Source organism: Benzoatithermus flavus, from assembly GCF_037908215.1.
Classification (GTDB): domain Bacteria; phylum Pseudomonadota; class Alphaproteobacteria; order Geminicoccales; family Geminicoccaceae; genus Benzoatithermus; species Benzoatithermus flavus.
In genome coordinates this window covers 1-93987 of the sequence record NZ_JBBLZC010000015.1, presented here as the reverse complement: position 1 = coordinate 93987, position 93987 = coordinate 1, and the positions used below count along the sequence as shown (strand labels likewise).

General features: G+C 69.1%; 94 protein-coding genes, 1 tRNA gene and 1 riboswitch. Of the genes, 42 read left to right on the top strand and 53 right to left on the bottom strand.

Going from position 1 to position 93987, the window contains the following annotated elements:
* Positions 1–183: 183 nt before the first annotated feature.
* The 6 genes from U1T56_RS15475 to U1T56_RS15450 form a co-directional block, all read right to left on the bottom strand.
* Positions 184–1404: an argininosuccinate synthase gene (locus U1T56_RS15475; RefSeq protein ID WP_418160389.1), complete on the bottom strand. Its 1221-nt coding sequence runs from the start codon at positions 1402–1404 to the stop codon at positions 184–186.
* 71 nt (positions 1405–1475) lie between these two features.
* Positions 1476–2114, bottom strand: coding sequence for a nucleotide exchange factor GrpE (grpE, locus tag U1T56_RS15470; protein WP_418160388.1), 639 nt, complete (start codon positions 2112–2114; stop codon positions 1476–1478).
* Positions 2111–3193 carry a heat-inducible transcriptional repressor HrcA gene (gene hrcA, locus U1T56_RS15465; protein WP_418160387.1) on the bottom strand — a complete coding sequence of 361 codons (1083 nt, stop codon included), beginning with the start codon at positions 3191–3193 and terminating at the stop codon, positions 2111–2113. The genes grpE and hrcA overlap by 4 nt, the downstream gene beginning before the upstream one ends.
* A gap of 191 nt (positions 3194–3384) precedes the next feature.
* Positions 3385–3816 carry an RNA recognition motif domain-containing protein gene (locus U1T56_RS15460; protein ID WP_418160386.1) on the bottom strand — a complete coding sequence of 144 codons (432 nt, stop codon included), beginning with the start codon at positions 3814–3816 and terminating at the stop codon, positions 3385–3387.
* A 315-nt stretch (positions 3817–4131) separates the two neighbouring features.
* Positions 4132–5409 (bottom strand): MFS transporter, encoded by a 1278-nt coding sequence (locus U1T56_RS15455; protein WP_418160385.1) that lies wholly within the window; start codon positions 5407–5409, stop codon positions 4132–4134.
* 29 nt (positions 5410–5438) lie between these two features.
* On the bottom strand, positions 5439–6806 hold the full coding sequence (locus U1T56_RS15450; protein ID WP_418160384.1) for an aspartate aminotransferase family protein: 1368 nt from the start codon (positions 6804–6806) through the stop codon (positions 5439–5441).
* 150 nt (positions 6807–6956) lie between these two features.
* Between U1T56_RS15450 and U1T56_RS15445 the strand changes: the two genes are divergently transcribed.
* Together U1T56_RS15445 and U1T56_RS15440 are read left to right on the top strand one after the other, a co-directional pair.
* A complete protein-coding gene (locus tag U1T56_RS15445) occupies positions 6957–7208 on the top strand; it encodes a zinc ribbon domain-containing protein (protein ID WP_418160383.1) in 252 nt (83 codons plus the stop codon).
* A 142-nt stretch (positions 7209–7350) separates the two neighbouring features.
* Complete coding sequence (locus U1T56_RS15440) at positions 7351–8847, top strand: catalase (RefSeq protein ID WP_418160382.1); 1497 nt, start codon at positions 7351–7353, stop codon at positions 8845–8847.
* A 108-nt stretch (positions 8848–8955) separates the two neighbouring features.
* On the opposite strand, the gene U1T56_RS15435 is transcribed toward U1T56_RS15440, so the two are convergent.
* From U1T56_RS15435 to U1T56_RS15425, 3 genes are all read right to left on the bottom strand, one after another.
* On the bottom strand, positions 8956–10296 hold the full coding sequence (locus U1T56_RS15435) for a glutamine synthetase family protein (RefSeq protein ID WP_418160381.1): 1341 nt from the start codon (positions 10294–10296) through the stop codon (positions 8956–8958).
* On the bottom strand, positions 10271–11104 hold the full coding sequence (locus tag U1T56_RS15430) for a gamma-glutamyl-gamma-aminobutyrate hydrolase family protein (protein WP_418160380.1): 834 nt from the start codon (positions 11102–11104) through the stop codon (positions 10271–10273). Before U1T56_RS15430 ends, U1T56_RS15435 begins: the two co-directional genes overlap by 26 nt.
* A gap of 126 nt (positions 11105–11230) precedes the next feature.
* Positions 11231–11710: an Hsp20 family protein gene (locus tag U1T56_RS15425; protein WP_418160379.1), complete on the bottom strand. Its 480-nt coding sequence runs from the start codon at positions 11708–11710 to the stop codon at positions 11231–11233.
* Positions 11711–12574: 864 nt separating this feature from the next.
* Between U1T56_RS15425 and U1T56_RS15420 the strand changes: the two genes are divergently transcribed.
* The gene (locus U1T56_RS15420) at positions 12575–13831 is read left to right on the top strand and encodes a D-amino acid dehydrogenase (RefSeq protein WP_418160378.1); all 1257 of its coding nucleotides are present in this window, start codon (positions 12575–12577) and stop codon (positions 13829–13831) included.
* Between the two features lie 15 nt (positions 13832–13846).
* On the top strand, positions 13847–14653 hold the full coding sequence (locus U1T56_RS15415; protein ID WP_418160377.1) for a maleate cis-trans isomerase family protein: 807 nt from the start codon (positions 13847–13849) through the stop codon (positions 14651–14653).
* Here the strand turns inward: U1T56_RS15415 and U1T56_RS15410 are convergent.
* The 6 genes from U1T56_RS15410 to U1T56_RS15385 all read right to left on the bottom strand — a co-directional run bounded on the left by U1T56_RS15410 (position 14641) and on the right by U1T56_RS15385 (position 20012).
* Positions 14641–15624, bottom strand: a complete 984-nt coding sequence (locus U1T56_RS15410) for a branched-chain amino acid ABC transporter permease (protein WP_418160376.1) — start codon at positions 15622–15624, stop codon at positions 14641–14643. The two genes, U1T56_RS15415 and U1T56_RS15410, sit on opposite strands and share 13 nt — an antisense overlap.
* The gene (locus U1T56_RS15405; RefSeq protein ID WP_418160375.1) at positions 15621–16526 is read right to left on the bottom strand and encodes a branched-chain amino acid ABC transporter permease; all 906 of its coding nucleotides are present in this window, start codon (positions 16524–16526) and stop codon (positions 15621–15623) included. The genes U1T56_RS15410 and U1T56_RS15405 overlap by 4 nt, the downstream gene beginning before the upstream one ends.
* Before the next feature lie 3 nt (positions 16527–16529).
* Positions 16530–17240, bottom strand: a complete 711-nt coding sequence (locus tag U1T56_RS15400) for an ABC transporter ATP-binding protein (protein WP_418160374.1) — start codon at positions 17238–17240, stop codon at positions 16530–16532.
* 13 nt (positions 17241–17253) lie between these two features.
* Entirely contained in the window at positions 17254–17973 is a 720-nt protein-coding gene (locus tag U1T56_RS15395; RefSeq protein WP_418160373.1) for an ABC transporter ATP-binding protein, read from the bottom strand.
* Between the two features lie 75 nt (positions 17974–18048).
* Positions 18049–19368 (bottom strand): ABC transporter substrate-binding protein, encoded by a 1320-nt coding sequence (locus U1T56_RS15390; RefSeq protein WP_418160372.1) that lies wholly within the window; start codon positions 19366–19368, stop codon positions 18049–18051.
* Positions 19369–19451: 83 nt separating this feature from the next.
* Positions 19452–20012: a Uma2 family endonuclease gene (locus tag U1T56_RS15385; protein WP_418160371.1), complete on the bottom strand. Its 561-nt coding sequence runs from the start codon at positions 20010–20012 to the stop codon at positions 19452–19454.
* Positions 20013–20146: 134 nt separating this feature from the next.
* Between U1T56_RS15385 and U1T56_RS15380 the strand changes: the two genes are divergently transcribed.
* Positions 20147–21022 (top strand): hypothetical protein, encoded by an 876-nt coding sequence (locus U1T56_RS15380; RefSeq protein WP_418160370.1) that lies wholly within the window; start codon positions 20147–20149, stop codon positions 21020–21022.
* 16 nt (positions 21023–21038) lie between these two features.
* Here U1T56_RS15380 and U1T56_RS15375 read toward each other — a convergent pair whose 3' ends face one another.
* The 3 genes from U1T56_RS15375 to U1T56_RS15365 all read right to left on the bottom strand — a co-directional run bounded on the left by U1T56_RS15375 (position 21039) and on the right by U1T56_RS15365 (position 25488).
* Positions 21039–21881 carry a sigma-70 family RNA polymerase sigma factor gene (locus tag U1T56_RS15375; RefSeq protein WP_418160369.1) on the bottom strand — a complete coding sequence of 281 codons (843 nt, stop codon included), beginning with the start codon at positions 21879–21881 and terminating at the stop codon, positions 21039–21041.
* A 72-nt stretch (positions 21882–21953) separates the two neighbouring features.
* On the bottom strand, positions 21954–22343 hold the full coding sequence (locus tag U1T56_RS15370; protein WP_418160368.1) for a response regulator: 390 nt from the start codon (positions 22341–22343) through the stop codon (positions 21954–21956).
* A complete protein-coding gene (locus U1T56_RS15365; RefSeq protein WP_418160367.1) occupies positions 22327–25488 on the bottom strand; it encodes a CheR family methyltransferase in 3162 nt (1053 codons plus the stop codon). The genes U1T56_RS15370 and U1T56_RS15365 overlap by 17 nt, the downstream gene beginning before the upstream one ends.
* A 213-nt stretch (positions 25489–25701) precedes the next feature.
* Here U1T56_RS15365 and U1T56_RS15360 point away from each other — a divergent pair, with 213 nt between their 5' ends.
* The 4 genes from U1T56_RS15360 (at position 25702) to U1T56_RS15345 (ending at position 30096) form a co-directional block, all read left to right on the top strand.
* Positions 25702–26748 (top strand): chemotaxis protein CheB, encoded by a 1047-nt coding sequence (locus U1T56_RS15360; RefSeq protein ID WP_418160366.1) that lies wholly within the window; start codon positions 25702–25704, stop codon positions 26746–26748.
* A 72-nt stretch (positions 26749–26820) separates the two neighbouring features.
* The gene (locus U1T56_RS15355; protein ID WP_418160365.1) at positions 26821–27507 is read left to right on the top strand and encodes a hypothetical protein; all 687 of its coding nucleotides are present in this window, start codon (positions 26821–26823) and stop codon (positions 27505–27507) included.
* Between the two features lie 196 nt (positions 27508–27703).
* A complete protein-coding gene (locus tag U1T56_RS15350) occupies positions 27704–28639 on the top strand; it encodes a glycosyltransferase family 2 protein (protein ID WP_418160407.1) in 936 nt (311 codons plus the stop codon).
* A 245-nt stretch (positions 28640–28884) separates the two neighbouring features.
* The gene (locus U1T56_RS15345) at positions 28885–30096 is read left to right on the top strand and encodes a glycosyltransferase family 4 protein (RefSeq protein WP_418160364.1); all 1212 of its coding nucleotides are present in this window, start codon (positions 28885–28887) and stop codon (positions 30094–30096) included.
* Here the strand turns inward: U1T56_RS15345 and U1T56_RS15340 are convergent.
* From U1T56_RS15340 to U1T56_RS15325, 4 genes are read right to left on the bottom strand one after another with little or no spacing between them, the layout of a single operon-like run.
* A complete protein-coding gene (locus U1T56_RS15340; RefSeq protein ID WP_418160363.1) occupies positions 30080–31255 on the bottom strand; it encodes a class I SAM-dependent methyltransferase in 1176 nt (391 codons plus the stop codon). The two genes, U1T56_RS15345 and U1T56_RS15340, sit on opposite strands and share 17 nt — an antisense overlap.
* A 10-nt stretch (positions 31256–31265) precedes the next feature.
* Entirely contained in the window at positions 31266–31931 is a 666-nt protein-coding gene (locus U1T56_RS15335; protein WP_418160362.1) for a PIG-L deacetylase family protein, read from the bottom strand.
* Entirely contained in the window at positions 31928–32719 is a 792-nt protein-coding gene (locus U1T56_RS15330) for a glucose-1-phosphate cytidylyltransferase (protein WP_418160361.1), read from the bottom strand. The genes U1T56_RS15335 and U1T56_RS15330 overlap by 4 nt, the downstream gene beginning before the upstream one ends.
* Entirely contained in the window at positions 32716–33978 is a 1263-nt protein-coding gene (locus U1T56_RS15325) for a methyltransferase domain-containing protein (RefSeq protein WP_418160360.1), read from the bottom strand. Before U1T56_RS15325 ends, U1T56_RS15330 begins: the two co-directional genes overlap by 4 nt.
* Before the next feature lie 321 nt (positions 33979–34299).
* Between U1T56_RS15325 and U1T56_RS15320 the strand changes: the two genes are divergently transcribed.
* Complete coding sequence (locus tag U1T56_RS15320; protein WP_418160359.1) at positions 34300–35322, top strand: NAD-dependent epimerase/dehydratase family protein; 1023 nt, start codon at positions 34300–34302, stop codon at positions 35320–35322.
* Between the two features lie 97 nt (positions 35323–35419).
* Here U1T56_RS15320 and U1T56_RS15315 read toward each other — a convergent pair whose 3' ends face one another.
* The gene (locus tag U1T56_RS15315; RefSeq protein ID WP_418160358.1) at positions 35420–35965 is read right to left on the bottom strand and encodes a cupin domain-containing protein; all 546 of its coding nucleotides are present in this window, start codon (positions 35963–35965) and stop codon (positions 35420–35422) included.
* Positions 35966–36139: 174 nt separating this feature from the next.
* Here U1T56_RS15315 and U1T56_RS15310 point away from each other — a divergent pair, with 174 nt between their 5' ends.
* Genes U1T56_RS15310 through U1T56_RS15295 form a run of 4 tightly spaced genes read left to right on the top strand, consistent with a single transcriptional unit; the run spans position 36140 to position 39558 of the window.
* Positions 36140–36898: a (Fe-S)-binding protein gene (locus U1T56_RS15310; RefSeq protein ID WP_418160357.1), complete on the top strand. Its 759-nt coding sequence runs from the start codon at positions 36140–36142 to the stop codon at positions 36896–36898.
* 3 nt (positions 36899–36901) lie between these two features.
* The gene (locus U1T56_RS15305; protein ID WP_418160356.1) at positions 36902–38308 is read left to right on the top strand and encodes a LutB/LldF family L-lactate oxidation iron-sulfur protein; all 1407 of its coding nucleotides are present in this window, start codon (positions 36902–36904) and stop codon (positions 38306–38308) included.
* Positions 38305–38985, top strand: coding sequence for a LutC/YkgG family protein (locus U1T56_RS15300; protein WP_418160355.1), 681 nt, complete (start codon positions 38305–38307; stop codon positions 38983–38985). Before U1T56_RS15305 ends, U1T56_RS15300 begins: the two co-directional genes overlap by 4 nt.
* 15 nt (positions 38986–39000) lie before the next feature.
* Positions 39001–39558: a Smr/MutS family protein gene (locus U1T56_RS15295; RefSeq protein ID WP_418160354.1), complete on the top strand. Its 558-nt coding sequence runs from the start codon at positions 39001–39003 to the stop codon at positions 39556–39558.
* A 195-nt stretch (positions 39559–39753) separates the two neighbouring features.
* On the opposite strand, the gene U1T56_RS15290 is transcribed toward U1T56_RS15295, so the two are convergent.
* Genes U1T56_RS15290 through pedF form a run of 4 tightly spaced genes read right to left on the bottom strand, consistent with a single transcriptional unit; the run spans position 39754 to position 42877 of the window.
* The gene (locus U1T56_RS15290; protein WP_418160353.1) at positions 39754–40722 is read right to left on the bottom strand and encodes a quinoprotein relay system zinc metallohydrolase 1; all 969 of its coding nucleotides are present in this window, start codon (positions 40720–40722) and stop codon (positions 39754–39756) included.
* The gene (locus U1T56_RS15285) at positions 40719–41522 is read right to left on the bottom strand and encodes a quinoprotein dehydrogenase-associated SoxYZ-like carrier (protein ID WP_418160352.1); all 804 of its coding nucleotides are present in this window, start codon (positions 41520–41522) and stop codon (positions 40719–40721) included. The genes U1T56_RS15290 and U1T56_RS15285 overlap by 4 nt, the downstream gene beginning before the upstream one ends.
* 30 nt (positions 41523–41552) lie before the next feature.
* Complete coding sequence (locus tag U1T56_RS15280) at positions 41553–42446, bottom strand: substrate-binding periplasmic protein (RefSeq protein ID WP_418160351.1); 894 nt, start codon at positions 42444–42446, stop codon at positions 41553–41555.
* The gene (pedF, locus tag U1T56_RS15275; RefSeq protein WP_418160350.1) at positions 42443–42877 is read right to left on the bottom strand and encodes a cytochrome c-550 PedF; all 435 of its coding nucleotides are present in this window, start codon (positions 42875–42877) and stop codon (positions 42443–42445) included. The genes U1T56_RS15280 and pedF overlap by 4 nt, the downstream gene beginning before the upstream one ends.
* Before the next feature lie 250 nt (positions 42878–43127).
* Here pedF and U1T56_RS15270 point away from each other — a divergent pair, with 250 nt between their 5' ends.
* The 4 genes from U1T56_RS15270 (at position 43128) to U1T56_RS15255 (ending at position 45993) form a co-directional block, all read left to right on the top strand.
* Positions 43128–44102, top strand: coding sequence for a YVTN family beta-propeller repeat protein (locus tag U1T56_RS15270; protein ID WP_418160349.1), 975 nt, complete (start codon positions 43128–43130; stop codon positions 44100–44102).
* 128 nt (positions 44103–44230) lie between these two features.
* A complete protein-coding gene (locus tag U1T56_RS15265; protein ID WP_418160348.1) occupies positions 44231–44668 on the top strand; it encodes a cupredoxin domain-containing protein in 438 nt (145 codons plus the stop codon).
* A 33-nt stretch (positions 44669–44701) separates the two neighbouring features.
* Positions 44702–45442 (top strand): ABC transporter ATP-binding protein, encoded by a 741-nt coding sequence (locus tag U1T56_RS15260; RefSeq protein ID WP_418160347.1) that lies wholly within the window; start codon positions 44702–44704, stop codon positions 45440–45442.
* Entirely contained in the window at positions 45439–45993 is a 555-nt protein-coding gene (locus U1T56_RS15255; RefSeq protein WP_418160346.1) for a PQQ-dependent catabolism-associated CXXCW motif protein, read from the top strand. Before U1T56_RS15260 ends, U1T56_RS15255 begins: the two co-directional genes overlap by 4 nt.
* An 11-nt stretch (positions 45994–46004) precedes the next feature.
* Here U1T56_RS15255 and gloB read toward each other — a convergent pair whose 3' ends face one another.
* Positions 46005–46775 carry a hydroxyacylglutathione hydrolase gene (gloB, locus tag U1T56_RS15250; RefSeq protein ID WP_418160345.1) on the bottom strand — a complete coding sequence of 257 codons (771 nt, stop codon included), beginning with the start codon at positions 46773–46775 and terminating at the stop codon, positions 46005–46007.
* A gap of 87 nt (positions 46776–46862) precedes the next feature.
* On the opposite strand from gloB, the gene U1T56_RS15245 reads away from it, so the two are divergent.
* Positions 46863–47678: a class I SAM-dependent methyltransferase gene (locus U1T56_RS15245; RefSeq protein WP_418160344.1), complete on the top strand. Its 816-nt coding sequence runs from the start codon at positions 46863–46865 to the stop codon at positions 47676–47678.
* Between the two features lie 13 nt (positions 47679–47691).
* Here the strand turns inward: U1T56_RS15245 and greA are convergent, their stop codons facing one another.
* Positions 47692–48177 carry a transcription elongation factor GreA gene (gene greA, locus U1T56_RS15240; RefSeq protein ID WP_418160343.1) on the bottom strand — a complete coding sequence of 162 codons (486 nt, stop codon included), beginning with the start codon at positions 48175–48177 and terminating at the stop codon, positions 47692–47694.
* Positions 48178–48312: 135 nt separating this feature from the next.
* On the opposite strand from greA, the gene pap reads away from it, so the two are divergent.
* Positions 48313–49785 (top strand): polyphosphate:AMP phosphotransferase, encoded by a 1473-nt coding sequence (gene pap / locus U1T56_RS15235; protein WP_418160342.1) that lies wholly within the window; start codon positions 48313–48315, stop codon positions 49783–49785.
* A gap of 87 nt (positions 49786–49872) precedes the next feature.
* Here pap and U1T56_RS15230 read toward each other — a convergent pair whose 3' ends face one another.
* On the bottom strand, positions 49873–50667 hold the full coding sequence (locus U1T56_RS15230) for a DUF899 domain-containing protein (RefSeq protein ID WP_418160341.1): 795 nt from the start codon (positions 50665–50667) through the stop codon (positions 49873–49875).
* Positions 50668–50796: 129 nt separating this feature from the next.
* Here U1T56_RS15230 and U1T56_RS15225 point away from each other — a divergent pair, with 129 nt between their 5' ends.
* Positions 50797–52017 (top strand): helix-turn-helix domain-containing protein, encoded by a 1221-nt coding sequence (locus tag U1T56_RS15225; protein WP_418160340.1) that lies wholly within the window; start codon positions 50797–50799, stop codon positions 52015–52017.
* A gap of 9 nt (positions 52018–52026) precedes the next feature.
* A complete protein-coding gene (locus U1T56_RS15220) occupies positions 52027–52707 on the top strand; it encodes a Vgb family protein (RefSeq protein WP_418160339.1) in 681 nt (226 codons plus the stop codon).
* 207 nt (positions 52708–52914) lie between these two features.
* On the opposite strand, the gene U1T56_RS15215 is transcribed toward U1T56_RS15220, so the two are convergent.
* Complete coding sequence (locus U1T56_RS15215; RefSeq protein WP_418160338.1) at positions 52915–53262, bottom strand: hypothetical protein; 348 nt, start codon at positions 53260–53262, stop codon at positions 52915–52917.
* 123 nt (positions 53263–53385) lie between these two features.
* On the opposite strand from U1T56_RS15215, the gene U1T56_RS15210 reads away from it, so the two are divergent.
* The 9 genes from U1T56_RS15210 (at position 53386) to U1T56_RS15170 (ending at position 61622) form a co-directional block, all read left to right on the top strand.
* Positions 53386–53832 (top strand): RrF2 family transcriptional regulator, encoded by a 447-nt coding sequence (locus U1T56_RS15210; RefSeq protein ID WP_418160337.1) that lies wholly within the window; start codon positions 53386–53388, stop codon positions 53830–53832.
* Between the two features lie 75 nt (positions 53833–53907).
* On the top strand, positions 53908–54921 hold the full coding sequence (locus U1T56_RS15205) for a sulfate ABC transporter substrate-binding protein (RefSeq protein ID WP_418160336.1): 1014 nt from the start codon (positions 53908–53910) through the stop codon (positions 54919–54921).
* Between the two features lie 2 nt (positions 54922–54923).
* Positions 54924–55769 carry a sulfate ABC transporter permease subunit CysT gene (cysT, locus tag U1T56_RS15200; RefSeq protein WP_418160335.1) on the top strand — a complete coding sequence of 282 codons (846 nt, stop codon included), beginning with the start codon at positions 54924–54926 and terminating at the stop codon, positions 55767–55769.
* 13 nt (positions 55770–55782) lie between these two features.
* Positions 55783–56646: a sulfate ABC transporter permease subunit CysW gene (gene cysW / locus U1T56_RS15195; protein WP_418160334.1), complete on the top strand. Its 864-nt coding sequence runs from the start codon at positions 55783–55785 to the stop codon at positions 56644–56646.
* 22 nt (positions 56647–56668) lie between these two features.
* Positions 56669–57736 (top strand): sulfate/molybdate ABC transporter ATP-binding protein, encoded by a 1068-nt coding sequence (locus U1T56_RS15190; protein WP_418160333.1) that lies wholly within the window; start codon positions 56669–56671, stop codon positions 57734–57736.
* A gap of 46 nt (positions 57737–57782) precedes the next feature.
* The gene (locus U1T56_RS15185) at positions 57783–59180 is read left to right on the top strand and encodes an FAD/NAD(P)-binding protein (protein ID WP_418160332.1); all 1398 of its coding nucleotides are present in this window, start codon (positions 57783–57785) and stop codon (positions 59178–59180) included.
* A 74-nt stretch (positions 59181–59254) separates the two neighbouring features.
* Positions 59255–59478, top strand: a riboswitch (cobalamin riboswitch).
* A gap of 38 nt (positions 59479–59516) precedes the next feature.
* On the top strand, positions 59517–60677 hold the full coding sequence (locus U1T56_RS15180) for a YncE family protein (RefSeq protein WP_418160331.1): 1161 nt from the start codon (positions 59517–59519) through the stop codon (positions 60675–60677).
* A gap of 201 nt (positions 60678–60878) precedes the next feature.
* Entirely contained in the window at positions 60879–61382 is a 504-nt protein-coding gene (locus U1T56_RS15175) for a copper chaperone PCu(A)C (RefSeq protein ID WP_418160330.1), read from the top strand.
* Between the two features lie 33 nt (positions 61383–61415).
* The gene (locus tag U1T56_RS15170; protein ID WP_418160329.1) at positions 61416–61622 is read left to right on the top strand and encodes a hypothetical protein; all 207 of its coding nucleotides are present in this window, start codon (positions 61416–61418) and stop codon (positions 61620–61622) included.
* Positions 61623–61717: 95 nt separating this feature from the next.
* On the opposite strand, the gene U1T56_RS15165 is transcribed toward U1T56_RS15170, so the two are convergent.
* From U1T56_RS15165 to U1T56_RS15135, 7 genes are read right to left on the bottom strand one after another with little or no spacing between them, the layout of a single operon-like run.
* Complete coding sequence (locus U1T56_RS15165; protein ID WP_418160328.1) at positions 61718–63727, bottom strand: ASKHA domain-containing protein; 2010 nt, start codon at positions 63725–63727, stop codon at positions 61718–61720.
* Positions 63727–64656: a methyltetrahydrofolate cobalamin methyltransferase gene (locus tag U1T56_RS15160; protein ID WP_418160327.1), complete on the bottom strand. Its 930-nt coding sequence runs from the start codon at positions 64654–64656 to the stop codon at positions 63727–63729. Before U1T56_RS15160 ends, U1T56_RS15165 begins: the two co-directional genes overlap by 1 nt.
* A complete protein-coding gene (locus U1T56_RS15155) occupies positions 64653–65681 on the bottom strand; it encodes a methylenetetrahydrofolate reductase (protein WP_418160326.1) in 1029 nt (342 codons plus the stop codon). Before U1T56_RS15155 ends, U1T56_RS15160 begins: the two co-directional genes overlap by 4 nt.
* Positions 65678–66139, bottom strand: a complete 462-nt coding sequence (locus tag U1T56_RS15150) for a methylenetetrahydrofolate reductase C-terminal domain-containing protein (protein WP_418160325.1) — start codon at positions 66137–66139, stop codon at positions 65678–65680. Before U1T56_RS15150 ends, U1T56_RS15155 begins: the two co-directional genes overlap by 4 nt.
* Before the next feature lie 21 nt (positions 66140–66160).
* Complete coding sequence (locus U1T56_RS15145; RefSeq protein ID WP_418160324.1) at positions 66161–66463, bottom strand: virulence factor; 303 nt, start codon at positions 66461–66463, stop codon at positions 66161–66163.
* Positions 66464–66477: 14 nt separating this feature from the next.
* Positions 66478–67104, bottom strand: coding sequence for a DUF1638 domain-containing protein (locus U1T56_RS15140; protein WP_418160323.1), 627 nt, complete (start codon positions 67102–67104; stop codon positions 66478–66480).
* The gene (locus U1T56_RS15135; protein WP_418160322.1) at positions 67104–67817 is read right to left on the bottom strand and encodes a corrinoid protein; all 714 of its coding nucleotides are present in this window, start codon (positions 67815–67817) and stop codon (positions 67104–67106) included. Before U1T56_RS15135 ends, U1T56_RS15140 begins: the two co-directional genes overlap by 1 nt.
* A 194-nt stretch (positions 67818–68011) precedes the next feature.
* Here U1T56_RS15135 and U1T56_RS15130 point away from each other — a divergent pair, with 194 nt between their 5' ends.
* On the top strand, positions 68012–68344 hold the full coding sequence (locus tag U1T56_RS15130) for a hypothetical protein (RefSeq protein ID WP_418160321.1): 333 nt from the start codon (positions 68012–68014) through the stop codon (positions 68342–68344).
* 27 nt (positions 68345–68371) lie between these two features.
* Here U1T56_RS15130 and U1T56_RS15125 read toward each other — a convergent pair whose 3' ends face one another.
* From U1T56_RS15125 to U1T56_RS15110, 4 genes are read right to left on the bottom strand one after another with little or no spacing between them, the layout of a single operon-like run.
* Positions 68372–69799: an amidase gene (locus tag U1T56_RS15125; protein ID WP_418160320.1), complete on the bottom strand. Its 1428-nt coding sequence runs from the start codon at positions 69797–69799 to the stop codon at positions 68372–68374.
* 13 nt (positions 69800–69812) lie between these two features.
* A complete protein-coding gene (locus tag U1T56_RS15120; RefSeq protein ID WP_418160319.1) occupies positions 69813–70091 on the bottom strand; it encodes a hypothetical protein in 279 nt (92 codons plus the stop codon).
* A 59-nt stretch (positions 70092–70150) separates the two neighbouring features.
* Positions 70151–70945 carry an ABC transporter ATP-binding protein gene (locus U1T56_RS15115; RefSeq protein ID WP_418160318.1) on the bottom strand — a complete coding sequence of 265 codons (795 nt, stop codon included), beginning with the start codon at positions 70943–70945 and terminating at the stop codon, positions 70151–70153.
* A complete protein-coding gene (locus tag U1T56_RS15110) occupies positions 70942–71730 on the bottom strand; it encodes an ABC transporter permease (RefSeq protein WP_418160317.1) in 789 nt (262 codons plus the stop codon). The genes U1T56_RS15115 and U1T56_RS15110 overlap by 4 nt, the downstream gene beginning before the upstream one ends.
* 241 nt (positions 71731–71971) lie before the next feature.
* On the opposite strand from U1T56_RS15110, the gene U1T56_RS15105 reads away from it, so the two are divergent.
* The 3 genes from U1T56_RS15105 to U1T56_RS15095 are packed head-to-tail and all read left to right on the top strand — an operon-like array spanning position 71972 to position 74477.
* Positions 71972–73024, top strand: a complete 1053-nt coding sequence (locus U1T56_RS15105; RefSeq protein WP_418160316.1) for a methionine ABC transporter ATP-binding protein — start codon at positions 71972–71974, stop codon at positions 73022–73024.
* Positions 73005–73664 (top strand): methionine ABC transporter permease, encoded by a 660-nt coding sequence (locus tag U1T56_RS15100; protein ID WP_418160315.1) that lies wholly within the window; start codon positions 73005–73007, stop codon positions 73662–73664. The genes U1T56_RS15105 and U1T56_RS15100 overlap by 20 nt, the downstream gene beginning before the upstream one ends.
* Before the next feature lie 33 nt (positions 73665–73697).
* The gene (locus U1T56_RS15095) at positions 73698–74477 is read left to right on the top strand and encodes a MetQ/NlpA family ABC transporter substrate-binding protein (protein WP_418160314.1); all 780 of its coding nucleotides are present in this window, start codon (positions 73698–73700) and stop codon (positions 74475–74477) included.
* Positions 74478–74488: 11 nt separating this feature from the next.
* Here the strand turns inward: U1T56_RS15095 and U1T56_RS15090 are convergent, their stop codons facing one another.
* The 5 genes from U1T56_RS15090 to U1T56_RS15070 form a co-directional block, all read right to left on the bottom strand.
* Positions 74489–75451: an ABC transporter substrate-binding protein gene (locus U1T56_RS15090; RefSeq protein ID WP_418160313.1), complete on the bottom strand. Its 963-nt coding sequence runs from the start codon at positions 75449–75451 to the stop codon at positions 74489–74491.
* A gap of 102 nt (positions 75452–75553) precedes the next feature.
* On the bottom strand, positions 75554–76651 hold the full coding sequence (locus U1T56_RS15085; RefSeq protein ID WP_418160312.1) for an SH3 domain-containing protein: 1098 nt from the start codon (positions 76649–76651) through the stop codon (positions 75554–75556).
* A gap of 14 nt (positions 76652–76665) precedes the next feature.
* Complete coding sequence (locus U1T56_RS15080) at positions 76666–77706, bottom strand: threonine aldolase family protein (RefSeq protein WP_418160311.1); 1041 nt, start codon at positions 77704–77706, stop codon at positions 76666–76668.
* Between the two features lie 87 nt (positions 77707–77793).
* Positions 77794–78651 (bottom strand): c-type cytochrome, encoded by an 858-nt coding sequence (locus U1T56_RS15075; protein ID WP_418160310.1) that lies wholly within the window; start codon positions 78649–78651, stop codon positions 77794–77796.
* 6 nt (positions 78652–78657) lie between these two features.
* Positions 78658–79116, bottom strand: coding sequence for a c-type cytochrome (locus U1T56_RS15070; protein WP_418160309.1), 459 nt, complete (start codon positions 79114–79116; stop codon positions 78658–78660).
* A 133-nt stretch (positions 79117–79249) separates the two neighbouring features.
* Here U1T56_RS15070 and U1T56_RS15065 point away from each other — a divergent pair, with 133 nt between their 5' ends.
* Positions 79250–79984 carry an HAD family hydrolase gene (locus U1T56_RS15065; RefSeq protein ID WP_418160308.1) on the top strand — a complete coding sequence of 245 codons (735 nt, stop codon included), beginning with the start codon at positions 79250–79252 and terminating at the stop codon, positions 79982–79984.
* 18 nt (positions 79985–80002) lie between these two features.
* Here U1T56_RS15065 and ftsH read toward each other — a convergent pair whose 3' ends face one another.
* From ftsH to U1T56_RS15045, 4 genes are all read right to left on the bottom strand, one after another.
* Positions 80003–81808, bottom strand: coding sequence for an ATP-dependent zinc metalloprotease FtsH (gene ftsH, locus U1T56_RS15060; protein ID WP_418160307.1), 1806 nt, complete (start codon positions 81806–81808; stop codon positions 80003–80005).
* A 236-nt stretch (positions 81809–82044) separates the two neighbouring features.
* Positions 82045–84255 (bottom strand): PAS domain-containing protein, encoded by a 2211-nt coding sequence (locus U1T56_RS15055; protein ID WP_418160306.1) that lies wholly within the window; start codon positions 84253–84255, stop codon positions 82045–82047.
* A gap of 295 nt (positions 84256–84550) precedes the next feature.
* A tRNA-Ala gene (locus U1T56_RS15050) sits at positions 84551–84626 on the bottom strand.
* Between the two features lie 75 nt (positions 84627–84701).
* Positions 84702–85091 carry a TIGR02300 family protein gene (locus U1T56_RS15045; protein ID WP_418160305.1) on the bottom strand — a complete coding sequence of 130 codons (390 nt, stop codon included), beginning with the start codon at positions 85089–85091 and terminating at the stop codon, positions 84702–84704.
* Between the two features lie 160 nt (positions 85092–85251).
* Here U1T56_RS15045 and aroA point away from each other — a divergent pair, with 160 nt between their 5' ends.
* The 6 genes from aroA (at position 85252) to lhpI (ending at position 90850) form a co-directional block, all read left to right on the top strand.
* Positions 85252–86586, top strand: coding sequence for a 3-phosphoshikimate 1-carboxyvinyltransferase (aroA, locus tag U1T56_RS15040; protein ID WP_418160304.1), 1335 nt, complete (start codon positions 85252–85254; stop codon positions 86584–86586).
* Entirely contained in the window at positions 86583–87239 is a 657-nt protein-coding gene (gene cmk / locus U1T56_RS15035; RefSeq protein ID WP_418160303.1) for a (d)CMP kinase, read from the top strand. The genes aroA and cmk overlap by 4 nt, the downstream gene beginning before the upstream one ends.
* Before the next feature lie 90 nt (positions 87240–87329).
* The gene (rpsA, locus tag U1T56_RS15030; protein ID WP_418160302.1) at positions 87330–89051 is read left to right on the top strand and encodes a 30S ribosomal protein S1; all 1722 of its coding nucleotides are present in this window, start codon (positions 87330–87332) and stop codon (positions 89049–89051) included.
* Between the two features lie 154 nt (positions 89052–89205).
* Entirely contained in the window at positions 89206–89493 is a 288-nt protein-coding gene (locus tag U1T56_RS15025) for an integration host factor subunit beta (RefSeq protein ID WP_418160301.1), read from the top strand.
* A 44-nt stretch (positions 89494–89537) separates the two neighbouring features.
* Positions 89538–89894: a lipopolysaccharide assembly protein LapA domain-containing protein gene (locus U1T56_RS15020; protein WP_418160300.1), complete on the top strand. Its 357-nt coding sequence runs from the start codon at positions 89538–89540 to the stop codon at positions 89892–89894.
* Positions 89895–89905: 11 nt separating this feature from the next.
* Positions 89906–90850 (top strand): bifunctional Delta(1)-pyrroline-2-carboxylate/Delta(1)-piperideine-2-carboxylate reductase, encoded by a 945-nt coding sequence (lhpI, locus tag U1T56_RS15015; RefSeq protein ID WP_418160299.1) that lies wholly within the window; start codon positions 89906–89908, stop codon positions 90848–90850.
* A 238-nt stretch (positions 90851–91088) separates the two neighbouring features.
* Here the strand turns inward: lhpI and U1T56_RS15010 are convergent, their stop codons facing one another.
* Together U1T56_RS15010 and U1T56_RS15005 are read right to left on the bottom strand one after the other, a co-directional pair.
* Positions 91089–91667 carry a biliverdin-producing heme oxygenase gene (locus U1T56_RS15010; protein WP_418160298.1) on the bottom strand — a complete coding sequence of 193 codons (579 nt, stop codon included), beginning with the start codon at positions 91665–91667 and terminating at the stop codon, positions 91089–91091.
* Positions 91664–93793: a histidine kinase dimerization/phosphoacceptor domain -containing protein gene (locus U1T56_RS15005; RefSeq protein WP_418160297.1), complete on the bottom strand. Its 2130-nt coding sequence runs from the start codon at positions 93791–93793 to the stop codon at positions 91664–91666. Before U1T56_RS15005 ends, U1T56_RS15010 begins: the two co-directional genes overlap by 4 nt.
* Between the last annotated feature and the right edge of the window lie 194 nt (positions 93794–93987).

Genomic DNA, 93987 nt, shown 5'->3' with positions numbered 1-93987 from the left:
GGCCGCCCGGGGCCCCCCCCGCCCCACCTCCTCCGGGGGTGACCCCCCCCCCCCCCCCCCCCGCCCCCCCCCGGCCCCCCGCGACGGCAAGAAAAGAGGCCGGCGGGAAGACACCGCCGGCCTCGCTTCATGGGCGTCCGATGGCCCGGCCGGCTTACGCGACCGGCGCTCGGGCTCTTCGAATCACTTCTCCGCCAGCTCCTTCGCCAGGGCGCCAATGCGCAGGCGCAGTGCGTTCAGGCGGATGAAGCCCTCGGCGTCGCGCTGGTTGTAGACCGTGTCCTTCTCGAAGGTCGCGAAGGCATGGCTGTAGAGGGTACAAGGTGATTTGCGGCCCACCACCTGCACCGAGCCCTTGTACAGCTTGAGGCGGACCGTGCCCGTGACGTTCTCCTGGCTCCTGTCGATCAGGGCCTGGAGCATCTCGCGCTCGGGTGCGAACCAGAAGCCGTTGTAGATGAGCTCGGCGTAGCGCGGCATGAGCTCGTCCTTGAGGTGTGCGGCACCCCGGTCGAGCGTGATGCTCTCGATCGCCCGGTGCGCGGCCAGAAGCACGGTGCCGCCCGGTGTCTCGTAGACGCCGCGGCTCTTCATGCCGACGAAGCGGTTCTCGACCAGATCGAGCCGGCCTACGCCGTTAGCGCCCGCGAGGTCGTTGAGCCGACGCAGGAGCTGGGCCGGCGACAGGCGCTCGCCGTCGACCGAGACCGCATCGCCGCGCTCGAAGCCGATCTCGACATAGGTGGGCTTGTCGGGGGCGAGCTCGGGCGAGACGGTGCGGGTGAACATCTCCTCGTCGGGCTCGACCCACGGGTCTTCCAACGCTTTGCCCTCGTAGGAGATGTGGAGCAGGTTGGCGTCGGTCGAGTAGGGCGGCTCGCCCCGCTTGCCGCGCGGGATCGGGATCTGGCGGGCCTCGGCGTACTCGATCAGCTTCTCTCGGGAATCGAGATCCCACTCGCGCCAAGGTGCTATCACCTTGATGTGCGGGTTGAGCGCATAGCAGGACAGCTCGAAGCGGACCTGGTCGTTGCCCTTGCCGGTGGCCCCGTGCGCCACCGCATCCGCCCCCACCAGCTGCGCGATCTCGATCAGGCGCTTGGCGATCAGGGGCCGGGCGATCGAGGTGCCGAGGAGATAGCTGCCCTCGTAGAGGGTGTTGGCGCGGAACATCGGGAAGACGAAGTCGCGCACGAACTCTTCCTGCAGATCCTCGATGAAGATCTGCTTCACACCCATCATCTCGGCCTTGGCGCGGGCGGGCTCGAGCTCTTCGCCCTGGCCGAGGTCAGCGGTGAAGGTAACGACCTCGCAGCGATAGTGGTCCTGCAGCCATCGCAAAATAACCGAGGTGTCGAGGCCGCCCGAATAGGCCAGGACGACCTTCTTCACGCTGCTCTGCATGAGCGCTGTCCTTCAGTGCATGCTTGCCAGGCGAGGCGGCGCAGCGCCGCCTCCGTTCCCCGAGGCCGGATTCAGGCGACGGTGTCGACCCGCACCCCCGGCTCCGTCGTCTCCTCGTCCGCGGCGGTATCCGCTTGCGGAGCCGCCTTGGCCACACCGACGAGCGCCGGCCGCAGGAGGCGGTCGGCGATCACATACCCGGCCTGCACGACCTCGGCAATGGTGCCGGGCGGCTGGGCGTTGGTCGGCACCTCGAACATCGCCTGGTGCAGCTTGTGGTCGAACTTGTCGCCCTTCTGCGGCTCCACCTTGCGGACCTGGTGCTTCTCGAAGGCGTTCAGGAGCGAGCGCCCGGTCATCTCGACGCCGAGCACCAGGTTCTTGACGAACTCGTTCGCCTCGCGCGCCTCGGGCGGGACCGAGGCCAACGCACGGGAGAGATTGTCGGCGACCTCGAGGAGATCGCGGGCGAAGCCGGTGATGGCGAACTTGCGGGCGTCCTCGATCTCGCGCTGGGTACGCCGGCGCAGGTTCTCCATGTCGGCGAGCGTGCGGAGCAGGCGGTCCTTGAGCTCGGCCACCTCCTCGGGTGTGGGCGCCTCCTCCGTCCGTGGCTCGGTGTCGTTGGCCGATGCCCGAGCGGCGTCGTTCGCCGGGGCGGCCGCGGCAGGTTGCTCGATCTCGGAATTCTCGCGCGTCGTGTCGCTCATCGTCTCGTCTCGGTGTCGGGTGCGCCGAGAAGCCGGCTGACCACCCGGGCGGTATAGTCGACCAGGGGGATGATGCGGGCATAATTCATACGGGTGGGGCCGATCACACCGATCGCCCCCACGACGGAGGCCCCGCGCCCGCCTTCCGTGCCCGCGCGGTAGGGGGCAACGATCATCGAACAGCCGGACATACCGAAAAGCTGGTTCTCGCTGCCGATGAAGATCTGCACCCCCTTCGCGGACTGGGTGAGCTCGACCAGGCGGAGAATGCTCTGTCGTGCTTCCAGCATCTCGAACAACGTCCGAATGCGCTCGAGGTCCGCGAGATTCGTGACGTCGTCGAGCAGCTTCGCGTGGCCGCGCACGATGAGAAAGCCGCTGCCCCGGCCGTCGCCGTCGCCGGACCAGGTGGCGAGCCCGGCCTTGATCACCTTCTCGGTCAGCGCGTCGAGCTGGGTCCTGTGCTGTTCGATCTCCTCGACGATGCGCGCACGCGCTTCCGCGAAGCTCCGGCCGCTGAGCCGTGCCGTCAGATAGTTGCCGGCTTCGATCAGGGTCGAGACGGGCATGCCCAAGGGCACGTCGATCACCCGGTTCTCGACGAGGCCGTTGTCGCCGACCACGATGACCAGCGCCCGGCCCGGCGAGAGCGGAACGAACTCGATGTGGCGGAAGGGCCGGTCGTTGGTGGGGGCGGTGACGATGCCGGCATAGCGCGAGAGGGCCGAGAGCGCGTCCGACGCATCGCCCAGGACGGCCTCGATGCTGCGGCCGCGCACGGCGCACTGGCTCTCGATCGCGTGGCGCTCCTCCTCGGTGAGGTTGCCCACCTCGAGCAGGCCGTCGACATAGAGCCGCAAGCCTGCCTCGGTCGGCAGCCGACCGGCGGAGGTGTGGGGGGCATAGAGGAGGCCTGCCTCCTCGAGATCGGCCATGACGTTGCGGATGGTCGCAGGCGAGACCTGCTCCTCCAGGCGTCTGGCGATGGTGCGGGAACCAACGGGCTCGCCGGTCGCGACGTAAGCGTCGACGATCTGGCGGAAAACCTCTTTGGAACGGGCGCTTAGCTCGACGATCATCCCGGTGCTGGGTCGATCTGCAGTCCAGGCCCGTATGTAGGAAGCAGGCGGGGCAGCGTCAACGCGAGCCCCGGAGGGACAAAGACACCCGCCGGGCGGGAGGCTGCCACCCTGCGTTCGAAGTACGGCGCGATCCACCCCGCCGTCTCGCCGACAGCGGGGCGGAACCGACGCTCGTTCGGATCAGGCGATCAGAAGCGCGGGCCGGAACGGGGGCCACGCGGGCCACGGCCGAAGCCGCCACCGCCCCCCATATCGTCGCGCGGGCCGCGCGGGCCGCCGAAGCCGCCGCCCCTCGGGCCACCGAAGCCGCCACCGCCATTCTCGGAGCGCGGGCCGCGCGGACCGCGGGGACCGCCCGGACCACCCGGACGGGCGCGCTCCTCGGCAACGCGCACGGCGAGGCTGCGGCCGCCGATCTGGTAGCCGTCGAGCTCGCGGATCGCGTTGTCCGCCTCCTGCTCGGAGCCCATCTCGATGAAGCCGAAGCCGCGCGAGCGACCGGTCTCCCGGTCGGTGGCGATCTTCACCGACAGCACGTTGCCGTGCGTGCTGAAGAGGCCACTCAGCTCGTCGCTCGTCGTCGAGTAGGGGAAGTTGGCGACAAAGAGTTTACAAGACATCGATTTACCCAGGGCACGAAGGGCTTGACGAGTTGAGGATGGTGTCGACCAACCCCTATCGGCCCCGATTTCCCTGCAGACTCGGCTCGTGAAGCCCACATGCCGCCATGATACTCGCCAAGGCTGACGACGCCGAATGGAGAGACCGCTGGCGACTGGCCCTGCCGTCCGCGGGACGGCGAGAGCAGGGGCTATTGGGAGGAGCTAAGTCGAAGAGATGGCGGCGTCGATCCTGGGCGGTGTTCATCCACGTCTGCACTATAACGCCGAACCGGCTCCGGTGCGAGGCCTAAAAGCAGCCAAGGCACGGATTTGTCACCCTGCATCGGCCAGCGCCACGGGCTCGATGCTCTGATCCTCGGGCTGGGCACGAGCGCTCTTCTGCGCCAGCGGGGTGACGACCGGCGAGGGCGCCGGCAGCACGATGTAGGGCCCGCGCTCCTCGGCGGGCACGGTCGGACGGCGGGTCATGCGGTAGAAGGCGAAGAGGCCGATCGCGCCGTGAACGAGCGCCAGGAAGAGGGGGAAACCCGAAGGGCCGGCGAGCTGCATGGCGCTCGCGGTGAGCGTGGGACCTATGGCTGCGCCCAGGCCATAGCCCAGGATGAGGGCGCTGCTCGCCCCCACCATCTGCTCGGGCGAGAGAAAGTCGTTCGTGTGCGCGACGCAGACCGCGTAGAGCGGCAGCGACAGGCCGCCGACGAGAAAGAAGCCCGGAAACAGGGAGGAGCGCGGCAGATCGGGAAAGAGCGCGGGCGGCAGGGCCACCACGGCGGTGAGGAGCGTCGCTGCCACGATCACCCAGCGCCGGTCGAGCCGGTCGGAGAGGCGGCCGATCGGCACCTGGAACACCACCCCGCCCAGGATCACGGCTGCCATGAAGACCGAGATCGCCGCGACCGACAGCCCTTCCTCGGCCGCGAACACCGGCCCCATGCTGTAGAGGCCGCTATGGGCCACGCCCACCCCGACGATGCCGACCACGCCCAGAGGCGAGACGCGATAGAGCTCCCAAAGGCCGATGCCGCGCGGCGAGCTCACGGCGGGTGCCGGGCTCGCCGTGAGCAGCATCGGCACCGAGGCGACCGAGATCAGCACCGAGACCAGCATGAACAGCGCGAACCCCTTCGGGTCGGCGAGGTTGAGCAGGAACTGGCCGGCGGCGAGTCCGCCCATCTGCACCACCATGTAGAGCGAGAGGAGCCGGCCCCGCGTCTCGTTGGTGGCGCTGCCGTTGAGCCAGCTCTCGGCGACGATGAAGGCGCCCGCGAAGCAGTAGCCGGTGAGCAGCCGCATCGCGAACCAGGCCAGAGGCTCGATGAAGAGCGCATGGAACAGGATGGCGGTCGAGCCCAAGGAGAGAAGCGCTGCGAACACCCGCACGTGTCCGACCCGGGACACCAGCCTGGGCGTCGAGAAGGAGCCGAGAAGGAGGCCGATATAGTAGCCGGACATGACGAAGCCGGTGATCGCGGCCGGGAATGCCTCGAGATTCGCGCGCACGCCCAGGAGCGTGCCCTGGAGCCCGTGGCCCAGCATGAGCAGGGCGATGCCCGCAAGCAGCGCCCAGGTCTGGCGCAGGATCGTCAGCATGAGCGCTCCCGTCGGGCTGGCATCACCGTTCAGGCTCGGCCGATGGCGGCCAGGGTCTGATCGAGGCTCGTTCTCGCCTTCGTGACGATCTCGTCGATCTGCTCCTCGGTGACGATCAGGGGTGGCGAGAGCACCATGCCGTCGCGGATCGCCCGCATGACGAGCCCGTTCTCGACGCAGAGATCGCGGCAGACGAGCCCGACCTTGCCGACGGGCTGGAACAGCTCGCCCGTTGCCTTGTCCTTGCAGAGCTCGACGCAGGCGAGAAGGCCCTTGGTGCGGACCTCGCCCACGAGCGGATGATCGGCGAGGGTCGTGAGCCGCTCGCGGAAATAGGCGCCGATCGGGCCGGAGGCGCGCGTGCCGAGGCCCTCCTCCTCCATGATCCTGATGTTCTCGAGTGCTATGGCCGCGCAGACGGGATGGCCGGCATAGGTGACGCCGTGCGCGTACTCCTTCTCGCCGGCAAAGATCACGTCGCCCACGCGTCGGCCGAACGCGACGGCCGCGATCGGCACGTAGCCCGAGGACAGGCCCTTCGCCATCGAGACGATGTCGGGCTCGAACCCCATGGTCTCGTGGCCCCACCAGCTTCCGGTGCGGCCGAAGCCGCAGATCACCTCGTCCGAGACGAGAAGCACGTCGTATTGCCGGCAGATGCGTTGCACCTCGGGCCAGTAGGTCTCGGGCGGGATGATGACGCCACCCGCGCCCTGGATCGGCTCGGCCACGAAGGCCGCGACGTTCTCGGGGCCGAGCTCCAGGATCTTCTCCTCCAGCCAGCGCGCGGCCTCGAGGCCGAACGCGGCCGGGTCCTTGCCGCGTCCTTCGATCCAGGGATAGGGGTTGCCGATATGGTGGAAGCGCGGCAGCGGCAGGTCGAACGGCTCGTGCATGAAGCGCATGCCGGTGAGGCTGGCCGAGCCGACGCCGACACCGTGGTAACCCAGTGTTCGGCTGATGAAGTGCTTCTTCTCGGGTTTCCCCATCAGGTTCCAGTAATACCAGACCGACTTGATGACGGTGTCGTTGGCCTCGGAGCCCGAGTTCACGAAGTGGAACCGGTCCATGCCGGGAGGAAGGAGCTGCGCCAGCTTCGCCGCGAGCTCGACCGCGGGCGGCGTCGCACACTGGAAGAAGGCGTTGTAGTAGTCGAGCTGCCTGATCTGGTCGTGCGCGATCCGGGCGAGGCGCTCGCGGCCGTGGCCGATCTGGGTGCACCACAGGCCCGCCATACCGTCGAGGATCTTGTGCCCCTCGCTGTCCCAGACGTAGCAGCCCTCGGCGCGGGTGATGATCCTCGCACCTTTTTCCGCGAGCTCCTTGTGGGTGGTGAAAGGATGGAAGTGATGGCGGGCGTCGAGCTCCTGCCAGCGGCGGGTCTGTTCGGAGAGCATTATGCGGCCGTCGTTGTTCTTACCTTCGCGCCTATCTCCTAGCAGGAGTATCGAAGGGAGCGAAGGGTAGCGCACGGCGCTGGACGCTCTCGCGGGGTTGCGCCAGCGCCGCTATATCTTCGTTCAGCCATTCATCGGGAGCCTGCCACGATGCCACTCTATACCTACCACTGCGACCAGCACGGCGAGTTTTCGGCCTGGGGCAAGATGAGCGAGAGCGACGCGCCGCAGCCCTGCCCGACCTGCGCCGAGCCGGCGCCGCGCGCCCTGGCACGGCCGGCGATCGGCGGCCGGAGCGATGACGGGGGGGCGAGCTTCGAGGGCGGCTGCGGCGAGGGCGCCTGCGCCAGCGAGCGGCCGAGCTTCGGCGGCTGCTGCGGCGGCGGAGCCTGCATGCACTGAGGCCGGTGCCCGCCGGCGACCGCTTGGGGCTCGCAGCCTGGTGATGGAACCAGGCAGGCAGCGGGCGGTTTCGCCCGGCGATCTCTGGTCGGCACGGTGCCGATGCCTGCCGACCGGTCGGCCGCTCGGGGGAGGAGATGGGATGCAGGTTCTCTACACCGCGAGCGCAACCGCCACCGGCAGGCGGCAGGTCCGTTCGCCGGATGGCGTGCCGAACCTGCCGCCGGCGCTGACGAAGGAGCTCGGTGGCATGGGCGCTGCTGTGGCCGGCCCGGAGCAGCTCTTCGCCGCCGGCTACGCCGCCTGCTTCGAGAATGCCCTCCTGCGCGTGGCACGGGAGCACGAGGCCTCGATCCGGGAGTCCTCTGTCGCCGCTCATGACGGCATCGGCCGGGGAGAGGACGGCTGCTTCCGGCTGACGGTCGCCCCGGAAGTGTCGGTCCCGGAGCGCGACGGGGCAGGGATCGAGGAGGTGGCCGGCATCGCCCGCGAGGAGATCCGCCCCTACTGCCGGGCGACGCACGACAACATCGGGGTGGAGGTCAGGGTCGTCCGACCCGGCGGCCACCGCCGGTCCACGAGGCGACCCCTTTTGCTACCGTCCCGTGCCATCCCAACCCGCAGAGAGGCAGCAATGGACTCGATCAGGATCAGGCGTGTCGCCACTGCGCTGGCCCTGACGTTCCCTCTCGCCCTTGCGCCGGCTGCCGCCTTTGCTCGGGACGCCGCCACCGTGGCGGAGCAGACCATCGAGGTGATGCAGAAGCTTTTCGGCCGGCACACCGGGATGCGGGTCAACCACGCCAAGGGCGTGGTGGTGGAGGGCAGCTTCATCCCCGCCGAGGCCGGCGCCCGGCTCAGCCGGACCTCGCTGTTCCGGAGCGGGACGGTGCCGGTCATCGGACGCTTCTCCGATGCGACCGGCATTCCCGACATTGCCGACGGCTCGCCGCAGGCGCGGCCGAACGGCCTCGCGGTGCGTTTCCAGTTGCCGAACGGCGAGCAGATGGACATGGTGCTGAACACCTTGCCCTTCTTCCCCGTGGCGACCGGCGAGGAGTTCCTGGAACTGCTGCGCGCCGCCGCTGCCAGCGGTCCGGGCGTGCCGAAGCCCACGCCGCTCGAGCGGTTCGGCGAGACCCATCCCGCGGCGCCCCGCGCCGCGGCGAGCCTGGCGACGCCGGCGAGCTTCGCGCGAACGGCCTACAATGGCATCAATGCCTTCGTCTTCGTGGACGCGGCCGGCAAGCGTCGACCCTTCCGCGCACGGGTAGTCCCGGTCGAGGGAGTGCAGACGCTCGGCGCGGAGGAGGCATCCCGGCGGCCACCGAACTTCCTCATGGACGACATGGTCGCGCGCCTGGGGCAGGGGCAGCCGGTGCGGTACCACCTCATGGCCCAGCTCGCCCGCCCCGGCGACCAGACGCGGGACGCCACCCAGCCCTGGCCCGAGGACCGCGAGCTGGTGGAGCTCGGCACCATTGCTTTCGACAGGGTGCCGCCGGAGGCGGATCGGATCGCTCGGGAGAATGTGTTCATGCCGAACAACCTGCCGGACGGCATCGAGGTCTCGGACGACCCGCTGATCGATGCGCGGGTTCAGGCCTACGCCGTGTCCTTCGGGCTCAGGTCGCCGTGAGCTCCGTCCCGGAGCTGGCCGCAGGTCGGGTTCGCTGCCGCGACGCCCACGGAAGGCCCGGGTTCTGGCGAAGGACGTCGGGCAGGTCGCGCGGCCGTCGTGCTGGGCTCAGACGTTCAAGAGCAGGTGCTCGCGCTCCCAGGAGCTGATGACGCGCTGATAGGCGTCGTGCTCGGCCTGCTTCACGGCGAGCAGCACCTCGACGAACGATTCGCCCAGGACCTCCTTCAAGGGGCCGCTCTGGTGGAGCTTGCGGAGCGCGTCCGGCATCTGCTGCGGCAGGGTCTGGGCCAAGCGGTAGGCCGAGCCCTTGATGGGATCGGTGGGCTCGATTTCGCCCACCATGCCGAGCCAGCCGCAGGCGAGCGAGGCCGCGATGGCGAGATAGGGATTGGCGTCGGCGCCGGCGATCCGGTTCTCGACCCGGCGGGAATCGGGCGAGGAGATCGGCACGCGCAGGCCCACCGTGCGGTTCTCGATCCCCCAGTGAACGTTGATCGGCGCCGTCGACCAGCGGCGCAGGCGGCGGTACGAGTTGACGTTGGGGGCAAGGAGCGGCATCGCGGCGGGGAGGAACTTCTGCAGCCCGCCGATGAACCAGTGGAACAGCTCGCTCGCCTCGCCGTCGGCGTTCGAGAACAGGTTCCGCCCGGTCTCGAAGCTGTAGACGCTCTGGTGCACGTGCATCGAGCTGCCGGGCTCGTTCTCCATGGGCTTGGCCATGAAGGTGGCGTAGATGCCGTGCTTCAAGGCCGCCTGGCGCAGGGTGCGCTTGAACAGGAAGGCCTGGTCGGCGAGCTCGAGCGCGTCGCCGTGGTTGAAGTTGATCTCCATCTGCGCCGCCCCGGCCTCGTGGGTCAGCGTGTCGATGTCGATCCCCTGCGCCTCGCACCAGTCGTAGACGTCCTCGAAGATCGGGTCGAACTCGTTGACGGCGTCGATGCCGAAGGACTGGCGCGCGGTCTCCTGGCGGCGCGAGCGGCCGACGGGCGGCACCAGCGGATAGTCGGGGTCTTCGTTGATCTTGGTGAGGAAGAACTCGAGCTCGGGTGCGACGACCGGCTTCCAGCCCTTCTCCTCGTAGAGGGCGAGCACGCGCCGCAGCACGTGGCGGGCCGAGATCTCGACCGGCGAGCCGTCGTGGTAGACGCAGTCGGCGATCACCTGCGCCGTGGGCTCGGGATACCAGGGGACGAGGCGGATCGAGTTGAAGTCCGGCCGGAGCCGGATGTCGCGATCGATCGGATCGATCACGTCCTCCTCGGGATAATCGCCCGTGACCGTCTGGATGAAGATGCTCTCGGGGAGGCGCAAGGAATCGTCCTCGAGCGAGCGCAGGAACTTCTCGCCCGGCAGAATCTTGCCGCGGGCGATGCCGTTGATGTCGGCGACGATGCACTCGACCTCGGTGACGTGGTGCTCTCTAAGCCACTGCTGGAACTGGGTCATGCCTGGTCCTGGAGGCGGCCCGCGCCCGGGCCGCGGCGCCGAAGGCCGCGAACATCAGGCGGGACCAGCGATTCTCGAGCACCTGCCACTCGGGATGCCACTGCACGGCGAGCGCGAAATTCCTGGCATCTGCGACGCTCACCGCTTCGATCGTGCCGTCGTCGGCTACGGCCTCGACCACGAGGCCGGGGGCGAGGCGGTCGATGCCCTGGCCGTGGAGCGAGTTGACCTCGATCCGGGCCGCACCTTCGAGGATCGCCTGCAGTCTGCCGCCGGGTGTGAGCGTGACGGGATGGGCGAGGCCGTAGCGCTCGGCGTAAGGCTTGGTTTTGTCGGATCGGTGGTCGAAGCGGCCGGGCACCTCGTGCACGTGCTGGTGCAGGGAGCCGCCGAAGGCGACGTTGAGCTCCTGCAGGCCGCGGCAGATGGCGAACAGCGGCACGCCTGCGGCCACGGCTTTGCGGATCAGGGGCAAGGTGGTCGCGTCCCGCGCCGGGTCGGCCTCGTTGCCTTCGCGCGGTGGCGGTCCGCCGTAAAGGGAAGGATCGACGTTGGAGGGACTGCCCGTGACGAGGAGGCCGTCCAGGCGCTCGAGCAGCGCGTCCGGATCGAGCCGCTCGCCGATGGCAGGGATCAGCACCGGGATGGCCGCGGCACCCGCCACCACAGCGTCGACATATTTGTCGCCGACACTGTGGAAGTGCGAATGGTCGCGCGGCTTCAGACAGGAGGTGACGCCTACGAGAGGGGAAGGCAGCACGTTCTTCATAGAAGAAAGGATATAGCCGAGGCCCGTGAGCAGGAACAAGCCGGGCGCTGGTGAAACCAGGGATGTGAAATCGAAAGAGGGGGCTCTCGCCCCCTCTTCCCGATCGACCGTTCGTCGTGAAGGGCCGCTCCGCTGCCCTGACGGCCCCTCGTCTCCGAAGTCGGGTCAGGCCGCTGCGGCCTCGCTCGCGGGCGTGCCCTCGATCACGCGCGGCTGCGGCTTCTCCCTGCCGATCTCGATCTTGCGCGGCTTCATCGCTTCGGGCACCTCGCGCTCGAGCTCGATGTCGAGCAGACCGTCACGCAGTTTCGCACCCACGACCTTCACGTGGTCGGCGAGCTGGAAGCGGTGCTCGAAGGAGCGCTGGGCGATACCGCGATGGAGATACTCGACCCCCTTCTCGGGCTCCTGGATCTGCCCCTTCACGGTCAGGAGACCGCCATGGGCGGTGATGTCCAGGTCACGCTCGGAGAAGCCGGCGGCCGCCATCGAGATGCGGTACTTGTCCTGACCGAGCTTCACGATGTTGTAAGGGGGATAAGTGTTGTCGCGGCTGGCGTCGCGAAAAGCCGACTCGATCAGCTTGTCGAGATGGTCGAAGCCGATGGTCGACCGGAAGAGCGGGGAAAGATCGAGATTACGCATCACACGTCCTCCAATTGAGCGACTGTGCAGATTGCCCGTCGTTTGACCGGGCTCGGGGCGGCTGCCGTATCGTTCTCGATCCCGACTGCCGCCTGACGTGCCGGTATTTGGGAAGCGATGTTTTCGGACACAAGGGGGCGTGGCGGATTTTTCGACATGCGCTCGCGAGGACGGCGTTCGGGGCGCCCTTGCCGAGCCTCGCCCATAGGTGAGACGGCTCGCGCAACCGTGTGCCGGCGAGCGTGTTTTCTCGCGGAACCGTGTACCGGGGTGATGCTTGCTCACGCCATATCTGCATCCGACCCTTCTGCCGAGGCTCTGAGCAACCAGCAGATGACCAAGACTCTTTTCACTCCGCGGGAACACGATCGAGCCCGCATCCTCGCGCTCGGCCTGGCGCCGCCGATGTGTCTGCGACGCAAGGGCAAGATGTGTCGCGTCACGGCGCACGAGAGGGCGGGTCTCGTCCGTCCGCACGTGACGCCGCGGCTTCCCCGAACGCAGAGGCCCGGCTGGCCGCCCCAGAGAGGCGACCCGATGCGCGGCCTGGCTTGGGCGCTTCTCCTCGCGTTGCCGTTCTGGATGATCGTGCTCGCCCTCCTGAGGCGCGCGCTGTAGCCGCGCGGATATCGGTTCCTGCCCTCGTCCGAAGGTGGTTTTCCCCAGCCGGGCGGAGCCTCTTTCTGACACAGCCATGTGCGTGGTGCAGACATGGCGGGCTGCCGGCCGTCTTCCCCTCGCCTGCCGCCGTCGCCTAAGCTCGCCGTGACGACGAGAACGGGGAGGGCAGATGGCGATCCGGTATCATCGGCTGGACGAGCGCGTCGGCAGCACCATCGCGCGTAGCGCTGGATGGCGGCGAGGATGATGCAGATGCGGGTCGCCGTTCTGGGGGCAGGTGTCATCGGAGTCGCGACGGCCTACGAGCTCTGGTGCGACGGGCACGAGGTCGTGGTCGTGGACCGGCGCGAGGAGCCGGCGAGCGAGACCTCCTATGCCAATGCGGGCATGATCGCACCGGGCCATGCCTATGCCTGGTCGTCGCCCAAGGCCGTGAAGACCCTCTTCCGGGCACTGTGGCGCGACGATCTGGCGCTGCGCTTCCGTTTCCAGGCCGATCCCCAGTTCTGGCGCTGGTGCTGGAAGTTCTATCGCCAGTGCACGAGCGAGCGGGCGGCCTACAACACGCGCCGCAAGGTGGCTTTATGCCTCTACAGCCAGCAGCGGCTGCACGGGGTCGTGGCCGACACCGGCATCGCCTATGGTGCCAGGCGGGGCGGAGCGCTCTATCTCTACCGCCGGCGCGAGGGGCTCGAGCGGGCCGCGGCCACGGCGCAGATTCTGCGCGACGAGGGCGTCGAGGTGCGCATGGTGAGCCCCGACGAGGCGGCCGAGATCGACCCCGTCTACGAGCCCGTGCGCGACCGGTTCGCCGGCGCTCTCTACGCCCCCGGCGACGAGAGCGGCGATGCGCGCCTGTTCACGCGCAGGCTCGCGGCCTGGCTCGGCGAGCGCGGGGTCGCGTTCCGCATGGGCGAGACGATCCGGGGCATCGAGACCGAGGCCGACCGGGTCACAGGTGTTCGCACCGACAAGGGGAAGCTCCAGGCCGACGCCTACGTGCTCTCGCTCGGCTGCTACAGCGCGCCCGTGGGCCGGACCATCGGGCTCGATCTCCCGGTCTACCCGATCAAGGGCTATTCCGTGACGCTGCCGATCGAGGGGCGCAACAATCCGCCCACGCTTTCGGGTGTGGACGAGGACAACCTGTTCGCGTTCGCGAACTATGGTGATCGGGTGCGGATGACCGCCATCGCCGAGTTCGCGGGCTACGACTGGTCCTACCGGCCGGAAGACTTCGCGCCCATGCTGAAAGCGGCGAAGGAGCTGTTTCCCGATGCCGGCAACTACGACGAGCCCGAATACTGGGCGGGCTTGCGGCCGATGACGCCGGACAACCTGCCGATCTTCGGCCGCGGCCGGCTCGCCAACTTATGGGTCAACACGGGCCACGGCCACATGGGCTGGACCTGGGCCTGCGGCTCGGCGCGGATCACGGCGGATCTTCTCGCGGGCCGCACGCCGGAGCACGACGTCTCGACCATGATGCTGCGGCACTGAAGGGGAGGGCGAGGCATGGACAGCGGCGTCATCGAGGAAGAATTCGTCAACCGCACCCATCTTCCGCACACGCTCGATGCGGGTATCGCGGCGCGGGCGCGGCTGGGACTCATCGTGCTCGCGACCGACCAGACGATCGAGCACGAATGGCGCCTGATCATGACCGGGCTCGACGGTGTCGCACTCTACGAGAGCCGGATCTGGAACGACGCGAAAATCACGCCCGAGACTCTGCGGGCGATGGAGGCCCGGATCGCGGACTGTGCCGCCGTCATCATGCCGGGCCTGCCGCTTCAGGTCGTGGCGTTCGGCTGCACCTCGGCCGCCATGGTGATCGGCGAGGAGGGCGTGTTCGCGAAGATCCGCGAAGCCCGGCCCGAGGCCAAGGGGACCACGCCCGTGACGGCCGCGTTCGCCGCGTTCCGGGCGTTCGGGGCGCAGCGCATCGCCGTGCTCACGCCCTACCGCGACGACGTCAACCGGGCCGTGCGGCGCTACATCGAGGCGCGGGACTTCGCCGTGCCGGTGTTCGGTTCGTTCAACGAGGAGGACGACTTACGCGCGGCCCGGATCGACGTGGCCTCGATCCGGGATGCGGCGGTCGAGCTCGGCCGCGATCCGCGCGTCGATGCCGTGTTCGTCTCCTGCACGAGCCTCCGCGTGGCGGAAGTGGCGCGCGAGATCGAGGCTGCCTTGGGTAAGCCCGTGACCTCGAGCAACCACGCCATGGCCTGGCACAGCCTCCGGCTCGCCGGCATCGACGACCGGCTGCCGCGGTGGGGCCGGCTGTTCGAGCTGCCGCTGTCGTCTCACCAGAGATAGCGCCGCAGGCCGGCGAGGCCCTTGGGCAGGAACAGGATGACGGTGATCAGGAGCGTTCCGTAGATCACGAGCCGCCAAGCCTCGAGCGAGCGGAAATATTCCTGCAGCCCGATCAGGAGGAAGGCCGCGAACAGTGAGCCCCAGAGCGTGCCGCGCCCGCCGACATAGGCGATGGTCAGGATCTCGACCGTGCGCGGCACGCCGAACTCCTCCGGTGTGGGCGTAAGAATGCCGAGATAGCGGCAGTAGAAGGCGCCCACGACCCCGGTGAAGGCGGAAGCCAGCGTGAAGTTGAGCAGCTTCAGCCGGACCGTGTCGAGCCCGAGGCTCTGTGTCGCGAGCTCGTCCTCGCGCATGGCCCTGAAGGCGAGACCGACACGCGAGCGTAAGAGAAGCGCCATCGCGATCAGGATCGCAGCCCCCAAGATCAGGAGAAGATAGTAGTAGGAAAGGAGCTGGCCGCGGGCGAAGCTGACGCCGAAGAGGTCGGGGAACGGGACGACGTTGAGGCCCATCACGCCGCGCGTGTAGTCGGTGGCGTTCGAGATCGTCAGGCGGATGGCCTCGGCCAGGAACCAGGTGGTGAGGCCGAGATAGAGCCCGCGCAGCCGCAGCGTGACGACGCCGGTGAAGAGGCCCAGGAGCGCCCCGGCGAGCCCGCCCAGAATAAGGCCCAGCCACGGGTTCACGTCGTAATGGAAGGTGGCGAGCGCCGAAGCGTAGGCGCCGACGGCGATGAAGCCAGCATAGCCGAAGTTGGTGAGGCCGGCGAAGCCGATCATCAGGTCGTAGATCGCACCCAGAATCCCGAACATCACGGCCGAGATGAAGATGGTCGTGATGTAGGGGTTGCCGGACCAGGGCGGGATCAGGACGAGGAGCAGGAGCAGCACCGCCACCTTGAGCCAGCGGGCGGGCGGGCTGCGCCACCAGCCGGATGCCGCCGCCGGCGTCTCCACGGCCGTCCTCATGGCCGTTCTCCCTGGCGCGTGAACAGCCCTTGCGGCCGCAGGATCAGGACGAGGATGATGACGATGGGGGTGAGCACGTTCTGCCAGCCGGCGGAGAGGAAGAAGATGGCGTAAGCCTCGACGATCCCGAGCAGGATGCCGCCGGCGATCGCGCCCACGACGTTGCCCAAGCCCCCCAGGATCACGACCGCGAAGGCCTTGAGCGAGGGCTGGTAGCCCACGGTCGGGAAGGCCGGGAAGATCGAGATCAGAAGCGCTCCCGCCGCACCCGCGAGTGCTGCACCGATGCCGAACGAGATCGTGTAGATCCTGGGCGTGTCGATGCCGAGTGTCTGCGCGGCTTCTGGATGCTGGGCGGTGGCGCGGATCGCCTTGCCGAGCGGGGTGAACTTCACGAAGGCGCCGAGCGCCAGGACCAGCGCGGTCGCGACCAGCAGGATCATCAGCCGCTCGTAGGTGATCGTGACCGGGCCGATGTCGAAGCTGCCCGGCAGCAGCGTCGCGACCCCGCGGCGCGTGCTGCCGAAGGCGAGAAGGGCCAGGTTCTGCAGGACCACCATGAGGCCGATCGTGAGCACGAAGGAATCGATCAGCCAGTTACGCCCTGAGCGCCGGCGCAAAGGCTCGATCAGGCCGCGCTCGATCAGAGCACCCACGAGGAAGAGGAGCGCTGCGGCGGCGGCGACGCCGACGACGAAGGGCAGGCCCAGCACGCTCACGCAGAAGAACATCGCGTAGGTGCCGAGCATGAAGAGCTCGCCCTGCGCGAAGTTGACGATGCCGAGGATGCCGAAGATCAGCGCCAGGCCCACGCCCATGAGCGCGTACATGGCACCTCGGACGAGGCCCTGGAAGACGAGTTCGGAGAGGATCGCGGGATCGAGGAGGAGGCTCAGGTCCATGGCTCAGAGCCACTCCCGCACGATGGCATCGAGCCTTTCATGGAACTGCTCCGCCGGCCCCTGACGGCTGTTCTCGCCGAGGTTCAGGACATAGACCCAATCCGCGATGCCGATTGCCTGCTTCACGTTCTGGTCCACGATCAGGATGGTGTAGCGGTCCTCCTTGAGGCGCGCGATCTCGGCATAGACCTCGTCGACCAGCTTCGGCATGAGGCCGACCGAGGGCTCGTCGAGCAGCAGGGTCCTGGGACCCGTCATGGTGAGCCGCGCCACCTCCAGAAGGCGCTGCTCGCCGCCCGAGAGCGCGCCCGCCGGCCGCCGCCGGCGCTCCTTGAGCTGGGGATAGCGGCCGTAGATCCGCTCGAAGGCCTCGCGCACGCGCGCCTTGTCTTTACGGATCGTCCAGGCCCCCAGCTCCAGGTTCTCCTCGACCGTCATGGCGGGAAAGGTGCTCCGTCCCTGCAGCAGGTAGGCGATGCCGTGCTCGAGCATCCGGGCCGGCGCCAATCCTGTGAGCGGTGTGCCGTCGTGCGTGATCGTGCCGGCACTCGGCCGGAGATAGCCGTAGATGGTGCGCAGGAGCGTCGACTTGCCGGCCCCGTTCGGGCCGATGATCACGGTGACGAGGCCGGTCCTGGCCTCGAGCGTGACGCCTTTGAGGATCGGCGCCTCGCGGCTGTAGCCTGCAGTGACGCCCTCGACACGGAGGCTCATGGCGGCATTCCCCTCAATGGCCGAGATAGGCTTCGATCACCGCCGGGTCCTCGCGAACTTGCGCGGGTGTGCCGCGAGCGATGGTCCTGCCCGCCGCGAGCACGGTGACGTCGCCGCAGAGCCGCATCACCGAGGGCATCTCGTGGCTGATGAGGAGAAAGGTGCGGCCGTCCTTGGCGTTGGTCTCGAGCACGAGCTCGGTCAGCCGGTCGACCAGCGCCGGGTTGACGCCGCCGAAGGGTTCGTCGAGCAGGATGAGCTCGGGCTCGGCCATGAGCGTCCGCATGAACTCGAGCAGCTTCTTCTGTCCGCCCGAGATCTCGGCCGCCGGGCTGTGCTCGAGTCGCGACAGGCCGGCGAGCGAGAGCAGATGACGCGCCTTCTCGACCGCCGCTCGATGCGCCATGCGCTGCGGCACGGTGGGTACCAGCATGTTCTCGAGCAGGGTCAGCTCGTTGAAGACGCGCGCCACCTGGAAGGTCCGCCCGAGCCCGCGCCGCGCGATGTCGGTGACGCGGCGGCCCGTGATCGCCTCGCCTTTGAACGTGATGCTGCCGCTGGTCGCGGTATAGACTCCGTTGATGATGTTGAAGAGCGTGGTCTTGCCGGCTCCGTTGGGGCCGATGACGCCGTGGATCCGGCCGCGCTCCACGGCGAGCGACACGCCGTCGAGGACGACGACCCCGCCGAAGTTCTTGCGCAATTGCTCGACGACGAGAATGGGCTGCGCCATGTCGTGCCATGGCCTTTCGTTGCTCGGGCCGGGAAGAGGAGCGGGGAGGCCGGAGACCTCCCCGGATCGTCCGCCTCAGAGCCAGGGCGGCGCCTGGAACGGTTTTTCCGCGAACTCGGTCGGGTAGACCACGGCAGCCTTGCCGCCCATGAACTGGGCCATGGGGAAGAAGAAGCCCTGCATGAACGGCCCGGTCATCACCTCGTTGGGCGCCATGGCGTTGGGCCCGGCCTCGCTCGCGAACCGGTACAGGTTCCAGACACCCTTGTAGGACATGCTCCGGATCGTCTTCACCAGCGTGTCGAAGTCGAGCGTGCCGGCCGTGTTCAGCGCCTTGATCGCCATGCGGGCGTAATCGTAGCTGATGCCGCCCGCGGCGATGCTGGGCTCGGCGTCGAAGCGCTCCTTGTAATGCGCGAGCCAGGCCTTCTGCTCGGGCGAGATCGCATAAGGGCTGTCGATCGCCACCGCATAGTCCGAAGCGTCGCCCGTGAGCTGCGGCCACTCGTTGAACCAGGTGAGCCCGTGCGCGATCAGCAGCGCCTTGACGTTCTGCTGGCGGAACTGCTTGACGAAGTTCGCCACGGCCGTGCTGCCGGTCGAGGTCATGCCGACGAGCGAGACCTTCTTCGCCTTGTACTTGAGGAGCAGCGGACCGAACTCGGACTCGTCGAGCGCGGTCACGTCGTAGGGCTCGACCTCGAAGCCTGCCTCCTTGAGGCTCGTCATCGCGGCCTCGCCCCAGCCGCGGCCGAAATCCGTGTCCTCGACCAGGACGGCCGCCTTCATGTTGACGGGCTGCCACGCCTTGGTCTCGATGAAGTGCTTGAGCGGCGGCCCGTAGAGCCCGGCCAGGACCGGCGGCGCCGGCCAGCCCTTGAACCAGCCCTTGTATTTCTCGGGATCCTTTCTGATCTTCTCGGAGAGGAACTGGGTCTCGCCGAGATCGCCGAGATGCACGATCCGGTAGGTCGAGTTCAGCTCGCTCAGCGCCATCGCCACCGAGGAGTGCCAGCCGCTGATGAAGAAGTTGACCTTCTCGCGGGTGATCGCGTCGGTATAGGCCTTCACCGCCGTCTCGGGCGAGGACTGGCCGTCGACCCAGACGATCTCGACGTCGCGCTTCCTGCCGTCGATCGTGACCGGGATCTCGCCCGCGGCCCGGGCATCCTCGATCGCCAGCGTGACGCCGTTCCTGATCTCGGCACCCGTGCGGCTGGCCGGGCCCGTGAACGGCCCCTGCGAGCCGATCTTGAGCGGTGGCCCCGCCTCTTGCGCGAAGCCCGCGCGCCCGGCCACGGCCAGCGCCGCGGCGCCAGTGCCCGTCACCTGCAGGAGATGGCGGCGCGACAGCCCGCCGGCTCCCGTCGTTCTAGCCTCAACCCTGCTCGTCATCCCAAACTCTCCGGTTCAGGCGGGCGCGGCTTCGTTGTCGGTTCTTGCGCCCGGCCTCATCCTCGGAGCGCGGCGGGCCGTGGTCAACCGCGGAATGAGGCTCGGAGCCCGCTGTCGGCGTAGAGCTCGTCGAGCGGCACGAAGGCCTGCAGCACGCCGCTCTCGAAGACGGCGCTGCCGACGAGGTCCTGCCCGAGCCGGCCCTCGTCACCCCGCCGCCAGACCTGTGCCCAGCGCTTCTCGCTGTCGATCATCCAGATCTCCTGGACCGACGGCAGCGTCTTGTAGTCGTCGAGCTTGCGGCCGAGATCATGCGCCCGGGTATGAGGCGAGAGCACCTCGATCACGAGCAGAGGCTCGACGATCTCGGGTGCTGGCGGCTTGCAGGTGACGGCGATGTCGGCCTGCCACCAGGTCTGATCGTTGATCCGCACGCCGGCTTCGGCCTGGGGGCGGCAAGGCCGGCGGCTCCGAAGCGCCGCATGAATCAGCGCGGTAGCGTTCGCGGCGACGGTCCCGTGCGCGCCACCGGGCGGCGCCATCGCACGGATGACGCCGTCGACCAGCTCGTAGCGGGTGTCGGTGCCGTCGTCCCAGCGCAGGAACTCGTCGACGGTCATCCGCTTCTCGGCAGGCCCGGTCATGGGCGACCTCGTCGGCAATCCTCCTTCGATATTAAGCCCCCCACCTGCCGCCGCACCAGCATCCGCCCGCGACGATCTCCGCCTTGTGTGCCCGGAACGATTGTGTTGACTACCGCCGAGAACTGCGGAGGGACATGATGTTCCTTTTGAGCAAGCTGAAGGACGTGGATTTCTGGGAGCGCCAGCTCCGCGAGCGGCTGGCCGAGCCGATCCACCTCAACCTCATCAGCCTCTTCGTCTATTTCTTCGGCAGCTTTCGCGCCAAGGTCGCCTTCGACCTCGTCGAGCGCCGCCGCTATGCCTTTGCACTCCTCAAGGCCGCCGACTACGCCAAGGCGCAAGGGATCGGGAAGATCTACGCCCTCGAGTTCGGCGTCGCCGCCGGGGCCGGGCTCGTCAACCTCGCCTGGCTCGCCAGGCACGTCACCAAGGATACCGGCGTCGAGATCGGCATCGTCGGCTTCGACACCGGTACCGGCATGCCGCGGCCGGTGGACTACCGCGACTATCCCGAGGAGTTCATCGAAGGCGACTTCCCGCTGCCCGACAGGGAGGCGCTGCAGCGCAACCTGCCGCCCGGCGTGCGCGTGATCTACGGCCCCGTCGGCGAGACGGCGCGCGGCTTCGTCGAGAGCCTCGATGCCCCCGTGGGCTTCGTCTCGCTGGATCTCGCCTATTACTCCAGCACGGTCGACGCCATGCAGGCGCTTCTGGGTCCGGCCGAGAAGTACCTGCCGATGACGCTGGTCTATCTGGGTGCCGTGCTGATCGACAACGCCAACCCCGCCGTGGGCGAGCTTCTCGCCGTGCGCGAGTTCAACGAGCTGCACCGCTTCCGGCAGGTCCATCCGTTCAACTGCCTGCGCGACAAGCGGATCTTCAAGAACGCGATGTGGCACAACCACATCTACACGCTCCACGTCCTCGATCACCCGAAGCGGGCAGGCGTGGAGAAGCTGAAGCGCGACGTCTGGGTGCTGGAGCAGCCCTACACCGCCGCAGAGAGCTGATCCGGACCGACCGGCGCTAGGCAGTGGCCCCGATGACGGCGGAGGCGGGGCCGATGCCGCAGCCGAGCAGGAGCCGGTCGCGGTAGGCGTTGAGCATCACGAGATGCTCTTCGGCCCGGCGCAGCATGGCATATCCGGCATCGAGGTTGACCCGGGCGCGGCCGAGGCAATCGACGATCTTCTGGTAGCAGGTGAGCTGGAGCTCGGCCCGGACGATGAGCCGGTCGGTCTCGGCGAGAGCATCGAGAACCGGTGCAGGTGGCATCACCGGAACGGCGGTCACGGCAGGCGGCAGGCTTTCGATCGAGGGCAGGGCGGTGATCTCGACCTTGCTGCGCCGCTTCGCCGGGCGGACCGTGATCGCCCGAGACGGCTCCTCGCCGAGGAGCATCTGCTTCAGCAGGGTGCGTGCCCGATTGACGCGGCTCTTCACCGTGCCGATCTCGCAGCCGCAGACCTTCGCGACCTCTTCGTAGGGCAGGCCGTGCACGCCGACCAGTACCAGCGCCGTGCGGTGCTCCGACTTGAGCGCACCGAAGGCCCGCTTGAACGCGTCGATCTCGATGCTCTGCTCCTGGCTTGGCCGGATCCAGGACAGGCTCTCGAGATTGTCGGACGCGACCTCGGCCTTGACGTAGCTGCGCCGCTTCAGGCTGTGGAAGCGGTTGTGCACGATCTTGAGCAGCCAGGACTTGAGATTGGTGCCGGGCTGAAAGCTATCCCAGGAGCGCAGCGCAAGCAGGACCGCATCCTGCACGAGATCATCGGCCAGATGGGCATCGCCGCCCACCAAGCTGCGCGCGAAGCCACGCATCTCGGGGAGCAGAGCGACGATATCCTGTTGCGGATGCGTCATCATGCCTCCTGCGCTCAGAAATGGCTCGGGGGGAGGGCGGTTCCCCGAAGAGAAGCGCGCTGCCGGCATGGTCGCTCAGCGCGGGAGGATCGCCGCCCGTGTCAGGAGCTCGACGAGCAGCCGACCGCGGCACGGCTTCACGGCGGTCGGCCGATGACGGTGCCGCGGTGGCAGGATCTCGGGCTCGTAGCCGGTGACGAACACGAAGGGCACGTCGCGCTCGGCGAGCGCGTCCGCGAGCACGAACACCTTCTCCTGACCGAGATTGATGTCGAGCACGGCCGCATCGGGCCGCATCTCGTCGAGGAGGCGGATGGCCTCGCGCACCGAGGTGGCCAGACCCACGATCTCGTAGCCCTGCTGGCGCAAGGTGGCCTCCATGTCGAGCGCGATCAGCGCTTCGTCCTCGACGATCAGGACCCGGCGCCGTGCCGGGCTCTCGGGCTCCTCAGGCTTGCTGGCCATGCGCCGGCTCCGCGAACAGCATGGAATCGGCCAGAACCTTAATGGTAACGCACAATCCGCCCTCTTGGAACTCGGTCTTGACCGTGCCGCCGAGGTCGAAGCGCACCTCGCGGTCGATCAGCTCGGAGCCGAAGCCGGTGTTCTCCGGAGCCGAGATGGGCGGCCCGCCCGTCTCGCGCCAGCGCAGCACGAGGGCACTGGGCTTGCCGTCCTGCTGCTCGAGCGACCAGGTGAGCCGCACGCGGCCTTCGGGCACGGACAGAGCGCCGTGCTTCAGCGCGTTGGTGGTGAGCTCGTGGGCGATCAGGCCGAACGCGAGCGCCATCTTGGGCTTGAGAAGAATGGTCGGCCCTTCGAGCTCGACGCGCTCGGTGCCAGCCTGAGGCGTGAGTTCCGCGAGCAGGATCTCGCGCAGGCCCACCTCGCCCCACCGCTCGCGCGAGAGCAGGCCGTGCGAGCGGCCGAGCGCGTCGAGCCGGCCGAGGAAGCTCTCCAGGAACGCTTCTGGCGAGGCGGCTCGGATCATGGTCTGTCTGGCGATGGAGCCGACCACGGCCAGCATGTTGCGCACACGATGATTGAGCTCCTGGACCAGCATGCGCTGCTGCTGCTCGGCCTGAATCGTCACGGTGACGTCGACGAAGGTGACGAGAGCGCCCTCAATCGTGGCATCCATGCTCCGGTAGGGGAGGATCCGCATGAGATAGTGCAGGGACCCGCCACGGGCTGCGACCCGGCGCTCGACCGGCTGGCCGCTCTGGATGACGCTCCTCACATCCTCGGCGAGGCTGCCATAGTCGAGATGGGAGGTGATGTCGGTGAGCGGCCGTCCCCGGTCGCTCGGGATCAGGCTGAAGAGCCCGGTGGTGGCGGGGGTGAAGCTCCGGATCACGAGATCGCGATCGAGGAAGATGACCGCGATCTGGGTGCTCTCGAACAGGTTCCGGAGATCGGCATTGGTCTGGTTGAGCAGGTCGACCTTGGTGCCGAGCTCCTGGTTGACGGTCTGCAGCTCCTCGTTGATCGACTGGATCTCCTCCTTGCTGGTCTCGAGCTCCTCGTTGGCCGATTGGAGCTCCTCGTTCATCGAGACCAGCTCCTCATTGGCCGCCTTGAGCTCCTCCAGTGCCGTCTCGTACTCCTCGATGGTGGACTGCAGCCGCTCGCGCGTGTCGCGCAGCTCGACCTCGAGCTGGGCCGGGTTCGGGTCGCCATCGCCGGCAGCACCACGCCGTGCCGCCAGCGCCTCCTGGGTCATGGGGGAGCCGAGGTCGGTGAACAGCACGAGGAACAGAGGATCGGCATCCGAGTCGGCCAGGGGCTCGATCGCGAGATTGACGAGCTGGATGCGGTCCTCGACCTCGATAGCGATGTTCTCGCGCATCACGGTGCGGCGGGTCTCGATGGCTTTCTGCAGCGCGCTGCGAAGCTCAAGCCTGAGGCCTTTGCGTGCCATGGCGAGGAGCTGATGACCCGGCGGGCCGGGGGCCTGCTCCAGATATTTGCCTGTCCTCGGCGAGTAGTAGACGATGTTGCCGTCGCGGTTGACGATGACGTGCGCCGGCGCGAACTGCTCCAGCACCCTGGTCTCGACCAGCCGGCGCAGCGAGACGCCGGGCACGGCCTGATTGCCTCGGGCCGCTGTGGAATTGGCGAGCAGGCGGGGGCCCGGCAGGAGGAGCGGAAACTGCACCTGCGAGCCGACATGGTCGCGTCGCTGAAAGATGCGGCTCTTCTTGTCGAGCGGGGTGAACAGGTCGGGATGCTGGCTGACGTTCTCGGAAATGCCCAGGAACAGGATGCCGCCGGGGCGCAGCGCGTAGTGGAACACCGGGATCACCTGCCTCTGCAGCTCGGCGTCGAAGTAGATCAGAAGATTGCGGCAGGAGATCAGGTCGATCCGCGAGAAGGGCGGATCGCGCACCACGCTGTGGGCCGAGAAGATGCACATGTCGCGCAGCTCCTTCGACACCGTGTAGGTTCTGGCCTCCTCAGTGAAGAAGCGCTGCAGCCGCTCCGGCGAGACGTCCTCGACCGAGCTCGCGAGGTACCGGCCGGCGCGGGCCACGGCCAGGGCCGACTCGTCGATGTCGGTACCGAAGATCTGAACCTTGAACGGCGCGGACAGCCTGTCCATGTGCTCGTATAGGAGAATGGCAATGGAATAGACCTCCTCGCCCGTGGCACAGCCCGGAACCCAGACGCGGATCGTGCCGCCCGCACCTTTGCCTTCGAACAGCTTGGGCATCGCCAGGGTGGCCAGCGCCTCGAACGCCTCGTGATCGCGGAAGAAGCTGGTGACGCCGATCAGGAGATCGCGGAAGAGGAACGTCACCTCCTCCGGATCCTGTCGCAGCCGCTTGACGTATTCCCGGACATCGGTGAGCTGCACGACCTGCATGCGACGCTGGACGCGACGCAGGAAGGTCTTCTCCTTGTAGCGGCTGAAGTCGTGGCCGACTTGGTCGCGCAGGACGGCGCAGATCTGCCGCTTGATGTTCCTGGTATCCTCCTCCCGCGTCACCTCGCCCCGCCGGCTCACGATCCGCGCGGTTGGGCCGTAGCTTTGGACATAGGCCAGGAGCTTCTCTGCCATGTCCTCGACCGGCACCACGAGGTCGACGAGACCCGTGGCGATGGCGCTCTGCGGCATGCTCTCGTGACGCGGGCTGCTGTGGTCCCGTCCCTGCGCCAGAGCCAGTCCGCCATTCTCCTTGATGGCCTTGATGCCGAGCGTGCCGTCGCTGCCCCCGCCCGAGAGGACGATGGCGATCGCGTGCTCGCCCTGATCTTCCGCCAGGCTCGCGAAGAACAGATCGATCGGGTTGCGGGCCCGCCGCCCGTGCTCCTCGTCGGGATGCACCCTGAGCCGGCCCCGCTCGAGCGTGATGCGGCTCTTCGGGGAGACGACGTAGACGTGATCGGCGGCGACCCCCATGCCGTCGACGATCCGTTCCACCGGCATGCTGGTGAAGTGCTGCAGGACCTCGTCGGCGTGGCTCGCCTTGTCCGGCGCCAGGTGCAGGATGACGATGAACGCCATTCCCGTATCGGCCGGCATGTGCCGGAACAGACCTTCCAGAGCCTCGATGCCGCCGGCCGAGGCCCCGATGCCGACGACGAAGAGGTTTTCCTGCGCCTTCATCGAGGCGGTCACTCCCTTGATCGAGCCCGAGCCGCATGCTTTGCCGAGCGGGCCGTGTGGAAACGGCCATCACGAGCGCACGCAACGTCCCGAGGTGGCCGTCCTCTGCGGCAAATGACCGCAGATGGCCGATCGGAGCGGTCCTCGCGGAGCATGGCCCCCGTCCGGCGCGTTGTCTCCATCTCTTCGATGATACCATGCCGGCGAGAGAACGTGACGGGCTCCGATAATCAACCCTGCACGCGGGACGTGATCGTCGTCGGCGCTTCCGCCGGGGGCGTGGAAGCGCTGAGGGAGCTGGCGGCGAGCCTGCCCGCCGATCTGCCGGCAGCGATGTTCGTCACGATCCATCGCGGTAATGGACCGTCGAGCTATCTGCCCGACATCCTGGACGCGGCGGGACCGCTCGACGTCGAGCCGGCCGAGGAGGGAGCCCGGTTCGTGCGCGGCCGGATCTACGTGGCGCCACCCGATCGGCATCTTCTGGTCGGCCGAAACCACATTCATGTCCGGCGCGGCCCACGGGAGAACCGCGTGCGCCCGGCGATCGATCCGCTGTTCCGCTCGGCCGCCGTCAACTGCTCGGTCCGGGTGATCGGCATCCTGCTGACGGGCATGCTCGACGACGGTACGGCGGGATGCCTCGCGATCCGACGTTGCGGCGGGGTCACCGTGGTGCAGGATCCGAGCACGGCCGCGTACGCCGCCATGCCGCGCAGTGCCATCGCCCATGCCGCCGCCGACCACGTACGGCCGCTGTGCACGATCCCGCCTCTCCTCGCAGAGCTTGCCCGCCAGCCTTGCGCCCCGCCGGTCGAGGTGCCGGAGCGGCTGCGGATCGAGGCCTTGATCGCCGCCCAGGAGCTCCACATGGACCCGGACCAGAACCGGCTCGGCACGCTGGCGCCGCTGACCTGCCCGGAATGCCACGGCTCGATGTACGAGATCCGCGACGACGGATTCTTACGCTTTCGCTGCCATACCGGCCACAGCTTCACGGCCGAGAGCCTGCGCGAGGCGCAGCTCGAGGCGTGGGAGCAGGCTCTTTACGATGCGCTGAGGGCGCAAGAGGAGCAGCTCGTGCTCGTGCGCCGAATGGCGGGCGATGCGCAGGCGCGGGGCAAGCTCCAGCAGGTGTGCGAGTTCGAGCAGCGGGCGCGCAGCTACGAGGAGGGTGCCGAGATCATCCGACGGATGATCGCCGATGGTCCGATCGGGTTTCTGAAGGACTCCACCAGCCGGGGAACGGAGCAGAGCTGAGCAGCGCTGCCGATTGCCCGGCCGTTGGCAGGACGTGCTATCCTCGGCCGGTAGGCGCCAGCGCGAGGCTTCATGCCGAACCACCTCCTGCTTCACCTTGCCGTGCTCGGCGTCGGCTTGGCCTTGGGCCTGCACGGCACCGGCCATGCGGCAAGGGCGGAGACGTGCGGAAGCCTGGAGCCGGTTGCCCTGGAGATCCAGGTGAGGGCCGAAACACCAGAAGCACCCCGGATCGTGGCCGCATCCGAGACCGAGATCCGGCGGCGTGCCTTCGGCGCCGGACTCCACGACGACCGCCCCGACCGGCGGACGACCGGCCTCACCGCGACGCAGGTGGAAGGCCAGGCCGGCTACCGGCTCGCCCGGGCGGCGCTGCCGGGCCGGCAGATCTGCCTCGCCCTGCGATCGATCGAGGCCCGGATCGCCAATAGCGAGGTCGTCGTCTATGTCGACCGGCGCTACGCGGAAGGGAGCTGCGAGCGCGCTGCGATCCTCGATCACGAGCTCGCGCACGTGCGGATCAATCGCGAGGCCCTACAGCGCGGCCGGAAGAGCCTGCGCGCGCGGCTCGAGAGCGCCGTCGAGCCTTGGCGCGGCCGCTGGGTGCGCGAGAGCGAGCTCGGGACCATCGATGCCGCCATCGGCAACGCCGTGGCCGAAGGGCTGAAGGCCGTCCGGGCTGATGCTGCGCGGCTGCACGCACAGCTGGATACGCCTGAATCATACGCCAGGACGCAGCGGCGATGTGCCGGCTGGTGATCGACCGATCTGTCGGCTAAGACAAATCATCCGGCTCGCGCTCAACCCGAGCGTTGGCGGGGCGAAACCCGCAGCAACGGCCTGTCGTTATTTCCCGGAATGTTGCGGCGGCCGCCTAGCGGCGGGACGGGGCGCGTGATAGCGGCGCGCCGGAGTGTGGATCCGGCCTGCCGGAGGAGATGGAATCTTGCCGCGCGTGAGCATCGGTTTGCCGGTCTTCAACGGCGAGAATTTTCTCGAGGATGCGGCGCGCTCCGTCCTTGCGCAGACCTTCGACGACCTCGAGCTCGTCATCTGCGACAATGCGTCGACCGACCGCACGGGCGAGATCGCGCGCGACCTCGCGGCCTCGGACCCGCGGGTGCGCTATTTCCGCAACGAGCGGAACCTGGGTGCCGCCCCCAACTACAACCGGACCTGGCACGAGAGCCGCGGCGAGTATTTCAAGTGGCTCTCGCACGACGACCGGCTGACGCCGACCTACGTCGAGGCCACGGTAACGGCCCTCGACGCAGCGCCCGACGCGGTCTTGTGCAACAGCGTCGTCGACTACATCGACGAGCACGGGATCGTGTTCGCGACCTACGACAGCGATCTCGGGGCGGCGAGCGGTCCCGATCCGGCGGCGCGCTTCGCGGCCATGGTGCTGCGCTCGCATTCTTGCGTCGATTTCTTCGGGATGACCCGGCGCCGTGCCATGGAAGGCTCGCTCCTGCACGCGAGCTTTCACGGCGCCGACCGTGCGTTCCTCGCCCAGATGGCGCTGCGCGGCCGCCTGCTGCAGCTTCCCGAGCATCTGGTCCAGATGCGCGAACATCGGCAGCGCTACACGCGGCAGCAGGCGGACGCGCGGGCGCGTGCCTTGTGGCACGACAGCAGCGGCAGGAAGCCGGTGGCGTTGCCGACGCTTAATCTCTATCACGAGTACATGCGTCTGGTGCGCGCGGAGTCCCTTACTCCCAGTCAGCGGCGCCGATGCTATAGGGTGCTGGCGCAGTGGTGGTGGGTGAACTGGAACCTCGTGCGGGTCGGCACGGATGCGATCGCTCTCCTGGCACCCGGCGTGGTCGGCCGGGCCGAACGGCTCAAGGCACGGCTGTTCGGTGCCGCCCCCGGCCATTTCGCCAACTAGCGGATTGGGGCATAGCTGGCGGCTTTCGAGAAGCTTTTGGTTGATAGATTTCTACTTTTGATGGATTATTCATGAATGGATGTCTTTCGCGAAGGTTGAGGGTTGGATTCAATGGAGCTTGAATATAGTATGGTCCTATCCAACCGATCCTTCCGGGCGGAGTTCTGAGGGTGATTCCTATCGAACGGCCACTGCGGATCGCCATGGTGGCAGCCTGTCCTCTGCCGGCCCGGCGAGGCACGCCGTTGCGGATCGAGCGCCTGGCGCAAGCACTCTCCGCCCGCGGGCACGATGTCGAGCTCGTCACCTATCATCTGGCCGAGGAGCGCGGCCAGTTCGATTTCCCCGTGCACCGGATCTACGGCCGGTTGGAGATCGGCAGCCTGCCGCCGGGGCCGACCCTGGCGAAGCTGGCCTTGTGGGATCCGACTCTCGCCCGCCTGTGCGCGCGTCGGCTCGACGAGCGTGGCTTCGACGTCATCCATGCGCATCACTTCGAGGGCCTGCTCGCCGCTGCCTGGGGACGCCGCGGCCACAGCGTGCCGCTGGTCTACGACGCGCACACCATGCTGGCGGGCGAGCTGCCGGCCTATGGCCAGTCGTGGCTGCGCCGCGCCGCCGTGAGCCTTGGCCGTTGCCTCGACGGCTGGATCCCGCGGCTCGCCGATCACATGATCGTGGTCACGGACGACATAGCACAGCAGCTCGCCGACCGGCACGGCTTCGACCCGCGCCGGATCACCGTCGTCCGCAACGGTGTCGAGGTCGCGAGCTTCGCGCCCGGCGGCAAGCCGCCGGCGGCCGCCCGGCCCGAGCTTCTGGTTTATACCGGCACGCTGGCTCCCTATCAGGGCATCGATCTCCTGCTGCAGGCGTTCGCCCAGGCGCTGGCCCAGCGCCCGCGGCTCCGCCTGCGGCTCCTGGTGAGTTCGAGCTTCGATCCGTTCATGCCGATGGCCCAGCGCCTCGGCATCGCCCATGCGCTCGAGGTGATCCGCGAGAACTTCGAGACCGTGCCGGCTCTCATGGCCGAGGCCGGCATCGCCCTCCTGCCGCGGGTGGATTGTCCGGGCCTGCCGCAGAAGCTCCTGAACTACATGGCGTCGGGGCGCGCGATCGTGGCTTTCGCGGGCTCCGCCAAGCTGGTCGAGCACGAGGTCAACGGTCTCGTCGTGCCGAACCACGATACCGATGCGTTCGCGCAGGCCATCGTGCGGCTCGCGGACGATCCGGCGCTGGCCGCGCGGCTGGGGCGGAACGCGCACCGGTTCGTGGTCGAGACCTCCACCTGGGAGAAGGCGGCCGAGCGCTGCGAGCGGGTCTATGCCGGTCTCCTCGGGATCGGGCGACCGGTCGAGAGCCGACCGGCGGAGCCGTCCTCGCTTCTGCCCCTGCCGCTCGCCAATGCCGGCGCATCGCAGGCCGTCGAGCGGGCGCCGCTCACGTCAGTGCGGTAACCTCCGGGGCGAGCCCGCGCCGGCGCAGCTCGGCTGCGATCTCCTCGACATAGATCGGGTTCATCACGACGACCACGTCCGGCCGCAGGCCCGAAAGGTCATCGGGGCCCACGATCGCGTGCCCCGTGCCGGCGAGATGCTTGCCGCGCTTGAAGGGGTTGATGTCGACCACGGCCGCGACCTCGTCCTCGAGGCCGAGCGTGGTGAGATAGCCCACGGCCTTCGAGCCCGAGCCCCAGAGCGCCACCGTCTTCCCCGCCCGCCGCCAGGCTTCGGCCTCGCCGCGTAGCTGCGCCAGCCGGGCCGCGATCCCGGCCGTGAAGCGCGCCACCTGCTCGCGCGTGCGGGCGACGTCGCCGGAAGATCCGAAGCTCGCCGCGGCCGGCTCGGCCTCGAGCATCAGGTACTGGCCGTCATAGGCCTTCCACTGGCGGGTGACCCTGAAGCCCGCCCGGCGAAAGGCGCTCGCGAGCGAGCCCGCGGTGAAGTAGTTGCAGTGCTCGTAGTAGATGTCCCAGAACGCCTGCTCGACCAGGATGCGCTCCATGTCGGGCAGCTCGAAGAACAGGGAAACGCCCCGCCGCTCGCCGATGCCGCGCCGGACGAGGCCGAGGAAACCTGAGACATCCGGGATGTGCTCGAGCGTGTGCCGGCAGCAGACGTGATCGGCATCGGCCGCGAGGTGGAGATAATCGGTCCCGTAGAGGTCCCGGATGAAGGTGAGCCGGTCCATGGCCGGGCTCGCCGTGCGCTCCGGGCGGTAGGCGGGATCGATGCCGATGCCGCGGCAGCCGGCACGCTCGCACAGAGCGACGAGGAACTCGCCCTTGCCGCAGCCGATCTCGAGCACGGTCTTGCCGCGAAGATCGTGCCGCTCGGCCAGCTCGTCGCACAAAGTCTCGAGGAAGCGGCGAAAGCGCGGCGAGAAGCCTTGCGTCTCCTCGTAGTCCGGCGAGTAGTCGAGCACGGTGGGATCGAACAGCCGGTTGAAGATGAAGCCGCAGTCCTCGCAGAAGGCGAGTTCGAGGTCGCGCTTGGGGAAAGCCAGCGCCGCCTCGCGCGTGTCGACAAGCAGGCAACTGTGCACCGGGATCGCCTCCACCCGGTAGAAGGGGAGGAGCCTCGTCCCGCCGCAGGCGGTGCAGGCGGTGGCGGTCATGGCGGCGTCTTCAGCGAGCGGCGAGATCGAGGGCGAGCTTGGGCGCGAAGAACGCCTCGGCGAAGCGCGTCGGACTCGCGCATTCCAGCCCGCGCAGCCGGGCGAGGCCGCGGAACGTGTCGCGGTCGAACCAGGGCTTGGTCGCCTGGGTCGGGAAATGGCGGTGCAGCAGCTCCACCTTACGCTCGACCGCTTCCTCGCTCACCGGCACGTAGAGGCCGGGCCGGCCCAGATCGCCGTCCCACTTCGGGATCTCGTACTCCAGGATCAGATGATCCCGGAACGTGTTCCAGGTGAGATTGCAGACCTCGCGGTGGTCCTGGTGCCGGTCGTCGCGGGTGTGGGTCAGGACGAGGTCGGGCCTCGGGCGCGCCTTCAGGATCTCGAACCACTCCTTGATGGCCGAGCCCTGCCAGGGGAAGTGCCCGTCCCGAAAGCCCTGCACTTCGATGCGCGCCTCGACGGCACCTTCGAGGAAGGCCATGGCACTCGCTCTCGCCTCCTCTGCCCGGACCGGGGTAGCCGAGAGCACGCACCAGTCCACCTCGAGCCGCACGCCGCGCGCGATCAGGTCGAGGATCGTCGCACCGCAGCCGATCTCGATGTCGTCGGCGTGCGCGCCCAGGCACAGGATGCGCAGGCGCCCGCCGCTGCCGGCGAGGGTGAGCGCCCTCATGCTCGGTTCCGCTCCTTGGTCCAGGGCAGCCAGGGGGTCTTGCCCTTCTCGAGCATGTCCTCCAGGAGCTGCTTGTCCTTCAGCGTGTCCATCGACGCCCAGAAGCCCCGGTGGCGGTAGGCGACGAGCTCGCCGTCGTCGATCAGACGCTGGAACGGCTCGACCACGAGCTCCTCGCCGGGGCGCATGTAGTCGAAGATCCTGGGCCGGAAGATGAAATAGCCACCGTTGATCCAGGTCTCGCTGTCGTGGCTGGTCTTGAAGGCGCGGACCTGACCGTTCTCGCCGAAATCGACGAGGTGGTAGCTGAAGTTGGGCTGGACGGCGAGAAAGCACGCGGTCTTGCCGCTCGCCGCGAAGAAATCGATCATCGCCGGCAGGTCGACGTCGCAGAGCCCGTCGCTGTAGTTGGCGAGGAACATCTCCTCGTTCTCGACGTGCCGCCGCACCGCCATCAGCCGCTGGCCGATGTTGCGCCAGATACCGGTGTCGACCAGCGTGGCGCGCCAGTCGGCCTGCGCCTCGCCCAGGATCTCGACGCGGGTGCCGTGCTCGGAGATGGTGAAGTCGCTGTGGATCGCCGGCCGGTAGTCGAGGAACCACTGCTTGATGACGTTGGCCTTGTAGCCGAGGCACAGGACGAAGTCGCTGTGGCCGTAGTGATGGTAGAACTGCATCACGTGCCACAGGATCGGATGGTGCCCGACCGGCACCATGGGCTTCGGCACGTTCTCGGAATAGTCGCGGATGCGCGTACCCAGGCCGCCGCAGAACAGGACCACCTTCATGCCGGAAACTCCAGGGGCTCGATCACCCGGACCTCGGGAATGGCCACGACGAAGCGGCAGCCCCACCGGCTCACGTGCCGCATCTGCTGCACGATCTCGCGGGTGAGATTCCAGGGCATGATGACGAGATAATCGGGCTTCGCCTCGTCGATCTTCTCGATCCCGAAGATCGGGATGTGGGTGCCGGGCGTGAAGCGGCCGTGCTTATAGGGGTTGCGGTCGACGAGGAAGTCGAGGAAATCGGTACGGATGCCGCAATAGTTCAGAAGCGTGTTGCCTTTGCCGGGAGCGCCGTAGCCCGCAATCTTCTTTCCCGCCTCCTTGGCGTCGATGAGAAAGCTCAGGAGCCGGCGCTTGGTCCGGGCCACCTTCTCCCCGAACGCACGATAGACGGCGAGGTCGGCATAGCCCGCCTCGAGCTCGCGGGCGCGCAGCATCCGCACGCGCGGGCTGACCTCCGGTCCGGCCTGATCGGCGCGGCGGAAGAAGACGCGTAAACTGCCGCCGTGGGTCTCGAGCTCTTCGACGTCGAACAGGAGGAGCCCGTGGGCCGCTCCGATCTTCTCGACGCTGATGAGCGAGAAGTAGGAATAGTGCTCGTGGTAGAACTGGTCGAACTGGTTCCCCTCGAGCGTGGCCACGAGGTGCGGGAACTCGAGCGTGGCCACACCCTGCGGCTTCAGGAGCCGGGCGATGCCGGCCACGAAGTCGTTGACGTCGGGCACCTGGGCCAGGACGTTGTTGCCGACGACGAGATCGGCCGCACGCCCCTCGGCGACGAGCCGCTCGGCGAGCTCGCGGCCGAAGAACTCGACCAGCGTGGGAATGCCCTTCTCCACCGCCTTCGCGGCGACGTTGGGGGCGGGCTCGATCCCGAGCACCGGCACCCCCATCGGCAGGAAATGCTGCAAAAGATAGCCGTCGTTGCTCGCGAGCTCGACCACGAGGCTGTCCCCGCCGAGCCCCAGGCGCTCCTGCATGGCGACGCAGTAGCGGCGCGCGTGCTCGACCCAGCTCGTCGAGTAGGAGGAGAAGTAGGCGTACTCGCGGCCGAAGATCTCCTCGGCGCTCACGTACTCGCGAAGCTGGACGAGCCAGCATTCGTGACAGACGAGGACGCGCAGGGGATGAAAAGCCTCGGCCTGGTCGAGCGCCTCGGCGGGCAGGAAGCTCTCGCAAGGCGGCGACATGCCGAGATCGACCACCTCGTGAACGAGCTTCGTCCCGCAGAAACGGCAATTCGGGGCATGCGTGCCCATCAAGGAGTCCCCACAGGCAGGCCGGACGGGACGTTAGCCGCCGCGGCAGTTGTCGTCAAATCGCGCCAGAACATTCGTCTCGTGGCAGCGCTGCCGCCGCGAGGAGGTATCCGAACGGCCATCGATGATCCGTGCCGCTAGCCCGACCGGCCGGCTTCCGGCAAGCGCCGAAGCGTCGCGAAGGCGGCTTTTCCGCGCGGTGTGCGATCCTCGCGTGCGCCGGCTCCTGCGACACTGGCCTGCGACGCCACGGATGGTGTAGCTGAGGCCACGCCCGCTACGGCTCGCCGCAGCGGGCGTGATGCTGCGAGGAGCGATGGCATGCGGGTGCTGGTGACGGGCCATAAAGGTTATATCGGAGCGGTGCTGGTGCCGCTCGTGCAGGAGGCCGGGCACGAGGTGGTCGGGCTCGACAGCGGCCTTTACGCCGGGACCGAGCTGCGGCCGCTGGCCGTGGTGCCGGAGATCGAAAAGGATCTGCGCGACGTCGAGGCGAAGGATCTTGCCGGCATCGACGCCGTCATCCATCTCGCCGCGCTTTCGAACGATCCCTTGGGCGACCTCGATCCGCGCCTGACCTACGCCATCAACCACGAGGCCTCGGTCCGGCTCGCGGAAGCCGCGAAGGCGGCGGGCGTGCGGCGCTTCCTGTTCGCGTCGAGCTGCAGCGTCTACGGGGTCGAGGGCAACGCCATGGCCGACGAGGAGAGCCCGCTCTCGCCGCTCACCCCTTACGCCGAGAGCAAGGTGATGGTCGAGCGCGACCTGAAGCGCCTGGCCGACAGGAATTTCTGCCCGGCATATCTGCGCTGCGCCACGGCCTACGGTGTCTCGCCGATGCAGCGCTTCGACGTGGTGGTGCCGAACCTCGTCGGCCACGCGGTGACGACGGGTAAGGTGGTCCTGAAGAGCGACGGCACGGCCTGGCGGCCGCAGGTCCACATCCGCGACATCACCCTGGCCTACCTCCTGATGCTGCAGGCCCCGGCGTCCCTGATCCAAGATCAGGCCTTCAACGTCGGCAGCACGGCCGAGAACCTGCGCATCCGCGACCTCGCCGAGCACGTCGCCGAGGCGGTGCCGGGCTCCGAGGTGGTGTTCGCCGAGGGCGCCTCGCCCGACAGGCGCTCGTACCGCGTGAGCTGCGACAAGCTCGCGCGCGCACTGCCCGATTTCAGGCCGGCCTGGACGACACGGCTGGGTGCCAGGGAGCACTACGAGGCGTTCCGTTCCGGCTATTACGGCACGGATCCGTTCGAGGGCCCGCGCTTCATGCGGATCAAGCGCATCCGTGCGCGGCTCGCCGCCGGCAGCCTGAAGGAAGACCTGCGCCCGGCCGCGTGAGGGCGGCCCTCGCCCCCGATCCGACGAAACGCCGCTTCGGGGCCGTCGCCTCGCGCGCGGAGCCCTGCCGTCTCGCGCGAGCGACCCCGTGCTCCGGTCAGCGCCGCTTCGGCTCCAACCCGCCCCAATGGGCCAGCAGCGGCCCGTCGGGTCCGTGGACCGGGTCGGCCGTCGGCAGCGGTACGCAGGCGAGATTGGCGAGCGCCTTTTCCCGCTCGCCCGGCTCGCCGCGGCAGATGTCCCAGTCGCGCCCGTCCGGGTAGGCGCCGACCACCTGGAAGTCGGGCGTGGACGCCTCGTGCTTGTGCCCGACGCCGGCCGGAATGACCACGACGTCGCCGGCCTCGATCGTGACCGTCGCCCCGCCCTCGCCGCCGAGCCGCACCCGGGCGCGGCCGCGCGAGCAGCCCAGCACCTCGTGCGTCGTGCTGTGGAAATGGTGGAACGGATAGATCCCGTTGCGCCAGGCGCCGCGCCAGCCGTGGCCGTCGAACAGGCGCTCGAACGCGCCCGCGAGATCGCGCTGCCGCGGCTCCAGCGCCCGGCGGTAGACGAGGACCGGGAGGCGGCTGTTCGGAATCCGGCCGTCGTCCGCGAAGCGGTGGGTCTCCGGCTCGGCCGGGCGGGCAGAGGCTGAGCTCATCTCGGCATCTCCTCGGACTCTCGACGGGATCGGATAACCGGCGGCGGGCCGCCACGGATCCCATGGCGGAAGCGGCCCAAGCGGCGCCGCCGAGGCTCGCCCGACGGTTGCCGGTTCCCGCCGCGGTCGGCTAACAGTGCGGGAACGCCCTCTGCTGCGGACCAGAAACCGCCGATGCCCGACCATCCGCGCGTCGCCCTCTTCGTCACCTGCCTCGTCGACCTGTTCCGGCCCGCCGTGGGCTTCGCGGCGGTGGATCTCCTCGAGGCCGCGGGCTGCACGGTCGAGGTGCCGGCGGCGCAGACCTGCTGCGGTCAGCCCGCGTTCAACTCGGGCGATCGGGCGACGAGCGAGGCTCTCGCGCGCCGTCTGATCGAGGCCTTCGCGGGCTACGATTATGTCGTCGCCCCTTCCGGCTCGTGCGCGGGCATGCTGCGCCGGCACCTGCCGGAGCTGTTCGACGGCGAGCCCGAGCTGAGGCGCCGGGCGGAAGATCTGGCGTCGCGCTCCTACGAGCTCGTGAGCTTCCTCGTGAACGTCATGGGGATGGAGCGCGTCGCCGTCCGGCTCGATGCGGTCGCGACCTATCACGACGGCTGCTCGGGCCTGCGCGAGCTCGGGATCAAGCGCGAGCCGCGCCGGCTGCTCGCGACCGTCGAGGGCCTGAAGCTCGTCGAGATGGCGGATGGTGAGGTCTGCTGCGGCTTCGGCGGCACGTTCTGCGTCAAGTACCCCGCGATCTCGACCCGGATGGTGTCCGACAAGGCCGCCGCCATCGCCGCCACGGGTGCGGAACTCGTGCTCGCGGGCGACATGGGCTGCCTCCTCAACATCGCCGGCCGGCTCAAGCGCACGGGCTCGAGCGTGAAGGCACGCCACGTCGCCGAGGTGCTGGCGGGTGCCGTGACCACGCCCGCCATCGGCGAGGCCTGAGCCATGGAAGCGACACCGCTCGCTTTCGCCGACCGGGCCAGCGCCGCCCTCGACGATCCGGTATTGCAGACGGCACTCGCCGGTATCAGGACCGGCTGGGTGGCGGGGCGGCAGCGCGCGGCCGAGCGCCTGCCCGAGTTCGAGGCTCTGCGCGACCTCGGCCGGGACATCAAGGACCACACGCTGGCCTGTCTCGACCTCTATCTCGAAGCGTTCGAGGCCAACGTGACGGCATGCGGCGGGACCGTCCACTGGGCCCGCGACGCCGCCGAGGCAAGGGTCCTCGTGCTTGAGTTGTGCCGTGCGGCGGGTGCCCGCACGGTCACGAAGAGCAAGAGCATGATCAGCGAGGAGATCGGCCTCAACCCCTTCCTCGAGGCGCACGGGATCGTCCCGGTCGAGACCGATCTCGGCGAATATATTCTCCAGATCGCGGGCCAGCCGCCGAGCCATATCGTCGGGCCTGCCATCCACATGACCAAGGATGCGGTCGCCGACCTGTTCGCCCGCCATCACGGCGGCGAGCGGCGCGAGACGGCGGCCGATCTCGTCGCCGAGGCGCGGCGGATCCTGCGCGAGCGCTATCTCGCGGCCGATGTCGGCATCACCGGCGCCAACTTCCTCGTCGCCGAGACCGGCTCCGTCGTCACCGTGACCAACGAAGGCAATGCCGAGCTCACCCAGGGGCTGCCGCGCACGCACATCGTCATCGCGAGCCTCGAGAAGCTCGTGCCGACCATGGCCGACGCCTTCACCCTGCTCCGACTCCTCGCCCGCTCCGCCACCGGCCAGGAGTTCTCGGCCTACACCACCGTGCTCACCGGCCCCAAGCGTCCGGGCGATCGCGACGGGCCGGAAGCGTTCCACGTCGTCCTGCTCGACAACGGCCGCACACAGATGCTGGGCAGCGAGCTGCGCGCGATGCTGCGCTGCATCCGCTGCGGTGCCTGCATGAACCACTGCCCGGTCTATCTCGCCGCCGGCGGCCATGCTTACGGCTGGGTCTATCCGGGGCCGATGGGCTCGGTGCTGACACCGCAGCTCGTCGGCATCGAGCGGGCCTGGCCGCTTCCCAACGCCTCCACCTTCTGCGGCCGCTGCGAGGAGGTCTGCCCCGTACGGATCCCCTTGCCGGGGCTGATGCGCTTCTGGCGCGAGGAGCAGTTCCGGCGCAGGCTCGTTCCGCCCACGGCCCGGCACGGGCTGAAGCTCTGGGGCTTCCTCGCCCGGCGTCCGGTGCTCTACCGCCTCGTCACCGGCATCGCGGCGCGGCTCCTCGCGAAGTTGGCGCGGGGAGGCCGGCTCGCGAAGCTGCCGCTCGCCGAGGGCTGGACCGCGACCCGCGACCTCCCGGCGCCACAGGGCCGCACCTTCATGAGCCAGTGGCGTGCCCGAGGTGGCCATCGATGAGCGCGCGCGATGCCATCCTCGCCCGCGTCCGCCACGGCCTGCGCCGCCCGGCCGAGGCCGAAGCCGCCGCGCGCGCCGCGGTCGCGGCCAGGCTCGCGGCGGCAGCACCCAACCTGATTCCCGCCCGCGGCCAGTTGGACCGCGAGGGGCGCATCCGGCTCTTCGCCGAGCTCGCCGCCGCCGTCATGGCCGAGGTCGAGCGGCTGGACCGGCTCGAGGACGTGCCGGCCGCGGTGAGCGCCTGTCTGCGCCGGCACGACCTGCCGCAGAAGATTGCCCTGGCACCGGAGCCGCTCCTGGGGCAGGCCCGCTGGGAAAGCCAGCCCCTTCTGCGCGTCCGCCGCGGCGGGGCGGAGCCTGACGATGCCGTCGGCGTCACGCTCGCGGTGGCCGGTGTCGCCGAGACCGGAACCCTCGTCCTCGCCTCGGCCGCGGACCGGCCGACGCTCTTGGCTTTCCTGCCCGAGACCAGCATCGTCGTCCTGCCGGCGGACTGGATCGAGGGCTCTTACGAGCAGGCCTGGATGCGGGTGCGAGCGCTGCCCGGGGGCGTGCCGCGCTCGGTCAACCTCGTCACCGGCCCCTCGCGCACGGCCGACATCGCCCAGAAGCTCGAGCTCGGTGCCCACGGGCCGAAACGGCTCCTCGTGCTGATCGTCGAGCAGCTGCCGGGCTGAGACAGGAATGCCGGCGTGAACAGAAGAGCACGGCAGATCACGCCCGAGGAGCTGGCCTTGTGGCATCACGTCGTGCGGGACGCGACGCCGCTGCGGGCGGATGCTGCCACGGCTGTCGCCCCGCCACCGGCTCCGGCCGAGCCGACGCCACCGCCCGCGACCGCCGCTCCGCCGAAGCCGACACCGCCGGCACCACCGCCGAGCCCGCCCCGGCCACGGTTCTATTCCCGCCGCCTCGATCCGGCCGGCCCGGTCGACCTCGACCGGCGCAGCTGGATGAAGCTCCGGCGCGGCCTTTACCCGATCGACGCCCGCATCGACCTGCACGGTCTCACCCAGGCCGAGGCCTACGAGCGGCTCGTGGCCTTCCTCGCCGCCTGCCAGGCCCGCGGCAACCGCTGCGTGCTCGTGATCACTGGCCGCGGCGTGCGCCACGGCGGTACGCTCCGCTCGATGACGCCGCGCTGGCTCGACGAGCCCCCCAACCGCCCCCGCGTCCTCGCCTTTGCCCAGGCCCAGCTCCATCACGGCGGCGAGGGCGCCCTCTACGTGCTGCTGCGGCGGCGGGGGTGAGCATGTCTTGTGCCCGGACAGTTTCTGGGATAATATTCCTGATAAATCCTGGTGTGCCGCGTCGCGGGAATCTTGTGGCCTCGCCAAGCGAGATTGCGCGAACGAATTCCAAAAGATGGGCAAATTCAAAGTTTGAGCCCGAAAGTGTTGACTCGGGTGCTCGGCCGGCCCGCAGCCGCCCGCCGCCTCGCCGTGTCAGTTGATCCGCGGCAGGGTGGCCTGCTCGATCGCGGGGTAGAGATGGCTCACCGAGCGGACATACTCGCCGGGCAGCACGGCGATGTCCTGGAACTCGGCCGGGATCGGCAGACGCATGGCCTCGGCCATGGCGAGGCCCTTCTCGGCCGCCTCGCCGAGGGTGGCTGCCAGCCATTCGAGGTAACGGCGGGTCTGCCGGATCGCCACCACGCCCTCGCTGACGCCGCCGTGGCCCGGCACCACCCGCTTCGGCGCCATGGCCTCGAGCCGGTCGAGCGAGCGCAGCCAGCTCGGAATGTCGGCGCTGGGCGTGGTGGGTGCCCGGTTCCAGAACACGAGATCGCCCGCGATCAGCGTGCCGGTGTCGTGGTCGAAGAGGGCGGCATCCTGCCGGGTGTGGCCGGCGAGCAGCAGAACCTCGAGCCGCCGTCTGCCGAAGGGCAGAAGCCCGGCGGCGAGATCCTCGGTGGGCGGCACGGTCTCGGTGCCACGCATCCAGACGTCGATCAGCCGGTACATGTTGTCGGCGAAGGGGCCGGCCAACTCCTGGAGCATGGCGCGCGTCGCCGGACCGGCCATGATGGGCACGTCCGTGAAGGCCTGGTTGCCGAGATAGTGGTCGGGATGGGCATGGCTGAGGACGACCTGCCGCACCGGCATCGGACTCGCACGCCGGATCGCGGCGCGCATCTCCTCGCCGTAGATCCGGCAGGGGCCGGTGTCGAACACGACGAGCCCCTCGCCCGTGTCGACGAAACAGGTGTTGACGATGTTGCCGCCGTTCCTGACCGAGAAATATTCGGTCCGGCCCTCGAACAGCCAGATGCCGGGCGCTGCCTGCCGCGGCTCGAGCCCGTAGCGGAGCTCGATCGCGGCGAGCGCCGAGCGTCTCGCCAGAGGCAGGGTGGCGGCGGCCGCGGTCGAGCCCATGAGCCCGCGCACGAGCGAGCGGCGGTCGAGAATCATTCCTTGGAACCCGTCCTTCGGTCGCCGTCCGGCGCGCCGGTCCGCCAGGCGAGCGGCAGCGAGCCTTCGAGCAGGTTGCTGTCGCTGTCGCGGCCCCGGACCCGGACCGAGCGCGTTCCCGCCTCGGGCCGTAAGCGCAGGGTTATCACCGGATGCTGGCTCACCGGTTCGCCGGGCCGGAGCCGTGCGAGAAGGGCGCCCGCGTCATCCGTGACGTCGAGTTGGTCGATGAAGAAGGCCGGGTGGCCGAAGGCGAGCCCTGTGTCCATCGGGTGATAGGCGCGCAGCCGCACGCGCTGGGCCCCGTCGGGCTCCAGCCAGGCGCGGCCCCAGAGCTCGCCCAGATGCTGTGCCCAGTCGGCGGCGGCATGGACGCTGGCGGGTGCCGTGCAGCCGCCGCCCGCAGCGGCGACATTGACGCCGCCCACGTGCCAGACGCCGTCCGGGGTGCGCGCCGCCGCCCGCACCGGCCCGCCCTGCTCCATCTTGAGCGACAAGCCGATGAAGGGCTCGGCGCGCGAAAGCTCGAGCGTGGCGATGCGCAGGATCGGATTGGCGTCGGCGAAGAGGACCATCACCTCGACCTCGCCGAGCGCCCGAGCGTCCGCCACCACGGGCACGTTCAGGTTGTCCTCGGCCACGGCCGGCGCCAGCAGCACCACCCGCTCGTCGAAGACGACGGGGGCGTTCCCGAACAGCTCGGCGCGCGCCCGATCCCACAGGCCCGAGGCCAGAGGGTCGGCCTCCTCCGCCACGGCCAGGGGCGCGATCGCGACCAAGAGCGCCAGCACTTCCATCATGCGCCGCATCGGTCCGTCTCGATCCCAGCCTCATTCCATCACCACGGGCGCACGATAGGTGACGCCGTGGCGGCCGAAAATGCCCGCCATCGTGCCGTTCTTGACCGCCGCCGCGACGATGTCGCCCACGGCGTAACCGAGGTCGCGCGCGTTCTCGCGTACCGCGCAGCCGACCGACCAGGAGGTCACGGCGAGTCCCGGAAACACGTCGGTCAGAAGCTCGAACCGCCCGCGCTCCGGCCCGAGCAGTCCTTCGATCTGGCCCGCAGGCGCGATCACGGCCGCGACCTCGCCCGCCACGAGCGCCGCCACGGCTTCGCCGGTGCCGTGGAAACGCCGCGTCGCCTCGCGGAAGCGGCCGCCCGCGGTCATGCTGAGATAGAAGTCTCCCAGCGTGTCCAGCTCGACGCCGATCGTGTGGCCCGAGAGGAGGTCGAGCGAGAACGCGCCGCCCTCGATCCGGGCGGGGTCGAGGGCGAGAGCCAGCTTCTCGACATGGTAGGCGCCGAAGATCGCGACCAGCTCGTTGCGCACCTCGAGCTCGCGGCTGACCGGCACGTGCAGGAGCAGGTTGGCCCAGCTCTTGTCGATCGGGGTGCCGCGCCAGACCGCGTTCCGGAGATCGTCGTCGACCGTCTCGCCGGCCTGGATCGGCATGAGATCCAGCCCCAGCCCGAGGCTCTTCGCGATCAGGCCCGCGATCTCGACGTCGATCCCGGCCCAGTGCCCGTCGGCGTCCTCATAGGAGAACGGCGCGAAGTCGCGGTAGAACGCGATGCGGATCCGACCCTTGGCTCGCAGCTCGTCCAGGTTCTCGCCGACCGTGTTGACGGTATCGGCATAGGTGCGGGCAAGGATCGGCCGGGCGAGGCCGAAGGCACCGAGCCCGCACAATCCCGCGAGCAGACGACGCCGAGCCGTCATTCGACGTGCACGGAGTCGAGCCAGGAGCGGATCGCCCAGATCGCTTCCTGGCTGAAGATCTCGCCGAAGGGGGGCATGTAGGTGACGCCGTTGCGCACCGACCCGCTCATGACCCGGCCGAGGAAGTACTCGTCGTCGTCGCCGGGCACGAGGTAGCGCAGGTCGGGGGCGATGCCGCCCGAGACGGCGCCGAGGCCGTGGCAGCGGGCGCAGTTCTGGTTGAAGGCCTTGGCACCGATCTCCTTGGCGCGCTCGTAGGCCGAGGTATTGCGGTAGGGGTTCTCGCTGCGCAGCTCGTCGCCGAGCGGCGGCAGGCCGCTGATGTCCACGGGCTGCGGCGCCACGTCGCCGTGGGCGAAAGCGTTCCCGGCGGGCGCTGCGACGCCCAGAAGGGCGGCGAGCGCCGTCGCAAGCTTCAAGCGCGGGTTCATCGGCAGTGTTCCAGACGGATGCGGGTCTCCCTTGCCCCTTGATAGCCGAGGAGGCCCGGCTCGGTTGATTGCACTTTGGTCGCCCGTCCGGTGGCACCGCCGCATTCATGGCTTTCGACCAAAGGCGGACGTGACGCGGGATCGGAATGCCCGCTACGTGCCCTGTCTGGATACGGGCAGGCGCCGACCGGCGGGCATCTGCCGGATATCCCGATTGCCGGATATCCCGATCTTCGCAGGGAGCCTCGCCTTGGCCTTGCCGTTTCGCCGCTCGATCCTCGGCCTCGCCGCATGCCTCGTGGCCGCATCGCCCGCCGGCGCCATGACGGCCTGGGTCTCGAACGAGAAGGACAACACGCTGAGCGTGATCGACGTCGCCACGCTCCAGGTAACCGAAACCGTGCCGGTGGGGCAGCGGCCGCGCGGTATCGTGCTCAGCCGGGACAAGAAGCGGCTCTACATCTGCGCGTCCGACGACGACACCGTGCAGGTACTGGACGTTGCGACCCGCAAGGTGGTGCACGACCTGCCGTCCGGTGCCGACCCCGAGTTCTTCGACCTCCACCCCGACGACCGGCTGCTCTACATCGCCAACGAGAACGACGCGATCACGACCGTGGTGGACACGGAGACGCGCAAGGTGGTGGCGCAGATCGACGTCGGCGTCGAGCCCGAGGGCATGGCGATCAGTCACGACGGCCGGCTCGCCGTCACCACCTCCGAGACCACCAACATGGTCCACTGGATCGACGTCGCGACCCAGAGCCTCGTCGGCAACACGCTCGTCGACCAGCGCCCGCGCTACGCCCGCTTCACCAAGGACGATCGTTTCTTGTGGGCGTCGAGCGAGATCGGCGGCACGGTGGCGGTGATCGACGTCGCGACCAAGGAGGTCGTGAAGAAGATCGGCTTCAAGATCCCGGGCGTGCCGCAGGACCTGGTCCAGCCCGTGGGTATCCGGCTCACGAGCGACGGCAAGACCGCCTTCGTGGCGCTCGGGCCCGCGAACCGCGTCGCGGTGATCGATACCCAGACCTTCGAGGTCAAGAGCTATCTTCTGGTCGGCCGGCGAGTCTGGCACCTCGACCTGACCCCCGACGAGAAGCTGCTGTTCACGACCAACGGGGTCAGCAACGACGTCTCCGTGATCGATGTGGCGGCGCAGAAAGTGCTGAAGTCGATCCCGGTCGGACGCTTTCCCTGGGGCGTGGTGATCGCTCCCTGAGCGGCGAGCGGACGGCGAGCCATAACCTATTGTCGATGGCAGCCATAAGGCTTTATCCATGGCTGGCGCCCTTCTTCGGAACCAGGAACGCCGAAGCAACATCGCACCATGCATCCAGGGAGGATGAAGTGACACGAACGGCGTTTGCTGCTCTTGCTGCGGCTGTGGGCCTTGCGCTCGCCGTGGTCGAAGATGCCCGGGCTGCGGGCGATCTCGCCACCAAGGCCACGAAGCTCCCCGAGCTCAAGCTGGGTGCCCCGGACAACGACTTCGCCGTCTCGCAGACCCGCTACGAGCTCGAGACCGGCAAGGCCTATCGTTTGCCGATCACCTCGAGCGGGGCCAAGGAGATGGCGTTCTTAGCCCCCGAGCTGTTCGACAATATCTGGATCAACCAGATCGTCATCAACCACCTCGAGGTCCACACCACCGTCGTCCGCCATCTCGAGTTCGACGATGCGGGGACCATGGAGCTCTATTTCGTCCCCATCCGCACCGGTACCTTCGCCTGGGAGATCGAGGGCCTTGCCGATCGCGGCATGAAGGGCACCTTCGTCGTCAAGTAGGCGGCGACGAACCGAGACGGAGACGACCGGGACATGCGCGAGCAGGCGCTCGAGGTGAGCGGGGTGAGCTTCGGCTACACGCGCAAGGTCAAGGCACTGGAGAACGTCACCTTCTCCGTGCCGTCCGGCGGCTTCACGGCGCTCCTGGGTCCCAACGGCGCTGGCAAGACCACGCTCATGGCGCTGATCACGAGCCTGTTCGCGGCCGAGCAGGGCAGGATCCGCGTCTGCGGCCACGCGCTCGAGGCCGAGCCGCGCAAGGCCCTGGCCGCCATGGGGGTCGTGTTCCAGCGGCCCACGCTCGATGTGGACCTCTCGATCGAGCAGAACCTGCGCTACGCCGCCGCCCTCTACGGCATCCCGCGCGCGGTCGCGCGCGAGCGTATGGCCGAGCTGCTCGCCCGGTTCAACCTTGCCGACCGGGCCGCGAGCAAGGTCAGGACGCTGAGCGGCGGCATGCGGCGGCGGGTCGAGATCGCGCGGGCCCTCCTGCACCGGCCGCGCCTTCTCGTGCTCGACGAGCCCACGGTGGGGCTCGACATCGACAGCCGCCGCGAGCTCGTCGACCACGTGCACCGCCTGTGCCGCGAGGAGGGGCTCGCCGTGTTGTGGGCGACCCATCTCATCGACGAGATCTGGCCGGGCGATCGCGTCGTGCTCCTGCATCAGGGCCGCGTGCGCGCCGCGGGCAGCATCGACGAGGTCGTCCGCGCCGCCGGCGGCGGCAGCCTGGGCCAGGCCTACCAGCAGCTCACCACCGCACGCGCGGCATGAGGTGCCGTCTCGCCGCGGCCCTGCTGCTCGCAGCGGTGGCGCGGGGGGTGGCGCCCGTCGCCGCGGTCGAGATCCCCGACGGCTACCGGCTCGACCACTACCGGGCGCCCACGCCCGACCGGGTGCCGGGTGCGGTCACGCTCGACACGGCGGGCATCGCAGCGCTCCTGGAGCGGGAGCGCCCCGTCCTGATCGACACGACGCCGGCGCTGCGCACCGGCGAGACCGACTTCTCGGGCGAGTGGCTCGTTGCCCAGGAACGGCGCGACCTGCCCGGCAGCCTGTGGCTGCCCAACATCGGCTACGGCAGCCTCGACGCCACCATGGAGCGCTATTTCCGGCAGAACCTCGAGCAGGCGACCGGCGGCGATCGGGAGCGGGCGGTCGTCTTCTACTGCTACCTCGATTGCTGGATGTCCTGGAACGCCGCCAAGCGCGCGGCGGCCTGGGGCTGGCGCCGCGTCTACTGGTATCCCGAGGGCACGGATGGCTGGGCCGCTGCCGGGCGGCCGCTGACCAGGGCCGAGCCCGTGCCGCTCATCGTGGAATAGGGCCGAGCCCTTCAGGCCCGATCCTTGCGCCGCCGGATCTCGCCGAACACCTCGAAATCCGGCGCCTGCTCCAGGCCGAGACGCCGGCGGATGGCGGGGTCGGCCGCACGCAGGAACGGGTTCGTCGCCTTCTCGAGGCCGATCGTCGAAGGGATGGTGGGCTCGCCTCGCGCACGCACGGCTTCGACCTCGGCCGCACGCTCGCGCAGGCGCGGATTGTCGGGATCGATCGTGAGCGCGAAGCGGGCGTTGCTCAGCGTGTACTCGTGCCCGCAATAGACGCGGGTCGCATCGGGGAGCGCTGCCAGCTTCTGCAGCGAGCGCCACATGGTCGGCGCATCGCCCTCGAACAGGCGGCCGCAGCCCAGCGCGAACAGGGTGTCGGCGCAGAACAGCGCCTCGGCCTCGGGGAACCAGTAGCTGATATGGCCGCTGGTGTGGCCCGGTGTCGCGATCACCGCCGCGGTGAGCGCACCCAGGACGACGCGGTCGCCCTCGTCCACGAGCTGGTCGAGGCCGGGAATGCGGTGGGCGTCGGCACGCGGGCCCACCGCCCGGCAGCCGGTCCGTGCCTTCAGCTCCAGCAGCCCACCGATATGGTCGGCATGGTGATGCGTGATCAGCGCCAGATCGAGCCGGCTGCCGCGGCGGCGCAGCGCTTCCAGCACCGGCCCGGCCTCGGCCGGATCGACCACGGCCGTCATACCCTGTTGTGGCTCGTGCAGCAGATAGATGTAATTGTCGCTCAATGCGGGTATGAGTTCGATCTCGAGCCGTGCCATCCCTTGCCTCCTTGCTTCGGTCAGGGTTCAGATGGGGCGCGCGGCGCCCATATGGGAGAGTGCCGGAAAAGAAGGGCCTGCCGGAAGATGCGGCCGGACGTCGACGATCTGCAGAGCTTCTACCAGAGCCGCCAGGGGCAATTGGCGCGGCGCCTGATCCTGCATCAGATCAAGGCGCTGTGGCCCGATCTGCGCGGCCGCAACGTGATGGGCTTCGGCTACGCGGCGCCGTTCCTCGCCGGGCTCGACGGCGCCGCCCGGACCATAGCACTCATGCCCGCCCAGCAAGGCGCCGTCCGCTGGCCCCAGGACAGCGCCTGCCGCACGGCACTCGTCCGCGAGGAGGAGCTGCCGCTGGCCGACGGGTCGGTGGATCGCGTGCTGCTCGTGCATGCGCTCGAATGCTGCACGAACGTGCCCCGGCTGATCCGCGAGATCTGGCGGGTGCTGGCCGACGGCGGCCGGCTGATCGCGATCGTGCCCAACCGCCGGGGCTTGTGGTGCCTGAGCGACCGCACCCCGTTCGGCTATGGCCAGCCCTACAGCGCGGCACAGCTCCAGCGCACGCTGAACAGCCACCTGTTCTCGGCCTGCGCGGAGCGCACGGCGCTGTTCCTGCCGCCCACGCGGTCGCGGCTTTTCTTACGCCTCGCCATACCGGCCGAGCGGCTGGGCTTGGGCTTCGCGCGCCAGCTCGCCGGTGTGGTGCTGATCGAGGCCGAGAAGCAGATCTATGTCGGTACGCCACTGCCGGCGCTGAGCCGCAGCCGCGTGCGGCGCTACATGCCGGTCGCGGAAGGCCTCGTCGCCGCGCGCGACACCGACGAGGTTCCGGTTCCGGCCGACCGGGGCCGCGGGCGCTCGGCCCGCGTGGTCCCGCTGCCGCAGCACCGCCGGCGCTGAGGCGGCCGGCCGCTCAGGGCGGAGGCTCGGGCGTCGGGTCGATCGCCACGATCTCGAGCTCGCCCGCAGGAATTCGCCGCACGTCGCCGACGCTGCTGCCGAGCAGAAGCCGCGCCACCGGCGCCGTCCAGGCGATCCGGCCTTCGCTCGGATCGGCCTCGTCCTCGCCGACGATCCGATAGGTCACCTGCGTGCCGTCGGGCAGCACGCCGGTGACGGCCGTGCCGAACACCACGGTCTCGGTATCGGCGGGCGGCTCGGTCAGCTCGGCGGTCGCGTGCCGCGCCGCCCAATAGCGCAGCTCGCGTGCCGCACGCGCCATGGCCTCCTGGTCTTCCGCCGCCGTCGCGGCCGCGAGCTGCTGACGGAAAGCCGCCACGTTGCGCTCGATCAGCGCGAGCCCGCGCCGGGTAACGAGGTTGGGGTGCGGGCTGATCGGCCGGTCGGGCAGCGCCGTGACGCCGGCCTGATCATCCTCCCTGACGAATGCACGACTCATGGGCGAGAACCTGTTGCTGGGCGCGTGCCGTGTTGGAAAGAACCTACGCCGGAGCGTGCCGCAGGACCAGATTTGCCGTCGGCGACGAACGCATGGTAAGGCCGGAAACGGCGCCTGCAGGGGAGGGCCGCGCGCATGTTCGAATCGGCGCTGATCGAGCATAAGTTCGACAAGGAGGCGTACGAGCGCGAGGAGCCCGCCTTGCGGACCGGCCTGCTCGAGGCGCAGCTCGAGCTGGTCGAGAAGCAGAGCTTTGCCGCGGTGATCGTGATCACCGGCATGGACGGGGCCGGCAAGGGCGACGTGATCCACCGCCTCCTCGAATGGCTCGACCCACGGCACGTGCAGGTCGATGCCTACGGCGATCCGGACGACACCGAAAGCAGCCGGCCGCGCATGTGGCGCTACTGGCGCGACCTTCCGCCGAAAGGGCGAATCTCGATCGTGTTCGGCTCGTGGTACACGGACCCGCTGAAGAGCCGGCTCAGGGGCGACAACGGCAGGAGTCGATTCGAGCGGGAGCTCGCCGCCATCAACCGGTTCGAGGAGATGCTGACGAGCGAGGGCATTCTCCTCCTCAAGTTTCTGCTCGTGGTCTCGCCCGAGGAGCAGAAGCGGCGGCTCGGGGCCTTCGAGAGGCGGACCGGCGTGAAGAGCCGGGCGCTCGAGGAGTGGGCCGACGTCAAAAGCCGCAAGCGGATCCGGCCGATCGTCGAGGACCTGGTCCGGCGGACGAGCACGGACCATGCGCCCTGGATCGTGCTGCCCTCGGACGATCCCGAATATCGCGACCTCACCTTCGGCCGCACGATCCTGGAGGCGCTGCGGCAGCGCCTGGAGCAGCCCACGGTGCTCGCCACGGCACCGTTCCCGGCCACCATCCCCAACATCGACCGGAGGACGGTGCTGGACACGCTCGATCTCTCCAGGAAGCTGCCGAGCAATGCCTACAAGAAGGCGCTCGAAGAGGCCCAGGCACGGCTGCTGGCGCTCTCGCAGGGCAAGCGGTTCCAGGACCGGGCGCTGGTCGCGGCGTTCGAGGGTCACGATGCCGCCGGCAAGGGCGGCGCCATCCGTCGGGTCGCCTTCGCCCTCGATCCGCGCCGCTACCGCGTGCACCCGATCGCGGCGCCCACCGATGAGGAGAAGGCGCGGCCCTATCTCTGGCGGTTCTGGCGGCACGTGCCGCGCCGGGGGCACATGGCGCTGTTCGACCGCTCCTGGTACGGCCGGGTGCTGGTCGAGCGGGTGGAGGGGTTCGCGAGCGAGGCCGAGTGGCTTCGGGCCTATGGCGAGATCAACGACTTCGAGGAGGAGTTGACCCGAGGCGGCATCGTCGTGGCCAAGTTCTGGCTCGCCATCACCAAAGAGGAGCAGCTTCGCCGCTTCGAGGCGCGCGAGGAGATCGCGTACAAGCACTACAAGATCACGCCCGAGGACTGGCGCAACCGCGAGAAGTGGGACCGCTACCAGCTCGCCATCGGCGACATGATCGACCGCACCAGCACGCCCGAAGCGCCCTGGACGCTGGTGGAGGCCGAGGACAAGCGCTGGGCGCGCGTCAAGGTGCTGGAGACCATCTGCGAGCGGCTCGAGCAGGCGCTCTGACAACCCGTTCGCAACCGAAGCCCATCCGGCTCCGGATGTCCGTCCGGAATGATCGGGATGCGTCTCGAACGACGTTCGAGCGGCGCTTCACCGCGAGTCGATGGTGGACGCCGGCAACTCCTCACGATCGTACTCGTCGTGGCGGCGCCACCAGACGCTCGTCTCGTTGCGCCCTTTGGGCGCGCGGTCGAGCCACTGGTACATGCCCCAGAGGCCGTCCAGCCCGCGCGCATAGGTGGAATAGGTGTGATAGACGACGCCGTCCTCGAGCACGAACGCGCTCATGCCCGGCCGCTCGCGCACGTAGGTGGGCGCGTCGGTTCCGCATGCGGCCGCGAACCGGGCGACGGGCTCCGGCACCAGCGTCACGTCCATGGCATGGCCGCTGCGCCGGTAGTTGTATTCGACGAAGCCTGCACGCTGTTGCTCCTCGGTCAACGAGACGTTGCAGTCGAAGTTGAAGTCGCTACCGAGCGAGGACGCCCAGGGGAACGTCCATCCCATCCGCCGCTTATAGGCCTGCAGCTTTGCGAGCGGTGCCCGCGACACCGCCCAGAGCATGACGTCGTGGTTCGCCAGGTGGACGACGAAGCCGTCGAACCCGTCCGCGATCGCCGAGCAGGACGGACACCCTGCCGTGTAGCCGGGCCCGAACATGAAGTGATAGACGAGGAGTTGCGAGCGCCCTCGGAAGAGGTCCACCAGCAAGGCGCTCCCTTCATCGGTCTCGAATCGGTACTCCTTGTCGACTCGGACCCAGGGCAGCTCCTGACGCCGCCGCGCCAGCTCGTCGCTGCGCCGCGTCAGCTCCTTCTCCGCCTCGAGCAGCTCGAGCCGCGCCGCCAGCCACTCTTCATGTGTTCCGGTCCTGTGTCGCGTCATCGTTCTTCATCTCCCTTGGGTGTCCTTCGTCGTTCGCTCCATTCTCGCGACGACGTGCTGGTTGGCGGTCGTGAGACAGATTGGTATCGGGCATCGAACGGCGGGAGTGACAAGTGTGGCGGGATTCGGATGGACCCGCTGATCACGGCCGCGGCGCAGGCGCTCGCGGCGGGTGATCCCCTCGGCACCCTGAATCTGGTCGCCTTGCGCGACGACGCGCCGGCGCTGGCACTTCGCGGCATCGCGATGGCGCGGCTCGGCGATCTCGTTCGAGCAAAGGCTCTCGTGCGACGTGCGGCACGCGCCTTCGGTCCGAAAGAGGCCGTCGCCCGTGCCAGGTGCGTCGTCGCCGAGGCCGAGATCGCGCTCGTCTCGCGCGACCTGGGCTGGCCTGCAAAGGCGCTCGATGCAGCGCGGGTGACGCTCGAGGAGCATGACGACCGGGTGAACGCCACCCATGCACGGCATCTCGAGGTCCGGCACCTCCTTCTGATCGGGCGCCTCGACGAGGCCGAGCGTCGGCTCGCCGAGCTCGATCCTGGACCCTTCCCGCCCGCGTTGCGGGCCGCCCACGAGCTGGTCGTTGCCGGGATCGCGATGCGACACTTGCGGGCGAAGACGGCGCGCGCGGCGCTCGCTCGGGCCGAGCGCGCCGCGCGCCACGCAGGCATCCCGGCGCTGACGGCCGAGGTCGAGAGCGCATCCCTCGTCCTGAACACACCTGCGGCGCGCCTGATCGCGCGTGGCGAGGAGCGGCTTCTCCTGCTCGAAGAGGTCGAGGCGCTGCTGACGTCGGGGGCGCTCGTCGTGGATGCGTGCCGTCATGTCGTGCGCGATGCAGGCACGGCGGTCTCGCTCGCAAGACGTCCGGTTTTGTTCGCCCTCGCACGCGCGCTGGGCGAGGCGTGGCCCGCAGACGTGCCGAGGGGCACGCTCGTGGCGCGGGCATTCCGAGCGAAGCTCGCCGATGAATCGCATAGGGCACGGTTGCGGGTCGAGGTCGGGCGGCTTCGCACGATGCTGCGGACGCTGGCCGACGTGAGTGCGACGAAGCGGGGCTTTGCGCTGGCGCCGCGCCGCGCGCGCGAGGTCGTCGTACTGGCGCGGCCCGTCGAGGAGGAGCATGCGGCAGTGCTCGCCTTTCTCGCCGACGGTGAAGCATGGTCGAGCTCGGCCCTGGCGCTAGCACTCGGCACCAGCCAGCGCACCGTGCAGCGGGCGCTCGACTCGCTGGCGGCGGCAGGCAAGGTGCAGTCGTTCGGCCGTGGGCGAGCCCGTCGTTGGACGACCCTGCCCGTGGCGGGATTCACGACGGTCTTGTTGCTCCCTGCGCCGCTGCCGAGCGGCTAGGATGAAGGCATGACCGGATCCGTGGCCGAGATCATCCGCGAGTATGGACCCTTCCCGGGCGTCGACGCCGTGCACGGGGTCACGTACGACGGCCGGCACGTCTGGTTTGCGGCCGGAGACAGGCTGAACGCCTTCGATCCGGTGAGCGGGAAGACGCTGCGCTCGATCGCTGTCGCCGCCCGTGCCGGAACGGCCTTCGACGGCCGGTACCTGTTCCAGATCGCCGAGGATCGCATCCAGAAGATCGATCCAAAGACCGGCCGTGTGTTCGCCACGATTCCGGCACCCGGCGGTGCCTCGGGGCTCGCGTGGGCCGAAGGGACGCTCTGGGTGGGGCAGTATCGGGACCGGAAGATCCATCAGGTCGATCCCCGAACAGGGGCGATTCTCCGCACCATCGAGTCCAACCGCTTCGTCACCGGGGTTACCTGGATCGACGGCGATCTCTGGCACGGCACCTGGGAAGGTGACGCGAGCGAGCTGAGGCGGGTCGATCCGCGAACGGGCGAGGTCCTGGAAAGGCTCGAGATGCCGCCTGGAGCAGGCGTGTCGGGGCTCGAGTCCGACGGCGGCGATCGGTTCTTCTGCGGCGGCGGAAGCAGCGGGAAGGTGAGGGCCGTCCGCCGGCCCGGACGAGGTGCCGCGGCCGCCAGCGGCCCCGAGATCCCCACCCTCTCCACGAGCAGGTGATCGAAGCAGTCCTCGCGGGCGAGGTTCGCCGAAGCCTGGCGAAGAGCCGGGGCGACGAGGAGCGCCACCACCGAACGGCCGTGCTGCAGCCACACCCCGGCGCCAGGGGCATGCGGAAAGAGCCGGACACTGTCGACCGCGGCTTCGGGCACCGCCTCTCGGGCGGACCCGCCCGGATCTTCTCGAACGGGCACCAAGGCCGGCGGGTCACAGCCGGCAGCGTGCCGTGACGTCGAGCTGTGGCAGGGTGCCCGGGCGGAGCGCGTCGAGTAGCTGGCGCGTCGCCGCCTGATCGATGCAGCGCACCGTGACGACAAGCGGCGGCTCGCCCATGAGGGTCAGTTCGAGCGTGTGCTCGAAACCCTTCTCCTTCCTGGCGCGTGCCAGCACGAGGCGGTCGCGGTCGATCTGGAGGAAGGCCGTGCCCGGCTGGTCGGGCTGGAGTGTTTGCTGCAGCAGCAGCATGTCGGCGGCCCGGACCGGCGATGGCGCGGCCAGCGTGGCCGCGGCCACGACCGCGGCGAGGGGACGGGGGAGGGGGGCGGAACCACTCATCGATCCTGGCCTTCCCGGACAGGGCCTGCTCCTCCTTCTACGCATCCCGGCCGCTTCGGGCCAGATGCGGCTTGACAGGGAAGAGATGCTCTTTAATGTCTATCGAAGATATAGAGATTTAGGATGCTGTCGCAGAAAGCCAAGTACGCGCTCCGCGCGCTGATGATGCTCGCGGAGGCCGCACCCGAGGAGCTGGTGTTGGTGCAGGAGATCGCCGAACGCCAGAACGTGCCCAAGAAGTTCCTCGAGCTGATTCTGCTCGAGCTGAAGCGGCACGGCTTCGTCTTCAGCCAGCGCGGGCGCGGCGGCGGCTACTGCCTCGCCCGTCCGGCCGACACCATCACCTTCGGGCAGGTCATCCGGGCGATGGACGGACCGCTGGCGCCTCTGCCCTGCGCCAGCGTCACCGGCTATCGCCGCTGTGCCGACTGCGCCGACGAGCGCACCTGCACCATCCGCAAGGTGATGCGGCGCGTGCGCGACGCCATGGCGGACATCCTCGACAAGACCACGCTCGCCGATGTGCGCGGCGGCCGGGTCGACGAGGACCTGCTGGCGACGGTGGCCTGAGGCTGCCGTCAGGGCGAATTGTCTAGTAAATAGATAGAAAATATCAATGTTGATCGATCCGAGGAGGGAGAGAGGATGATCCGGTTCCATCGGCGCGCGATCCTCGCCGCCACCGCTATGGCGGCTCTGCTCCGCGCCCTGCCGGCAGCGGCGGCGACGACGCTGCTCAACGTCTCGTACGACCCGACGCGCGAGTTCTACCAGGAGTTCAACAAGGCGTTCGCTGCCTACTGGCAGAAGGAGAGCGGGGAGAGCGTCACCGTGCGCATGTCGCACGGCGGCTCGGGCAAGCAGGCGCGGGCCGTGATCGACGGGCTCGCGGCCGACGTGGTGACGCTGGCGCTCGCGGCCGACATCGACGCCATCGCCGAGAGAACCCAGAAGCTGCCCAAGGACTGGCAGGACCGGCTGCCGCACCGGAGCGTCCCCTACAGCTCGACCATCGTGTTCGTCGTCAGGAAGGGCAATCCCAAGGGCATCCACGACTGGGCCGACCTCGTGCGGCCCGACGTCAAGGTGATCACCCCCAACCCCAAGACTTCGGGCGGGGCGCGCTGGAACTACCTCGCCGCCTATGGCTGGGCACTCGACCAGAACGGCGGCGAGGCCAAGGCGAGACAGTACCTCGCGAGCCTCTATCGCAACGTCCCGGTGCTCGACACGGGTGCGCGCGGCTCGACCACGACCTTCGCCCAGCGGGGCCTGGGCGACGTACTGCTCTCCTGGGAGAACGAGGCCTTTTTGGTGCTCGAGGAGTTCGGCGCCGACCGGTTCGAGATCGTGGTGCCGAGCGAGAGCATCCGGGCCGAGCCGCCGGTGGCCGTCATCGACGGCAACGTCGAGGCCAAGGGGACGCGCAAGGTCGCCGAGGCCTATGTACGCTATCTCTACGCGCCGGAAGGCCAGAAGCTCGCCGCCCGGCACTTCTACCGGCCGAGCGAGCCGCAATACGCAGAGCCCGAGGATCTGGCCCGCTTCCCGAAGCTCGATCTGTTCGGCATCGAGCGTTTCGGCGGCTGGACCAAGGTGCAGGCCGAGCACTTCGCCGACGGCGGCGTGTTCGACCAGATCTACCGGTCGAGCCAGTGACCATGGCAGCCATCCCGGCAGGCCGCTTTCGCGAGCCCAGCGTCGTCCCGGGCTTCGGCATGGCGCTCGGCCTGACGCTCACCTATCTCGGCCTGATCGTGCTGGTTCCGCTCGCCGGCATGATCCTGAAGACGGCCGCCCTCGGCTGGGTCGATTTCTGGCGGATCGCGAGCGATCCCAGGACACTCGCGGCCCTGCGCCTCAGCTTCGGCGCTGCGATCCTGGCGGCCGGCATCAACCTCGTCATGGGCACGCTCGTGGCCTGGGTGCTGGTGCGCTACGACTTCCCGCTGAAGCGCGTCCTGGACGCGATCGTGGACCTGCCCTTCGCCCTGCCCACGGCTGTGGCCGGTATCGCGCTCACCTCGCTCTACGCCCCCAATGGCTGGATCGGGCAGTATCTCGACCCGCTCGGGATCAAGGTCGCGTTCACGCCCTTGGGTGTCATCGTAGCGCTGGTTTTTGTCGGCCTGCCCTTCGTCGTGCGGACGGTGCAGCCCGTGATCCAGGACCTCGAGCTCGACGTCGAGGAGGCGGCCGCGACGCTGGGTGCTACCCGCCTGCAGACCCTCCTGCGCGTCGTCCTGCCGGCACTCGGTCCCGCCATGCTGACCGGCGTGGCGCTGGCCTTCGCGCGCGCCGTCGGCGAGTACGGCTCGGTGATCTTCATCGCCGGCAACCTGCCTTACGTCTCCGAGATAGCACCCCTCCTCATCGTCATCCGGCTCGAGGAGTTCGACTACGCGGGTGCCAACGCCATCGGCAGCATCATGCTCGCGGTCAGCTTCGCGATGCTCCTCGTCATCAACCTGCTGCAGGCCTGGTCGCGCCGGCGCATGGCGGCCTGAAGCGAGAACCGACATGGCTACAGCGCTCACCGTCTCCTGGCGCCGGCCGACGAGCGAGGCCCGTCCGGCCCGGCTCCTCCTGATCGCCGTCGTGATCGTGTGGCTCGGCCTGTTCCTGGTCCTGCCGCTCGCATCCGTGTTCGTGGAGGCGCTGCGCCAGGGTGTCGGCGCCTATCTCGCCGCGGTGGTCGAGCCCGATGCCCTGGCGGCGATCCGGCTCACGCTTCTCGTCGCCGCGATCGCGGTGCCCGCGAATCTCGTCTTCGGCTTATGCGCCGCCTGGGCGATCGCCAAGTTCGAGTTCAGGGGCAAGAGTCTCCTGATCACGCTGATCGACCTGCCCTTCTCGGTGAGCCCGGTGATCTCGGGCCTGATCTACATGCTCCTGTTCGGGGCGCAAGGCTGGCTCGGCCCCTGGCTCGAGGCGCACGGCATCGCGATCGCCTTCGCCGTCCCCGGCATCGTGCTCGCGACCATCTTCGTGACCTTCCCGTTCGTCGCCCGCGAGCTGATCCCGCTCATGACCGAGCAGGGCACGGAGGACGAGGAGGCGGCGCTCTCCTTGGGCGCCTCCGGCTGGCAGACCTTCTGGCGGGTGACCCTGCCCAACGTGAAGTGGGGCCTGCTCTACGGCGTGCTCTTGTGCAACGCCCGCGCCATGGGCGAGTTCGGCGCGGTCTCGGTGGTCTCGGGCCACATCCGCGGCCTGACCAACACCATGCCGCTGCACGTCGAGATCCTCTACAACGAGTACGATTTCGTCGGTGCGTTCGCCGTGGCCTCGCTCTTAGCACTCCTGGCACTGGTGACGCTCGTCCTGAAGTCCGCCCTGGAATGGCGCTACGGTGCGGAGATCGCCGCCGCCCGCCGCCACTGAGCTTCCCCTGGAGACCGTTCCCATGAGCATCGAGGTCGAGAATCTGGTGAAGCGCTTCGACGGCTTCACGGCCCTGGACGGGGTCTCGCTCGAGATCCGCGAGGGCGAGCTCGTGGCGTTGCTGGGTCCTTCCGGCTCGGGCAAGACGACGCTCTTGCGCATCATCGCCGGGCTCGAGTTTCCGGACACAGGTGCCATCCTGATGGACGGGATCGATGCCAGCACCCGGCACGTGGGTGCGAGGAACGTCGGCTTCGTCTTCCAGCATTATGCCCTGTTCCGCCACATGACCGTGTTCGAGAACGTGGCGTTCGGCCTGCGGGTCAAGCCGCGCCGGCTCCGCCCGGCCGAGGCCGAGATCCGGGCACGGGTCGACCGCCTGCTCGATCTGGTCCAGCTCGAGGGCATGGCGAAGCGTTACCCGTCGCAGCTCTCGGGCGGGCAGCGCCAGCGCGTGGCGCTCGCCAGGGCGCTCGCGATCGAGCCGCGCGTGCTCCTGCTCGACGAGCCGTTCGGTGCGCTGGATGCCAAGGTCAGGAAGGACCTGCGGCGTTGGCTGCGGCGGCTGCACGACGAGATGGGGCTGACCTCGGTGTTCGTGACCCACGACCAGGAGGAGGCCCTGGAGCTCGCCGACCGGGTGGTGGTGATGAGCCAGGGCCGGATCGAGCAGGTGGGGACACCCGAAGAGATCTACGACCGGCCGGCGACGCCGTTCGTCTACGAGTTCCTGGGCCACGTGAACCGGCTGCCGTGCACGGTGGCGCGCGGGCGCGCGCGGGTCTGGCACCAGGAGTTCGGGCTCGAGGAGACGGCACCGGTCGAGCAGATCGGGCGCGGGCTGGCCTATGTGCGGCCCGAGGACATCGAGATCGCGGTCCGTGCCCCCGGCGAGGAGGGGACGCGCGCCCGCGTGCTGCATCTGAGCCTCTTGGGCCCGATCGTGCGGGTCGAGCTCGCGGTGCCGGGGCTCGCCGACCCCGTCGAGGCCGAGATACCGCGCGCCCGGCAGCGCGAGCTCGACCTGCGCGTCGGTCAGGAGGTGCTGGTGCGCGCCCGCGCGGCCAAGGTCTTCACCGAAGCCGCCTGACCGGGCGCTGCGACGCCCGCGACCACAACGATCGAGGAGGCAAGGGATGCACCCTGACGGATGCCGCATCGCGGTGATCGGGGCAGGCTTCAGTGGCGTCATGACCGCCATCCACCTGCTCTGGCGCTGCAAGCCCGGCGAGCGGGTCTACCTCGTCGAGCGCTCGGGCCGGGTCGGGCCCGGCCTCGCCTACAGCACCGGCCACCAGCGCCATCTCGTCAATGTCCGGGCGGAGAACATGAGCGCCTTCGCCGACGAGCCCGGCCATTTCGCCCATTGGCTCGACCGGCTCGAGCCGGCCGGGCACGCCGACGCCGGCGAGCGGACCATCGCCGGCACGTTCGTGCGGCGCTCCATCTACGGGCGCTACATCCAAGACCTCCTGCGCGAGGCGATCGCGCGTCAGGACGGCGCCGACAATCTCTATCTCGTGGCCGATCAGGCGACGGCGCTGCGCCCGGCCGGCAGCCGCCTGCAGCTCGAGACCGCGAGCGGACGCTGCTACCCGATCGATGCGGCGGTGCTCGCGACCGGCAACTACGCGCCCGTCCGTCCGGCCCTGCCGGGCTACGTCGCCGATCCCTGGAGCGAGGCGGCGACCGCCCCGCTCGAGCCGGGCCTACCCGTGGTCCTGCTGGGCACGGCCCTCACCATGGCCGATGTCTGCCTCACCCTCGTCGACAAAGGCTTCGCCGGCCCGATCCACGCCATCTCGCGGCGCGGGCTGCTGCCGCAGGCGCACGCGCCGTCGAGCCCATGGCCCGATCTCCGGCTCTGCGCCGACGATCGCCGTTCGCTCCTGACCCTGTTCCGAGCGGTCCGCCGCGAGGTGCGTCGGGCGGCCGGGCAGAGCGTGGGCTGGCGGGCCGTGGTCGATGCGCTCCGGCCGCACGTGCAGACGCTCTGGGCCGAGATGACGACTGCCGATCAGGCGCGCTTCCTGCGCCACGTTCGCCCCTATTGGGACGTGCACCGGCACCGCATGGCTCCGCCCGTGGCGGCCACGCTCGCCATGCTGCGCGCGGCCGCCATGCTCGAGGTCCATGCCGGCAGGATCACCTCGATCGCTCCGGCGGGCGATGTCCTGCGCGTGCGCTGGCGGCCGCGTGGCGAGGTCGGCGAGCAGCAGCTTCTGGCCCAGCGGGTGATCGACTGCACGGGGCTCGCGGGCGACTACACCAGAATCGACGATCCCCTGGTCCAGCAGCTCCTGGCCGACGGGCTGGTGCGGCCGGCGGCTCTGGCGCTGGGCCTCGACTGCACGACCTACGGTGCGATGATCGATGCCCGCGGCGAGCCTTCGCGGCAGTTGTTCGGCGTAGGCCCGGTCACGCGCGGTGCTCTGTTCGAGATCACCGCCGTGCCGGAGATCCGAGCCCAGGCCGAGCAGGTCGCGGCCAACGTGCTGACGCTGGCACGGAGCCGGTTCGCGGCGGCGGCCTGAAGCGCCGAGCCTCGGTCGACGAGGGCGTCGCCGTTCGCGATGTTCGGGGCGGCTTGACGTGATCTCCCACATCGCGGACGTTGCCGGCCGACGGTTCCTCGTGCCGAGGATGAAAAGGGAATCCGGTCCAACCACGAGGCCCTACGAGCCGGGCCGATGGCGAAGCCGGAGCTGCCCCCGCAACTGTAGGCGGGAAGTCGAGGCCAATCCCCGATGCCACTGGGTCGGCTCGACCCGGGAAGGCCGGCCAAGACGACGACCCGCGAGCCAGGAGACCTGCCGTCGCCCACAGCTAACCGATGGGACGGGGTGTCCCGTATCAGGGGGAAATCCAAGATGCAGCGTCGTCTCGCTCTGGCGCTGGCCGCATGCTCGGCCCTAGCGTCCGCCGTGGTCGGCGGCGGCGGAGCCGCCGCGGCCGATCTCGACCATCTCGTGTTCGTGCCGAACAAGGATTCGGCCGATGTGGCGCTGATCGACACCCGGACCGATGAAGTGGTGACGAAGGTGGCGGTCGGCACGACGCCGCACCAGGTCGCGGTCTCGAAGGTGCTCAACCTGCTCGTCGCTACAAATTCGGGCTCGGACACGATCAGCGTCGTCGACCTCGACCGCCCCGGACAGGCGACGACCATCGCGCTCGGGCACGTGCCCGAGCACATGGAGCTCGATCCCTCGGGCCGGCTGCTCGCCGTCGCCAACATCGAGGCGGGCTCGGTCTCGCTGGTCGATCTCGAGCGCCGGCTGGAGACGGCGCGGATCGAAGGCTTCCACGCCCCGCACAACCTGACCTTCGCCGCGAACGGCAAGCTGCTCTACGTCGCGAACCTCGGGGCCGACACGGTGAGCGTGGTCGACGTCGCGACCGCTCGGATCGTGAACGAGATCGGGCTCGCCGAGCCGCGGCAGGTCGCGAGCACCACCGCAGACGTCGACTTCCAGGGCGTGGTCAACGTGACCCCGACCCCGGACGGCCGTCTCGGCTTTGCCGCCTACGGCAGCGGCGACGGGCTCGCGGTGATCGATCTCGAGACGCAGGACGTCGTGAAGCGCCTCACGCTCGGCTCGACTCCCTGGCGTGCCTACGCCACCGGCGACGGCCGGCGCATGATCGTCCCCAACAACGGTGACGCCACGGTCTCGATCGTCGACACGGCGACGCTCGCCGAGGTGGCGCGGGTCGCGGGTGCTGCCGAGATGACCGGCGTCAACACCGGCTGGTTCGAGACGACCGCCTTCGTGCTCAGCCGTGGCGAGCGCAAGGCCGTCATCCTCGACCTCGAGCGGAACGACCGCGCCGGCGAGATCGCCCTGCCGGGCACGCCCGAGACCGGTGTCACCACGCCCGACGGCACGAAGCTCTACGTTGCGCTCAGCGATGCCGATGCCGTCGCCGTGATCGACACGCGCGCGCGTCGCCTGCTCAAGGTGATCGACGGCGTCGGCCACGGGCCATGGGGTGCTCACATGATGGGAGCGGCCAACTACTGCCATTGAGGTGCATCGCCGCCGGGCTGCTTCTTGATGCCGCAGGGTTGATGTTCATCAGAGGTTTCACAACCAAAAATGGTTAGAAAGGTGGCAGGCTGCGGCGGCCTGCCCACCTGCCGACCTGGGCTGCGGCCGATAAGGTGGCTTCTGGCCACCCGGGCCCATGACGGGCGAGCCTGCGCCAAAACGGCACGAAGGAAGAAGCTGATGATACGAAAGCCCTGGCTTGGCGGACTTTTGCTGGCTCTCTTGGTGACGGCACCGGTTCGGGCCGAGAGCTACCGTCTGGGCGATCTCGAGATCCGGGACGCCTGGGCTCGTGCATCGGCCCCGATGCAGAAGAACGGTGCCGCCTACCTCACCATCGTCAATCACGGCGGCCAGTCCGACCGGCTAGTGGCGGTCGAGGGCGACGTGGCCGGGGCGGCCGAGCTCCACGCCAGCACCGTCGACGCGCAGGGCGTCGCGACGATGCACCCGGTCGACGGCATCGAGGTGCCGGCCGGCGGAGAAGTCGTGCTGCGGCCCGGCGAGCTGCACATCATGCTGATGGACCTGCGCCGGCCCCTGGCGAAGGGCGCTTCCTTTCCGCTGCAGGTTCGTTTCGAGAGGGCCGGGACGGTTGCCGTCCAGATCGAGGTTCGGGCCGCACGCGACATGCCCGCCGGCGGACATGGCGCGGATGGGGCGCAGGGTCACAAGGCCCACTGAAGCAGGACCGGTCCGTAGCACCGGACGACCCACGTGGCCCCCTACCGCGGTCGGCAACTGCTGCTGGCGCTGGGCCCACTGCTCCTGCTGGGCCTGGTCGCCGTCTGCCTGGCGCTGTGGCTGGCACCGCGCGATCCCGAGCCGGCCACCGGCATGGCGATCACCACCGTACCGCTCCGGCTGGTCGACGGCCCTGGTGACCAGGCGAGGAAAGAACCCGCTTCGACCGCCTGGCGCTGATCCGCTGCGGCCGCATCCGGCTCATGGGCAGGATGCGGACGGACGCCCGCGGCAGCGGCGCCGGCGTCGTCCTTCGATGCCGGGCGATGTCGGGCTCAGCCGCCGGCACGGCGCCGGCGACGACCCTCGCCGGCTGCGCCACCCGTCACTTCCTTGGGAGCCGGCAAGGGCACCACGGCGGCGAGGTTGGGATAGGGAGCGGTCTTGTGCGGGATCGCCATCGCCGCCACGAAATGCTCCTGGAAGCGTGGCTCGATCGCGGTCTCGATCTTCTCGATCCGCTCCACCACGTCCTCGATCTCGGCGCGGGCCTTGCGGTTGAGAAGGGCGATCCTGGCGCCCGTGCCGGCGGCATTGCCGGCCGAGCTCACCTTCTCCAGCGGGCAGTCCGGGATCATGCCGAGCACCATGGCATGGACCGGATCGATGTGGCTGCCGAAGGCGCCGGCCAGCGTCACGCGGTCGACCTTGTCGATGCCGAGCTTGTCCATGAGCAGGCGCGCTCCGGCGTAGAGGGCCGCTTTGGCGAGCTGGATGGCGCGGATGTCGTTCTGGCCGATGACGATCTCGGGCTCGCCCGCGTGCAGGAGATAGCTGAACGTCCGGCCTTCCGCGCGGATGCGCGGGGTACGGGCGACGAGGTTGCCGTCGATGACGCCGTCCTGGGTCAGGATGCCGGCGAGGTACATCTCGGCGATGACCTCGATGATGCCGGAGCCGCAGATGCCGGTGACCCCGGTCTTGCGCGTGGCTGCCGCGAAGCCCGGCTCGTCCGACCAGAGATCGCAGCCGATCACCTTGAAGCGCGGCTCGAGCGTCTCCCTGTCGATCCGCACCCGCTCGATCGCACCCGGTGCGGCGCGCTGGCCGTGGCCGATCTGCGCTCCCTCGAAGGCGGGGCCGGTCGGCGAGGAGCAGGCGAGGAGCCGGTCCTTGTTGCCGAGCACGATCTCGGCGTTGGTGCCGACGTCGACGACGAGCGTGATCTCGTCGTTGAGATAAGGTGTCTCGGACAGCACCACACCCGCGCAGTCGGCGCCGACATGGCCGGCGATGCAGGGCAGCACGTAGACGCGCGCACCCGGATTGACCGCCGCAAGGTCGAGCTCGCGCGCCAGGATCTCGATGGCGCTGTCGGTCGCGAGCGCGAACGGAGCGCCGCCCAGCTCGACGGGGTCGATGCCGAGCAGGAGGTGGTGCATGATCGGGTTGCCGACCAGCACGAGCTCGAGCACGTCGTGCGGGTCGATCTTGGCCTCGGCGCAGAGCTCGGCGGCGAGTGCGTCGAGGGCGCCGCGGACGGCGGCGGTCATCTCGGCGTCGCCGCCCGGATTCATCATCGAGTACGACACCCGCGACATCAGATCCTCGCCGAAGCGGATCTGCGGGTTCATCATGCCCGAGGAGGCCAGCACCTCGCCCGTGCCCATGTCGCACAAATGCGCCGCGATCGTGGTCGAGCCGATGTCGATGGCGATGCCGTAGAGCCGGTCGTGGAAGCCGGGCCAGGTCGCGACGATGCGGCTCTCCTTGTGGACGGCGACCGTGAGCCGCCAGCCGCCCGCTCGCAGATGCTTCTGCAGCATCTGCAGGGGCTCGAGATCGATCGTGAGCCCCTTCAGCCCCCACTGGCGCTCGAGCGCCTCCTGCACCCGCTCGAAGTCGCCGCGCTGCCGGTGCATGTCCGGCTCCTCGACCTCGATGTAATGCAGGCGGGTGAGGGTATCGAGCTCGATCGCCCGCACCTCGGCGCGCTTCCTGACGACCTGCCGGTGGACCTGGCTCTCGGGCGGCACGTCGACGACGACGTCGCCCTGCACCGTCGCCTGGCAGGAGAGGCGCCGGCCGGACGCCAGCCCCTTCTTGCCGCGATAGCGCTCCTCGGTGGCCGAGAATGCGCTGACGTGCGCGGCCGTGCTGGTGATGCCGTGCTTCGCGAAGCTGCCCTCACCGATCGTCACCTGGCAGCGGCCGCAGATCGCCCGCCCGCCGCACACGCTGTCGATGTCGACGCCGAGCTGCCGGGCAGCCTGGAGCAAGGGCGTGCCGAGCGGGAACCGGCCACGCTTGCCGGAAGGGGTGAAGACGACGAGGGCATCCTGCATCAGGCGGTGGCCTCGCGCCGACGCCGCCGCTCGCCCCGCTCGGCGCGCGCACCGGCAGCGGCCGCCGCGGCCGAGCCCTCGGGGGCCGGCTCGCGGAAGCGGGTGAGCCAGCGGCGGCAGTGCTCGTCCTTGCCCAGCATCACGTCGGCCCCCATGACCGCCTGCATCTCCTCGAGATGCAGGGGGTTCATGATCGCCGAGGTCATGCCGGCGAGGCAGGCCATGGAGAGGAAGGCGGCGTTGAGCCCGTGCCGGTTTGGCAGGCCGAAGCTGACGTTGGAGGCGCCGCAGGTCGTGTTGACCTTGAGCTCCTCGCGCAGGCGCCGGATCAGCCGGAAGGCGGCCGTGCCGGCGTTGCCGAGCGCACCGATCGGCATGACGAGCGGATCGACCACGATGTCGCAGGGCTTGATGCCGTGATCCTGGGCGCGGTGGACGATCTTCTTCGCCACCTCGAAGCGCACGTCCGGGTCTTCCGAGATCCCGGTCTCGTCGTTCGAGATCGCGACCACGGCACAGTCGTACTTCTTGATGAGCGGCAGCACGGACTCGAGCCGCTCCTCCTCGCCCGTCACCGAGTTCACGAGCGGACGGCCCTTGTAGACGGCAAGGCCGGCCTCGAGCGCCGCCACGATCGAGCTGTCGATCGAGAGCGGAACGTCGGTCAGGGACTGAACGAGCTGGATGGTCTTCGCCAGGATCGCGGGCTCGTCGGCCAAGGGGATGCCGGCGTTGACGTCCAGCATGTGCGCCCCGGCCTCGACCTGGGCGATCGTATCCTTCTCGACCGTCGAGAAGTCGCCGGCCGCCATTTCGGCCGCGAGCTTCTTCCTGCCCGTCGGGTTGATCCGCTCGCCGATGATGCAGAATGGCCTCTCGAAGCCGATGACGACCGTCTTCGTCGCCGAGCTCACCACGGTCTCGGTCACGTCGCAGCACTCCCTTCATGCAGTCGCGCGCGCACGCGCCCGCTCCGTCCTTCCAACACCCCCGAGGCCTTGATGATCTCGGAGACGTACTCCTCCTGGCGGTAGGCCATGACGTGCACGCCGTGCACGCCCTTGATCTCCCGCACCCGCTGGATCAGCTCGATGCACAGGCGCTTGCCCTCGGCCTTCTGGTCCTTGGGAGCGCCTGCCTTCTCGATCCGCTCGATCACCTCGTCCGGGATGTGGACCCCGGGCACGGCGGAGCGCATCCAGCGCGCGGTCTTGGCGGAGGCGAGCGGGCCCACGCCCACGAGAATGAAGCACTTCTCGTGCAGGCCCATATCGCGCACGCGCGCCATGAACCGCTCGAGAAGCGGCACGTCGTAGCAGTACTGGGTCTGGACGAACTGGGCGCCCGCCGCGACCTTCTTCGCGAAGTGGATCGGCCGGTAGTCGTAGGGTGGTGCAAACGGGTTGACGGCGGCACCCAGGAACACCTGCGGCGGCGAGGTCAGCTTTCTTCCCGAGAGGAACCTGCCCTCGTCGCGCATGGTGCGGATCGTCTTCAGGAGCGAGATGCTGTCGAGGTCGAAGACCGGCTTCGCCTCGGGCTGGTCGCCGCACTGCACCCCGTCGCCGGTGAGGCAGAGGATGTTCTGTACCCCCATGGCCGCCGCACCCAGGACATCGCCCTGGATCGCGATCCGGTTCTTGTCGCGACAGGCGATCTGCATCACGGGCGCGTAGCCGGCGCGCGTGAGCAGCGCGCAGATGCCGACGCTCGACATGTGGACGTGGGCGCCGGACGCATCGACGGCGTTGATCGCGTCGCAGACCTCGGAGAGCACGACGGCCCGATCGAAGACGTCGCGCGGGTCGGCCGAATCGGGCGGGTTGAGCTCGGAGGTGACGGCGAAGCGGCCGGCGCGCAGCACGCGCTCGAGCCGGCCGCGCGAGGAATGGCCCGGGAGCGGCGGCAACGGGTCGCCGGGATCGACGAGGCGGCGGTCGTCTTGAGCGATCATGCGGCCTCGCCGGTCTTCTCGTGCTCGCGCACGATCCTGAGCCAGGCCGAGCTACCGCGCTTGCGGTTGTCCACCGGCGGCTGGAGCACCGTGATCCGGTCGCCCCCTTCCATGCGGCGCGAGCCCTCCCAGGCCTGCACCCAGACACAGCGCATCTCGGGCTTGACCTCGCAGTGGCCGTTGGGGCGGACTCCGCCGCAGGGGCCGTTGCGCATCTGCTTCGGGCAGTTCATCGGGCACGACATGCCGGTCGAGCTCAGGATGCACTGGCCGCACATCTGGCAGTCGAACAGGAAGCCCTTGACGTTGCGCTCGACCACGGCGACCGGCTTCTCCAGCCGGTCGTAGCCGATTTTGCGTAAAATGGGGCCGGCGGCGACGTAGGCCCACTCGAAATGCTGGTAGAACCACTCCCAGAAACGGGCATGGCGCACCGACCAGAGGCGGACGGCATACATGGCGGGAAGCTCCGATCCGGCTCAGGTTCGAGCGTTGCCGCCGTTGGCGACGAGCTCGCGCAAGCGTTCTTGCGTGTATTCGGCCTCGAGCGCTTCGGCCGCAGCGGCGGCTTCGGCCTCGAGATCGTCGCTGCAAGGGGCGGGCTCCGAGCGGCGCCACTGCTCGAGATAGGCGTCGGTGCCGGTGAGCCTGGCGCGCATCGCCGCCCGGTCGATCGCCTGCTCGAAACGCTCGGAGAGCTGGCGCTTGGCGGCCTTGCGGCCCGCCTTGACGATCACCTGCGCGGGAATGTCCCGCCAGTAAACGATCACCTTCTCAGCCATGGCAGGCGCCGTCCTCAGCCGGCCGACCGCACGAAGGCGGCAAGGCCGGAAAGCCCCGTGAAGCGATATTCGTAAGCGAGACCCAAACGCTCGGCCGCGGCCTCGGCCGCCGCCCGCAGCTCGGGATCCTCGGTCTGCGCCAGATAGACCAGGCGCTTGTAGTTGCCGAAATAGAGCGGCAGGAGCTCGGGATGGCGGTCGAGGCCGAGGCCTTCGATCACCAGCGTGTCGAACTGCCGGACCAGGAAGTCGGTGAGGTAGAACGTGCCGGGCTCGGCATCCGAGAGCGCGTCGAACACATCCTGCCCGGCATAGAAGGCGTAGCAGTGCGGCCCTTCGATCCGCTCCACTCCCTCCTCGGCCAGCACCCGGTCGAGCTCGCCGCCCGTGCCGCAGTCGCCGTAGAGGACGAAGATGCGCTCGAAGTCGTCGCGATGCTCGCGGATCTTGGCGCGTACGGCCTCGGGGATGTGCTGTGGCCGGTTGTGCAGGAGCGCCGAGACGCAGGTGATCCGGATCCGGTCCTGAAGCCCGCTCGCCTCGATCGCCGCCAGGGTCTCGCGCGCCAAGGCGCCGCAGGCGATCAGCAGCGTGCGCCCTGGAGGAGATCCGGCCGGCGACGAGGCGGAGGCCATCGGCATCAGATGGTCACCGCGGCGCCGCGCATGTTGTGCCGGCGGGCGACGAACTCCTTGGCCGTCTCGACCGCGACCGCCGCATCGCGGCAGTAGGCGTCCGCGCCCACCGCCTCGGCGAAGGCTTCGTTCAAGGGTGCGCCGCCGACCAGCACGATGTAGTCGTCGCGAATGCCCTTCTCCTTCATCGTGTCGATCACGACCTTCATGTAGGGCATGGTCGTGGTGAGCAGCGCCGACATGCCGAGGATGTCGGGTTTGTGCTCCTCCAGCGCCTTCAGATACTTGTCGACGTCGCAGTTGATGCCGAGATCGACCACCTCGAACCCGGCGCCCTCCATCATCATTCCGACCAGGTTCTTGCCGATGTCGTGGATGTCGCCCTTGACGGTGCCGATCACCATCTTGCCGACCGGAGGCGCCCCGGTCTCGGCGAGGAGCGGGCGCAGGATCGCCATGCCGCCCTTCATGGCGTTGGCGGCGAGGAGCACCTCGGGCACGAACAGGATGCCGTCGCGGAAATCGACGCCCACGATGGTCATGCCACCGACCAGCGCCTCGGTCAGCACCTTGTAGGGCGGCCAGCCGCGCTCGAGCAGGATCCGCGTGCCCTCCTCGACCTCCTCCTTGAGGCCGTCGTAGAGGTCGTCCTGAATTTGCTTTACCAGCTCGTCGTCGTCGAGCGAGCGCAGATCGAGCTCGCCACCGTTCTCGCTCATCGGCCACCCCTAACTTGAAAGGCCCAAAGGTCGGCCAGACTCTCCTAAGGATCGCGTGTCGCCGCAGCTTGCGCAGCCGCGACACGGACCGCGACGTTCGCGACCAGGAGTGCTGCCGGTCGTCCCTCGGCGGAAGTTGAGATGCACGCCTCGGGATGGCAAGACCGGGCGGGATGCGAGGAGAGGAGGCGGCCATGACCCTGAAGCCGATCACCGACCGTGCCGAGGTGGCGCTCGACTTTCCCGACAAGGCCTATATGGGCTCGTTCGGCCGCGCTTCGGCGTTCGAGGTCAGGACCGACGCGGAAGGGGCGATGCTGCGCCTGGTGCGGACCGGCGAGGAGAAGCGCATCGTCGAGCTGCACCTGCACTGGTATCTTCTCGCCGACATCCTGACCGAGCTCGGCCGGGTCCTCTCCGCCCAGGAGATCGCCGCTCCCCATCGTGCGGCGATCCAGGAGGCGGCGGCCGCCTTGCGCACGGCGCTGGCCGCGAGCGGCGAGGCAGGATCGGCAGCGTCGGGCTGAGCCGGCCGCCGGCCCGCCCCGAATCGCTCAGCTGTGCGGGTCGATCGGCGTCTTCGGGCTCACGCCCAAAAGGTCTTCCAGCATCGCCGCGGCAGCGAGCAGCTTCGCCTCGCCGCGCGGCGGGCCCACGATCTGCAGCCCCACCGGCAGCCCGCTTCCGGTGAAGCCGCAGGGCAGCGAAAGCGCCGGGCAGCCGGTGAGCGTGATGGCGTAGGTGATCGCGATCCAGTCGACATAGCTCGGGAAACGATGGCCGTTCAGCTCCTCGAGATAGCGGGTCTCGCAGGCGAAGGGCGGCACGATCGCGGCCGGGCAGAGCAGGAGGTCGTGGTCCTCGAAGAACCGGGCCGTGCTCCGCTGCAGCTCGCCGCGCTCGCGCTCGGCCCGGCCGATCGCGGCGGCGTCGAGCTGCAGCCCGTGCTCGATGTTCCAGATCACCTCGGGCTTGAGGAGATCGCGGTGCCGCTCGAGCAGCGGCGCCTTCGTGGCCGCGAACCGAGCGGCGCGAAGGGTCGTGAACACCTCGGTAGCGCGCTTGAGATCGGGCGAGCCGTCCACGACCTCGGCCCCGAGCTCGCCGAAGCGCCGGGCGGCGCTGCGGCAGATCGCGGCCACCTCCGCATCCACCGGCGTGATGCCGCCGAGATCGGGGCTGAACGCCACCCGCCGGAGAGCCACCGGGCGCTCGACGGCTTCCGCGAAGGACGTGACCGGTGCTGCGAAGCTCAAGGGATCGCGCGGATCGAACCCTGCCATCGTGTCCAGGAACAGCGCCAGATCGCGCACGTCGCGCGCCATCGGGCCCTCGACGGAGAGCGTGTCGAACGGCAGCGCCGCCGGCCCGCTCGGCACCCGGCCGGGCGAGGGCCGCAGGCCCACGACCCCGCAGAACGATGCCGGCGTGCGCAAGCTGCCGCCGAGGTCGGAGCCGTCGGCGAGCCACGCCATGCCGGTCGCGAGCGCCACCGCCGAGCCGCCCGACGAGCCGCCGCAGGTGAGCGCTCGATTCCACGGGTTGCGCGTGACGCCGAACACCTCGTTGAAGGTATTGGCCCCGGCGGCGAACTCGGGCGTGTTGGTTTTGCCGAGCACGATGCCGCCCCTGGCCTCGATCCGCTCGACCTCGTAGGCCGACCGCTCGGGCACGTGGTCCTCGAAGATCGGCGAGCCGAACGTCGTGCGCACGCCCGCGACCTCGACCATGTCCTTGATCAGCACCGGCAGGCCGGCGAGCCGGCCACGACGGTCCTCGGGCTCGCCCTCCTCCATGAGCCGCAGCGCATGGGCGCGGGCGCGCTCGGGGCAGAGCGTCGGCACGGCGTTGACCAGAGGATCGACCGCCGCGATGCGCGCAAGAGCGGCATCGATCAGCTCGAGCGGCGAGATCTCGCCCCGCTCGAGCAGCCGGACGACCGTGCGGGCCGGAAGACGGATCGGGTCGGAAGGAGTCGGCATGGTGCGGTCTCCGTCAGAACAGCCGGTTCCACGGCAGTGTCGACCGCTCGCGGCAGAGGAAGGTGGTGGTGTGCCGCGTGCCCTCGACGTGATCGCCGAAGAGCTGGGGCGGTGCCTGCCACTGGTTGCAGTAGAAGGTGGCCTGATCGAAGACCCGCGCCAGCTTCGTCTGGCGTGCGTCCCAGCTATAGGTCACGCGCGGGCCTTCGGCCGAAACGATCCTGGCACCCGTGCAGCCCGTGAGGGCAGCGAGACAGGCGAGAGAGGCCAGAAGGCCCGTGGTCTTGCGCATGGCGACAGAAGATTCCCGTTTCGCGGCTGCCCGCAGATCGCGGCAAGCGCGGGGCCGCGTCAAGCCGCATCCATCCCCGCCGCCCGGAGCGCTTCGACCCGGATCTCCTCGGTGAGCCGGGCCTTGAGCTCCTGGAACTCGGGCGAGGTCTTCATCCGGTAGTTTCTCGGATGCGGCAGCGGAATCGGCACCTCCGCCTTGATCCGGCCGGGTCGGGCGGTGAACACGACCACCCGGTTCGCCATGAAGATCGCCTCCTCGATGTCGTGGGTGACGAACAGGACGGTCTTCCGGTCCTGCTCCCAGATGCCGAGCAGCAGCTCCTGCATGAGGGCACGGGTCTGGTTGTCGAGCGCCCCGAACGGCTCGTCGAGCAGCAGGATCGCGGGATCGTTGGCCAGCGCCCGCGCCAGCGCCGTCCGCTGCTGCATCCCGCCCGAGAGCTGCTTCGGGTAGTGGTTCCGGAAGGCCTCGAGGCCCACGCGGCGGAGATAGAGCTCGGTGATCCGCTCCCGCTCGGGCCTGGGCACGCCGCGTTCGCGCGGGCCGAAGGCGATGTTCTCGGCGACGGTGAGCCAGGGGAAAAGCGTGTAGCTCTGGAACACCATGCCCCGGTCGCGGCCCGGGCCCCGGATCTCGTGCCCGTCGAGGAGCACACGGCCGGTTGTCGGCCGGTCGAGCCCGGCCACGATCCGAAGCAGCGTCGACTTCCCGCAGCCCGATGGCCCCAGGATGGTGATGAAGTCGTTGTCGGCCACCCCGAGATCGACGGGCTCCAGTGCCTGCACGGGTGCTCCGCCGCGCAAGGGCGCGAAGGTACGCGACACGCCTTCCACGACCAGCCGGTCCGTCACAGCCGGCTCCAGGGGAACAGCGCCCGGTTCAGGGCCTTGAACAGGAAGTCCGAGACGAGGCCGATGCAGCCGATGACGATGATGCCGAAGATGATCTGGCCGGTGTTGAGGAGAGCCTGGCTGTTCGTGATCATGTAGCCGATGCCCGAGGAGGAGCCGATCAGCTCGGCGACGATGACGTAGGTCCAGGCCCAGCCCAGGACGAGGCGCAGGATCTCGGCGATCTCCGGGGCACTCGCCGGCAGCAGCACGCGGCGGACCAGGCTGCGGTCGGTGACACCCAGCGTGTAGGCGGCCTCGACGAGATCGCGTCGCGTGTTGCCGACCGTCACCGCCACCATGAGAATGATCTGGAACACCGAACCGATGAAGATCACGAGGAGCTTCTGGGTCTCGCCGATTCCGGCCCAGAGGATCAGGAGCGGGATGAAAGCCGAGGCGGGGAGATAGCGCGCGAACGAGACCGCGGGCTCGAAGAAGGCCTCGATGGCCTTGTAGGCGCCCATGGCGATGCCGAGCGGCACGGCGACGAGGGCCGCCAGCACGAAGCCGCCGACGACGCGCCAGACCGTGATCCCGATGTCCCACAGAAAGCCGAACTCGATGAGGAGCAGCCAGCCCTCGTGCGCCATCTGCCACGGGCTCGCGAGGAAGGTCGGCGAGACGAGGCCCAGCGCGGTGGCGGCCCACCAGGCGAGCACGAACAGGACGAAGAACGCCGTGCCCAGCGCCACGCGGATCGCGGGCGGGACGGGCTCCAGGGGCTTCAGCGGGCTGCGCGGCATGGGCGTCTTATCGCACCATCGGCCAGGGAACCGCCAGCGTCGCGGCCGGTCGGTTCCCGTGCATGGCGGCCTTGCAGGAACGTGTGTGGTGCCGGCCGGCGAGGGACCTACTTAAGGCGCGCCTCCGGGCGGCGCCGATTTGATCCTTAGATTGCGGGCGCCTTAGAAATGCGGCTAAAGCGAGGGGTGCCTCCGCACCGCCCGGCTGAAGCTGCGGCGGTGTCGTCGTTTTCGGGCATCCATGATCCAGCTTTCCGGCATCGAGAAGACCTTCTCCGGCAAGAGGCCGGGCGAGACCCTGCGTGTCCTCGCCGGCATCGACCTCGAGATCGCGCAGGGGGAGATCTTCGGCATCATCGGTCGCAGCGGTGCCGGCAAGAGCACCCTGCTCCGCACCATCAACCTGCTCGAACGCCCGACCAGGGGGCGCGTCGTCGTCGAGGGGGTGGATCTCACGGCCCTCGATCCGCGCGGCCTCGAGACCGCGCGGCGCTCGATCGGCATGGTGTTCCAGCACTTCAACCTCCTGTCGTCGCGCACCGTGCTGGGTAACGTGGCCCTGCCGCTCGAGCTGCAGGGCAGGCGCCGGCAGGAGATCCTGGCCGAGGTCATGCCGCTCCTCGAGCTCGTGGGCCTCGCCGACAAGCGGGACGCCTATCCCGCGACACTCTCGGGCGGCCAGAAGCAGCGGGTCGGCATCGCGCGTGGGCTCGCGAGCCGGCCGCGCGTGCTGCTGCTCGACGAGGTGACGAGTGCCTTGGACCCCGAGACCACGCGGCAGATCCTGGCCCTGCTCGCCGACATCAACCGCCGCCTCGGCCTCACGATGGTGCTGATCACCCACGAGATGGCGGTGATCAGAGCACTCTGCGATCGCGTTGCCGTCATCGAGGCCGGGCGGATCGTCGAGCAGGGCGACGTGGCCGAGCTGTTCACGACCCCCCGCCATCCCGTCACACGGAGTTTCGTCGAGGCCGAGCTCGGGCTGGAGCTGCCGACCGATCTCACCTTGCGGCTCGTGGAGGGACCTGCGGCCGAAGGTGCGGATGCGCTTTTGCGCGTCACCTTCCGCGGGCCCGCCGCCAACGAGCCCGTGATCGCACGGATCGCGCGGGAGGCGGGGACGGATCTCAACATCGTCTTCGCCCGTGTGGAGCACGTCCGCGAGCGCCCGGTGGGTGTCATGGTCGTCGAGGTCGCGGGCGGACCCGAGGTCAGGGATCGCGTCGTGGCGCGGCTCCGCTCCCTGGGCCTCGGCGTGGAGGTGAAGGGTCATGTGGTCCCAGCTCACTAGCCTGCTCGCGGCCGCCACGCTCGAGACGCTCTACATGGTCGCGGTGGCGGTGGTGCTCGGCACGATCATGGGGCTGCCGCTCGGCGTGCTCCTCGCCACGACCGGCCGCGGCGAGATGCTGGAGAGCCCGGCCTTCCAGCGCATCGCCGGGGCGATCGTCAATATCGGCCGCTCGCTGCCGTTCATCATCCTCGTGGTCGCGATCATCCCGTTCACGCGGCTTCTGGTCGGCACCACCATCGGCACCACGGCCGCCATCGTCCCCCTGACGCTCGGCATCGTGCCGTTCATCGCCCGCGTGGTCGAAGGGGCCGTGCGCGAGGTCGATCCGGGGCTGATCGAGGCCGCGCGCGCCATGGGGGCGCGGCCCTGGCAGGTGGTGACGAAGGTGCTCCTGCCCGAAGCGCTGCCGGGCCTGATCCACGGGCTCACGCTGACCATCGTCACGCTGATCGGCTACTCCGCCATGGTGGGAGCCGTGGGCGGCGGGGGGCTCGGCGATCTCGGCATCCGCTACGGCTACCAGCGTTTCCGCCCCGAGGTGATGCTGGCCGTGGTCGTGCTGCTGGTCGTCATGGTCCAGCTCGTCCAAGCCGCAGGCGACCATCTCGCACGGCGCGTGAACCGCCGCGCTCGCTGATCGTTCTTTCCCATCGACATCGAGGAACTGAACATGCTGCGTCTTGTCAGTGCCGCCCTGATGGCGGCTCTTCTGGCCGTGCCCGCCTTCGCGGCGCAGACGGTCAAGATCGGCGTTTCCGCCGGGACCCACGAGCAGGTGATGGAGGTCGTGCGCGACATCGCCAAGGAGAAGGGGCTCGACCTCGAGATCATCACCTTCTCGGACTACATCCTGCCCAACCAGGCCCTGGCCTCGGGCGACCTCGACGCCAACTCGTTCCAGCACGAGCCCTATCTCGACCAGCAGATCCAGGATCGCGGCTACGACCTCGTCGCGGTCGCGAAGAACTTCATCGAGCCCATGGGGGTCTATTCCAGGAAGTACAGAAATCTCGAGGATCTGCCGGCTGGCGCCCAGGTGGCGATCCCGAACGATCCCTCGAACGGTGGCCGGGCGCTGCTGCTGCTGCAGCAGAAGGGGGTCGTCAAAGTCGATCCCTCGCGTGGCCTCACGCCGGGCATCCTCGACATCACCGAGAATCCGAAGAAGCTCGCCTTCGTCGAGATCGACGCGGCCCAGCTCCCGCGAGCGCTCCAGGATGTGGACGCCGCGGCGATCAACACGAACTACGCGCTCGAGGCCGGGCTCAACCCCTTGAAGGACGCGATCGCGATCGAATCGCCCGAGAGCCCCTACGCCAACCTCATCGTCGTGCGTCGCGGCGACGAGAACAAGCCCTGGGTCAAGACGCTGATCGAGTCCTACCAGAACGACAAGGTGCGCCGGTTCATCGAGGACACCTTCGAGGGGGCGGTGGTCCCGGCCTTCTGAGGCCGCCCGCCTCACTCGATGAAGCGGGTGTCGATGATCGAGGCGGTGTCGGGCACTCGGCGGATGATGCCGAGCTCCAGGAGGAGCTCGGCCGCCTCCTCGCTGAAGCTCTGGATCTCGCCGGCGAAGAACCTGCGGTTCGCCTCGCGGTCCTGCCAGCGCAGGTACTTCGCCGATTCCCCGAACTCCTCGGCGGTCTGCTTCACGTCGGCCCCCATGATCTTGTAGGCTTTCTCCTTGTCCTCTCCGATCAGATCGAGCGCCTCGAAGTAGGAATCGGCCAGAGCCTTCGCCGCCTCGGGATGCTCGTCCAGGAACTTGGGCGTGCAGCCGAACGTGTCCATGATCATCGGGTAGTCGAGCGTGGTGGCGATGATCTTGCCGGCCTCGGGCTTGGCGCGCACCGCCGAGAGATAGGGCTCGTAGGTCATGGCGGCGTCGTTCTGGCCGGCGATGAAGGCCTGCGCCGCCGCCGCGGGCTCGAGGTTCACGACCTTCACGTCCTTCACCGAGAGCCCGTTCTTCTTGAGGAACCAGGCGAGCGTGAAATAGGGTGCCGTCCCCGGTGCGGAGGCCGCCACCGTTTTCCCCTTGAGGTCTTTGATGGAAGCGATGTCGTTGCGCACGACCATCCCGTCCGCGCCATAGGACTTGTCGAGCTGGAAGATCTGCTTCGTCGCGACACCGTTGGCGTTCCACACGATCCAGGTCTCGACCGTGGTAGCGGCGCACTGGACGTCCCCGGACGCGATGGCGAGGTGGCGGTCCTTCTGCGGAATCTTCTTGAGCGTCACATCCAGGCCGTGCTTCTGGAAGATCCCGGCCTCCTTCGCCAGCGTCAGCGGCGCGAAGCCGGTCCAGCCCGAGAGCCCGATCGCGACCGGGGTCGCGGGCTTGTCGGCGGCCTTCGCCACCCCCGCTGCCGTGAGCCCCAAGGCCACGGCTGCCATGCACACGAGCGCACGCCCGACCATCTGCTGCCTCCTTCTCCTCGGGACGCCTCCCTCCCGCAGGGCCATCGATGCACGACCGGGCGGGCGGCAGCAAGCCCGCTGCGGCGGCTGCCTGCCCGGCGCTCAGCAGGCGCGATAGGAGAGGGTGCCGATCGGCCGGCTCTCGCCGGGCAGGGTCAGGGGCTCCTCGCGCCGGCACTTGCCGGTGGGCCGCGGCTGCATGCCCAGTGCCAGCACGGGCTGGCCCTCGCCCGGCAGCGGGCGCGCGTCCTTCGCGAGCGTCCGATAGCTGGCGGGCTTCCCGCCCGCTACGGGTGCGATGCACTCGAGCCGCTGCCCGCGCCCGTTCGCGAGCCGCACGCCCGCCATGCCGTGGTTCATGGGCCAGGCCTTGGTGATGGAGACGGGCTTGGTCGGCGTGGCGTCGAAGCAGGCGCGGATCGCCGGCATCAGCTCGACGGCACGGCGCGACCAGTCCTCGAGTGCCTCGTCCGCCGAGGACGCCTTTCCCGCGGATGCCGGAGCCGGCGCAGCGACGGTATCTTCTGCCGCCACGAGGAGATCGCCCCTGATCCAGCCCGGTCCGTCGAGACCATCCGCCGTGATCCGGTACCAGACCTGCCCGTCCACCCGGCGCGCTTCGGCGACGGTCGCCTCGGCGCCGCCGGGAAGCCTCGCCGCCACCTTGCTGTCCTTGGCACCGGGCTCCTTACGGACGTTGATGCGCTCGCCCGCAGCGCCGCGTACCCGCGCCCTGGTGCCGGCAGCGAGATCGGCGGCATCGGCCGCGGTGCCCGCGGCATCGGCGGAAGGCCTCGCGGCTTCGGCAGTGCGTGTGCCGATGCTGCAGCAGCCGACCAGCACCCTGGGTCCGGGCAGGGAGACGATCGCGGCGTGCGAGCCGGTGCGGCCGTCCTTGTCGTCGATGCACGCACCCTTGATGATCGTGGCGACGAGGTCGCCCGGCTCGTCGCTCGCCCGGCCGCGCCAGACCACCACACCCTCGGCCGTGAGGCTGGTGGCGGTCCCGGTGAGGCTCCGGCCCTTGCCGTGATCGAGCGCGAGGACCGCGCTGCCGCCGCTGCCGCTGATCTCCCATGCCGGGTCGTCGCCGCGGCAGAGGAAGCCCTCGGCGGCGAGCGCAGGTGTCCAGGGGGCGAGCAGCGCGGCCGCGAGCAGGATCGTACGGGCGGAAGCCGCCCGGCTTCGGCGCCGGAACATGCGAGGGGCCTCCTTCAGGGAGCGGCGAGCGCGGCCGCTGCGATGCGGAGCGCTTCCTCGACCGCGTTCTCGGGCAGGTCGAGATGGAACACCGCGCGGACCTTGTCGGCGCCGGCCGGGAGCATGCGCAGGCCCTGCTTCCAGCAGCGCTCGACGAAAGCGGCGGCCGGCATCGCCGTGACGCGGAAGATCACGATGTTGGTCTGCACCGTGCCGGGATCGATCCCGATCCCGGAGAGCGCCGCGAGCCCTGCCGCGAAGGCCCGGGCGCGGGCATGGTCGACCGCGAGCCGGTCGCGATGGTGGTCGAGCGCATGGAGCGCTGCCGCCGCGAGGATGCCGGCCTGGCGCATTCCGCCGCCGAACATGCCGCGAAAGCGTCGTGCGCGCTCGATGAAGACGGCACTGCCCGCGAGCGCCGAGCCCACCGGCGCGCCGAGGCCCTTGGAGAAACAGACGCTGACACTGTCGGCGTGCGCCGCGAATTCCGCCTCGCGCCGCCCGCTCGCGACCGCGGCGTTCCAGAGCCGCGCCCCGTCGAGGTGGACCTTGATCCCGTGCTCGTGGGCGAGCCTTGCCACGGCCGCCATCGTCTCGACCGACCAGACCGTGCCGCCGCCGAAATTGTGCGTGTTCTCGAGGCAGACGAGCTTCGTCGGCGGGAAGATGCCGGCCGGCATGTAGCGGCTCGGCACGCGGACGAAAGGGCGCAGATCGTCGGCGTCGAACACGCCCGCGGCGCTCGGGATCGTGCGGATGGTGAGGCCGGAGAGCGCCGCCGGCGCCCCGCGCTCGACGTGGACGATGTGCGCCGCCGCCTCGGCCAGAATCTCGTCGCCGGGTTCGGTGTGGCAGCGCAGCGCCACCTGGTTCGCCATGGTGCCGGAAGGAACGAAGAGGGCCGCTTCCTTGCCGAGGAGCTCCGCGGTGCGCCGCTCGAGCGCCGCCACGGTCGGATCCTCGCCGTAGACGTCGTCGCCGACCTCGGCCGCGGCGATGGCGGCGCGCATCGCCGGCGTGGGGCGGGTCAGGGTGTCGCTGCGCAGGTCGATCATGGGCTCTCCGCTCCCGCCGCTGGGCGAGGATCGCCGGGGAGAAACCCGCAAACCGGGTCCGTCGTCAAGCGAGCGCGCGGTCGCTCCTCAGCGCGCCGGAGGCAGGCTCTTCAGGTAGGTGGCGATCGCCCGCAGATCCTCGTCCGGCAGCGGGCTCGTGTTGTTCTTGACCACCTTCGCCATGTCGGAGCCCACGAAATCGCCGTCTGGGGTCATCCCGAGCTTGAGCAGCGTCACGATGTCGTCCTCGCTCCACTTGCCCAGGCCCACCGCGGGATCGCCCGTGATGTTGGGCACCTTCTCCTTGCCGAGCTGCGCACCGGTGAAGGCGCGATCCGCCTCGGGCACACCCAGGGCGTTGCGCGGCGTGTGGCACTCGCCGCAGTGGCCGAAGCCCTGCACGAGATAGGCGCCACGGTTCCAGGCAGCGTCGCGGGCAGGATCGGGCTCGAAGCGGCCGGGCGCGAAGAACGCCCACTGCCAGAACCGCATGGCCCAGCGCTGGTTGTAGGGAAACGACAGCTCGTGCGGCCGGCTCGCCTGCTTCACCGGCGGGATCGTGTCGAGATAGGCCTTGAGCGCCTTCAGGTCCTCCTCGCTCACCTTGGTGTAGGAGGTGTAGGGGAAGGCGGGGTAGTAGGGCTCGCCCTCGGGCGAGACGCCCTCGTGCATGGCGCGGATGAAGTCGGCCTCGCTCCAGCCGCCGATCCCGGTCTCGGGATCGGGCGTGATGTTGGGCGGATAGAACGTGCCGAACGGGGTGTTGATCGGATCGCCGCCGGCGAGGAGCGGGCCGTCCTTCCTGGTATGGCAGTCGGTGCAGCCGCCGATGTGGAAGAACAGCTCGCCCTTTTTGACGAGGTCCGGATCGGCGGCGCTGGCGGCAGACGCACCCGCCAGCACCGGGAGAGCCACGGCGAGGACGCCGGCGACGATCCGCTGCATGGTACCTTACGACGACTTCTTCTTGCGGAAGGTCTCGTGGCAGCCGCCGCAGCCGTTCTTGCCGAGCTCGCCGAAGGCGGCGAGGGTGGCCTGCTTGTCGCCCGAGCCCGCGGCGCTCGCGAGCTTGGCCGCGAGGCTCTGCATGTTCCTGGCCTTGGCCTCGAACTCGTCCCACTGCTGCCAGATGACCGGCAGCGCCTCGCTTTCCCCCTGATTGGTGCCTTGCGGGAACACGGACGGGATGTGGTCGGCCCTGGCCGCGATCTCCTTGGCCGCGGCCTCGGCGTCGGTGAGCGTGCCCTTGTTCTCGGCGACGACACCCTTGACGATGGTCATCTGCTTGCCGAAGCCCTTCATCAGGGTCTCGCGCTCCTTGTAGACGCCCTCCTTCTCGGCGGCGACCGCCCCGCCGATGCCGAGGGTCAGGAGTCCCAGCGCGGCAAACCCGAGCCATCCACGTCGCATGCGCATCTTCTCCCCTTGTGTCCGAAGCATTTCCGGGCGTTTCTCGAACGGCGGCGGCCACCTCTAACGACCACACCGTCCCGCCGCCTGCAACCGAAGCGGCTCACGGCCGCGATGACAAGGAAGTGAGCGGTTGTCCACCTCTTCCGATAGAATCGCTCCCCGCCCGCGCGGCGTGCTGTTCGACAAGGACGGCACGCTGATCGATTTCCGCGCCACCTGGGTCCCGGCCTATCGTGGGGTGGCCGCCGAGCTCGCCAGGCACCTCGGCGGCGGCACGGCGCTCGAGCATCGCCTGCTGGCCCGTTTGGGCTACGACGTGCCGTCCGACACGTTCGCCGAGGACAGCCCGCTCCTGTGGGCCACGAACGACGCCATCGCCGCGCACTGGGCGGCGACACCGGAGGTGGCCCACGGGCTCGACGTGCACGAGATCGTGCAGCGGCATTTCTCCGATCTCGAGCGCTACCCGCCGCGGCCGGTGGGCGACCTCCCCAGCCTGTTCGCCCGGCTGCGCGGCCGCGGCCTCGTGCTCGGCATGGCGACCATGGACGACACCGCGGTGGCGTACGCCACCCTGACCCGGCTCGGAATCGCGGACCGGCTCGACTTCGTCGTGGGGGCCGATGCCGGCCACGGCGAGAAGCCCGGCCCCGGCATGGTGCTGGCCTTCTGCGCCGCCTGCGGGCTCGAGCCCGCCGAGGTGATCGTCGTCGGCGACACCCCGGCCGATCTCCTGATGGCGAGGCGTGCCGGCTGTGCTCGCGCCATCGCCGTCCGCACCGGTGCCACACCCTTGCACCGCGTCGCCGATCTCGCCGATCATGTGCTGCCGAGCGTGCAGGAGATCGAGACCGTCCTCGACTGAGCGCGGACGGCACCCCGCTCAGGCCGCGATCGATGTCGCTCTGGGCGCGTGGACCATGGCCATGATCTCCTGGCCGGGAATGGTCTCGCGCTCGAGAAGCGCCTGGCTCAGCTCGTCGAGGAGATCGCGGCGCGCGAGCAGCATGGCCTTGGCCTCCTCGTAGGCGCGGGCGATCTTCTCCTTGACCCGGCGATCGATGGCGCGACGGGTCTCCTCGCCGAGCGGGATCGGCTCGCCGGTGCGATGGTCGGTCTCGACCGCGCGCACGAGACCGATCTCCTCGTCCATGCCCCATTCGGTGATCATCTTGCGCACGAGCCGGGTCGCCTGGTCGATGTCGCCCGCCGCACCGGCGGTGACGGCGTCCTCGCCGAACACGATCTCCTCCGCCGCCCGGCCGGCCATGGCGACGATGAGGTCGGCCTCGAGCTTCCTGCGGCTGACCGAGATCCGGTCGCGCTCCGGCAGGCGCACCACCATGCCAAGGGCACTGCCGTGCGGCACGATCGTGGCCTTGTGGATCGGATCGCTGTCGGGAAGCAGCGCCGCGGTGAGCGCGTGCCCGGCCTCGTGGTAGGCGGTGAGCCGGCGCTCCTCCTCGCTCATCACGAGCGAGCGGCGGGCGAGGCCCATGATCGAGCGGTCGATGGCGTGCTGCAGGTCATGAGGCTCCACCGCCACCCGGCCGGCGCGCGCCGCGGCCAGGGCCGCCTCGTTCATCACGTTGGCGAGGTCGGCACCCGAGAAGCCCGGCGTGGCGCGCGCCACCATGAAGAGATCGACCAGCCGCGACAGGCGTACCTTGGCGGCATAGAGCTGCAGGATGCGGAAGCGGCCGGCGAGGTCGGGCAGCGGCACGTCGATCCGCCGGTCGAAGCGGCCGGGGCGCAGGAGCGCCGGATCGAGCACGTCCGGGCGGTTGGTGGCGGCGATGACGATGACGCCGCCGGTGCCCTCGAACCCGTCCATCTCGACCAGGATCTGGTTCAAGGTCTGCTCGCGCTCGTCGTTGCTACCGGTGCCGGAGGCGCTGCGCCGACGGCCGACCGCGTCGATCTCGTCGATGAACACGATGGCGGGTGCCACCTTCTTCGCCTGCGCGAACAGCTCGCGCACGCGCTTGGCGCCCACGCCCACGAACATCTCGACGAACTCGGCGCCCGAGGCCGCGAAGAACGGCACCCCGGCCTCACCGGCGACGGCGCGCGCGATCAGGGTCTTGCCGACGCCGGGACTGCCCGCGAGCAGCACCCCTCGCGGGATCTTGGCGCCGATCGCGGCGAAGCGGCTCGGGTCCTTGAGATAATCCACGAGCTCGCTGAGCTCGGCCTTCACCTCGTCGATCCCCGCCACGTCGTCGAACCGCACGTTGGTCGCACGCATCGTGGGGCGGCGGGACTGCGGACGCGCCACGGCCCCGTGCGTGCGCTGGTAGATCCAGACCATCACGCCGGCGAGTAGCAGAGCCGGCAGCCAGGTGAGCACGATGCCCAGGAGGTCGATGCCGGGCTCGGCCACCGTCACGACGGCGCCGATCCTGAGCAGGCGGGGGATCAGCGTGGCATCGTCCGGCGCCGTGGCGACGATGCGCTGACCGTTGTCGAGGATGGCGCGGACCTTGGAGCCCTCGATCGTGGCCTCGAGCACGTGCTCGCTCTCGATCTCGGCATGGAGGCGCGAGTAGGGAACGGTCTCGAATGTGGGCGCGGAAGCGGCGGGGAACAGCGTGTTGGCTGCGACCATGCCCAGAATCACGCACACGAAGAACACGGCGAGATACCGTAGGAACCCGTCGAAGCCGTTCCTGCCACGGGGGTCGGGCATCCAAGTTCTCCGCACACGAGCCTGTCGGCGGGACGAGGGATGAGGCGGCGGAGGATCGCGCTCGGCCGGGTGATCCGAAGATCGGCACTCCCCGGCTCGTCGCACGATGTGTCCCCTGCGGCCCTTCCATCCGGCTGCCTCTCGCCATGGTGGACCAGATGAGGTCTTTTATCGAGCCGATTCTGATACCAGAATGCGACTTCGTGGCCCGTCTATAACGATTGCGGCGCGAGAATTCAGCGCACGGCCGGATGGAAGGGCTGCCTCCTGTCGAGAACCCGATCGAGCGGCAGCACCAGCCGGCAGACGAGCCCGGCAGGATCCCAGTCCAGATGGACCTGCCCGTGATGCTGCCGTGCTATCATCCGGGTGAGCAGCCGCGTGCCGAAGCCCTGGCGGGTCGGGGGCCCGACCGGCGGACCGCCCCATTCGCGCCAGCGGATCTCGAGCGCAGGCTGCCCCGGTGTGGCGGTCACGGACGCGGTAAGCTCCACCCCGCCCTCGGGCACCGAGAGAGCGCCGTACTTGCTCGCGTTGGTCGCGAGCTCGTAGAGCGCCAGGGCCAGGCTCTGCGCCGCCCGTGCCGCGACCGGCAGGCTTTCGACCTGGGTGCGCACCCGGCGTCCGTCCGCGAGATCCAGGGGCTCGAGGGTCTGATGCACGAGCTCGCGCAGGTCCACCCCGCGCCAGCCATGTGCCGTGAGCTTGCCCTGTGCTGCCGCGAGCGCCCCGAGGCGTCCGTTGAAAGCCTGCAGGAACGTCGGCACCGTCTCGGAGCGGGCGGCCGTCTGATGCGCGATCGCCTGCACCACGGCCAGCAGGTTCTTCACGCGGTGATTGAGCTCGCGCAGCAGGATCTCGCGCTGCTCCTCGGCCAGCTTGCGCTCGGTGATGTCGATCGCGGCCCCGGTGAGCCCGATCACCCTGCCGGCCGTATCGTGGCGTGGCTCGGCGTGGAGCTCGAGAATGCGCGTTCCTTCGGGCAACGCCAGCGTCACCTCGGCCGTCTCGGTGCTGCCCGCGAGCACGCGGCGCTTGAACGCCTCGAGCGGAGCGGCGACCTCGGGACCGAAGAGTTCGGCGTCCGTCCGGCCGAGCATCTCCGCAGGGTGCATGGGAAGGTTCGGGTTGTGCGTCCAGCGGTAGCGGAGATCCCGATCCTGCTCGAAGAGCGCCACTGGCGCCGATGCCAGGGCCAGACGGAGACGCTGCTCGTTCTGCCGCAGCGCTTCCAGCGCCAGCACGGACTCGGTGATGTCCGAGACGATGCCGGCGAGCCGCACGGAGCGGCCGGCATCGTCCCGCATCACGAAGGCACGGTCACGGACATGAAGCCAGCGGCCGCTTTGGTGTCGCATGCGGTACTCGAGCGAGAAGCTCGTGCTGCCGCACGAGGCGGACATCTCCTCCAGCGTGCAGCTCAGATGGGCGCGGTCGTCGGGATGGACGCGCTCCATCCACCAGCGCGCATCGACCTCGTGCAGATCCTCCGGTAGGCCGAGCAGCGTCGCTATCTCTCCCGACAGGCTCAGGCGGCCGCTGGCGAGATCGTGCTCGTAGACGATACCGTGCATGGCGGCGAGCGCCAGGCGATGCCGCTCCTCGCTCGCGCGCAGCGCCGATTCGGCCTCCTTGAGCGCCGTGACGTCCATGGCGACGCCGAGGGTCGACGACGGCGCTCCGGCCCCGTCGCGGCGGACACGGGCCTTCACCCGGAACCAGCGGATCGCGCCGTCGGCACAGCGCACCCGGAACTCGGCCTCTATACCGGGGATTTCTCCTGCGAGCATCGCCTCGCGCTGCTCGATCAGGGCGGGTCGATCCTCTTCGAGCACGAAGGCGATGAGCTCGTGGATGCTGCCCTCGAACCGGCCGGGCGGCAGCCGCAGGAGCTCGGTGAACGCTTCCGGCCGGATCAGACGGTCCGTGCCGATCTCCGTCTCCCACACTGCCATGTTGCCGGCGGCGAGCGCGAGCGAGGCCCGCTCCTGCTCGTGTGCGAGCATCGTCTCCGCCTGTCGGCGCGCGGTGCGCTCGTGATGGAGCGCCGTCTCGGCGGCTGCTGCCTCGGCCAGATCGGCGACCGCGGCGAGGTCTTCCTCCGACCAGCCTGCAGCACCGTCATCGAAGGCGCAAAGAACGAGCGGCATGTCGCCGGCATCGACCGGCAGCGGCACGGCGAGGCAGGCACAGCCGCCGGATCCGTCGACGGCTTGAGCGGCAGGAGCTTCCGGCAGGGTGGCGAGCGCTACCGGCCCGCGCTCGAGGAGGGCCCGCTTCACGAGCCGGTCCACGAGCGCCGGATCGGCTGCGGGCATGTCGTCGGCGGCCGCGATCGCGACGCGGCTGCCGTTCGGGCGGCAGACGGCCACGGCACGTGCCCGCAGCAGGCGGCGAGCGAGACGGGCGAACCTCGCCCAAGGCGCCGGCGGCAGCGCGGTCGGCATCGGCGTCGGATCGTACGGACCGTCGCCAGCCGCTGCCTCGCCGCTGCCCGACGACGATACACGACTCTCGTCTCTGTCGAGTTCGTCCTGCTCGCTGTCGTGGCTCCACATCGGTCGACCGTCTGGAGATTGCACGGTCCTTCTACCCGAAACGGGACGGGTTGGGCGAGCCGACAGCGTGAAACGCGGCAAACCGCCACCCTCGGAGCAGCTCGGGCGTGTGAGGAACGGCGAAAAAGCGAAAGCCCGCCATATAGGGCGGGCTATCGTCGTGCGCCATTTAGCCGAGGGAATTTGGTGGAGCCGATCGGAGTCGAACCGACGACCTCCTGAATGCCATTCAGGCGCTCTCCCAACTGAGCTACGGCCCCACCGGTGCGCAGGCGGCTAGATAAGGAAGAAGGCCGGCCCGCGCAAGGGGAAATTTGCCCGGGCGCCAAGGACGATCAGCGCGGCTCCTCGTCGATGTCGCTGTCGATGACGTCCGACATGTCCTCGTCCTCGCCCAGCTCCGAGGCGTCCTCGATCAGGGCCTCGTCCTCGTCCTGGGCCTCGTCCTCGCTCTCGGCGATGACCTCGTCCTCCTCGACCTCCACCTCCTCCTCGAGCTCGGCATCGCTCTCGAGAAGCTCGGTGTCCTCGGGTGTGGTATCCTCCTCCTCGGCGGCGACCGTGGCGGTGCGCACGGCCGGGCGCGTGCGGCGGGCCCGGTTCAGGACCTCGAGGTCGAACACGGCGCCGCAGGCGGGGCAGATGATCGGGGAACGGCCGAAGTCGTAGAAGCGGGCGCCACAGCTCTGGCACGTCCGCTTGGTACCCCATTCCGGCTTGGCCAAAGGAGTTCTCCGGAAGACTGGTCGCAAGGCGAGCGGGGCAATTGCCATGATCGCCCCGACCTGTCAAAAGCAATTTCCGCGCGCGGTGGCACCGCGGCGCTCGCTGTCGCGCCCGCGGCGGCGAGGATCGAACGAGCCGGGCATCCATTAGGGCTAGAGCATGTTGTTGCGGGCGGCGCCGCATGGCGCTCTTTCCGGCGCGGTTGCGTTGCCGGGCGACAAGTCCATCTCCCATCGGTCGCTGATGCTGGCCGCCATGGCGGTAGGCGAGAGTCGGATCGAGGGCCTGCTCGAGGGCGAGGACGTGCTGGCCACCGCTCGCGCGCTCCGCGCCATGGGTGTGGAGGTCGAGCGCGGCGCCCCCGGCTGCTGGCGGGTCTGGGGGGTGGGTGTCGGCGGCCTCGCCGAGCCTTCGGACGTGCTCGACCTCGGTAACGCCGGCACCGGCGCGCGCCTGCTCATGGGGCTCCTCGCCGGCCACGCCTTCACGAGCTTCATGACCGGCGACGCTTCCTTGCGCTCGCGCCCGATGCGCCGCGTGATCGAGCCGCTCGCCCGCATGGGCGCCAGCTTCGTCTCGCGCAGCGGCGGCCGCCTGCCTCTGGCCGTGACCGGCCGCACCGATCTCCTGCCGATCGTCCACGAGAGCAAGGTCGCTTCGGCGCAGGTGAAATCGGCCGTGCTGCTCGCCGGGCTGCACGCGCCGGGCTCGACGACCGTGATCGAGCCGCTGCCTTCGCGCGACCACAGCGAGCGCATGCTGACCGCCATGGGGGCGACGATCGTGAGCGAGCCCACCGAGACCGGTGGTCGGCGGGTCACGATCACGGGCCAGCCCGAGCTCCGGCCGCAGAGCTTCGTGGTGCCGGGCGATCCGTCCTCGGCCGGCTTTCCGGCCGTGGCGGCAGCGCTCGCCGCCGGCTCCGAGGTCCGGCTCGAGCGCGTCGGCCTCAACCCCCTGCGCACCGGCCTCTATGCCACGCTCGTCGAGATGGGAGCGCGGATCGGGATCGAGAACGAGGCCGTAGCGGGCGGCGAGCCCGTGGGCGATCTCGTCGTCAGGGGCGGACCGCTCCGGGGAGTCGAGGTGCCGGCCGAGCGGGCGCCCACCATGATCGACGAGTATCCGATCCTCGCGGTGGCGGCCGCGTTCGCGGAAGGGGCGACGATCATGCGCGGCCTCTCGGAGCTCAGGGTCAAGGAAAGCGACCGCCTCGCGGTCATGGCCGACGGCCTCGCTGCCTGCGGTGTCGCCGTCGAGGTCGAGGGCGACGATCTCGTCGTCCACGGCGCGGCGCGCGTCCGGGGCGGCGCCCTGATCGACGCCAGGCTCGATCACCGCATCGCCATGAGCTTCCTCGTCCTCGGCGGACGGGCCGAGGCTCCGGTCACGGTGAAAGGGGCCGAGGCGATCGAGACCAGCTTCCCGGGCTTCGCCGAGCTCATGAACGGTCTGGGTGCGGAGATCACCGAGGTGAAGGAGAGCCTCGCATGAACCCCCATCTCGTCATCGCCGTCGACGGCCCGGCGGCCTCGGGCAAGAGCACGCTCGCCAAGCGCCTCGCCCTGCATTTCGGCCTGCGCTTCCTCGACACCGGCCTGCTCTATCGCGCCGTGGCCAAGGCCATGCTCGATCACGATCTCGATCCCGGTGATGCGGCGGCGGCGGTGCGCACGGCCGAGGAGCTCGAGGCCGAGGACGTCCAGCCCAACCGGCTCAAGGGCGAGGCCATCGGCCAGGGCGCCTCGAAGGTGGCGGCGGTGCCGGCCGTGCGCGCGGCCCTCCTGCCGTTCCAGCGCCGCTTCGCCGCCCGGCCGCCCGGTGCCGTGCTCGCCGGCCGCGACGTCGGCACGGTGGTCTGCCCCGATGCCACCTTCAAGCTGTTCGTGACCGCGAGCGAGGAGGAACGGGCGCGGCGGCGGTACGAGGAGTTGCGGCAGCGTGGGGAAGCGCCTATATACGCCGCAGTTCTGGCGGAGCTACGGGAGCGTGATCGCCGCGATTCGGATCGCGCGGTCGCGCCCATGCGTGTTGCCCCCGACGCCTGGGTGCTCGATTCGACCGGCCTCGATGCCGATGCGGCGTTCGAGGCGGCCCGGCGCTACATCGAGAGCCAGCTCGAGAGGCGGCATTCGTCCGTGGCCTGAGCCGACATCGATCCGTCAACCCCAACCCCAGCCGCCGTGGCTGGGCCGGGTGCGCTCGACAGCGAGAGAGCGTGCCTTCTAGGAGCTGGAATGCAGGAGACCACCCTAGCCACCGAGACCCGGGCTTCCCTGGACGAGTTCCAGGCGATGCTGGATGAGACCCTGGGCTCGAGCAGCCGTCTTGAAGGAACCGTCGTCCGGGGCACGGTCGTCGACATCGACGACGACGTGGTGGTGGTCGACGTCGGCCTGAAGTCCGAAGGCCGGATCCCGCTCAAGGAGTTCGCCGGCCCCGGCCAGACGCCCGAGGTCCGCGTGGGCGACGTGGTCGAGGTCTATGTCGAGCGGTTCGAGAACAAGAGCGGCGAGGTCGTCCTCAGCCGCGACAAGGCGCGCCGCGAGGAGAGCTGGAACCGGCTCGAGCGCGCGTTCAACGAGCAGAGCAAGGTCGAAGGCCACATCTTCGGCCGCGTCAAGGGTGGCTTCGCCGTCGATCTCGGCGGGGCGGTGGCCTTCCTGCCCGGCAGCCAGGTCGACATCCGACCCGTGCGCGACATCGGCCCGCTCATCAACAAGCCCGAGCCCTTCCTGATCCTCAAGATGGATCGCCGTCGCGGCAACATCGTGGTCAGCCGGCGCGCGGTGCTCGAGGAGAGCCGGGCGGAGCAGCGGAACGAGCTCCTCGCCACCCTCCAGGAGGGCCAGATTCTCGAAGGCGTGGTCAAGAACATCACCGACTACGGCGCGTTCGTCGACCTCGGCGGCCTCGATGGCCTGCTCCACGTCACCGATATCTCTTGGAAGCGCGTCAACCATCCGAGCGACGTGCTCCATGTCGGCCAGACCGTGCGCGTGCAGGTGATCCGCTTCAATCGCGAGACCCAGCGCATCAGCCTCGGCATGAAGCAGCTCGAGGCCGATCCGTGGGAGGGTGTGGAGCTCAAGTACCCGGTGGGTGCGAAGTTCCACGGCCGCGTCACCAACATCACCGACTACGGCGCCTTCGTCGAGCTCGAGCCGGGCGTCGAGGGCCTGGTCCACGTCTCCGAGATGAGCTGGACCAAGAAGAACGTGCACCCCGGCAAGATCGTGTCCTCGTCCCAGGAGGTCGAGGTCATGGTGCTCGAGGTCGATCCCGAGAAGCGGCGGATCAGCCTCGGCCTCAAGCAGTGCCTCGGCAACCCGTGGGAGCTGTTCCTCGAGCATCACCCGATCGGCTCGGTGGTCGAGGGCGAGGTCCGCAACATCACCGAGTTCGGTCTGTTCATCGGCCTCGAGAACGACATCGACGGCATGGTGCATCTGTCCGACCTCGACTGGGAGCTCCCCGGCGAGGAGGCGATCAAGAAGTACAGCAAGGGTGATGTCGTCCGCGCTCAGGTGCTCGACGTCGACGTCGAGAAGGAGCGCATCTCGCTCGGCATCAAGCAGCTCGCCGAGGATCCGTTCAAGGCCGCGATCGCCGGCATCAAGAAGGGTGATCGCGTCACCTGCACGATCCGCGAGGTGACGCCGGGCGGGGTCGAGGTCGAGACCACCTCGGGTGCGATCGGCTTCATCCGCAAGGCCGAGCTCGCCCGTGACCGCGACGAGCAACGCCCCGAGCGCTTCGCCCCCGGCGAGAAGCTCGATGCCAAGGTGATGAGCGTGGACGCGATCAACCGGCGTCTCACGCTCTCGGTCAAGGCGCTCGAGATCGAGGACGAGAAGCAGGCCATGGCCGAGTACGGCTCGTCCGACAGCGGGGCCAGCCTCGGCGACATCCTCGGCGCCGCCTTCCGGCAGAAGGCCGAGGAGCAGAGCAAGGGCTGAGCGGAACCGGACTTCGGTCGCCTTTTCCGGCGGGGCGGGGGCTTCGGGCTTCCCGCCCCGTTTGCTTGACGATCCCGCAACCCTTTGGCACTGTGGCGCAAATTGGTCCGTCCTCGCGGGCCGGCAGCGTGCGAATGGGCACCGGATCGCAGGCATGACGAAGTCGGATCTGATCAAGCGTCTGGCCGCCGCCAACCCTCACCTCTACATGCGCGACATCGAGCGGATCGTCAGCACGATCTTCGAGGAGATCAGCGCCGCCCTCGCCCGCGGCGACCGTGTGGAGTTGCGCGGCTTCGGCGCCTTCTCGGTGCGGGCCAGGGGCGGGCGGATCGGGCGCAATCCCCGCACCGGCGACGAGGTCGCGGTGCCGAACAAGGTTGTGCCTTACTTCAAAACCGGCAAAGAACTGCGCGAGCGCCTGAACGCGCTCGACGGATAGCCCGGCCGGCCGCCGCCGGACCGAACCCAGGGAGAGGGCGCTCGATGATCAAGCTGCTTCGCCTGCTGCTGGCACTCGTGGGCGTGATCGTCATCGTCGTGCTGGCGGTGGACAATCGAGCGCCCGTCCAGGTCGCCTTCTGGCCTCTGCCGTTCGACATCGAGGTCCCGCTCTACGGGGTGCTCCTGTTCGGCCTGATCCTGGGCGCGCTCTTGGGCGGCGTCGCGATGTGGCTGTCGAGCCTGAGCGACCGGCGCGAGGTGCGGGCGCTGCGCCGCCGGGTCCGCGCGGTCGAGTACCAGGAGAAGCTCCAGCGCGAGCGCAAGGAGCAGGAGATCCTGGAGCAGGCGCGGCGCAAGACCCAGGCGATCGCCATCGCCGCCCCGCGCAGCGCCGCCTGAGCGAGGCTCCCTTGCTGAAGGCGATCGACGCCGCCTCGGTCGAGACGGCTCTCCCTTATGCCCGCCTGATCGAGCGCCTGCGGGAGGGCTTCCGTGCCGCCGGCGAGACTCCGGTGCGGCACCACCATGCCGTGCCGCGGCCCGGGCAGGACCCCGCCATCCTGCTCCTGATGCCGGCCTGGCAGCCGGGCGACGTCACGGGTGTGAAGCTCGTCCACGTCGCGAGTGGCAACGAGGCCAAGGGCCTCCCCTCCGTCCAGGGTGTCTACGTCCTGTTCGACGGACCCACCGGCACCCCGCTCGCCGTCATGGACGGAACCGCGCTCACGGTCCGCCGCACGGCCGCCGCCTCGGCGCTCGCCGCCTCCTACCTGGCGCGGCCTGCGGCACGGGTCCTCACCATGGTGGGCGCAGGGGCCATGGCGCCCCATCTCGTGCGGGCTCATGCCGCCGTCCGGCCGGTCGCGGAGGTCCGCTTGTGGAACCGCTCCCGTCCGCGCGCCGAGGCCCTGGCGGCAGCGCTCGCGGGCGAGCCTTTCCGGGTGGCGGTCGTCGACGACCTCGAGGCCGCCGTGCGCACGTCCGACATCGTCGCCTGCGCCACCATGAGTCGCGAGCCGCTCGTCTGCGGCGCCTGGCTGGCACCCGGCACCCACCTCGATCTCGTCGGCGCCTTCACGCCCGAGATGCGCGAGAGCGACGACGAGGTGATGCGCCGGGGCGAGGTGTTCGTCGACACGCGCGCCGGTGCGCTGGCCGAGGCGGGCGACATCCTCCGCGCCATCGCCGCGGGTGCCCTCACACCCGAGCGCATCCGCGCCGACCTGTTCGAGCTCGTCCGCGGGCGGCACCCCGGGCGGCGCAGCGAGGACGAGATCACCGTGTTCAAGTCCGTGGGCTCCGCGCTCGAGGATCTGATCGCGGCCAAGCTCGTCCACGAGACGCTGGCGGGTTGACCCCGGCTGTCGGATCGTCTCCCCCTCGGGAATGTCGCCGACGGCAGACGCAATCGACCCGCCTCGTGGCGCTCGGGCCGGCACGGGCCACGTTCGTCCGGATGCAGCCGGAAGGCGGGCGAGCAAGGCGGAGCCTCGCCTCATGCGGGAAGGCCCGGGTGGGTGGCAGGCGGAAAGGTCGATTTTGTATGGTGTCCCTGAATCCCCGGCATTATCGGTCTCGAGAGGCGAAGCTGCGTCACGCGATGGTGGCAAGCCATGCGCGGAACTGGGCTGCAAATGCCGCGAACGTCAGTCTTGCGCCTTCGATTGCCGCCCGTTGCTCGTCGCTTCCGCAATCCAACCCGTCGAGCCATTCGACGAATGTGGCCCAGCATCTTTCCCCACTTCGATGGTCGAGGAAGGCAACAGGAGCATCCGGCTGAGCCGTCGTCACGTGCCGCAGCAAGATCGCCCCACCCAGCCGCGAGCCCTCGAGAACGTAAAGGGCGCCGATTCTCTGTGCCGGGGAGGCTAGATCGGGCACGTCGGCAGGCTCCGGCAAGGTTCGCCCGAGTGCCGCAAGATCCTCCGCGAGTGCCCCGGCGCGGCGGCGTTGCGGCCATCGTGGAGGCACCGGCCCCTTATCGAGCAGATTTTCCAGCGCCGGGATCAGCGAAGCGTGTGCGGACAGGAATGCCGCATAGCCCGACCGGCTTGCCAGATCGAACTTGGTGCCGAGAGCATCGAGCACCCGATGATCGGCTGTCGTCGCGACCCGAAGGATCTGTCGCAACCCGCTTTTGCCCGCGTGAATCGGCGCCTCGTCCCGCATCATGACTCGATGGGCACGGTCACGACGGCCCCGAAGCCGTCCGGGCTGTCGTCGTAGTCGAGCATTCCCTTGAGCTGCCCTACCGTCGCGGCGATCATGCGACTGCCGAAGCCGCTGCTGCTGCGCACCGCCTGCCGTCCTCGACCTTCGTCCTTCACTGAAAGGCGCAGCTTGGTGTGGTGGCGCTCCAGCCGGACCTCGATGGGGCCGGGTGATCCTCCGTAAGCATACTTGCTCGCGTTGAGCACGAGTTCCGTCATGACCAGCCCGATCGACATCGCTTGCCTGCCTGCAACGAGGAGCGGCGCGAACGCGGACGTGATGAACGGTTGCCACTCCCTGCCGAGGGCGGTGCGCAGATCGTCGAGCAGCTCGCGAAGATATTGACCGAGATCGATGATGTCATGCTGGTCGGCGCGGTAAAGCCGCCGATGCACCAGCGCAACGGCCGACAGGCGGGCCTTGGCTTCGTTGAGATGGTCAGCCACCGGCCCCGGGCCTGCCTCGTGTGCCTGCAACGAGAGATAGGAGCTGATGATCTGCAAGGAATTCTGGACGCGGTGATCGATCTCCTTCATGAGCAGATTCTTCTGCTGAAGCAGGGCATCTCGCTCGATCAGCGCTGCGTGCAGCTCGCCATTGAGACGACGGATACGGCGGTTGATCCGGGCTTCGGCGAACGCTCGTCCTATCCGGCGGGCCGCATCGATCTCTTCCACCGTCCAGGCCCGGGAGCGGCCCCGCACCGTCTCGACCCAGGTCGCAAAGGACGCGCGCGGGGTCAGAGGTCGGTCGTCGTCGGAAACTGCCGGCTCGTGCGGGTTGCCGGCCCAGCGCACGGTCTCCGGCTCCTCGGCCCGGAACCAGAGCAGGGCCTGCCCCTCGTCGGCGAGCGGCAGCATCAGCAGCCCGCTCGCCTGTTCCGGCCAGGACGCGGCAGGATCGTAGAGACGGGAAAGACTTCGGGTGGCCCATGGCTCGGTGGGCGACCTTGCGAGCGCCCATGCCGTCAGATCCGCCATCGCGGACGGCTCGGGACCGACGCCGTGCGGTTGCGCCTTGCCGCCGGCCACATAAGCGAAGCCGTCGGCGCGAAGCAGTCGGCACAAGCGCGTGCCGAGATCCTGAAAGATCCGCTCGGCGCTCCTTTCGTCGGAAAATTCTGTCGCCATCTCGTCTATGGCCGATCTCAGCCTGAGCCGTTCGTCATAGGCTGCAGCCTGCTCCATGGCTTGAACCTGCCGGGCCAGGGCGTTCGCGAGCGCCGTGCCGGCAACGGCCACGTCACGCGGCAGACGGCGCGGGCTGGCATGGTGGCAGGCAACCAGCCCCCACAGCACGCCGTCGCGCACGATCGAGAAAGATGCGGCTGCCGCAACCTCCATGTTGCGCAGATATTGCAGGTGAACAGGTGAAACGCTGCGCAAGCCGACGTCGCTCAGATCGAGCAGTTCAAATCCCGAAGGCCGCAACGGAGCGGGCACGTAGTCGACATCCGGGATGGAACGGACACGGTTGCGTACGTAAAGCGCGCGGGCCTGACGGGGAATATCGCTGCCGGGAAAATGATGATGCAGAAAGCTCGCCAGCTCCGGCTCGCGGTCCTCGGCGATCACCTGCCCGGCTTCGTCATCCACGAAACGGTAGATCATGATCCGGTCGAACCCGGTCAGGGCACGAAAGGCGATCGCCGCCCGCTCGCACAGCGTGGTGATATCGCCCGATTGCTCGAACGAGCGTGCGAACCCATCCAGCCGACCGAGCAACGACACGGCCTCGATGGGCTGCGGATTGATGGGATCGAGCTCCACGACGAGGTATTCGCCCGCGCGGTGCGCCACGGCGTCGAATATCTCGCCATGACCCCGAACTCTCCGCTCGAGAACCACGGTGGTCGCGTCTGCAGGTAGGCTGGCGAGCTGCGGCGCGACTTCCTGAGCGAGCAGCAAATCCAGCGGCTGGCCTAGCCAGTAAGGCTTGAGGCGCTCCTCCAGGGCTCCTGCCCCTGCCTGCACGAGATGCGAAAGCGCATCCGCCACGAGCAGCAGGCCATGCGGCTGGATCGATCCCGGAATGTGGATCGGCTCGCGATCGCAAGCCGTCAGGTCGAGATTTTCAACGTGCCCCACTTGCTGCCTGCCCGATGAAGCCTTCCCAGAACCCTTACTCCTTCCTCGAGAATCCCCACATCGACGATCTTCTTGCAACAAGGACAGAAAACCTATACTCTGGGGCGCATGGTCCAGGCGCTCGCTTCCGCGTTCCCGCAGCCGACCCGCCGCCTGCTCGCGGCGGCGCTGCTCGGCCGCCGCCGGCCCGCCAA

Coding starts and splice junctions, on each gene's coding strand:
- rpsA (WP_418160302.1), top strand. CDS start 87,330: ATGCAGGAGACCACCCTAGCCACCGAGACCCGGGCTTCCCTGGACGAG.
- U1T56_RS15260 (WP_418160347.1), top strand. CDS start 44,702: ATGCGCGAGCAGGCGCTCGAGGTGAGCGGGGTGAGCTTCGGCTACACG.
- U1T56_RS15335 (WP_418160362.1), bottom strand. CDS start 31,931: ATGAGGGCGCTCACCCTCGCCGGCAGCGGCGGGCGCCTGCGCATCCTG.
- cysT (WP_418160335.1), top strand. CDS start 54,924: ATGGCAGCCATCCCGGCAGGCCGCTTTCGCGAGCCCAGCGTCGTCCCG.
- U1T56_RS15135 (WP_418160322.1), bottom strand. CDS start 67,817: ATGAGCGAGAACGGTGGCGAGCTCGATCTGCGCTCGCTCGACGACGAC.
- aroA (WP_418160304.1), top strand. CDS start 85,252: ATGTTGTTGCGGGCGGCGCCGCATGGCGCTCTTTCCGGCGCGGTTGCG.
- cmk (WP_418160303.1), top strand. CDS start 86,583: ATGAACCCCCATCTCGTCATCGCCGTCGACGGCCCGGCGGCCTCGGGC.
- U1T56_RS15155 (WP_418160326.1), bottom strand. CDS start 65,681: ATGATCGCTCAAGACGACCGCCGCCTCGTCGATCCCGGCGACCCGTTG.
- U1T56_RS15010 (WP_418160298.1), bottom strand. CDS start 91,667: ATGATGCGGGACGAGGCGCCGATTCACGCGGGCAAAAGCGGGTTGCGA.
- greA (WP_418160343.1), bottom strand. CDS start 48,177: ATGAGTCGTGCATTCGTCAGGGAGGATGATCAGGCCGGCGTCACGGCG.
- U1T56_RS15400 (WP_418160374.1), bottom strand. CDS start 17,240: ATGAGCCTCCGTGTCGAGGGCGTCACTGCAGGCTACAGCCGCGAGGCG.
- U1T56_RS15300 (WP_418160355.1), top strand. CDS start 38,305: ATGAGCGCGCGCGATGCCATCCTCGCCCGCGTCCGCCACGGCCTGCGC.
- U1T56_RS15205 (WP_418160336.1), top strand. CDS start 53,908: ATGATCCGGTTCCATCGGCGCGCGATCCTCGCCGCCACCGCTATGGCG.
- U1T56_RS15180 (WP_418160331.1), top strand. CDS start 59,517: ATGCAGCGTCGTCTCGCTCTGGCGCTGGCCGCATGCTCGGCCCTAGCG.
- U1T56_RS15145 (WP_418160324.1), bottom strand. CDS start 66,463: ATGGCTGAGAAGGTGATCGTTTACTGGCGGGACATTCCCGCGCAGGTG.
- gloB (WP_418160345.1), bottom strand. CDS start 46,775: ATGGCACGGCTCGAGATCGAACTCATACCCGCATTGAGCGACAATTAC.
- pedF (WP_418160350.1), bottom strand. CDS start 42,877: ATGAACCCGCGCTTGAAGCTTGCGACGGCGCTCGCCGCCCTTCTGGGC.
- cysW (WP_418160334.1), top strand. CDS start 55,783: ATGGCTACAGCGCTCACCGTCTCCTGGCGCCGGCCGACGAGCGAGGCC.
- U1T56_RS15230 (WP_418160341.1), bottom strand. CDS start 50,667: ATGACGCGACACAGGACCGGAACACATGAAGAGTGGCTGGCGGCGCGG.
- U1T56_RS15175 (WP_418160330.1), top strand. CDS start 60,879: ATGATACGAAAGCCCTGGCTTGGCGGACTTTTGCTGGCTCTCTTGGTG.
- U1T56_RS15415 (WP_418160377.1), top strand. CDS start 13,847: ATGGACAGCGGCGTCATCGAGGAAGAATTCGTCAACCGCACCCATCTT.
- U1T56_RS15255 (WP_418160346.1), top strand. CDS start 45,439: ATGAGGTGCCGTCTCGCCGCGGCCCTGCTGCTCGCAGCGGTGGCGCGG.
- U1T56_RS15080 (WP_418160311.1), bottom strand. CDS start 77,706: ATGATCGACCTGCGCAGCGACACCCTGACCCGCCCCACGCCGGCGATG.
- U1T56_RS15125 (WP_418160320.1), bottom strand. CDS start 69,799: ATGCCGACTCCTTCCGACCCGATCCGTCTTCCGGCCCGCACGGTCGTC.
- U1T56_RS15100 (WP_418160315.1), top strand. CDS start 73,005: ATGTGGTCCCAGCTCACTAGCCTGCTCGCGGCCGCCACGCTCGAGACG.
- U1T56_RS15105 (WP_418160316.1), top strand. CDS start 71,972: ATGATCCAGCTTTCCGGCATCGAGAAGACCTTCTCCGGCAAGAGGCCG.
- U1T56_RS15225 (WP_418160340.1), top strand. CDS start 50,797: ATGGACCCGCTGATCACGGCCGCGGCGCAGGCGCTCGCGGCGGGTGAT.
- U1T56_RS15425 (WP_418160379.1), bottom strand. CDS start 11,710: ATGCGTAATCTCGATCTTTCCCCGCTCTTCCGGTCGACCATCGGCTTC.
- U1T56_RS15340 (WP_418160363.1), bottom strand. CDS start 31,255: ATGACCGCCACCGCCTGCACCGCCTGCGGCGGGACGAGGCTCCTCCCC.
- hrcA (WP_418160387.1), bottom strand. CDS start 3,193: ATGATCGTCGAGCTAAGCGCCCGTTCCAAAGAGGTTTTCCGCCAGATC.
- U1T56_RS15140 (WP_418160323.1), bottom strand. CDS start 67,104: ATGCCGATGGCCTCCGCCTCGTCGCCGGCCGGATCTCCTCCAGGGCGC.
- U1T56_RS15055 (WP_418160306.1), bottom strand. CDS start 84,255: ATGCCGACCGCGCTGCCGCCGGCGCCTTGGGCGAGGTTCGCCCGTCTC.
- U1T56_RS15220 (WP_418160339.1), top strand. CDS start 52,027: ATGACCGGATCCGTGGCCGAGATCATCCGCGAGTATGGACCCTTCCCG.
- U1T56_RS15370 (WP_418160368.1), bottom strand. CDS start 22,343: ATGGCCAGCAAGCCTGAGGAGCCCGAGAGCCCGGCACGGCGCCGGGTC.
- U1T56_RS15130 (WP_418160321.1), top strand. CDS start 68,012: ATGACCCTGAAGCCGATCACCGACCGTGCCGAGGTGGCGCTCGACTTT.
- U1T56_RS15420 (WP_418160378.1), top strand. CDS start 12,575: ATGATGCAGATGCGGGTCGCCGTTCTGGGGGCAGGTGTCATCGGAGTC.
- U1T56_RS15085 (WP_418160312.1), bottom strand. CDS start 76,651: ATGTTCCGGCGCCGAAGCCGGGCGGCTTCCGCCCGTACGATCCTGCTC.
- U1T56_RS15435 (WP_418160381.1), bottom strand. CDS start 10,296: ATGACCCAGTTCCAGCAGTGGCTTAGAGAGCACCACGTCACCGAGGTC.
- U1T56_RS15190 (WP_418160333.1), top strand. CDS start 56,669: ATGAGCATCGAGGTCGAGAATCTGGTGAAGCGCTTCGACGGCTTCACG.
- U1T56_RS15455 (WP_418160385.1), bottom strand. CDS start 5,409: ATGCTGACGATCCTGCGCCAGACCTGGGCGCTGCTTGCGGGCATCGCC.
- ftsH (WP_418160307.1), bottom strand. CDS start 81,808: ATGCCCGACCCCCGTGGCAGGAACGGCTTCGACGGGTTCCTACGGTAT.
- U1T56_RS15095 (WP_418160314.1), top strand. CDS start 73,698: ATGCTGCGTCTTGTCAGTGCCGCCCTGATGGCGGCTCTTCTGGCCGTG.
- U1T56_RS15325 (WP_418160360.1), bottom strand. CDS start 33,978: ATGGGCACGCATGCCCCGAATTGCCGTTTCTGCGGGACGAAGCTCGTT.
- U1T56_RS15315 (WP_418160358.1), bottom strand. CDS start 35,965: ATGAGCTCAGCCTCTGCCCGCCCGGCCGAGCCGGAGACCCACCGCTTC.
- U1T56_RS15450 (WP_418160384.1), bottom strand. CDS start 6,806: ATGCTCTCCGAACAGACCCGCCGCTGGCAGGAGCTCGACGCCCGCCAT.
- U1T56_RS15440 (WP_418160382.1), top strand. CDS start 7,351: ATGCAGGTTCTCTACACCGCGAGCGCAACCGCCACCGGCAGGCGGCAG.
- U1T56_RS15280 (WP_418160351.1), bottom strand. CDS start 42,446: ATGACGGCTCGGCGTCGTCTGCTCGCGGGATTGTGCGGGCTCGGTGCC.
- U1T56_RS15020 (WP_418160300.1), top strand. CDS start 89,538: ATGATCAAGCTGCTTCGCCTGCTGCTGGCACTCGTGGGCGTGATCGTC.
- U1T56_RS15165 (WP_418160328.1), bottom strand. CDS start 63,727: ATGCAGGATGCCCTCGTCGTCTTCACCCCTTCCGGCAAGCGTGGCCGG.
- U1T56_RS15460 (WP_418160386.1), bottom strand. CDS start 3,816: ATGTCTTGTAAACTCTTTGTCGCCAACTTCCCCTACTCGACGACGAGC.
- pap (WP_418160342.1), top strand. CDS start 48,313: ATGTTCGAATCGGCGCTGATCGAGCATAAGTTCGACAAGGAGGCGTAC.
- U1T56_RS15305 (WP_418160356.1), top strand. CDS start 36,902: ATGGAAGCGACACCGCTCGCTTTCGCCGACCGGGCCAGCGCCGCCCTC.
- U1T56_RS15410 (WP_418160376.1), bottom strand. CDS start 15,624: ATGAGGACGGCCGTGGAGACGCCGGCGGCGGCATCCGGCTGGTGGCGC.
- U1T56_RS15405 (WP_418160375.1), bottom strand. CDS start 16,526: ATGGACCTGAGCCTCCTCCTCGATCCCGCGATCCTCTCCGAACTCGTC.
- U1T56_RS15215 (WP_418160338.1), bottom strand. CDS start 53,262: ATGAGTGGTTCCGCCCCCCTCCCCCGTCCCCTCGCCGCGGTCGTGGCC.
- U1T56_RS15395 (WP_418160373.1), bottom strand. CDS start 17,973: ATGGCGCAGCCCATTCTCGTCGTCGAGCAATTGCGCAAGAACTTCGGC.
- U1T56_RS15025 (WP_418160301.1), top strand. CDS start 89,206: ATGACGAAGTCGGATCTGATCAAGCGTCTGGCCGCCGCCAACCCTCAC.
- U1T56_RS15210 (WP_418160337.1), top strand. CDS start 53,386: ATGCTGTCGCAGAAAGCCAAGTACGCGCTCCGCGCGCTGATGATGCTC.
- U1T56_RS15120 (WP_418160319.1), bottom strand. CDS start 70,091: ATGCGCAAGACCACGGGCCTTCTGGCCTCTCTCGCCTGTCTCGCTGCC.
- U1T56_RS15075 (WP_418160310.1), bottom strand. CDS start 78,651: ATGCAGCGGATCGTCGCCGGCGTCCTCGCCGTGGCTCTCCCGGTGCTG.
- U1T56_RS15365 (WP_418160367.1), bottom strand. CDS start 25,488: ATGAAGGCGCAGGAAAACCTCTTCGTCGTCGGCATCGGGGCCTCGGCC.
- U1T56_RS15150 (WP_418160325.1), bottom strand. CDS start 66,139: ATGTATGCCGTCCGCCTCTGGTCGGTGCGCCATGCCCGTTTCTGGGAG.
- grpE (WP_418160388.1), bottom strand. CDS start 2,114: ATGAGCGACACGACGCGCGAGAATTCCGAGATCGAGCAACCTGCCGCG.
- U1T56_RS15310 (WP_418160357.1), top strand. CDS start 36,140: ATGCCCGACCATCCGCGCGTCGCCCTCTTCGTCACCTGCCTCGTCGAC.
- U1T56_RS15475 (WP_418160389.1), bottom strand. CDS start 1,404: ATGCAGAGCAGCGTGAAGAAGGTCGTCCTGGCCTATTCGGGCGGCCTC.
- U1T56_RS15290 (WP_418160353.1), bottom strand. CDS start 40,722: ATGATTCTCGACCGCCGCTCGCTCGTGCGCGGGCTCATGGGCTCGACC.
- U1T56_RS15320 (WP_418160359.1), top strand. CDS start 34,300: ATGCGGGTGCTGGTGACGGGCCATAAAGGTTATATCGGAGCGGTGCTG.
- U1T56_RS15285 (WP_418160352.1), bottom strand. CDS start 41,522: ATGATGGAAGTGCTGGCGCTCTTGGTCGCGATCGCGCCCCTGGCCGTG.
- U1T56_RS15380 (WP_418160370.1), top strand. CDS start 20,147: ATGATGTTCCTTTTGAGCAAGCTGAAGGACGTGGATTTCTGGGAGCGC.
- U1T56_RS15090 (WP_418160313.1), bottom strand. CDS start 75,451: ATGGTCGGGCGTGCGCTCGTGTGCATGGCAGCCGTGGCCTTGGGGCTC.
- U1T56_RS15330 (WP_418160361.1), bottom strand. CDS start 32,719: ATGAAGGTGGTCCTGTTCTGCGGCGGCCTGGGTACGCGCATCCGCGAC.
- U1T56_RS15385 (WP_418160371.1), bottom strand. CDS start 20,012: ATGACCGGGCCTGCCGAGAAGCGGATGACCGTCGACGAGTTCCTGCGC.
- U1T56_RS15445 (WP_418160383.1), top strand. CDS start 6,957: ATGCCACTCTATACCTACCACTGCGACCAGCACGGCGAGTTTTCGGCC.
- U1T56_RS15185 (WP_418160332.1), top strand. CDS start 57,783: ATGCACCCTGACGGATGCCGCATCGCGGTGATCGGGGCAGGCTTCAGT.
- U1T56_RS15355 (WP_418160365.1), top strand. CDS start 26,821: ATGCCGAACCACCTCCTGCTTCACCTTGCCGTGCTCGGCGTCGGCTTG.
- U1T56_RS15245 (WP_418160344.1), top strand. CDS start 46,863: ATGCGGCCGGACGTCGACGATCTGCAGAGCTTCTACCAGAGCCGCCAG.
- U1T56_RS15070 (WP_418160309.1), bottom strand. CDS start 79,116: ATGCGACGTGGATGGCTCGGGTTTGCCGCGCTGGGACTCCTGACCCTC.
- U1T56_RS15390 (WP_418160372.1), bottom strand. CDS start 19,368: ATGACGAGCAGGGTTGAGGCTAGAACGACGGGAGCCGGCGGGCTGTCG.
- U1T56_RS15110 (WP_418160317.1), bottom strand. CDS start 71,730: ATGCCGCGCAGCCCGCTGAAGCCCCTGGAGCCCGTCCCGCCCGCGATC.
- U1T56_RS15375 (WP_418160369.1), bottom strand. CDS start 21,881: ATGATGACGCATCCGCAACAGGATATCGTCGCTCTGCTCCCCGAGATG.